The organism is Pseudomonas sp. SW-3, assembly GCF_016615645.1.
Classification (GTDB): Bacteria; Pseudomonadota; Gammaproteobacteria; order Pseudomonadales; family Pseudomonadaceae; genus Aquipseudomonas; species Aquipseudomonas mandelii.
Genome location: NZ_CP067098.1, coordinates 3,200,425 through 3,315,767 on the forward strand (window position 1 = coordinate 3,200,425; position 115,343 = coordinate 3,315,767).

Annotated in this window: 100 protein-coding genes, 1 tRNA gene and 4 pseudogenes (1 of these 105 running past the window's edge); 45 read left to right on the top strand and 60 right to left on the bottom strand. The window is 56.2% G+C overall.

Going from position 1 to position 115,343, the window contains the following annotated elements; all coding sequences use genetic code 11:
• The 3 genes and pseudogenes from JIO00_RS14320 to JIO00_RS30160 all read left to right on the top strand — a co-directional run.
• Positions 1-195, top strand: partial view of an anaerobic ribonucleoside-triphosphate reductase activating protein gene (locus tag JIO00_RS14320; protein WP_077748442.1) — the end only. 501 nt of this gene lie to the left of the window's left edge; 195 of the gene's 696 nt are visible here — the last part of the coding sequence; the start codon falls outside the window, past its left edge; the stop codon is at positions 193-195.
• A 93-nt stretch (positions 196-288) separates the two neighbouring features.
• A pseudogene (locus JIO00_RS30155) lies at positions 289-816 on the top strand (MCP four helix bundle domain-containing protein); the annotation flags it as partial.
• 387 nt (positions 817-1,203) lie between these two features.
• Positions 1,204-1,908: a methyl-accepting chemotaxis protein gene (locus JIO00_RS30160; protein WP_370655155.1), complete on the top strand. Its 705-nt coding sequence runs from the start codon at positions 1,204-1,206 to the stop codon at positions 1,906-1,908.
• Positions 1,909-1,941: 33 nt separating this feature from the next.
• Here the strand turns inward: JIO00_RS30160 and JIO00_RS14330 are convergent, their stop codons facing one another.
• The 5 genes from JIO00_RS14330 to JIO00_RS14350 form a co-directional block, all read right to left on the bottom strand.
• Positions 1,942-3,321, bottom strand: a complete 1,380-nt coding sequence (locus tag JIO00_RS14330; RefSeq protein WP_077748443.1) for a 4Fe-4S binding protein — start codon at positions 3,319-3,321, stop codon at positions 1,942-1,944.
• Complete coding sequence (locus JIO00_RS14335) at positions 3,309-4,163, bottom strand: FTR1 family iron permease (RefSeq protein ID WP_010460249.1); 855 nt, start codon at positions 4,161-4,163, stop codon at positions 3,309-3,311. The genes JIO00_RS14330 and JIO00_RS14335 overlap by 13 nt, the downstream gene beginning before the upstream one ends.
• Positions 4,164-4,185: 22 nt before the next feature.
• Positions 4,186-4,518, bottom strand: coding sequence for a cupredoxin domain-containing protein (locus tag JIO00_RS14340; RefSeq protein ID WP_077748444.1), 333 nt, complete (start codon positions 4,516-4,518; stop codon positions 4,186-4,188).
• Entirely contained in the window at positions 4,519-5,049 is a 531-nt protein-coding gene (locus JIO00_RS14345; RefSeq protein ID WP_077748445.1) for an iron transporter, read from the bottom strand.
• 87 nt (positions 5,050-5,136) lie between these two features.
• Positions 5,137-5,475: a hypothetical protein gene (locus JIO00_RS14350; RefSeq protein ID WP_077748446.1), complete on the bottom strand. Its 339-nt coding sequence runs from the start codon at positions 5,473-5,475 to the stop codon at positions 5,137-5,139.
• Positions 5,476-5,632: 157 nt separating this feature from the next.
• On the opposite strand from JIO00_RS14350, the gene JIO00_RS14355 reads away from it, so the two are divergent.
• From JIO00_RS14355 to JIO00_RS14365, 3 genes are all read left to right on the top strand, one after another.
• Entirely contained in the window at positions 5,633-5,872 is a 240-nt protein-coding gene (locus JIO00_RS14355) for a DUF3079 domain-containing protein (RefSeq protein ID WP_077748447.1), read from the top strand.
• A 383-nt stretch (positions 5,873-6,255) separates the two neighbouring features.
• Positions 6,256-6,834 carry a hypothetical protein gene (locus JIO00_RS14360; protein ID WP_234452956.1) on the top strand — a complete coding sequence of 193 codons (579 nt, stop codon included), beginning with the start codon at positions 6,256-6,258 and terminating at the stop codon, positions 6,832-6,834.
• Between the two features lie 386 nt (positions 6,835-7,220).
• Positions 7,221-8,432, top strand: coding sequence for a hypothetical protein (locus tag JIO00_RS14365; RefSeq protein WP_200668543.1), 1,212 nt, complete (start codon positions 7,221-7,223; stop codon positions 8,430-8,432).
• 406 nt (positions 8,433-8,838) lie between these two features.
• Here JIO00_RS14365 and JIO00_RS14370 read toward each other — a convergent pair whose 3' ends face one another.
• Positions 8,839-9,342 carry a hypothetical protein gene (locus JIO00_RS14370; RefSeq protein ID WP_200668544.1) on the bottom strand — a complete coding sequence of 168 codons (504 nt, stop codon included), beginning with the start codon at positions 9,340-9,342 and terminating at the stop codon, positions 8,839-8,841.
• 557 nt (positions 9,343-9,899) lie between these two features.
• On the opposite strand from JIO00_RS14370, the gene JIO00_RS14375 reads away from it, so the two are divergent.
• Positions 9,900-10,553 carry a hypothetical protein gene (locus JIO00_RS14375; protein WP_200668545.1) on the top strand — a complete coding sequence of 218 codons (654 nt, stop codon included), beginning with the start codon at positions 9,900-9,902 and terminating at the stop codon, positions 10,551-10,553.
• A gap of 66 nt (positions 10,554-10,619) precedes the next feature.
• On the opposite strand, the gene JIO00_RS14380 is transcribed toward JIO00_RS14375, so the two are convergent.
• Together JIO00_RS14380 and JIO00_RS14385 are read right to left on the bottom strand one after the other, a co-directional pair.
• Positions 10,620-11,687, bottom strand: a complete 1,068-nt coding sequence (locus JIO00_RS14380) for a UvrD-helicase domain-containing protein (protein ID WP_200668547.1) — start codon at positions 11,685-11,687, stop codon at positions 10,620-10,622.
• On the bottom strand, positions 11,680-13,284 hold the full coding sequence (locus JIO00_RS14385) for an ATP-dependent nuclease (RefSeq protein ID WP_200668549.1): 1,605 nt from the start codon (positions 13,282-13,284) through the stop codon (positions 11,680-11,682). Before JIO00_RS14385 ends, JIO00_RS14380 begins: the two co-directional genes overlap by 8 nt.
• A gap of 157 nt (positions 13,285-13,441) precedes the next feature.
• Between JIO00_RS14385 and JIO00_RS14390 the strand changes: the two genes are divergently transcribed.
• Both JIO00_RS14390 and JIO00_RS14395 read left to right on the top strand, forming a co-directional pair.
• Entirely contained in the window at positions 13,442-14,266 is an 825-nt protein-coding gene (locus JIO00_RS14390; RefSeq protein WP_200668551.1) for an HNH endonuclease, read from the top strand.
• A 43-nt stretch (positions 14,267-14,309) separates the two neighbouring features.
• Positions 14,310-15,041 carry a hypothetical protein gene (locus tag JIO00_RS14395; RefSeq protein ID WP_200668553.1) on the top strand — a complete coding sequence of 244 codons (732 nt, stop codon included), beginning with the start codon at positions 14,310-14,312 and terminating at the stop codon, positions 15,039-15,041.
• Positions 15,042-15,162: 121 nt separating this feature from the next.
• Here JIO00_RS14395 and JIO00_RS14400 read toward each other — a convergent pair whose 3' ends face one another.
• The 3 genes from JIO00_RS14400 to JIO00_RS14410 all read right to left on the bottom strand — a co-directional run bounded on the left by JIO00_RS14400 (position 15,163) and on the right by JIO00_RS14410 (position 20,140).
• Positions 15,163-17,385 carry a hypothetical protein gene (locus JIO00_RS14400; RefSeq protein ID WP_200668555.1) on the bottom strand — a complete coding sequence of 741 codons (2,223 nt, stop codon included), beginning with the start codon at positions 17,383-17,385 and terminating at the stop codon, positions 15,163-15,165.
• Between the two features lies 1 nt (position 17,386).
• A complete protein-coding gene (locus tag JIO00_RS14405; RefSeq protein ID WP_200668557.1) occupies positions 17,387-18,547 on the bottom strand; it encodes an ATP-binding protein in 1,161 nt (386 codons plus the stop codon).
• A 522-nt stretch (positions 18,548-19,069) separates the two neighbouring features.
• A complete protein-coding gene (locus tag JIO00_RS14410) occupies positions 19,070-20,140 on the bottom strand; it encodes a DNA-binding protein (protein ID WP_200668559.1) in 1,071 nt (356 codons plus the stop codon).
• Between the two features lie 195 nt (positions 20,141-20,335).
• Here JIO00_RS14410 and JIO00_RS14415 point away from each other — a divergent pair, with 195 nt between their 5' ends.
• Together JIO00_RS14415 and JIO00_RS14420 are read left to right on the top strand one after the other, a co-directional pair.
• Positions 20,336-21,286 (top strand): tyrosine-type recombinase/integrase, encoded by a 951-nt coding sequence (locus JIO00_RS14415; protein WP_200668561.1) that lies wholly within the window; start codon positions 20,336-20,338, stop codon positions 21,284-21,286.
• A 493-nt stretch (positions 21,287-21,779) separates the two neighbouring features.
• Complete coding sequence (locus tag JIO00_RS14420) at positions 21,780-22,391, top strand: hypothetical protein (RefSeq protein WP_200668563.1); 612 nt, start codon at positions 21,780-21,782, stop codon at positions 22,389-22,391.
• Between the two features lie 294 nt (positions 22,392-22,685).
• On the opposite strand, the gene JIO00_RS14425 is transcribed toward JIO00_RS14420, so the two are convergent.
• Positions 22,686-23,873: a restriction endonuclease gene (locus tag JIO00_RS14425; protein ID WP_200668565.1), complete on the bottom strand. Its 1,188-nt coding sequence runs from the start codon at positions 23,871-23,873 to the stop codon at positions 22,686-22,688.
• Between the two features lie 399 nt (positions 23,874-24,272).
• On the opposite strand from JIO00_RS14425, the gene JIO00_RS14430 reads away from it, so the two are divergent.
• Both JIO00_RS14430 and JIO00_RS14435 read left to right on the top strand, forming a co-directional pair.
• Positions 24,273-25,489, top strand: a protein-coding gene (locus JIO00_RS14430; RefSeq protein WP_442793944.1) for an IS3 family transposase whose coding sequence is annotated in 2 segments (ribosomal slippage) — positions 24,273-24,612 and positions 24,612-25,489 — 1,218 coding nt in all. Because the reading frame shifts where the segments join, the coding sequence is not laid out codon by codon here.
• 319 nt (positions 25,490-25,808) lie between these two features.
• Positions 25,809-26,971 (top strand): IS3 family transposase gene (locus JIO00_RS14435; protein WP_200666142.1). Its coding sequence is split into 2 segments (ribosomal slippage): positions 25,809-26,064 and positions 26,064-26,971, totalling 1,164 coding nucleotides; the frame shifts between segments, so codons are not numbered across the junction.
• Between the two features lie 194 nt (positions 26,972-27,165).
• On the opposite strand, the gene JIO00_RS14440 is transcribed toward JIO00_RS14435, so the two are convergent.
• The 11 genes from JIO00_RS14440 to JIO00_RS14490 form a co-directional block, all read right to left on the bottom strand.
• Complete coding sequence (locus JIO00_RS14440) at positions 27,166-28,722, bottom strand: DUF2272 domain-containing protein (protein WP_200668569.1); 1,557 nt, start codon at positions 28,720-28,722, stop codon at positions 27,166-27,168.
• 1,561 nt (positions 28,723-30,283) lie between these two features.
• Positions 30,284-31,267, bottom strand: a complete 984-nt coding sequence (locus tag JIO00_RS14445) for a hypothetical protein (RefSeq protein ID WP_200668571.1) — start codon at positions 31,265-31,267, stop codon at positions 30,284-30,286.
• Positions 31,267-32,694 carry a trypsin-like serine protease gene (locus JIO00_RS14450; protein WP_200668573.1) on the bottom strand — a complete coding sequence of 476 codons (1,428 nt, stop codon included), beginning with the start codon at positions 32,692-32,694 and terminating at the stop codon, positions 31,267-31,269. The genes JIO00_RS14445 and JIO00_RS14450 overlap by 1 nt, the downstream gene beginning before the upstream one ends.
• Before the next feature lie 421 nt (positions 32,695-33,115).
• Positions 33,116-34,195 (bottom strand): alpha/beta hydrolase, encoded by a 1,080-nt coding sequence (locus JIO00_RS14455; protein WP_200668575.1) that lies wholly within the window; start codon positions 34,193-34,195, stop codon positions 33,116-33,118.
• Between the two features lie 401 nt (positions 34,196-34,596).
• Complete coding sequence (locus JIO00_RS14460) at positions 34,597-35,028, bottom strand: LexA family protein (RefSeq protein WP_442793952.1); 432 nt, start codon at positions 35,026-35,028, stop codon at positions 34,597-34,599.
• Between the two features lie 418 nt (positions 35,029-35,446).
• Positions 35,447-35,890: a hypothetical protein gene (locus JIO00_RS30165; RefSeq protein ID WP_442793945.1), complete on the bottom strand. Its 444-nt coding sequence runs from the start codon at positions 35,888-35,890 to the stop codon at positions 35,447-35,449.
• Positions 35,891-35,984: 94 nt separating this feature from the next.
• Entirely contained in the window at positions 35,985-36,362 is a 378-nt protein-coding gene (locus tag JIO00_RS14470) for a hypothetical protein (protein WP_200668578.1), read from the bottom strand.
• A 168-nt stretch (positions 36,363-36,530) separates the two neighbouring features.
• The gene (locus tag JIO00_RS14475) at positions 36,531-36,743 is read right to left on the bottom strand and encodes a hypothetical protein (protein WP_200668579.1); all 213 of its coding nucleotides are present in this window, start codon (positions 36,741-36,743) and stop codon (positions 36,531-36,533) included.
• 26 nt (positions 36,744-36,769) lie between these two features.
• The gene (locus JIO00_RS14480; protein ID WP_200668580.1) at positions 36,770-37,261 is read right to left on the bottom strand and encodes a 3'-5' exoribonuclease; all 492 of its coding nucleotides are present in this window, start codon (positions 37,259-37,261) and stop codon (positions 36,770-36,772) included.
• 794 nt (positions 37,262-38,055) lie between these two features.
• The gene (locus tag JIO00_RS14485) at positions 38,056-38,478 is read right to left on the bottom strand and encodes a hypothetical protein (protein ID WP_200668581.1); all 423 of its coding nucleotides are present in this window, start codon (positions 38,476-38,478) and stop codon (positions 38,056-38,058) included.
• Positions 38,479-38,518: 40 nt separating this feature from the next.
• Positions 38,519-38,923 (bottom strand): DUF6957 family protein, encoded by a 405-nt coding sequence (locus JIO00_RS14490; RefSeq protein WP_234452958.1) that lies wholly within the window; start codon positions 38,921-38,923, stop codon positions 38,519-38,521.
• Positions 38,924-39,232: 309 nt separating this feature from the next.
• Here JIO00_RS14490 and JIO00_RS14495 point away from each other — a divergent pair, with 309 nt between their 5' ends.
• Positions 39,233-39,706 carry an XRE family transcriptional regulator gene (locus JIO00_RS14495; RefSeq protein WP_200668582.1) on the top strand — a complete coding sequence of 158 codons (474 nt, stop codon included), beginning with the start codon at positions 39,233-39,235 and terminating at the stop codon, positions 39,704-39,706.
• 95 nt (positions 39,707-39,801) lie between these two features.
• Here the strand turns inward: JIO00_RS14495 and JIO00_RS14500 are convergent, their stop codons facing one another.
• The 6 genes from JIO00_RS14500 to JIO00_RS14525 all read right to left on the bottom strand — a co-directional run bounded on the left by JIO00_RS14500 (position 39,802) and on the right by JIO00_RS14525 (position 45,982).
• Complete coding sequence (locus JIO00_RS14500; RefSeq protein ID WP_200668583.1) at positions 39,802-40,227, bottom strand: DNA binding protein; 426 nt, start codon at positions 40,225-40,227, stop codon at positions 39,802-39,804.
• Positions 40,228-40,275: 48 nt separating this feature from the next.
• Entirely contained in the window at positions 40,276-40,590 is a 315-nt protein-coding gene (locus JIO00_RS14505; protein WP_200668584.1) for a hypothetical protein, read from the bottom strand.
• Positions 40,591-41,273: 683 nt separating this feature from the next.
• Complete coding sequence (locus JIO00_RS14510; protein ID WP_200668585.1) at positions 41,274-42,311, bottom strand: TniQ family protein; 1,038 nt, start codon at positions 42,309-42,311, stop codon at positions 41,274-41,276.
• A 33-nt stretch (positions 42,312-42,344) separates the two neighbouring features.
• Entirely contained in the window at positions 42,345-43,070 is a 726-nt protein-coding gene (locus tag JIO00_RS14515) for a hypothetical protein (RefSeq protein ID WP_200668587.1), read from the bottom strand.
• Positions 43,070-43,939, bottom strand: coding sequence for an ATP-binding protein (locus JIO00_RS14520; RefSeq protein WP_200668588.1), 870 nt, complete (start codon positions 43,937-43,939; stop codon positions 43,070-43,072). Before JIO00_RS14520 ends, JIO00_RS14515 begins: the two co-directional genes overlap by 1 nt.
• 234 nt (positions 43,940-44,173) lie before the next feature.
• Positions 44,174-45,982, bottom strand: coding sequence for a Mu transposase C-terminal domain-containing protein (locus JIO00_RS14525; RefSeq protein WP_200668589.1), 1,809 nt, complete (start codon positions 45,980-45,982; stop codon positions 44,174-44,176).
• Positions 45,983-46,670: 688 nt separating this feature from the next.
• Here JIO00_RS14525 and JIO00_RS14530 point away from each other — a divergent pair.
• From JIO00_RS14530 to JIO00_RS14540, 3 genes and pseudogenes are all read left to right on the top strand, one after another.
• Positions 46,671-46,856, top strand: a pseudogene (locus JIO00_RS14530) (IS5/IS1182 family transposase); the annotation flags it as partial.
• A gap of 305 nt (positions 46,857-47,161) precedes the next feature.
• Entirely contained in the window at positions 47,162-48,532 is a 1,371-nt protein-coding gene (locus tag JIO00_RS14535; protein ID WP_077748449.1) for an NAD(P)-binding domain-containing protein, read from the top strand.
• Positions 48,533-48,795: 263 nt separating this feature from the next.
• Positions 48,796-49,077 (top strand): hypothetical protein, encoded by a 282-nt coding sequence (locus JIO00_RS14540; protein ID WP_010460264.1) that lies wholly within the window; start codon positions 48,796-48,798, stop codon positions 49,075-49,077.
• A gap of 36 nt (positions 49,078-49,113) precedes the next feature.
• Here the strand turns inward: JIO00_RS14540 and JIO00_RS14545 are convergent, their stop codons facing one another.
• Together JIO00_RS14545 and JIO00_RS14550 are read right to left on the bottom strand one after the other, a co-directional pair.
• Positions 49,114-50,151 carry an ABC1 kinase family protein gene (locus tag JIO00_RS14545; RefSeq protein WP_234452959.1) on the bottom strand — a complete coding sequence of 346 codons (1,038 nt, stop codon included), beginning with the start codon at positions 50,149-50,151 and terminating at the stop codon, positions 49,114-49,116.
• On the bottom strand, positions 50,148-50,612 hold the full coding sequence (locus tag JIO00_RS14550; RefSeq protein ID WP_172790991.1) for a DUF3429 domain-containing protein: 465 nt from the start codon (positions 50,610-50,612) through the stop codon (positions 50,148-50,150). The genes JIO00_RS14545 and JIO00_RS14550 overlap by 4 nt, the downstream gene beginning before the upstream one ends.
• A gap of 565 nt (positions 50,613-51,177) precedes the next feature.
• Between JIO00_RS14550 and JIO00_RS14555 the strand changes: the two genes are divergently transcribed.
• Positions 51,178-51,642 (top strand): hemerythrin domain-containing protein, encoded by a 465-nt coding sequence (locus tag JIO00_RS14555; RefSeq protein ID WP_200668590.1) that lies wholly within the window; start codon positions 51,178-51,180, stop codon positions 51,640-51,642.
• Positions 51,643-51,747: 105 nt separating this feature from the next.
• Here JIO00_RS14555 and JIO00_RS14560 read toward each other — a convergent pair whose 3' ends face one another.
• Entirely contained in the window at positions 51,748-51,984 is a 237-nt protein-coding gene (locus tag JIO00_RS14560; RefSeq protein WP_077748452.1) for a hypothetical protein, read from the bottom strand.
• A gap of 444 nt (positions 51,985-52,428) precedes the next feature.
• Between JIO00_RS14560 and JIO00_RS14565 the strand changes: the two genes are divergently transcribed.
• Both JIO00_RS14565 and JIO00_RS14570 read left to right on the top strand, forming a co-directional pair.
• A complete protein-coding gene (locus JIO00_RS14565) occupies positions 52,429-53,001 on the top strand; it encodes a TetR/AcrR family transcriptional regulator (RefSeq protein ID WP_154911710.1) in 573 nt (190 codons plus the stop codon).
• On the top strand, positions 52,998-53,975 hold the full coding sequence (locus JIO00_RS14570; protein ID WP_077748454.1) for a DMT family transporter: 978 nt from the start codon (positions 52,998-53,000) through the stop codon (positions 53,973-53,975). Before JIO00_RS14565 ends, JIO00_RS14570 begins: the two co-directional genes overlap by 4 nt.
• A gap of 564 nt (positions 53,976-54,539) precedes the next feature.
• On the opposite strand, the gene JIO00_RS14575 is transcribed toward JIO00_RS14570, so the two are convergent.
• The 3 genes from JIO00_RS14575 to JIO00_RS14585 form a co-directional block, all read right to left on the bottom strand.
• Positions 54,540-56,099, bottom strand: coding sequence for a sensor domain-containing diguanylate cyclase (locus JIO00_RS14575; protein ID WP_154911804.1), 1,560 nt, complete (start codon positions 56,097-56,099; stop codon positions 54,540-54,542).
• Between the two features lie 309 nt (positions 56,100-56,408).
• Positions 56,409-57,779, bottom strand: a complete 1,371-nt coding sequence (locus JIO00_RS14580; RefSeq protein WP_200668591.1) for a heavy metal sensor histidine kinase — start codon at positions 57,777-57,779, stop codon at positions 56,409-56,411.
• Entirely contained in the window at positions 57,776-58,447 is a 672-nt protein-coding gene (locus tag JIO00_RS14585) for a heavy metal response regulator transcription factor (protein WP_077748456.1), read from the bottom strand. The genes JIO00_RS14580 and JIO00_RS14585 overlap by 4 nt, the downstream gene beginning before the upstream one ends.
• Positions 58,448-58,601: 154 nt before the next feature.
• Between JIO00_RS14585 and JIO00_RS14590 the strand changes: the two genes are divergently transcribed.
• The 4 genes and pseudogenes from JIO00_RS14590 (at position 58,602) to JIO00_RS14605 (ending at position 60,544) form a co-directional block, all read left to right on the top strand.
• Positions 58,602-59,105 carry a GlcG/HbpS family heme-binding protein gene (locus JIO00_RS14590; RefSeq protein ID WP_077748457.1) on the top strand — a complete coding sequence of 168 codons (504 nt, stop codon included), beginning with the start codon at positions 58,602-58,604 and terminating at the stop codon, positions 59,103-59,105.
• Between the two features lie 10 nt (positions 59,106-59,115).
• Positions 59,116-59,526 carry a hydroxyisourate hydrolase gene (gene uraH, locus JIO00_RS14595; RefSeq protein WP_077748458.1) on the top strand — a complete coding sequence of 137 codons (411 nt, stop codon included), beginning with the start codon at positions 59,116-59,118 and terminating at the stop codon, positions 59,524-59,526.
• A 218-nt stretch (positions 59,527-59,744) separates the two neighbouring features.
• Positions 59,745-60,053, top strand: a pseudogene (locus JIO00_RS14600) (oxidoreductase); the annotation flags it as partial.
• 38 nt (positions 60,054-60,091) lie between these two features.
• Positions 60,092-60,544 carry a PAS domain-containing protein gene (locus tag JIO00_RS14605; RefSeq protein ID WP_010460270.1) on the top strand — a complete coding sequence of 151 codons (453 nt, stop codon included), beginning with the start codon at positions 60,092-60,094 and terminating at the stop codon, positions 60,542-60,544.
• Positions 60,545-60,992: 448 nt separating this feature from the next.
• Here JIO00_RS14605 and JIO00_RS14610 read toward each other — a convergent pair whose 3' ends face one another.
• Positions 60,993-61,772 (bottom strand): SDR family NAD(P)-dependent oxidoreductase, encoded by a 780-nt coding sequence (locus JIO00_RS14610; protein ID WP_042932070.1) that lies wholly within the window; start codon positions 61,770-61,772, stop codon positions 60,993-60,995.
• A gap of 62 nt (positions 61,773-61,834) precedes the next feature.
• Between JIO00_RS14610 and JIO00_RS14615 the strand changes: the two are divergent.
• A pseudogene (locus JIO00_RS14615) lies at positions 61,835-62,200 on the top strand (response regulator); the annotation flags it as partial.
• A gap of 23 nt (positions 62,201-62,223) precedes the next feature.
• On the opposite strand, the gene JIO00_RS14620 reads toward JIO00_RS14615, so the two are convergent.
• The 3 genes from JIO00_RS14620 to JIO00_RS14630 all read right to left on the bottom strand — a co-directional run bounded on the left by JIO00_RS14620 (position 62,224) and on the right by JIO00_RS14630 (position 64,718).
• The gene (locus tag JIO00_RS14620; protein WP_010460275.1) at positions 62,224-62,817 is read right to left on the bottom strand and encodes an iron transporter; all 594 of its coding nucleotides are present in this window, start codon (positions 62,815-62,817) and stop codon (positions 62,224-62,226) included.
• Between the two features lie 369 nt (positions 62,818-63,186).
• A complete protein-coding gene (locus JIO00_RS14625; RefSeq protein ID WP_154911708.1) occupies positions 63,187-63,795 on the bottom strand; it encodes a dTMP kinase in 609 nt (202 codons plus the stop codon).
• Between the two features lie 155 nt (positions 63,796-63,950).
• A complete protein-coding gene (locus JIO00_RS14630) occupies positions 63,951-64,718 on the bottom strand; it encodes an AraC family transcriptional regulator (RefSeq protein ID WP_154911707.1) in 768 nt (255 codons plus the stop codon).
• 278 nt (positions 64,719-64,996) lie between these two features.
• Here JIO00_RS14630 and JIO00_RS14635 point away from each other — a divergent pair, with 278 nt between their 5' ends.
• From JIO00_RS14635 to JIO00_RS14650, 4 genes are all read left to right on the top strand, one after another.
• Entirely contained in the window at positions 64,997-65,923 is a 927-nt protein-coding gene (locus tag JIO00_RS14635) for a 4-hydroxyproline epimerase (RefSeq protein ID WP_083376757.1), read from the top strand.
• A gap of 61 nt (positions 65,924-65,984) precedes the next feature.
• Positions 65,985-66,932, top strand: a complete 948-nt coding sequence (locus JIO00_RS14640) for a dihydrodipicolinate synthase family protein (protein WP_010460283.1) — start codon at positions 65,985-65,987, stop codon at positions 66,930-66,932.
• A 71-nt stretch (positions 66,933-67,003) separates the two neighbouring features.
• Positions 67,004-68,281 carry an NAD(P)/FAD-dependent oxidoreductase gene (locus JIO00_RS14645; protein ID WP_200668592.1) on the top strand — a complete coding sequence of 426 codons (1,278 nt, stop codon included), beginning with the start codon at positions 67,004-67,006 and terminating at the stop codon, positions 68,279-68,281.
• Positions 68,282-68,422: 141 nt separating this feature from the next.
• Positions 68,423-69,067 (top strand): MliC family protein, encoded by a 645-nt coding sequence (locus JIO00_RS14650; RefSeq protein WP_010460286.1) that lies wholly within the window; start codon positions 68,423-68,425, stop codon positions 69,065-69,067.
• A gap of 28 nt (positions 69,068-69,095) precedes the next feature.
• Here JIO00_RS14650 and JIO00_RS14655 read toward each other — a convergent pair whose 3' ends face one another.
• The 12 genes from JIO00_RS14655 to JIO00_RS14710 all read right to left on the bottom strand — a co-directional run bounded on the left by JIO00_RS14655 (position 69,096) and on the right by JIO00_RS14710 (position 82,747).
• Entirely contained in the window at positions 69,096-69,536 is a 441-nt protein-coding gene (locus JIO00_RS14655; RefSeq protein ID WP_010460288.1) for a CBS domain-containing protein, read from the bottom strand.
• Positions 69,537-69,576: 40 nt separating this feature from the next.
• Entirely contained in the window at positions 69,577-69,954 is a 378-nt protein-coding gene (gene nirD, locus JIO00_RS14660) for a nitrite reductase small subunit NirD (protein ID WP_200666066.1), read from the bottom strand.
• On the bottom strand, positions 69,954-72,515 hold the full coding sequence (gene nirB / locus JIO00_RS14665; protein WP_102593683.1) for a nitrite reductase large subunit NirB: 2,562 nt from the start codon (positions 72,513-72,515) through the stop codon (positions 69,954-69,956). The genes nirD and nirB overlap by 1 nt, the downstream gene beginning before the upstream one ends.
• Positions 72,516-72,863: 348 nt before the next feature.
• Entirely contained in the window at positions 72,864-74,204 is a 1,341-nt protein-coding gene (locus JIO00_RS14670) for a glutamine synthetase family protein (protein WP_371859430.1), read from the bottom strand.
• 20 nt (positions 74,205-74,224) lie between these two features.
• The gene (locus JIO00_RS14675) at positions 74,225-74,779 is read right to left on the bottom strand and encodes a helix-turn-helix domain-containing protein (RefSeq protein ID WP_010460296.1); all 555 of its coding nucleotides are present in this window, start codon (positions 74,777-74,779) and stop codon (positions 74,225-74,227) included.
• A gap of 25 nt (positions 74,780-74,804) precedes the next feature.
• Positions 74,805-76,094: an NAD(P)/FAD-dependent oxidoreductase gene (locus tag JIO00_RS14680; RefSeq protein WP_083376752.1), complete on the bottom strand. Its 1,290-nt coding sequence runs from the start codon at positions 76,092-76,094 to the stop codon at positions 74,805-74,807.
• A gap of 68 nt (positions 76,095-76,162) precedes the next feature.
• On the bottom strand, positions 76,163-77,305 hold the full coding sequence (locus JIO00_RS14685; RefSeq protein ID WP_010460300.1) for a patatin-like phospholipase family protein: 1,143 nt from the start codon (positions 77,303-77,305) through the stop codon (positions 76,163-76,165).
• 144 nt (positions 77,306-77,449) lie between these two features.
• Positions 77,450-77,914, bottom strand: coding sequence for a MaoC family dehydratase (locus tag JIO00_RS14690; protein ID WP_010460302.1), 465 nt, complete (start codon positions 77,912-77,914; stop codon positions 77,450-77,452).
• A 21-nt stretch (positions 77,915-77,935) separates the two neighbouring features.
• On the bottom strand, positions 77,936-78,667 hold the full coding sequence (locus tag JIO00_RS14695) for a hypothetical protein (protein WP_010460304.1): 732 nt from the start codon (positions 78,665-78,667) through the stop codon (positions 77,936-77,938).
• On the bottom strand, positions 78,664-79,752 hold the full coding sequence (locus tag JIO00_RS14700) for an AI-2E family transporter (protein WP_010460306.1): 1,089 nt from the start codon (positions 79,750-79,752) through the stop codon (positions 78,664-78,666). The genes JIO00_RS14695 and JIO00_RS14700 overlap by 4 nt, the downstream gene beginning before the upstream one ends.
• 78 nt (positions 79,753-79,830) lie before the next feature.
• Complete coding sequence (locus tag JIO00_RS14705; RefSeq protein ID WP_010460308.1) at positions 79,831-80,466, bottom strand: response regulator transcription factor; 636 nt, start codon at positions 80,464-80,466, stop codon at positions 79,831-79,833.
• A gap of 4 nt (positions 80,467-80,470) precedes the next feature.
• Positions 80,471-82,747, bottom strand: a complete 2,277-nt coding sequence (locus JIO00_RS14710) for a PAS domain-containing sensor histidine kinase (RefSeq protein WP_154911701.1) — start codon at positions 82,745-82,747, stop codon at positions 80,471-80,473.
• Between the two features lie 231 nt (positions 82,748-82,978).
• Here JIO00_RS14710 and JIO00_RS14715 point away from each other — a divergent pair, with 231 nt between their 5' ends.
• The 6 genes from JIO00_RS14715 to phaR all read left to right on the top strand — a co-directional run bounded on the left by JIO00_RS14715 (position 82,979) and on the right by phaR (position 90,687).
• On the top strand, positions 82,979-84,601 hold the full coding sequence (locus JIO00_RS14715; RefSeq protein WP_200666068.1) for an acyl-CoA synthetase: 1,623 nt from the start codon (positions 82,979-82,981) through the stop codon (positions 84,599-84,601).
• A gap of 121 nt (positions 84,602-84,722) precedes the next feature.
• Entirely contained in the window at positions 84,723-85,049 is a 327-nt protein-coding gene (locus JIO00_RS14720; protein ID WP_010460314.1) for a DUF485 domain-containing protein, read from the top strand.
• Complete coding sequence (locus tag JIO00_RS14725) at positions 85,049-86,719, top strand: cation acetate symporter (protein WP_010460315.1); 1,671 nt, start codon at positions 85,049-85,051, stop codon at positions 86,717-86,719. The genes JIO00_RS14720 and JIO00_RS14725 overlap by 1 nt, the downstream gene beginning before the upstream one ends.
• Before the next feature lie 63 nt (positions 86,720-86,782).
• Positions 86,783-88,555, top strand: coding sequence for an acyl-CoA dehydrogenase C-terminal domain-containing protein (locus JIO00_RS14730; protein ID WP_200666070.1), 1,773 nt, complete (start codon positions 86,783-86,785; stop codon positions 88,553-88,555).
• 129 nt (positions 88,556-88,684) lie between these two features.
• Positions 88,685-89,953, top strand: coding sequence for an OprD family porin (locus JIO00_RS14735; RefSeq protein WP_010460319.1), 1,269 nt, complete (start codon positions 88,685-88,687; stop codon positions 89,951-89,953).
• A 185-nt stretch (positions 89,954-90,138) separates the two neighbouring features.
• Positions 90,139-90,687: a polyhydroxyalkanoate synthesis repressor PhaR gene (phaR, locus tag JIO00_RS14740; RefSeq protein WP_010460321.1), complete on the top strand. Its 549-nt coding sequence runs from the start codon at positions 90,139-90,141 to the stop codon at positions 90,685-90,687.
• Positions 90,688-90,725: 38 nt separating this feature from the next.
• On the opposite strand, the gene phaP is transcribed toward phaR, so the two are convergent.
• Entirely contained in the window at positions 90,726-91,295 is a 570-nt protein-coding gene (gene phaP, locus JIO00_RS14745; RefSeq protein ID WP_200666079.1) for a TIGR01841 family phasin, read from the bottom strand.
• Between the two features lie 243 nt (positions 91,296-91,538).
• On the opposite strand from phaP, the gene JIO00_RS14750 reads away from it, so the two are divergent.
• On the top strand, positions 91,539-94,007 hold the full coding sequence (locus JIO00_RS14750) for a DUF3141 domain-containing protein (protein WP_200666081.1): 2,469 nt from the start codon (positions 91,539-91,541) through the stop codon (positions 94,005-94,007).
• A 180-nt stretch (positions 94,008-94,187) separates the two neighbouring features.
• Here the strand turns inward: JIO00_RS14750 and JIO00_RS14755 are convergent, their stop codons facing one another.
• The gene (locus JIO00_RS14755; RefSeq protein ID WP_010460330.1) at positions 94,188-95,225 is read right to left on the bottom strand and encodes an AraC family transcriptional regulator; all 1,038 of its coding nucleotides are present in this window, start codon (positions 95,223-95,225) and stop codon (positions 94,188-94,190) included.
• Positions 95,226-95,506: 281 nt separating this feature from the next.
• Between JIO00_RS14755 and phbB the strand changes: the two genes are divergently transcribed.
• The 5 genes from phbB to JIO00_RS14780 all read left to right on the top strand — a co-directional run bounded on the left by phbB (position 95,507) and on the right by JIO00_RS14780 (position 101,479).
• Positions 95,507-96,253, top strand: coding sequence for an acetoacetyl-CoA reductase (phbB, locus tag JIO00_RS14760; protein ID WP_010460332.1), 747 nt, complete (start codon positions 95,507-95,509; stop codon positions 96,251-96,253).
• A gap of 57 nt (positions 96,254-96,310) precedes the next feature.
• Positions 96,311-97,489, top strand: coding sequence for an acetyl-CoA C-acetyltransferase (locus JIO00_RS14765; protein WP_200666083.1), 1,179 nt, complete (start codon positions 96,311-96,313; stop codon positions 97,487-97,489).
• Between the two features lie 99 nt (positions 97,490-97,588).
• Complete coding sequence (gene phaC / locus JIO00_RS14770; RefSeq protein ID WP_200666085.1) at positions 97,589-99,292, top strand: class I poly(R)-hydroxyalkanoic acid synthase; 1,704 nt, start codon at positions 97,589-97,591, stop codon at positions 99,290-99,292.
• Between the two features lie 144 nt (positions 99,293-99,436).
• Entirely contained in the window at positions 99,437-100,090 is a 654-nt protein-coding gene (locus JIO00_RS14775; RefSeq protein WP_200666087.1) for a hydrolase, read from the top strand.
• A gap of 66 nt (positions 100,091-100,156) precedes the next feature.
• Complete coding sequence (locus JIO00_RS14780; protein ID WP_200666089.1) at positions 100,157-101,479, top strand: OprD family porin; 1,323 nt, start codon at positions 100,157-100,159, stop codon at positions 101,477-101,479.
• Positions 101,480-101,486: 7 nt separating this feature from the next.
• Here the strand turns inward: JIO00_RS14780 and JIO00_RS14785 are convergent.
• From JIO00_RS14785 to fdnG, 7 genes are all read right to left on the bottom strand, one after another.
• Positions 101,487-101,582: transfer RNA gene (locus tag JIO00_RS14785), tRNA-Sec, on the bottom strand.
• A 6-nt stretch (positions 101,583-101,588) separates the two neighbouring features.
• Positions 101,589-103,496, bottom strand: coding sequence for a selenocysteine-specific translation elongation factor (selB, locus tag JIO00_RS14790; RefSeq protein ID WP_200666091.1), 1,908 nt, complete (start codon positions 103,494-103,496; stop codon positions 101,589-101,591).
• Positions 103,493-104,914, bottom strand: a complete 1,422-nt coding sequence (gene selA, locus JIO00_RS14795; RefSeq protein WP_200666093.1) for an L-seryl-tRNA(Sec) selenium transferase — start codon at positions 104,912-104,914, stop codon at positions 103,493-103,495. The genes selB and selA overlap by 4 nt, the downstream gene beginning before the upstream one ends.
• A 50-nt stretch (positions 104,915-104,964) precedes the next feature.
• A complete protein-coding gene (gene fdhE, locus JIO00_RS14800) occupies positions 104,965-105,891 on the bottom strand; it encodes a formate dehydrogenase accessory protein FdhE (protein WP_077748482.1) in 927 nt (308 codons plus the stop codon).
• Between the two features lie 5 nt (positions 105,892-105,896).
• Positions 105,897-106,550 (bottom strand): formate dehydrogenase subunit gamma, encoded by a 654-nt coding sequence (locus JIO00_RS14805; protein WP_010460348.1) that lies wholly within the window; start codon positions 106,548-106,550, stop codon positions 105,897-105,899.
• Positions 106,547-107,482, bottom strand: a complete 936-nt coding sequence (fdxH, locus tag JIO00_RS14810) for a formate dehydrogenase subunit beta (protein ID WP_010460350.1) — start codon at positions 107,480-107,482, stop codon at positions 106,547-106,549. Before fdxH ends, JIO00_RS14805 begins: the two co-directional genes overlap by 4 nt.
• A complete protein-coding gene (gene fdnG / locus JIO00_RS14815; RefSeq protein ID WP_148306002.1) occupies positions 107,483-110,548 on the bottom strand; it encodes a formate dehydrogenase-N subunit alpha in 3,066 nt (1,021 codons plus the stop codon).
• A gap of 356 nt (positions 110,549-110,904) precedes the next feature.
• On the opposite strand from fdnG, the gene JIO00_RS14820 reads away from it, so the two are divergent.
• The 4 genes from JIO00_RS14820 (at position 110,905) to JIO00_RS14835 (ending at position 115,306) form a co-directional block, all read left to right on the top strand.
• Positions 110,905-112,059 (top strand): MalY/PatB family protein, encoded by a 1,155-nt coding sequence (locus tag JIO00_RS14820; protein WP_077748486.1) that lies wholly within the window; start codon positions 110,905-110,907, stop codon positions 112,057-112,059.
• 221 nt (positions 112,060-112,280) lie between these two features.
• Positions 112,281-113,138, top strand: a complete 858-nt coding sequence (locus JIO00_RS14825) for an SDR family oxidoreductase (protein WP_010460357.1) — start codon at positions 112,281-112,283, stop codon at positions 113,136-113,138.
• A 166-nt stretch (positions 113,139-113,304) separates the two neighbouring features.
• Positions 113,305-113,916 carry a Yip1 family protein gene (locus JIO00_RS14830; RefSeq protein WP_200666095.1) on the top strand — a complete coding sequence of 204 codons (612 nt, stop codon included), beginning with the start codon at positions 113,305-113,307 and terminating at the stop codon, positions 113,914-113,916.
• Between the two features lie 46 nt (positions 113,917-113,962).
• Positions 113,963-115,306 carry a cation:proton antiporter gene (locus JIO00_RS14835; RefSeq protein WP_010460361.1) on the top strand — a complete coding sequence of 448 codons (1,344 nt, stop codon included), beginning with the start codon at positions 113,963-113,965 and terminating at the stop codon, positions 115,304-115,306.
• Positions 115,307-115,343: the final 37 nt, after the last annotated feature.

Here is a 115,343-nt window from a genome sequence, read left to right on the forward strand (position 1 = left end):
CTGTTCGAGCCGGCGCGGTTACTGGTCCTCGCGCAGCGTTTGAGCGAACTCGGCGTCAAGCGTTTCGCCGTGCAACTGGTTCGCACCGAGCGGATGTTCGATCCGCTGCTGCCGAGTGTTTCGGCACAAGCCTTGCTACCTGACTTATGGGAAGCCATGCGCGAGCTGTTTCCCGCTTTCGTGTTACGGGGGTAACCGTGGCTGCGAATCAACGTTTAACGGTGACATCCATCATTAGGTTTTCAAATGCGCTGCCAATCGGCAGGTATCAAACAGGGAGCATTTGATATGGCCAAATTAACGACAGCACAACGTATCGTCATCGGCTTTGCCATCGCGCCGTTGGCGCTGATGGGCATGGCGTTTTACGCGTTGCACGATCTGGCAACGCTCAAGGAACAGGCGGTAGTAATCGTCAAGCAGGACTGGCCGAAGATCGATCCGATCATGGTCATCGCCACCGGCGTACGTGATAACGCCAGGAACACTAGGGATCTACTGATCGATAAAGATAATCAGCAGGTGCAGCAGTCAATCGACGCTACCAAGAAACGGATTACCCAGGCACTCGATACGCTTGAACCATTGTTCTATTTGCCAGAGGGCAAAACCGCTTATGCCGCGTTGAAGAAGAATCGTGAAGCCTACGTGGCGGCGTTCACTCAAGTGCAGGTGTTGATCCGGCAAGGGGCTTTCGATGACGCCATGGCACAGCTGAAACAAAAGGTCGTGCCGGCCGAACGCGAGGTTTATGGCAGCCTGGATCAATTGATGGCGCTGCAAGGCAAAATATTCGCCGACAGAGAACAATCAGCGCAGGCGTTGTACAGCGATGCCCGGCGCAATATGCTCGGGTTGTTTTTGTTCTGTGTGGCGCTGGTCATCGCCGCGGCGGTGATCGTCACGCGCAGTGTGACCCGTCCATTGGGCGGCGAGCCGGACGATGCCGCACGGTTTTTAAGTCAGATCGCTCAAGGCGACCTGACGATTCAGGTACCCGTGAACTCAAGTGCCGGCGGCAGCGTGATGATGAACATGCATCAGATGCAGCAAAGTCTGAATGCCATGGTCAGGCACATCGCGATGTCGGTGGACCAGGTGGCCAGTTCCTCCGAAGAGCTGAGTGCGGTCAGCAGCCAGACCAGCAGCAACCTGCAATTGCAAGGGCTGGAGATCGAGCAGGCGGCCACCGCCGTGAACCAGATGACCGCTGCGGTCGATGAAGTGGCGCGCAATGCGGTCAGCACCTCCGAGGCCTCGCGGCAGTCCGAGCAAACCGCGCAACGCGGGCGTGAACAGGTTCAGGAAACCGTGGTTTCAATCGGCGCACTGGCCGATGGGGTCACCGACACTTCACAGCGCATCGAGCAACTGGCGGGCCGGGTGCAGGACATCAGCAAGGTGCTGGACGTGATTCGCAGCATCGCCGAGCAGACCAATTTGCTGGCCCTGAACGCGGCCATTGAAGCGGCTCGTGCTGGTGATGCCGGACGCGGTTTTGCCGTGGTCGCCGATGAAGTGCGCGCCCTGGCGCATCGCACTCAAGAGTCCACCCAGGAAATCGAGCAGATGATCGGCAACATTCGTCTCGATACCGGGCATGCGGTGACGGCCATGCAAAGCAGCAGCAACCTGGTGCGGGCCACCCTGGAAGTGGCGCAACGGTCGGGCGATGCATTGGATGAAATCACCCGGTCGATCTCGCAGATCAACGAGCGCAACATGATGATTGCCAGCGCTACGGAGGAGCAGGCATTGGTGGCGCGTGAGGTGGACCGCAATCTGATGGGGATTCGCAACTTGTCAGAGCAGGTCTTGCTGGGTGCCCAACATACTCACACCGCAGGTCACGATTTGGCGCAGATGGCCGGGGCGCTGCACCAGACGGTGGCGCGTTTTAAAGTCTAGGTAATTCGGGTTGGTGGTTGTGGATGAGGGCGCTCAGGACCAGCCCCAGAACTGCAACCACCAGTCGAACCCTACCAAGCCGATGGCGAGTAACAGGCAAGTGCTGCCAGCGCAGCGACGAACCTGGGAAAGGCCTTCGCGGTCCAGCCGTTTCCAACCCAGCAACAGGCTCCAGCCCATCGCAGCCATTAACAGACAAGCCCTGGCCGGTTGTACCCACTCCAGTAGCAGACCTTCATAGCGCAGCAATTTCACCGTTGTGGCCGACAGCCCTAGAAACAATCCCGCACCACCCAAGGGCGTGAGTGTCAGCGCCAGGGGCCAATACAGTGCAGGATCTTGCGCCAGTCGAGCCGTCAGGCGCAGAAGGATCATCAACGCCGTGCCTAACACCATCGAACTCAAACTCAAGTAAGCGACGATGCTGAAACCGTCGAGCCAGCTGAAGCTGTCGTTGAGGTGCGGGTAATGGGTCAGCAGCCACCAGGGCGCGTTGTCCTCAAGGGCCCAGAGTTGGTCGTGCTCGACCAGCCATTGGGCGAGGGTTTGTTTGAGGGCGACGAACCATGGGCTGACCGTCCACTGAAAGGCGCCCATGGCCAGACCGATCACACCGAACAGCAATAGACGCGCGTCCCATGGTGAAAGCGTCTGCGCCGTCGCATGAAGAATCTCTTGGTTGCTGGAGCGCGCGATCAGCTGAACCGCGCCGCGTTGTCCGCTGCAACGTCCGCAGGCATGGCAGTCACTGGCGCCTTGCATACGACGGATATCGAGCAAGGGCGCGCAGTTGGGCGGCGGCAGGCGTGGCGCGGGGTTTTCCATCCAGCGTTGTTCGTCGACCTGAAAATGCACGGGCGCCAGTCGGGCGAGCAGGGCGAAGACGCCACTGACCGGGCACAGGTAACGGCACCAGACCCGTTTGCCTCGGGCGAACAGCAACCCGACGACGACCGCGGCGACGGTCGAACCGCCCAGAATCAACAGCGCCGCCTGGGCGTAGTCATAGACGCTGATCAACTGGCCGTAGAGGGTTGTCAGGCAGAACGCCAGGGTTGGCCAGCCGCCCCAGCGCAACCAGCGCGGTACACCCAAACCTTTGCCGTAATGGCTGGCCCATTCGCTGAGTGAGCCTTCCGGACAGAGAACGCCACACCAGATTCGTCCAAACAGTACGATCGACAGCAACACGAACGGCCACCAAATGCCCCAGAACAAAAACTGCGCGAACAGGGTCAGGTTATCGAGCAGCCGTGCCTGGCTGTCCGGCAGCGACAACACCGCCGGGATCACCAACAGCAACGCGTAAAACAGTACAACGACCCACTGCACGGCACGGATGACGGGCGCGTGACGACGCATGCCGTCGCCCAGGCGCTGCAGCCATTGATTGCGGCGACTCAGCTCAGGCATGGGACTTTTTCCACAGCACGCTGGCGCAGCCAACCCCCGACGGTCAGCCAATAACCGGCCAGCACCAGTAACGTCATGCCGCTGGGCGTCGCACGATAACCGGCAAAACCGGCAAGAAAACCACCCAGTCCATGGCTGTCGCTGAGCAAGGCACTGCTGTCCCAAAGCGCATCACCAACGAGGCTGTACATCACCTCCGGTAAATCCATGGCGAGTAATTGGCCGCCAATTCGCTCGGTACCGCTGACCAGCAACGCCGCGCCGAGTATCAGCAAAACAGCTTCGCTGATGGAAAAGAATCGCTGCCACGAGATGAACCGGCGACTGCTGTGCAGCAAGGCAATGGTCAGCGCCGACAGCACCAATCCCATTGCGCCGCCGACGACAAACAAACTGAGCTGCGGACCTCGCAACTGAGCACCGGAGCCATAGAGAAAGACTACCGTTTCACTGCCTTCGCGGCTGACGGCGAGCAGGGCCAGCAGTAACAGACTCGCGCCACCATGCCGAGCCAGGTAGCTATCAGCGTGTCGTTGCAAATCGTGCTTGAGCGTGCGCCCGTGGCGGTGCATCCAGCCGACCATTTGCACTATCAGCAGGCTGGCCACCAGCGCAAGTGCAGCCTGAAACCATTCACTGGCTGAACCGCTCATGGCCTCACCGGCAAACAGAATCAACACCGCCAGCAGGCCCGAAAGCATCAACCCCAGCACGACGCCTGCCCACAAGTACTTCGCCAGTCGATCACCCTGATGCTGCTGACTGACCCAGGCCTGGAGAATGCCGATCACCAGCAGCGCCTCGACGCTTTCGCGCCAGACAATGAACATTGATTGATACATGAAAACTCCGTGTTTGAACGGGTTATTTCGCGAGGATGCCGCCCTCGGGCAGTTGTGGATTGAACTCGTCGAAGAAGGGGTAGTGGCCGGGCCTGAGCGGGTGAATGACCACGAAGGTTGTCACGCCCGGCGACAGTACTTTTTCAACCCGCAATGGTGTGCTCTCAAATTCGGCTGGGCCTTGGCCGATATTTCTCAGGATGATCTTGAAGCGCTGACCGGCCGGAACCTCCAACAGGGCAGGAGTGAAGTGGCCATCGCGCAGGCTGAGTTCATAGCTGGGTAATTCGGCATAGGCCGTGAACGGCGCCACTGCTCCGGCAAGCATCAGCCAGGCAATCTGCAGGCGCTTCATTCAATAGCCGCCTTTTTTACCAATGCCGGCGTAGATGAACTCGTAGTGCAATTCGCAGCGTTCAAACCAGGGGGCTACGCCGGTTTCCTTATCGGTATGACGGCCAAGGGACCCATGACCGCCGGGTGGCAGGACGTTGAAGGTCAGCTGATATTTGCCTGGGCCGAGCAGCTTTACATTGTCGCCATAGTGCGGGCCGTCATTGGCGACCATGGCGTGGAAATCGCCTTTGAGTTCGTTCTCGCTGCCCTGTTTTTTCAGATTGAACGAGACATTGAGGTAAGGCACGAAACTGCCTTCCTGAAAGCCCTGTCGATTGTCCGCCGTGGCGCGAATGTCGGCTTCCAGATGCACATCGGAATCCGCGGTGGCCCGCATCATTCCGGCAGGTGCCATCTCGATCGGCTGCAAATACACCGCCCCGACTTCCAGCCCAGGACACAACTGTGGCTCACCGATCGGGTATTCCTTAGCGTGAGCCAGCGGTGTGAGCAAGAGCAGGGCAAGCGAAAGCGACAAGGGGGTACGCATAATTTCTTCCTGGGCATTGACGAGTAGGAGCCCGAGTCTAGGAAGCTTTGCTGCGAACAATAATGATTGGCATCAAGTTTCGAGAAATTAAACCGATGGCACATCACTCTGGCGAAATCGCTGGGCGCGCTCGACGGTGTGGGTCATCTGTTCGGCTGCGTGAATGGTCAGCGGATGCTGGGTAAAGCCGGGTCTGGGGGATATGTAGGTGGCCATCTCGCGCGCAACGGCGAGCTGGTGTTCCGAACCATCGGCCAGCAGGGCGATGACCAGGTTTTCCAAGGCAATCACTCGGACACGCAGATGAACCAGTTCAGCGTTGGTCAAGGCGGGCGGGGCGGTAAACGCTTTGTCATCAAGAGATGTTGCAGCATCTTGATCGTCCCAAGTTGATAGGCCGCTTGGGAAAGGATTTTTATTGAGCATGAGAGGCGTCTCCAAGTCTGTTAAAGCGTTAGCTTAGCCCCGGGATTGCGAAGGAGGTGAGCGCAGTCATCTGATGTCGATTCTTGATGTGTATCAAGGCTGGCTTTGCGTAAGGGCTATAGGTTGGAAGAACGCCTCCCAATGACCGGAGATCGGCATGGCTAAGAACTTCCCCATCAACCCCAAGCACCCCGAACGGATTTGTTGGGGGTGCGACCGTTATTGTCCGGCGAAGTCCCTGGCCTGCGGCAATGGTTCCGACCGTACGATGCACCCGGCCGAACTTTTCGGCGAGGATTGGAATGTGCCTGGTGACTGGGGCATCGAGAAGCTCATCACTACTGACAAGCCGACAGATGATGTTGCGGACACCTGGACTGGCAGTCGGAGCGAGTAGCGGGTGACAGAAGCAAACAACCAGACAGTTTCATGCTTTTAGTTACCATTTTTTTAGGTTATTTAGTTCGGATAGCTGGCAGGCTGCTCAAAAAACATCACATCGATCATCTATGCGATTTCGCCACATTAATATAACTAAACTAAATAAACATTTAGCTTAGTTATAATTATTCGTTATTAATGGGGAAGGGTAGTGCATTAAATGAACTAGGGGTCGTTCTTCCTTGGTCGCTATCTTTCAATCATGTACGGTATCTTTCAAAGCTTCAAGCAGACACGTGTAATCGGTAACAAGCCAAGTAAATCAGGGGCTCCAGCGTTGTGAAGCTTCTGGCTTTGGCTTCTAAGAGCTGAACGAAAACGAGTGAAAAGATTGTTGTAATGACATATTTATCGCCCTGGATGGTTGAAAGCGCTTATCGCTATTTGAAGGCTGCGAAGCACCTTAGACGTGGCCATGACATGCTGGACATTGCGCAGATCAATGCTGCAATTGGCATGGAAATCCTGCTCAAAAGCTTCGTGTCAAAGCCCAATGGCAACCTTGGCCAGGTCAATGAAACTTACGAACTGGACCCGGGCGCAATAAAAGCTGCGCATGAGCATTTGAAAGCGACAGACGGAATTCCGGCTTATCGGAAAGACAGAGCGCCAAATAAGCACGATCTGCCTACGTTGTTTCACGCGATACCTGAACCGATCAGGCAGCATATTCGGCTTGATCGTCACGAGCATTGGATCGAGAAGGATCGTGAAGTTTTCACCAATGCGCGTTATCGATATGAAGCCGGTGCTCCTGGAGGTTACGACGATATTTTGATCGGTGTCTTGGACGAACTGATTGAGGACGTTGTGCACTGGTATCGTGAGCTGGGCAGCAAAGATGTGTTCATCGTGTTTTATGGAATGCCGCCGCTGGAGCAGTTGCCGGATTCCGATCAGGAGCCGGACAACCTGTGAGCCTGCCTTCAAATCTGATCACCAGAGCCCCCCAGTCCCATATAAGAGATTACGCATAATGTATATTATGTTAAATGATGTGTCAGAGCGGAACTTCTACCGATGTTTGCCGTACCTGAAAACCAGAGATTCAGATTTAAAAACCGTTACGTGGTAAATCAATGTGTTGCGAGGTAAGGCTTTGCTGCTCCTTCAGGATGTCCCCGTTCGAAGCTTCCGTCCTTCAGACCTAAAAACCGGACTGCAGCTACCCTGACTTGGTGCGCTCGCATCAATATAGCAATGACCCCGTAACCGATGTCGCCCCGCATTGATAATCGCGCCTGTTCCGCCCAACCTAGGCCATAATTTCTCCCATACAGTCTAGTACGGTCTGGAACAGCCCAATGTCTATTTTGCATCAGCCTGTCCCAATGCTGGCCCCGATCGGCTGGGGAGCCAGCATTAACTCCGGATTACCTACCAATGCGCATCTTAGGGCGAAGCTAGAATCCCTCGATAATTCCTGCAAAGCCCTGGAATGCTACGACGCGGCCTCGATGTTTCTACTTCACAAAGTGGTTTCCTCCGACGGTGCGTCTGAAAGGCATCTTCGGAAATACTCGGTATCTTTGGAAAGGATTTTAAATTGGAGTTTCATCGTCGCCAAAAAATCGGTATTTGACTGGGATCAGGAGGATATACAACGGTACCTGGACTTCGTGGAAACCCCAGACTCTTCATGGGTGTGCTCCAGCAGTTTTAGTCGGTTTGTAATCAATAAGAATGAGCCTTATGAGAAATGGCCGATAAATGAACGTTGGAGGCCTTTCAAACGTAAATTTTCAGATGGTGCAGTGATTCCGCCATATTGGGGGGAGCTCGATAAAGAACGGACGATAATCCTGGACTTTTTTCTTTACTTATCCCAAAGAACTTCATACCCCCTCGCCTACCTCGATGCGAATATTATGGAGAAGCTTCGTCGTGAAATTCCTACCAAACGGCCTCCTCGCAGTTTACGAAGGGAGTACAGAAAACGACTCTTTAAGATGAATTCGTTGGAGTTAGACTGGATATTCGAAAAGGCCACCGAATTCAGTAAGGTCAAATGGCAATATGAGCTTGTTCTATTCGCAATGGCGATTATGCGGTACTCCAGTTTGCCAATCAAGTCGTTATGTCGCGCGTCTAACTCCACAGGACTTTTGAGCCAGTTTTACCGTCAGAATGGCGAGTGGTATTTCGTAATTGATTCAAGCGCACCCACGGAACGTATTTATAAGCTTGACGCACAAATAGATTCATATATTCAGCGTTATCTCAGATATCTCGGTCTTGCTTGGGATCAGCCTTTGCCAGACACGCATATATTTAGGCGTCCAGAAAAAGAGCAAGGGTTTGGATATGACTATCTTGCAGAAATGGTGGAAAGCTTGCGTCATGAACTATATCAATTAGTTGAAAATCACAGCAGTTATCATCTCAACATATCTCAGGAAATACCGCAAAAATTCTCTTTGTGGGTAATTCGGAAATCACGTCCTGTGCCTACTCGAGAAACGAAGAGGCGTGGCCGTCCGCATAAGAGTCAGCTTCCGAGAGCTTCGCTCGATTAATGGGATGCAGAAGGAACTGGAGGCTTTGAAGGCCGAATTTCTGGAACTGCAGGCACAGTGTCAAAATTTTTATAGATTATACGAAGTTTTTAAATGCGGACGGCTCAGAATCAATGGTCTAATTGACTATCGACAAGCTCCATCCATCACCCGCATTTTTGATTCTGGACTTTTGAATCTCGAGACTATCTCCGCGACGATGGATTACTTTACTTCTCTCGTCGTTACGCACTTCAACGCTCCTAGATAAGCCTCACCCCAGGGCTGTCTCTCATTGAACTACACTGAGTCGAGGTTCTATAGCGCTGCGAGTAGCTGATGGCAAGGCGCCAATTACCCTCTGGAGGTAAGTTAAACGTGCTCAGCCCTACTGCTTGTAGTGCTGAGCACATGAGCATCATCAATACTAACTCCGAGGGAAGCGGTGGCCGCCCTTACGCCACAGCTCACCAAACGAATAATTTTTAGGCGATGGCCTGGAATTTCCGTGAAGGGACTGTGATAGGGTCAAAAATACGTCTGCCAGAATGCGCTCGATTTTGGCCGTTCGAACTACTGTATTATCCCAGGCTAGCTTTGGTTGCAAAGCATGCTTTTTCATTGCTTTAACATAGCTGGCAGTACTGAAGTCGGGCGAACTGTCAACGCTGAAGTAGCCTGGGTTACCAGCAAAGTGGCGTGCCATTGCATTCCGAACATAGTTGATAGGCGTGGCTTTCAGTTGACGAGTATGAATCTGAAAGTTCTTCGCGATCTGTGTTTCCTGAATTGAGAAGCCGATAATACTTTGAGTTAATTTATCGACCGCGAGTGTGATAATCGGCTTGTACGGGAGCTGCTTGAGCTTGTGCGGGATTCTACTTAGGTGTATGCCACCGTTTAGTGAGGGGATTTGATTTTTCTCATTCATTTTTTGAATTTCCTCTAGTTTTCGAATTGAAATTTTTTTACTCCAAATAACTATCCTAGGATTTTTTCCGGAAGAGTCAAGGTACAGATCTTAACTTCATGAGTTTAGTGGAAGTGCGAAAAAGTTAAATTACGTTTCCATCGTGCAACAGAGGCAATTCCGCCAATCAGTAGTTTTTTGCAATCGGCGTGCTGTCAATTTATATTATTTGTTTTAAGGGTGAGTGCTAGTGGAGTAAAATCAATAGGTTAGATAGTGAGATAGCCGTTAATACTGGTTGTTAATTTTTAATCAATTGCCAATTCGGCAATATTTGCAATTTTATTTTTTGCGCTGAGACCTCAAACAATGCAGTGATATTGTCAGAGTTCCCCAATTTGTTGTGAGGATTTAATTATTACGGGTATGGTTTGTTATGGTGTTTTAATATGTGCGATTCGTCGGTTATGATGAGGGCTCAAAAGCCAGTCATCAATTCGCCGCAACTAGGGTTGCATTTTCGGATCAACAACACTAGATTTGTTTCGGAGCGCATTCACTGAGCAGAGTAGTCGATTATGATCATTCAACTCCCTCCCGAGCCTGACAAGCATCAACTCACAGCAAAGGCGCCGATCCATCACCTAGCAGATCACAAAGAATTCTTCCTGCTCTTCAATAACAGGAATTCTTGGCTGAGTGAGGAGCAGTATCAATATAACTACAACCTCTTGAGCGACCGTCTTCTAAAATTCAGTACTTCCAAAGGCTGTTCCTTAAAGAGCCTAAAGGCAGATGCCAAACACCTCAAGCGTGAGTTTAAGAGAGCAGGAGCGGATATTAAGCTGCACTCTATTCATGCCGCACTTTCTGGCGCGCTGGGCTATAGTTCATATATTCTTGCCAGGGACTGTAGATCCGTTGACGACTTCATCGATAACCTTTGGCCGACAGATGTCGTGTTAGGCAAGAAATTTATGGAGGGTCGTTTATGTTTGGAAGAATGGCCATCGACAAAATTATTCCAGTCGCTTAAATCGCGCATTTTTTTCAACAAAAAACGTGACAGAATCGCCAAGCTAAAAGCTGAAGATCTCAAAGTTATAGAGCGCAAGCGGTATGCGATGGCCTACGAGGAAAGTCGACTCGGCCGTAAGCAGGATCCTGCCGACTCCAGTGTCGATAGCCATGCAAGATGTGAACAAATTGGCATTACCTTTCTTCCTGAATGAAGCTTTCAGGTTAGGGCTTTGGGCTTTTCCAGCTATTCTGTAGATCTCATCAGGTCTGCTTCTGGATCAAGGCACCCATACCGGCAGTTTCGAGTTGCCAGGCTTATCGATAATGATCGCCAGGCTTTGCTTGGCGCGCGTAGCTGCAACATAAAAGGCCGCCGCCGGCGTTGATTCCAGGAAGGTCTGCTTCTGAATGAAAGCCTTGATCGGCGCCGTTGGCATGATCAGCACACGCTCGAACGTGGCGCCTTTTGATACCTTAAAATTCATGAAGTCCAATGAGAACTCCTTACCAGAAGCTATGGTGCTGCGCAGGCACTGAGGTCGGTATCGCTCGACGTATTGGTCGACATTTTTTGAGTGCACCAGGTAAACGCCATCATGTTCAGACACCACGTGGTTCTCAGATGTGGTTCCTGGGAAACCCCATGACTCATCAAAAATGGCGTCAGAGAACGTCGCAATCTCGGTTCGGCATCGGTAAGTCGTGGTCGCATAGTCAATGCTAAGCAGCCCTCCCTTTTCGCGTACAAGGAACCATTCAAGTGCACCTGCATACCCATACTGTTTATTTTTCTGTCCCCGTGGGTTTGTTGAGAGCACCGCTTGGCGCACGTCACCAACCATGCGGACGTCGATCCGCGACTCAAGTAATTCATGGACGATTTCCCAATCGTAGCCACTGAGATCTTGTACCTCGTCGATCAGAATTTCGTCGTAGATACACTCAAGTCTGCGTATCAACGCTGGGGTGGCCGCCATAAGCTCCCGCGCGAGGCGACCGAGCTCGCATGCGTAGATTTGGTTGCTACCATCCATAAACCTTTGCCTGTCCTTCGCAAACATGCTGGGACGGCCCTCGAAGTTGAAGCCCCCTACCCGTTCCCCCGGGAATTTGAATGGCAGGAACGGTTTTGCAAAGTGACGAAGCAAGAATGTGTACCAGCCTAGAACTTCTAGATTGTGGCGATCGCCGGCTTGGGAGCCGAGGCGATGGATCAGTTCCTGCTGATTGGTCTGGGTGAACGTGACAACGAGCACACGCCGTTCGGTAGGTAGCGCTTTGCAGTGATCGACCAGTCCTTGAGTTTTCCTACCACCAGCGACAGCCAAGGTCAGTAGGTTAGGCATTGTGGATGAACTCCGCCGCAGCCTTCATGTAGGCCGGTGGGCTAAGTACCTCATCCGACTCAGCTAGTCGAATTGCTCCTTCCGTTTTCTCTCGTGCCATCCAGGTCAATAACGTCGCTGCCGCAGTGATGCCAAGCATCGTGCGCAAGTGAGGCTCGCCATTCGCCGTAATGAGTTGTGGTTCGAGCGTGGTGCCGTCGGCGACTAAGCCAATGAACAGCTCTCTTCGCTTCGCGTCCAGCCACTTTTCAACCGGTTCACGTAGCTCGGCTGGATCAACGCCGTCGTTGTCGCGCATCACAGCTACAGGTTTGTTGATCGCTGCGCAAAGCTCCAAGCATCGCGCCAAAGCCAGTCCACGCATGCTGATGACATCTATACCGTGGGCCATCGGGCGTGCGCTGAAGCAATCCTCATAGACGCGTTCGAAGATGATTTCATCAGATGGGCCTTCGACCAAGACGACCTTTTTCGCTAGCACTAGACGGAGGGTGTCGTAGCCAGGCAGCCTTTGGAAATAGCTCACTGTATCAGGATGAAGTTCTGTGATTTTGGACGCGCTGTTCCGGTGAAGAAGCAGCAATGCGTCGAGACCGAGCCGGTTCAACACGTATGTGCTGTGAGTCGAAATGAATAGCTGCTGCTCTTCCGTGGCCAGATCTTCGATACGATTGAGTAGGGTCGTCAAGCTCGTGTGAGATAGATGGTTTTCGGGCTCCTCGATCATCACGATGTTCGCCCTTGAGGAATGACGCTTCATTGCGAGAGAGATCTTGATCGCAGCCTGTTGACCCTGGCCTGCCATCGCAAACGGTAAGCCGTCGACGTGTGGAGTGACCACGCTTTCCCAAGATGTGCGGGATGTCTGATCCATGGCCAGCGCCATGGGCTCTTCCTGGAGCGCTGCGCCTAGACCCGAAAGTCGCTTGTTCACCGGTGCCAGCGCGCCATCTGTCATGGACGCTTTGATATTGCGGTAGTCCAACGAAATCTCTGCTTTCTCGGATGACTCCAAGTGATCGCTTAGGATTTGGCGAAGATGGTAGTCGACGCCGGCGGCGGATTTGACCGTACGGGAGTCGATGGTGGCCACCGAGAGCGCTCGCGGCCGTCGTGTGAGTTCATTATCAGCGAACGACCGCCATTCGTAGGTGTAGTACTCAACGGGGAGTAGCGGAGAAGGATATTTAAGCCATTCATCCAGCTCATCCTTGTACTCCTCGTTGGGGAAGACGGAGAGAAAGACACCAGGACAAGCGTTCGTTGGAACGTCGGCATTCACTGCGCCCAGCAGTCCCTGGAGATCTTCCGTGTTTTGCAGATAGAGCTCGATGAGAATCTGTGGGAGTGCCGGCTTCATTCCAGCCCTTCTTAGTGCAAGAAACTCAGCCACCATCTCGGTGTTGAACCAGTGAGGATTCAGCTCCTCCAGGATTCCTCTGCCACCGATCCGCCCGTTGAGCGCCAGCGAGATGGCCTCCATTAAGGTGGATTTACCGGCGTCGTTGTCTCCGACCAGGATGTTCACGCCCGGGTTGGGCTTTAGCAGAAAATCTTTGTAGATGCGGTACCCACGGATGCGGATCTTGGTGATCACGTTCGACGTTCCTTGGCGAATTGCTGCTATATGGCGCTTTGATGGCCGTGTTGCCTGATGCTATAAGCGAAGCGGCACGTTGTCGACTCCGTCGTGCTCTGCTGTACGCCCCCTACTTTCACTGCTCCACCAGACAACCTAGCGCACAGGATTTCGCATGACCACCCATTACTACCCAAGCCGTAAAGCATTTATCGAATCCTTGGGAGCCACGTGTAAAAACTGGACTTGGAGTTGGTCGTTTGTGAATCACCAACAGCGCAAGGTCATATTCGGTGCTTGGGACATTCATATGAACGGCGACCGTACACTCATACTTTGCGAGGGGTGGGAGATAAAGAAGGGGCGGCGCAACAATGGCTACGCGCAGAGCGTCGAGCATCTCAGGTTAGTCGCCGAGCAGGGATACGAGCTTTATACATTCAAGATTACGCACTCGGACGAACTCCAGGACGAGGACGGCGTAGGCCCTGCAAAGATCAAAGATTTTGAACGTTTTATCACTCGCAAATGGCTGCTTCAGCAGGAAGGTCTATGGTACGCGTGTGAAGAAGAACCTATCCCTGCAATCCCTGAAGAAGTCAGTCATCCCGAGCTCTACCTAGAGGGGGCACTGCGAGAGGTAAAGGTCAACGCATACGAGCGCAATGCTCAGGCCCGGGAAGCATGCATTCGACATCACAAGGCCGTGTGTGCAGCTTGTAAATTCGACTTCGGCTCGGTCTACGGCGAGATCGCCAAAGGGCTTATCCATGTTCATCACATCGTACCCCTGAGCACGATCGGCGCGGAATACAAGCTCGATCCAATAACCGATTTGATACCGCTGTGCCCGAACTGCCACGCAGTCGTACATCGTGGCGCCGAGGTCTTGAGTATTGATAAGCTCAAAGAATGCATAGCCGCGGCAAATGGGGGGATGCCTGAGCTTGTAGAACCAAATAAAGCGCAGCGCCGCCTGACCCCTCCCCCTGCACAGTGATTTTAGCCATGTAACTCCGCCACTGTTTCCGCCCGAGGTAATAATGTCGTTGTCCGTTTTAAGGTTCGCTTGGTCTAGAATTCGCGGCCATCAGGTAAGTAAGTACGCCCTACTCCTGATTGCTCCTGTCGTTGTAAAACCGTTAGATTTCACCGCTGCCAGGAGGCCGATCCATTTGCGGCTGAAGGGGCTCTGGGGATTGCCTTTAGTTGTTGCTGGGGTGTGGGCGGCAATAGCCGGCTTCAGCCTGGAGTGGGCGTATGGAAATTCAGTGGGGCCTGGAGTGTCGGTTGCCGAAGCATTGAAAATCGGTGGTCGCCTCAAGAATATGGCGTGGGTGTTGGTGACTGCTTCGACCGCAATCCTGCTATACAGCATCAGTATTCTACGTTGGGGATTTCACTGTGCTGCGATCCGGCTACTGAGGAGATGGTTCCCCACTATCAGCATGCCGCACTGCCTGTTCTTTGTTGTCAATACGTCGGGTTGGGGAATGTGGTTTGCCATCTACGGATATGGCCTGCTTCAGGCGGTCAAATGGTGGGTAAGCGCAGGGCAACCTGCCTACGTGCCGAACGCCAGTAACCTGACTGAACCGTTCTTGCACATAGCGATTGTTTGCGCCTTGAGCGGTTTGCTGCACCTCACAACCCGTAACAACACTGAAGGGATACGAGCACTTTACGGAGGGCATCGAGGGCTGAGCTTTTTAATCAAGCTCATAGGTATCCTCATGATGTTTATCCTCGGCAGTATGTCATTAATGCTCGGCTAATCTCGCAACTGGTAATCACCCACACTCAGTAGAAGAGTAATCAGGGCTCAGCTATGGGCTGAGCCGAGTAGAGTTGCCAGTAACTGGGCACCTCGCTTACAACGGGCTCAGCGGATATTGATCACAGCGGCGACTCGTAATCAGGATCCAGCAGATAACGGATCTCGGGAACGTGCGGCGACAAGATATCGATCAAGTTGCCCCGCAGCCGGTTGTCGACATCCTTATGCAGCCGGATCTTGCCGATAGCCAACGCCATGACGAACTCCATACCGGCCTCACCGCGCTCATGCCCATACCCAGCCGCGATGCGGTGAATAATGTCAGACATCGACAGGCTGTGGGTTTCGTGAGCTCTGTAGTCGAGCTCCGCCGGCACTGCTGCGCGCAAGAATGCGGCTTGGATGACGCCATCGTCGAAGCGCGAGAACACGTCCGGCGATAGGAGTACCTGCTGAAGCTCTCCGGACTCAAGCCGTTTGGCGTTCTGTACCTTCCCGCTGTACCGAGCGTTCTGCAGAATCCACAAGATGGTGAGGTAGATGTCCGTCGACGTCGCGCCCCTCACATCCATCGTACCGTCGACGAACGCAAAACCTCGGCTGAGTGTCATCGGCTCTCCGGTATGACTGCTCGGCCAGAACGGGTTAAGGCCAAGTCCCGCAGTGGAGGCGCGGTCGAACACTTCCATGCGCTGCGTGATCACCGGCGAGAAAGTGTCCGCAAATGAATGCAAGGAGATGAGCAGCCGCTGCTCTTCGGCCCAGTGACTCGTGCAGGCGAGCTCCGCTGCTGGGATCTCCATATACGTCTTGAAGACATACCGACTGTGATCCTTGGCCGGTTGCGTCAGGTTGCTCTGTAGATCCTTCATTAGCTGATAGCTGCGCCCGAAGAGTGCCCCCGTGATGTAAAGCCTGGTGCCCGATTGCTGAGCGGTACGCAGGCGGCGGCTTACGCTTTGCAGGCGAGACCCGCGTTCGGCGGCAGCGGCAATGACGATGACAGACCCGTCAAAACTCACGTTGGCATCAAAGTGATCGAAAGACACCTTGTTATCGACCTTGACGCCACAAGACTCCAGGTAAGCGATCGCACGGTCGGCCAGGGCAGCGCTGGCAGCATCGTTATCGTGAATGATCCAGCGGGTCGACGCGACGGCCTCCTCAAGCAGTACCCTGTCGAACCACACACCAAAATCGCGGGCAGCGACCAGGTTGTCTTTATCGACATGTACAGTCCTAGCTCTAAGCCCTGGCCGGTCAAGAGTAAAACAGCTGAACAGGTTGGCCCCCATGAAGGAATAGAACAGAGGTTGTAGCAGAGGCGGCGCATGATCAGTGCCGATGTTCAGCAGCTTGGTTTCGCTGTGTTCAGCCACGAACCGCTCACCATGGATCCGGATCAAACGAATCCCGCCCGCTTCACCCTCACCCAACATTTCGAAATCTTCGGGTTGCTTCAGCGTATGCAAGACCGAGCACGAGTCCGATGAGCGCTCAAATGAAAGAATGGTGGCCACGCGAGTCGGCAGAGCGCTATTTACCTTCAACCATTGCTGTGCGAGCCCGCACTGGGTCGACGCAGAGATGAGGCACAGGGCAGAAACGGCCTTGGGTAAAGGCCCGTCCTTGATAAGGCCCTCATGCGAATGGAACGACCGGATGTTCGCAAAGCCCGGCTGCTCAAACCGCATGAGGTACAACTGCATGGAAAGCGCCAAGGGCAACAATGCGATCGTGTCCAGATACAAGATGTCGGGCGCCCCCATCCCATCTTCCATCGCTGTCTGTATTAGGGGGAGACATGCAAACGCCAGATAATGGGCGTGCAAGGTCTCAGACAGCAGGTCTTCTGCCCGGATGAAGTAGTTTGAAGCCCGAGACGACGGCTTTGAGTAGAAGAAGCCTGCAGGCGCCTTCTTCAGAACGTTGGAACGTTCCACAAGGTGGGTCAGGCCCGTTTTTGCGATCGCCAGCGAGTTGCGCTTGATGAGCTCTTCGAAACCCTCTTCTGGCCCAGAAATGTTGACGTATTCGGTGATGACCCCATTAACGTCATAGAACGCGCAAGCATAGGTGCGGGGCGAGCCGGGGCCTTGACGGCCGAGCTCCGCCATCAGGGGCGATGTGGGCGTCGCCTGGTGTGCGCGAAATTCATCCAATGCGTAAGCTGGCATCAGAAACATCACAAGGTCGGGCATGATGTAACCGGACAACTGATGCTGCAGGGCGTGAGCCGCTTGGGTGTCAGTTAGGAGATCGACGCCAGTGAAGAAGACCACCGCATGAACCGACTTTCCGGCCTGACGCAACTCGACTTCAAAATCCATGAGATCGAACATGTCAGTTCACCGGAATGCAGATGGTAAAGACAGTGCCTTCCACAGCAGCCAGTACCCGGCCACCGTATCGGATCGACGGGTCGAACTCCATAATCTCATCACTTCCATGAAAAGCCTGATGCAGCGAAAGTCGTCCCGTCCGAACACGCACGAAGGCTTTGAGCTTGTTGAGTGCCTGAACAGCGTTATGCAGCCCCATCCCGGAGGCTGGTGATTGCGGTTTGGAGGTAACGTGCTTTCTGAAGCAATCAAGGGTGGCCTCAAACTCGGCCTCCAGAGTCAGCGCCTCCAGGCTTTCTACTGGCCGCCCCTCTTTAGCAGTCAACCACCGACGTGCCATTCCTGGGCCGCTGTCGATGACCGAGATCTCCAGGAAGTCCAATGTCTGTGCTTGCAGGAAACGCTTCAGGATGAACCGAGCGAGCTCAGGCTCATTGTCTGAGTACTCAAGCGCATCCTTACGGCTCATCCGATTGAGTTTGATGGAGGTGCCGCGCAGCGCTTTCTTGTACTTGTTCCCGTCCACATCCGTGACAGCATGCTGATCGGCGTTGGAGATCAGTTCCCAGAGCACGCTGCCCAGTGCTGGGAGCCCTAACCTGAGTAGTGCCCCCTGGTCACTGCGAGCATTCATTAGCTTCGATGACGTCTCTACGAGCGTCGAGAACCAAGATCTCGGCTGGACTTTCGGCTCGGCGTGATCGAAGTAAAACGGTTTGATGAACTCACGTTTTGCGTTGTTCACGCAGAACAGGTTGATGGCCGTTGGGCGGGCGCCTCGGAGGTTGGAGGTGTTGCGCAGATCTCCCTCAAACATTGCATCGACAAGGGGTCTGATTGCCAGGAGCGCTTCCCGCCGATCGATCAGTTGATGATCCTGGGCGTGGACTTCACTGCACATGATCAACGCGAAGAATCCAGCAGCGTTTTGAGCCAATTGTGTGATTTGGGCGATGGCGTCATCACCGGCAGGTGAGTACAGGTGAAGGACGGTTTTTTCGTAAGCACGTGACCAAGTCACGATGAACTGAGCCAATGCCGCATCCACGCCCAATCCACCGCCGTGGCTCATGCTGATGGGAAGCCGGAGATTGGGATCCGTACCAAGCGACTGGTAGAGATCCTCGATCTCATAAAGGTTGAGCTTTCGGCTGATTTGCATTCACGTCCCCCACGTTCCGTCGTTGAACTGGCGATGCCGACATTCCAGAGTCGCCATCGTCGTGACCTACCTAAGGCCCCATCCTCTGTATCAGACCGGTCAGCACAGGCGGAGCACGCGGCAGACTCTACGCGATGCAACAAATTTAGGCGACGTCCTGGATAGGCAAGGCAAAATCCACCCAAAGAATCTAGCGCCAGCGTGTCGTACGCATGATCTCTACTAAGGTGATAACTACTTAAGGAGCTAGCTCCAGCGCTTTAGGTTGTCACGCGCCCAAAACGCCTTTCAAACCGATCGGAGAGTCATGCTCTCTCAGGCTCTTACGGCCTTTCTATCTGACGATGAGCCGGGCAGCCATGGATACCTGGTACCGGCGGCATCCAGCTTCATAATCGGAGTAAGGGAGCCGAATGGCTCAACCCTTTCTATGAGTATTTGGGATAGACGCTGATGAGCGAACTTCCAACCTGAGGTGCCTGCATCATGGCTACGTGGATTTCCTGTGATCTGATCCATGTTTCAACTCCTAGGTCGTTTCGAAGGCTTGGCGTGCCCGGCGATTTGCTTATCCTCTACTCCTGAGGAGGCATTGCTACCCTCCTCCAGGCTTGGCTCATCAACCCTAGCGGGCCGCAGTTGTTCATTCTCTTTCTGTGCAGTCGCCAGCAATACCGTGGTTTCTCGCTCACGCAAATCGGCTACAGCGGCGGACTGGTGAAGTGCCTTGACCTCTTCGCGCAGAGCTGAGATCTGCTCCATAAGGTGCTCAACCACCCCAGCGGACTTGGCCTCACCGTGGCGAAGTGCTTGAATTTGCGTGTTGAGAGACTGAACCAAGGCTTCTTGCGTGTGCAGGGCTTTGGTTTGCTGCCTAGCTTCACCGAGCAGGCGTTCATTGTCGCGATTCAGTCGCGTCAAATCATCCTGTTTCATAACGATGGTCTCCCGCAGCTTGCGCTGCTCAACTTGCATCTCATGCAATTGAGACTCGTGCTTGCGTTGATCCTGATCTCGCTGTTCCTTCGCCGCCTCCCGATAGTGCTCGAGCGCTCCACGCGCCTGGACGTGCTTTTCCTCCAGCGATTGGATGTGCTTGTCCTTTTCAGCAACCAGCGACTCAAGGTCGGTACAGCGCTGACTGAGGCCGGCGTTACGGGTCAGCTCAGCCTGGAGTGAGGACTGGGTGGTCGCAAGTTCAGCGTTCTGCGTCTCTATCGCGGCCTGTTGGATGGCCGAATTACGTTGTGTGGTAGCCAACTCAGATCTGAGCTCGATGATCTGGTTTTCGAGCGCGGCCCGCTGCAGGTCAAAAGCTGCGGTCGCCTGGGAGATTACTTCCTGGCCCTCCTCCATAAGCTGATCCAGCAGCGTTTGCACCATACCGTTGAGTGTGTCGCCCATACGTACACGTGCTAATACAGGCTCTCGACTGGAGGGCTCAAGCTCTTTCAGGTACCGAGAAATCGTTGTCTTGGAGCCCGTATTTCCAAGCTCTACGCGCACTGCATCAATGCTGGGGTTGGCTCCCCTGGCCAGCAGCGCCTGACGTGCTTCTTGCACAACAGCTTTATTGATTCCGCCTCGAGCCATGGGGCCTCCTACTATTTCGTACTGTGTTACATGTCATGTATCTACATAACACATTATAGAGATTTTACGCCGTTTGATCTTGATTTACTAGAAGCCCATAATAGTGCTTTATGGCTTCTTGATTCATTATGGCGCCCGGAAATCCTCCTAGATGCGTATCAGGCGCAAACGTTCCGATTTTGAAGGCAAAGTACGATGGAAAAGGCAGATCGGTACCTCAGCGCCGGCACCAGGGAGAACACCCGGAAAAGTTACCGGGCGGCGATCGAGCACTTCGAGGTGACTTGGGGCGGGTACCTACCCACGACCGGCGTTGGCGTCGTTCGCTATCTGGCGGAGTACGCCGACAAGCTCTCCATCAACACTCTGAAGCAGCGTCTGGCAGCCCTTGCGCAATGGCACATCACTCAAGGTTTCCCTGATCCGACCAAGACGCCTGACGTTCGCCAGATGATCAAAGGCATCAGGGTTGTTCACCCTGCAAAGGTTAAACAGGCCGCCCCACTGCTGCTAAAGCACCTGGAGCAGGCGGTGACATGGCTTGAAAGGGAAGCTGCAGTCGCCCTTGAACGCGGAGATTACAAATCGCTGGTGCGTCACCGTCGCTCGGTGGCGATCATCTTGATTGGATTCTGGAGGGGCTTTCGAGGTGACGAGTTGGCAAGGCTGACGGTGGAAGACACCCAAGCCATAAGTGGTGAAGGCATTACCTTTTTCCTGCCCTATACCAAGGGTGACCGCCAGCATGAAGGAACTACGTTCCAGACACCGGCGCTCGCCATGCTCTGCCCCGTAGATGCCTACATCAACTGGATAACAGTTGCCGGAATCGCGAAAGGCCCCGTGTTCCAGCGGATTGATCGCTGGGGCAATCTGTCAGGCAACGCCATGCAGCCGCATAGCCTGATCCCGGTGCTGCGCCGCATTTTCAAAGAGGCAGGATTGCCAGCGGAGTTGTATAGCAGCCACTCGATGAGACGCGGCTTTGCAACTTGGGCGTCCGCCAATGGGTGGGACATCAAGGGGCTGATGAGCTATGTGGGCTGGAAGGATATGAAGTCGGCGTTGCGATATGTGGATGCTAGCGTGTCATTTGGTGGAATTGCTTTGCGCAATACAAGCCTCAAGCACGTGCCTCTTGCCTGACAAAGAGCCGATCGTTTTTTGAAGTCGGGAGCCGCACGGATGCGTAAATCGGCCCGACATACTTGATGGGGATCCATTGAAGGATTCGGCGATCTGATTTTACTGGCCATCCAATCCTCGAAATCTTGCACCCGCTCATTCATAAGAGGGTGGTCGGCGGCTGAGGCGGCGATCAAGGAAGCAACGGCTTGACCTGTTCCCACGCAAACCAAAAGCTTACGATTTACGTGCCAGCTGTTACCGCTTGGTACGCCGGCAAGCGAAATCTGAACTCATCGTTTCCCTTGGGCCCGAAGGCCAGGATAAGCGTTGAGGCACGCTCTGAATTTAGAAGCTGTATTTTGACTAGAGCTATTCCTAATTCTGAATATCATACGGCCATGGGTTCCAGAAACGAGACGGCATGATGAGACAATGCTTTGGAAGGACGCGCAACGGAACCAGATGCAAAAGATCTGGAAATTGGTGGCTGTTTTGCGCTGAGCATCGACTGATGGGTCTATTGGCAATCCCGCTAATCATCTGGAGTGCTTTAAATTTCGCAGGCAATGCCACCTCTGTTCTGGGCTGGCTATCGATCATGCCACGTGACCTCGCGGGCTTGATCAATCCTCCTCAGGTATCGCTAACAGATGTGATCAAGTCTGCTGTGGTTGAGGGGGTCAACTACACAACGGCGCCCACCAGTGAGACCCTAGTGGCCAAGGTGATTACCCGCGCTAGCTTGGATGATCCAAACTCAGGCGCTGACATGCCTTTTCTGTTTTCGCTGGTGAGTCCGTTCAAACCTACCGGAATGAATACGATCTTCCGAGGCGACGGCTGCAGATTCCTCGGAAAAGGGAGGGGGATTTCTCAAGACAAAAACGGAGGGTACATCGACATCGTCGGTGCGTCGTGTGTGGACGACCGTGGTATCGCTTACGAGCTCCACGCGCAGGGAACGCGTCGGCTTGGCTTTGTGGCCAGCGTGGGTGATTTTGCCAGCGGTACTGTGAAGTTGATCCAGGACAAAGGGGATCACACGCTGCAGCATGCCGAGAATGTGATGCTCCGTTTCGACCAACCAGTTGCCCTACTCCTGGAGGCAGGTCGAGTCAGGTGAGAAAGAAGCGTGGCTGATTGCATGACATTGTCACACGCAGTTTTAGTAGCTCTGCCCGCAGAACGCATTTCCGGAACAGATGCGGCCATTTGCAAAGCCGCCAAAAATGTTGTCAAGAAGCTGCATTGCAACAAGCGTGACATCAAATGGGAGACCATTGAAAGCAAGAGTCCGAGAGATCTTGTGCGTCACATCGCCGAAAACATCGGCTCCGAACTGCCGCGGCTCCAACCCACCTCCTCGCCCTAGATGCGCCGGTTTGGCGAACACGCCTGGATGATGAAGGTGATTTGACTAATCAATGTGGCTGAAGAAACAGGATTGGCGATTCCAGATCGAGTAGAGGTTTCTACCATCCCAGTAGCTCACGCATCCATCACTGCTCACTGACCGTTTGGCACGAAAGACAGTTTCCATTTGCTTCATCCCTAGGATCTGGGAATCGAGGACAGGCGCCTCATGGCCCTCAAGCCCATAAGAATCTTGTGAGAGGTTCCGCCTAGGGAGACGCATGAGCAGAGCCGCATGTTTGGTTTCCTTGAGAACCAGCGCGAACGAGTTAGTGATCGTGCGGTAGCCAGTGTGAGCGTGGGTCACCAATGCATGTTCTCCGCGATCAACACGCCGTAAAACTGACAGTAGATGTGCGTCTGAAATCAGTAGCGACTTATCCTGGATAATTCCTTCCTGAGCCTGCTTACACCACTCAGCAACGTCATCGGAAGTCTTAAGCTGAAGCACTCCATTTGAACGGCGCGCAAAATCCGCCGCACCGGGGAGGTACCGCGATGTTGTGACAAAGATGCCATGGTGCGCGCCATCGTTAGCAACGGCACCACGGAGCGCCTGAACAGCGTCGAGGCGTATGGGCCTGTGGGGCGCGTAACGTTTTGCCTGCACATAGGTAAGGGTGTCCCCTAGCGGCCCTCGCTGGAGCAACCGAACATCTACACCTCCATCACCAATTCCGGGCCCGACTTCAGACTCATACCCTAAGCTCTGGAAGACCCGATAAAGCAAGATCTCGAAATCGCGGTGGTGCAGGTTATACAGTCGCTCAGGACGCGCTTGGAAATACCTATACAGCTCAGCGTACACATCTCCGAAATCCTCAACAATTAAGCTACAGACCCATTTCCAATAGAAGTACTCATCGTAGGCCGCCTGCATTTCCTCCGTTGTCGCAAAGAAGTAGTAGGAGCAGCCGTCATAGTTTTCAAACCAGAAACCGTGTGCCCCACAAATCTGATCGAGCTCAGCTCGCGATCGAGGGTCAAGATCTTCATCCAGCATGCGAGCAAGGTGCCCATCGCTGTAAAGGATGAAGACCACAGCCTCTTCACCAGGCTCACCTTGCACGCGCTCTGCGTATGATGTGAATCCGCTATCGCGCCACAAGTCGTTTCTTTGTGCCCACGACTTTATGTCTCGTTGAGCGTTCTGAATACGCTGCTCTAGGTCGCGATCAGCAAAAGCTGGCATATGCTCTCCCCGTTGAGGATCTAGAAGTAATTGATCAGAGATCCACATCATCGAAAATATCGCGACCAGTATGCTGAACCGCCGGCTGAATTAGATCACTCCGGCCCCCCTGCTGGCTGACATCTACGTTCCCGTGATACCTCGGCGATCCAATCGTCGGTACGCTGCATCTGTGTAGCAACCGCATCCCCCACGCCCCGCCATTCAGGGTAAGCCTCAACAATGCCATCCAACTGCTTCATGACATCGTAGAGGAAGGTATCCGTAAGCATCAGTGTGCCATGTGCGAATCCTATCGAGGTTGGTCAGCGTATGCTTCTGCACACTGGTGGACGAGCCCTCTGAAAGACAGGACACCGTTTCCCCCTTAACATAAGGGATAGGCAAACGACTGTGTATATGACTAATAGAAACGATAAGGGTGGGGAGCTGTTGGGTCAGGAGCGGCGTCGCCGCTGGAGCCCAGAGCAAAAACTGGCCATGGTTCGCGAGAGCCTGCAACCGGGGCAAAGCGTCTCGATGGTGGCTCGGCAGAATGGCGTTAATGCCAACCAGCTGTTTCAGTGGCGCAAGCTCTATCAGAGCGGCAGTCTCTCTGCGGTCAGTGCTGGAGAGAGTGTTGTGCCTGCTTCCGAACTGGCCGATGCGCTCAAGCAGATCCGCGAGCTACAGCGCATGCTGGGCAAGAAAACTATGCAGGTCGAGATCCTCCAGGAAGCCGTGGAGATTGCTCGGTCGCGAAAATGGATTGCGCACTCACCCTTGTTGCCGGGGGACGACCTGTGAAGCTGATCAGTGAAAGTCTCGGTGTAGCGCGCTCGCAATTAACGGTTCGACTCAAGCCAGCGGCACGACCTCAAAGGCGTCGTCCGAGACTGGACGATGTCGCTTTGGTGGAAGAAATTCAGGCTGAGGTGAGTGAGCTGCCCAGCTACGGCTACCGCCGCGTGTGGGGTTTGCTGCGTCGCCGGCGTGAACAACAAAGTCAGGCGCCGATCAACGTCAAGCGAGTCTATCGCGTCATGCGCGATCATCAGTTGCTGCTTGAGCGACGAATTAAACAACCCGGCGTGGCGCGTCGCCATGAAGGCTGCATTGCCGTCGCCACCAGCGATACCCGGTGGTGCTCGGACGGGTTTGAGTTTCGCTGTGATGATAACGCCAAGCTGAGCGTGACCTTTGCCCTGGACTGCTGCGACCGCGAAGCCATCGGCTGGGTGGCCAGCCCGACCGGGTACAGCGGCGACGATATCCGTGATCTGATGCTGGAGGCGGTGGAAAAACGCTTCGGTGAAGAGGTGCCTGCCACCCCAGTGCAATGGCTGAGCGACAACGGCTCGGCCTACATCGCTGAACAGACACGCCTGTTTGCCCGACAGATCGGCTTGCAGCCGCTGACGACACCGGTGCGCAGCCCGCAGAGCAACGGCATGGCCGAGAGCTTCGTCAAAACGATGAAGCGCGACTACGTCGCGCACATGCCCAAACCTGACCGTGAAACAGCCTTGCGCAACCTGACGATTGCCTTTGAGCATTACAACGAGGAGCATCCGCACAGCGCGTTGAAATACCGTTCACCACGGGAGTTTAGGCGCTTGGCAGCGGCATCAATTTAACGGGGTATTGGTGTCCGGTTTGGCAGGGGCCAGTCCAACTGGCAAGAAAACTCTCTCGCTCCTGCCCTTCGAAAAACTCATGCATCACTTTGTCGTAAATGTACCCCAAGTCATCGCATTCAAAGACCGTCTGGTGGATCTTGATCGAGATTGGAACAATGGTGGATGCGAGCATGTGGCCATTGCGAAACAAGCGATAGACTAGATCAGAAGCGCTCGATAAGAAGTTTGTAGAGAAGTCGTTGACTACACCTATGTAGTGGTCTAATGAAACCGGACACCCATTTAGGCGAGAATGCTCGCCAGATCGAGGTGTCAGATGACTAAACAACGCCGCTCCTTTACTCCTGAATTCAAGCGCGAGGCTGCCGACCTTGTGCTCAAACAAAACTACAGCTACATCGAAGCCAGCCGTTCACTCGGCATTGGTGAATCGGCATTGCGCCGCTGGGTTGACCAGATTCAGAAAGAACATAAAGGCGTCACCCCGCAGAGCAAGGCACTGACTCCGGAACAGCAAAAAATTCAGGAGCTGGAAGCCCGGATTGCTCGGCTTGAGCGAGAGAAATCAATACTAAAAAAGGCTACCGCGCTCTTGATGTCGGAAGATCACGAGCGTTCGCGCTGATTGACCAGTTGAGGGCACATGAGCCGGTTGATTGGCTGTGCAAGGTGTTTGACGTCACTCGCTCGTGTTACTACGCCCAGCGCCTGCGGCGCCGCACGCCGGATGTTGAACGGCTTCGATTGCGTAGTCGCGTCAGTGAGCTGTTCTCGCAAAGTCGCAGCTCTGCGGGCAGTCGCAGCATCCTGTCGCTGATGCGTGAAGACGGTGAGCAACTCGGTCGATTCAAAGTGCGTAGCTTGATGCGCGAGCTTGATTTAGTCAGCAAACAACCCGGCTCCCATGCCTACAAACGAGCAACAGTAGAAAGACTGGATATCCCGAACACATTGAACCGCGAGTTCGACGTGCCAGCGCCCAATCAAGTCTGGTGCGGCGATATCACCTACATTTGGGCGCAAGGAAAGTGGCATTACCTGGCTGTCGTCCTGGATCTTTGTACGCGTCGGATCGTGGGCTGGGCGCTGTCGGAAAAGCCAGACGCTGAGCTGGTGATCAAAGCGCTGGATATGGCTTACGAGCAGCGTGGCAGGCCTTCGGATCTGCTATTCCACTCGGACCAGGGATCGCAATATGCAAGCCGACTCTTTCGCCAGCGGTTGTGGCGATACCGCATGCGCCAGAGCATGAGTCGACGAGGAAACTGCTGGGATAACGCACCGATGGAGCGCGTATTTCGCAGCTTGAAAACAGAATGGATACCGACCGTGGGCTATCGAACTGCGCAGGAAGCACAGCGCGATATCAGCCATTTTTTGATGCATCGCTACAACTGGATTCGGCCTCACCAATTCAACGAGGGGTTGGCACCAGCGCGGGCCGAGGAAAAACTTAACGTCGTGTCCGGGATTAGTTGACCACTACAGATTCGCTCCCGAAAGTCGGTGTGCTATGGCATGGCCAGTGACTTAAATACAAACTTTCAGGCCTCTAAGCCTCTCGCAAAGGAGGGTGTGTTTGCCGGGCGCTTTAAAAAACTTTTTTCGTAAAATAGCGGGTTACGACATCGATAACCCGCCCTGCCGTGCTTTAATGGAATCCAACTACGCCATCAGGTCGTGAGGCCGGTGCGGTTCTTGAGTAGCGCGATCACCCGTTGATTTGGCTTTATGAATCCTTCGGTATCTAGATGGTACTCTTGAAGGTCACGATTTAATGTGACCGTATCACTTACATTGCCACCAATTACTCGAGCAACGTCGGGGGTCACCTCCACGACGATGTCCGAGTGGCTATTATATGAAGAGTGATTTTCGGCATAGGAGTAGCTAAACGTACCAGATCCACGATTGCGTTGGATGATGTCGCCGATCTCCGGTTGCTTTTCGGTGATGCGATACCCCCAGAATGGTTTATCCAAGCGATTCGTAAAGCGTGCCTTGATAGCGTTATTCACAAATACCGAATGGCTTGCCGCAAATTGGAAATTAGCATAAGCAGCGCCAGCCTTTCGTACGACCCATGAAATGAATGCTGCTGACCAAGGGACTTCCGAACCATTAGAATAACGACTACGGCCGTCATATGGCTCTCCGATAGCAGCCCACATCTCTCGGACATATCTGTAATATGGATCCGCCGATTCATTGGCATGCCCCTTGTCGAAACGCAACCACTCATCAAAAGCTGCACGCAGTAGAGCCTCAACCTCCGGGCGACTCGATTCGCGTAGATATTTACCGAATACGACCCCTTCCTCGGATCCCACTTTGACCTTGCGCCAACCGTCCTCAGTCGCGGTACCGAGATCGATCACCTTCTCGCCGATAGTCAAATCCCGGATAATAGTGCCATTGGGGGCACTTCGCAGTCGCAATCCTTCGGTCGCGACGAATCGATCAGTTCCAGCCAGATTTTCCGTGGCCAAAGTTGTTGAATGGCCACCGAGTGTCGCGTCGACCTCCTCCTCCAAGACCAGATACCCTCGCCCCACCTCATCGACTAGGAAGGCACCAAGCTCCTTCCGAGGAACTCTTACGACGTTTTGGTCATATCCAACACCAGAAGCTGAATGCTTCGCCTCTGGAGGCACCTGACGCATAGCCCAACGATTGGAATAGAAGAACTGCTCAGTTCCCAAAAAAAGGCGTGACATTGATATCCACGGAACTGTGATCAGCCGTTCTGCCAGGAGCTTCGAAAGTACGGCTCCACTGCCATAGGCCCCTATAGAAAAGTCACTACCAATCTGATCTTTGATCGCTTGGAAATAATCAAATATTGGGCCATCAATCTGTTCTGGGGAATAGTCTGCGTCGACGGCGAACAGGATCGTGCTACCCTTGCCTTTTGGCTGGCCCACTAACTTGGCGAAATCCATCGCGCTTTTAGCATTGGCAGACCCTTTTTGCTGGGAATAATCTGTAATGCTTCGGCTGCTATCTTGGAATACCGGAAGAATCCCAAAACCCTCTTTTGAAAGAAATTTCGCTTCTTCGGATGTAATAGTTTTTGGCCTAGCCGAGCTTGCATAATAGCGAATGATCGTATCAACGCCTTTTTCACGCAGGAGGGTAAGAAATACTCTCCCTTTAGCATTGTTGAGTCGAATACTGACATCCACTGCCGAACAACCGTCAGCACTTGTGAAATCATCCTTATAAGACATAAAAATCCCCTTCGTAATTTCCTAGTTAATTAATTTTTCTGCCCAGTCAAACGCCCAAGCATCAAAGCTATCGCATTTCCAAAGTGAGTCTGGCTCAGAGGCATGTTCTGCGCCAGGTGCTGCGCCCTACCATTAGTCGGTCTTTATATTACCTTGTTATAAATGATGATCCGCCTAACCAGTATGTTTACTGCAACTATGGCGCCCATGCTGTGGCCTATCGATTCCACGGGCTGATTCCGCGTCAGTTCACCGGTTTCGTAACCATGCAGAAACAACGCCGCAGCGGTATCGTCTGGTCTTAAACTTTTACTAAAATTAACAGGTTCGTCGGCTCTGGCTATATCGCCCTCGAATGCACTATTTTTTGTAAGAACCAGATCGGTGCGCCGCAGCATTCCGTCCCAGGCATCGGTTCCAAAACCATCTACAAGAGGCGCCATCAAACTTTAATGGGGTTCCAGACAGTGTAGTAGTCTGAGCCCACACTGGTGTGCTTACCCTGGTTATTTATGTAAAAATCCATCGCCGGTAACCGATCGACCCTTAGCTGGTAATCCGTTTCGGTAGAGCTATTGATTCGTTTGGACACGATTATAGGCTCAGCTACTTCCTTGTAAGTGGAGGAAGGAATTTTGACCACTGAGCGCCCCGAATCCACCAGCACGACAAAAGGCGAACTGAGCAGCCCTTGTACAGAGCGAGTAACACCCTTTCGTAGGCGCCAAAGATGGTCTACGTTGTTAGGTATGAACGCCGAGTCCCAGCAAATGAAAACCGGGTACCTATCATCATCTAGCATAGACTTGGTTGCCTTAACTGGGCGGCTGGTAGCACTGTCAAAATTGTTGAGGCCTCCATGAACAAAAACAACCATTTTTAAGTTTGGGTTACACTTCTTTTTTTGCCGTAAAATTTTCCAGGATTGCATCTACATAGATTTGCTCTTGACTTTGAATGACCTTAGGACTTCCACCACTCGCAACGTTTTTTTTGCTGATTGGGTCTAGAAAATTGCCGTCCCCGTCGATGTAGATAGTATGCAGCAGTATATCTAGCGATACCCCCTTATAAAATACTACCGGAGGATTACTTGTACAGCCACTCAGTCCAAGCACTATTGGCAATGCAAACAATATGCTCCGCATGCTCTTTCTTTTAAATATTTCCGACATGGCGTGGTATCCGAAATCAAACCTCAACTTGTTAAAAACCAGCTTGCCTCGATTATTTAAAAAATCTTGCTGTGTACCTGTGCGGCTGTGGTAGCCGGCACACCCTGTACCAGAAATTGAAACAGGCGAACGACCATCCTAGTTTCTGCTCCTGGATGAAGCTCGATTTCCACGTGCTCAACATACCTTCCAATCTCGATGAGCCAGCCTGGGCCTATGGAGAAGGCTTTCAAAGCCGTGATGTGCAAGCCTGGCGAAACCACAATGGGCGATATTTATGATGAGGAGCCTAGCGATTAGGGTGAGGAAAATCCGTAACGCGGATAAACTCGTATTTGTTACGAAAAAGCCCTGAATCCTTGGCGCAATGCCCGTTCGGATATCCACTATTGTTCAGTGATCCCAGCGCTTTTCTCTGCGGTCATAGCCTTAATTTTCGAATCCACGAGTTTGTTAAGTGCTTCATCTTGGGCTGCGAGCTCTCGTAAAAGTTTTGCGGTAGGGAGTTTGTCAGGCCCTTCTGTCACTACCATTCCGACCGCGCCGAAAGGGGTGCCATTTACGCTTTCAGTAATCGAATAACGTGTTTTGAGGCTTGCGGAGTCATAGATTCCGCCACTCTGAAAATCATCCAGAGAAACAGACGCTGTTGCATCTCCCAGTACAAAGTCCATGCTCACCTTGCGACGTGGCCCATTAGCAGTCATCTTATGTAGTGGCGCGGGGTAGACAAGGTAGGTGGGTGTCACGACGTAAGCTCTTTTTCCATCGGGACTCATTTTTGTTGTGATCCTAACCTCTGCCAGAAAGGAAGGATCTTTGACAAGCCCAGTAAATGGCCCCACGATCGCTGTCAGACCGGGCACAGGCAGTTCGTATTGATTCAGTATCCCCTTAAGCCCCGTCCGCCCCTCAAACGCCATATTGGGCTTGACGGCTTGTCCAAATTTCTTCAAGACCTCGTCACCAGTCGAATTAGCGGAAAACTCACCTGCCACCAAGAGCAGACACAATCCAGATTTATCATCCGTTTCCTGGGTTGGCCAAGCAGTTGTCAGTACGCTACGACCATTCAATTTAATATTACTGTCCAGGTATTGAGCTCTCCGTTCCAATTCGCTTTTGCCGTAAGCGATGAGTTCTTTAACACCATAACCAATGGCTGCCAAAACTAATGCTTCCGGTGTTTCCAGTGTGGATTGAAGCGGGCACGCCCCCTTCTCATCTGCAAATTGAAAAACTCTAACCTCATTGACAGGTGGATTTTTTTTCAGCGCTGTGTACTCAATCTCACCAGTATTGAAAGAGCTGTCCTCCCAATTACTACAGCCCGCCAATACGGCCAAGGCTATAATGAAATTATATTTCATTAATTTTCTCCACGATATTGGTCAGAGGTAACAGCATAATTTGTCTCAGAGCCCGCGCAACCAAAAAACCTGGAATTCCCGGTATGTATTCCAATCAGCTGGATTTTCCTATCTTTTTTGTCAATCCAGTAAACCGGTGCTCCAGAAAACCCGTTAAGTGTGCTGCAGGTATGATTAATGCAGCCCTTCTTTACCTTAAAGGCTTTGCAATATCCTCGGCCCACATCAGACCACATTAGCTGGGCTCGAAAACTGTTCATGGGTGCTTTCCTGTCTATACTTTCCCCCTCTTCTATTCCGGGAATGAAGATCTCCGCCCCCCAATTTACAGCTGCCAGATTTGGGTTCTGCAATTCTAAATTATTCAAATCTACAACAGGAGTTTTAGCGGAAATGAATCCCACATCACAGAATGATCCAGAGCACCGGGTGACCATATCCTTCATAACTTTTATTAATTCATTGCCAACGACAAGGTTGATACCTTCTGATAATCTCAGAGTAGTAACACAATGCTTGGCTGTGATCCAAACACCCTCTTTATAAAAGGAGGCCATACAGATATGCTTTGAATCATCCCCAACAATACTGGCAAGCAGGGGTAATGCACTGAGATAACCAAAGTCTTTGCGAGAAACTACAGCATCATAAAGTTCATCGTTCAAGAACCTAAAGCACTTATACACTTCGGCTCTTTCTGGGTCTTTTGACCCAGCAGTCGCTCTTAGATTACCCAAACACCCTTCAGACTCAGACTTCATTGAACTATAGCTTCCAGATGGCAACGAAATAGTAGTCGCTGAATAATCATTTTCGAAAGTTGAGTTCGGTGTGTATATCTCAGGCCCGTTTCCTTCGCCAGTGGTTTGTTCGTTCGAACCCTTCGGGAGTTTACTGTAATACGGAAGTTTCGATTCCAGCCTTGGGGGGCCGTAGTCGATGTACGAATCTCTATTGTTTTTCAATTTTTCTGTGGCAGGTATCGTGAAAATTCTTTCGTGCGGGTACAACCCTAAGTTTTCATTTACCAAATAAGACCTTAGATCTTGAGGATTTAAGGATTTAAAAGTGCCAGCTTGTTTATTAGCGTAGTCAATTAGATATTGTTTTCTGTGCTCGACAACAGGATCGCCTGTCAAACTTTTGATGATTGCAATATCTTTTAGTGACTTACCTTGAACCAAGCTATCAAACTTTTCGAGTTGCTCATCACTTACATGCCAGGCATTATCATTTCTGGGCACCTTCCATTTTTTTATAGCCATATCTATTGCTTTACTATCAGCCGACAACGAAGCATCACTTTCAGTAAATTTATTTTCCTTGTACCAGTTTCCATATTCCTCTGGAATTATGATTTGTTCAGCGGACACTGAAAAAGATGGAGTAAAAAGAACAAAAATCATCAACGAAATTTTCTTGTTCATGACGTGTATTCCAGATGGCTTTTTGAAACGCTCCATTACCGTTTAGCTCATGAAATACGATTGGTCAAATCCGTAACTCTTCATAAGGCGTTACAATATCGAGACAGCTGTAAGATAAATGATTATTTTACGGTTTTTAGGGATTTCTACGTCTCTAGCGATTTGGGTCAGCTTCCAACAGGATGTGTTGATTAGGTTTACCGCTCATCGCGACTCCCTGGGTGCTTACCATCTTCAAGAGTCGAGAGCAGCAGGCCTGAATTCACATAGGCCATTTCACAGAAGAAATCCCAATCCCACTTTGGCGCATCTGAGCACACCTCGATCGGCCCATCGAAGCGAACTAGAAATTTTCAAAGATAGGCCTGCGCGTCGGACGCTTACTTTGTATCTATTTCTAATTATCATAGGGTCACCTAACCTATTTAAGTCGATACGCCTTGATGCCACTATCGAACGTCAAGTCATCATGGGCACTTTGACCATTTAGTGTTTTATAAAAAAATCTATATGGCGCGGATGCCACATTAACTACTGGCTCACCTTCAAAATAAGCATGACTGCTCCCCACCCCCGGAGCCTCCGTAAAATCCACATAGATAGCTTGTTTAGCCTCCAAATTGTGTCGGTAATGCCCCAAACGAGGAAGTTGATCGTCGCCAATCTTGGCTCTCGCAAGGCGTAACGCTTGATCATTCTCATTAATAGTTACAAAAACTGACTTTCGACACGGGATTCTATCTACCCACTTTGGATGATCTAGGTTGTTTACATCAGCGGCAACGAGGACGACATTATCAAATAAGAGAAGATTAGCATATGAACTCACCGATAGTAGGGTATGCTCATACAGATAATTCCCCATACTGTGAGCCATCATGTTCACTGTAAAAGGACAAGTTTTTTCCTGCAACTCTACTAGCAGAGCATCACGCCTTTCAGAGTTCGCAGCTGTTTTGAATTTCGCATCAACCTTTACCTCCAGATCCTTGTTTCGCTCCAGAGTTAAATCGCGGAATAACTCCGCCATACGGCCCAGGCACCGATCAAGCGCTCCTACGGAGGCTCTAGCATCACGTTTATCACTTTTATAGGAGGCAACTCCAGCGGCACCACCTCCGTTGGCGGGCCAGGAAAAACTCAGGACTTCTACTCCGTACAGTTCTTCAAGGCGTTGAGCTCTGTCCAGAACAGCTTCCACGTCATTGTTATAGCCATGGACAAAGAAAAGTAGATTTTTCTTCTGTTGAAGAATGCGTTCAAAAATTATCCGAGCAACGTATTCACTCGCATAGGCCGTTTCAGAATCACTCGGCAAGCCGACTGCTTTTCGCATGGGAGCGGTAAGTATATTTGGAAGTATTTTTATCTTCCATTTGCCTTCATCCTTTTCAGCTTCAGCTAAGCGCAGCTCATTAGGCCCCTCGGAGTTCGGCTTAAGTCCGAGTTGCTTAATGCCAGAAGCAGAAGGTTTCACCTCACGGTTTGTGACAATAAACATGGAAGATACCTTTCTTGGATTATCACCACATTGTTCACGCTTGGTAGTCTCTACAGAACAAACGTTCTACAAAAATACTAGCCTGTTTAAAATAAAAAATGACCCTGTTGAGATTTTTTTTCGTATCCCTTAATAACTACTTGATTTTACTATCTTTTGTTTATCTCGCGCTCAACCTTCCGCAGTTAAACTTGCTTCACGGCCGTTACAAATATCGCGATTAGAAATTAAAATAGTCTCAACTAGATCACCAATAACTGAAAAACCGAAGACAGGCGACATATCTATTCACTTTGGATTAATCGATCTATTAGTACGCCACGGAATAGTCATTGCTGCGCTCGGTGCATCCTCTCTTACTTGGGAAGAGGCTGTTGCATGCGACCAGTAAGAAGAGAGGATCAAGCTTTTTCATGGCTGCGCACGCTGTACATCACGACGCCCCAGACCAACAGCTCTTCTCCATCCATCATGTACCGCGAAGGGTATTTAGGGTTCTCAGACTTCAGAATGATCTGCCCGCACTCCTTGACCAGCCGCTTACAGACGGGCTCGCAATCTAATGCCGCAATGACGATATGCCCTGACTCCGCTTCTTGGGATCTGTCCACAATGGCCAGTTCACCCGGAAAAATTCCGGCACCGATCATGCTGTCGCCTTCGATGCGCACCAGGTACATATGGGGTGCTCTCAGATCCAAAAGCTCATCCAGTGAAACCTTTTGCCCGAGATGGTCTGCCGCTGGCGACGGAAAGCCTGCTGGAACGCGGTAGGAATAAAACGGGAGCTTAACGCCGCTACTGGAAAGCGGGCCTAGGATGGTGATCATAATGCAAATCGCAGAAATACTGTATGTTTGTACAGAAAACCGCTGAACCGGGTTTGCGGTCAAACAAAGACTCATCACAGTCGACAGGGGGTACCACTGTGCGAGCGTGTGACCCTCCTCGCTAAACCGCTGCTTTTCAAAGCTCGATCAAAAAATTAGGATCGAAACCGGTTGTCTGACCCGGGTAGCCACGAGGATTGGAAACGATCTGGCAACCCTGTTTAGCGAAGTCCGCTGCGACGTGGGTATGTCCGTACACCCAAAGATCAGCCTTACCCAATAGCTCCGGCAAATCATTCGCATAGGCTGCGACCACCTGTTCAGGCAGGTCATCACCGACATGCTCCAAGGTTGGCGCGTGTTGCGTAACCACTACGGTTGTGCCGTCGAATGGCTTATCCAGCTCTGCAGAGAGTCAAGCTTAGGCTGCTTTGGATTTCGCAATCAGATCATCAGGGCGAAGCCGCAGGTAACTCTCATCTGTTCTGATCACAGTGAAATCGTTCATCCACTCCCAAGCGATGCGTTTCGCCGCAACGACATCTCCAGTCGACGAATAATCTGTCCATGCTGTAGTGACCAGAAACCGGGTTTGATCCAGGATCAGGACTTCATTTTCGAGCACATGAACATTCGGCGCTGCCGCTTTCTTCATTTTGCGCAGCGTATGTTCGATGTGCCCACCGTAGTACTCATGGTTGCCACACAAGTAGATTACCGGGCACTGAAACACCTCGTTTGCCCATTTCACCCCTCGCGATTTCAAGTCTATGTCACCCGCGAGGATGACCACGTCCGCACCGCTAGGGCCAGGATCAAAATTAGAAAATTCATAGTGCAGATCTGAATAGATCTGAAGCTTCATTGGATTACCCGACCGAGCAACGCTCCCCGCATTCTTAAACCGGTGTGTGAGCGGTCTGCTGTTTCATCAGGTCGATGGCTCGCATCCGATCACGTCATTTGTAGTCGTCAGAGGGTGACCAATGGACGTGCTCGATGCATCGTACGGTCAGCCAACGCCCCCCTCCTAAACTCCCGGCCTGCCAACAAACTTCGCAAGTCGAGAGCGACCGCTCTTCTGCAGCGGCAACCGCCCCACGGCACGCCGTATCACCGCCAGAAAAATAGAAGCGCAACCCACCAAATTTTTCCTTCACTTGGAGCACCTCCACCTGAGGAACATCAGGATGAGAATCCAGGTGAATTTGCAAAGTGCGGCACAGTTCATCAATCAGATTTAACCATCCCGGCAAGCATGCAATTTCCCGAAGATGGGTATCGGAGAAAAGCTCTGGATAGCGCCCTCGTAAAATGGGCAATAGGTCATCCGTCATATGATTCAATGCTCCATTTTCTGTATTTGAGCTCGCTGCTAGTGCCGGGGTAGCAGACGAGCTCGCGCGCCTCGTTGACGCACACTGATCAAGGACGACTTTTGATTCCCCAACCTGCAACCTGCAACCTGCAATCGCCTCTTCGCGCCAGCGCCTAGCCTTATGCCTTCAATGCTTAGTAGGCTCGGCAGCTCCCCAATCTGGTGGGTTTTCGACGATATCGATCGACATCCTCAATTCAATTTGCATATGTGCAAAAACTGTATCGAGGTTCGGATGGCCTCCTGAATCGCGCAAGGCATTCACCAACCGCAGTAGCTCTCGACCCTGCGTGACGGGCATTTGAACATCGCAGTACACCGTGTCGTCATCAAGAGCCATCAAAGATCCTCCGCATATTTTCTGACCTAAGGCGTGGTACGAGCTGACGCCAGGCTGCTGCAAAGCAATGCAAGGATCCGTGCGTCCAATAAAGCGTGATGTGGCAGCTCAGGGAGCTCGACATCTTGCAGGGCGTCGGTGTTTGCCTCGCTGAATAGCGTGATGAGGTTGGTCGGCCGGTTCATGACATTTGCTGGCCAGCGGTGATCCACATATGCCAGGTCACAAAAAAAATCCCAGTCCCAGTCCGGGGCGTCCGTACATATTTCGAGTATTTCATCGAAGCGCGCGAGGTAGCCGCTCAAGGATGCTCGAGCTACCACCAAGGTTTGACCGTAATCCGATGGACTGAGCTGTGGGAGTACGTGCTCGATCACAAACTCGCTGCAGTCAGTGACGTCATAGGTATCCAGAAGCTCGACGTAGAACTCCTGACCTGACTCAGCCACTAGCGCCAAAGAGATGAGCCTGGTGTCTTTGTTGAGCCGAGTAAACTCGCAGTCCAGAAAAAGCTTCAACCTTGATGCTCATTCATCAGAATCGACTTTTTGTCTCACATCGAAACCATTGAATTCGCCGAGGTGAATATTTCGGCACGGCGTTTTCTCTATGTACGCGTGTGCGATTAGGTAATCATGAAAATTCGACAGCAATGAGTATTCATCCTCAGTTTCCGAGATCTGACTTTTGTATACCTCAATCACCTCTAGAAGGTCGAAATCTCGGAGGGCTTTGAGAGGGCCGTCGCGATGGTATGACGCAAAGATGCCGTACGATAAGCTGAGTGGCTCCCCTTTTTGAATGAGCAATTCCATCTCCTACCCCCTCAAATTTCGCGAATCATCCGAAAGACGACCCTAGCAGCCAGCAGCTTTCTTGATCGTCGTTGGTAGTGAGAGCTCGTTTATTGAAAACTATATTCAGCTCGCCGTAGAAAGCTTCTAAAACTAGCCCTGCCGTTTTCTCGCTTGAAAGATGCGACGACATATCGGGAATTCTGAGTAGTTAGCACCCAAAACCGCCCTTCCTTCCGCACTTGACGGATATCGCTGGTGCGCAGAAGTCGTCCGTCTGCGTACCGCCCGTGCGGGCCCTGATTTACGTGGCCATAAACTACACCCACGGCTGATTTTGCATATATGAAAACGTCACTCAAGCATGCAGTAATGGGCGCGTCGTAGACGTATTCACTTGCACCAACGATCCGGCGTAACTGGAAATCCGTGAGACGTTTTGAGTGAAGCTCGACTTCGTGGATGTCGCTCATTAATTTTGTCCGATTCAGTAATCGCCCAGCGATGGAGTAAAAACGTCAGTAAATTTTCCTGACGTTGGTCAACGACTCCGGCTTAAAAGAGCGATCGTGAGTGTCTGTGTAGATCTTGCCGCTCTCAACCTCAAGCACACATATCACGCCGCCATTACGATCATGGCCGATGGAAACCGCCTTGATTATTTCCATTCGCCAGCTTTTACTGCCGTTCATCCAAGAGGGTGTCAACGCTTGGATTTCTGTAATGACAAAGTCTTCGTTCTGCAACTCAAGAGCCTCGAGCAGCCGTGTCTCGTCATTCAACATATCAATCATGTTTATGAAACGACCGTCGAGCCTCTTTTTGACGCATACGTGATACCAGTGGATGTTCAACGCACGCGAAATACCGTGCCAGTGCGCGAGCCCCTCCCCGAACATGCCCGGTTTACCTTCAATGTCTTCGATGTTGGTTCTAAACATTTTTGTCTCGATCTGAAATCGTGCCTGGGCAACGCGTCATCTAAAAGAAAGAAAAGATTGTCTCGAGGCTTGCTGTTTTTTCGTGACCGGGCCCCTTAAGCACATAAATCGTGTTCCAGGTTTCAAAAAGGAAGCCGTCTTGAAATGACACCGCCATTGTGGAACGTACCCAGTCGCCGACGTCAAAACGCCGCTCGCTGTCAAAGCGGACATTGTGAGCAAACAACACCAGCGGTAGCTTTCCGGCTGCGTGGACTTTCTGTAGCTCGTCTTCGGCGACGTCAACGTTGAAGATTGTCCAGTCCTCTACAAGGCAGTAAGGCTTTCGGGGGAAGAGAGCCTTAACCAGTTCGATGAGAATCTCGTCGTCGTCAGTCGATCCTTGGCGAGGACTGCCAGGCCCGCCGAGTAACCCTTCAGCACCTTCGTTCTTATCTGTACTCAATCTCAAAATCTCCGTGAATACTTTTGCTGTGCTTATCACGCGAGCCCCTGACTGGGTGCGTAATCGAAAGACTGAAACGCGCTCGAACGACCTGATTGGCCGACCACGATCCCGCTGCTAGAGAGGCATCAGCACGAAGGCTAGAGCTGGTCTGCGCACCACACCCATACAGAGGGACTTCTTCGCTCCAGTAGCCTACTCAAGCGCTCCCCGCATTTCTCCTACGAGCCTGGAAATACGGATAATACACTATATTGACGTTTATCCGTAAGGCTCAGCTATGGCTATATCCTGACTTTTGAGAAAGTCATGGAACTGAGAACCGCATTTGCTGGCGTACTTCGGGCGCTCCGCCTTATCCGGCGCGCCAAGTACGCTGACGTCTCGGATGCGACCCACCGACGTAAAGTCAGTGCTCTCGAGAACGCGCAGACCAGCATCACCGTCGAGCAATTTGACGAGCTGGCGCAATCCCTTGGCCTCGACCCGATCGCAATGCTTACCCTCTGCATTGCCCACCGCCAGGGTGAGCAACCGCTCACTGTAATTGGCCGTGCGTTGACCGACGTGGCGGCCTTCGAGGCTGAGGGTGGCATGAAGGTGCTCAGCGATCAGTTCGATGCTGACGGTAATCTCATTAAACGAGGACGCGGCAAACCGCTAAACGCAGATAACGAGAGAGCGGTGCTGGCACTCAAAGCGGAAGGTGCAACGCAGCAGCAGGCAGCGGCGCAGTTGGGGCTGGCTTTGACGTCGGTGAGGGAGTATTGGAAAAAGAATTAGCGATTAGAGTTCATCCTTGGCAGATGAAATCACGCATTCAAATGCTTGCGTAGTGCCCTAGTGGTGACTTGATCAAACACCAGGCTTGGAGCTTGCTAAATTTCCCTCCATCCTTCCACGATCTGACTCCCGTGGCTGGACTTCCACTCTCGCAGCTTCTTGTTGTTCGTTCCCTTTGTCTCAATTACTTCGCCGGTAAAAGGGTTGCGGTACCGCATCAACGCCCTACCCTTCGTGGCTGGTGTGATGAGAGCATCTTGTGGGGTGACACTTTGCAAAGCTTCAAAAAATTTTTCTACGTCAAGCTTGCCCCCAAATAAAGAGCCAGGATCCAACATGGCAAAGGCATCGTTAGACGTGAACTGATATTTTTGCCTAAGCGCCTTGAACTCAGCAACAAAAGCTACTTCACGGACGAATTCGGAGTTACCTTGGATCCGAGAAAGCTCAACCAGTTTGGCATCTATCTCACTTTTGAGCCGGAGCAACCGGTCTATCGCCAGATCATCTTCCTCGGACATAGCAGCCGCCTTGTAATTCTCCACACTTCCCATAGCAACCCCTTTAGCTCAGGTAACTAGCCCCTTAGACTTCTGCTCAACTTTCAATTGTTTTTTGCGGAGAATCTCGAAGTAGATCTGTGCCAATGCTCCATCTGGAGACATTCGGAGGCTATCCTCTAACGCCTCGTGGCGCTTAATCAGTGCTATAGCCTGCTGGGTATCATATCCATAGCGCTCAAGCAGAGCATTAATCTCACGATCAAATTCAAGATCGAGCTGATAGTTGGGGTCGACAGACTCATTTTGGGTCAGCTCAGTAAGGACTCTAGAAAGTACGAACTGTGCTTTCTTGAATTTCAGCAGGGAATGGGGCCTACTCATAATTCGTGCTCACTGCCGGGAAAGGGATGTGTCGCAGGTAAGCGTGGTAAAATTCCCAGCCTCGCTAGCCTGCCTTGTTGCATGTGAACAGCACTCTACGTCCATCATCAATCCATCCGTAATCGTTAGGACTGTTTTAGCACCCCCCCAAAGATGCATCAATGATGGCACCAAACGTCAAGATACCATCGGAAAAATCGATGCATTGATGGAGGCGGCTAGGCAGCATTAAGGCCAATCATCAATCAGATTGATGGGGAATCATCAGCATTTGCGAGGCCGAGGTGCGAGAATATCTTTCCAATTTCCAGCACCTCCTAATCCTGAACTACGCCCGCGCTGCCCCCTACCTACTGTCAATTTATAGCATATTATTGGTGAGGAGGCGCTTGGAAGGCACATATGAAAAAGCCAAGCAAGAATAAGGCTTGAAAATTCAATTGGTTAAGTAGTGACAATTCTTGGAATTTTTTAACCCGTGAATACTGGTACCTCTCCAGTGCGAACCTCAAATTTTACGATAGGGGTTAACTATTGCCGAGAAAATCATCTGCTAGAACCACGCAGGGAGATAGCCTCCATTGTAGGAAGTACGGAGTTCGGCTTAGCTGCAGGAGACATGGGAGTGAGTTGCAAGGGGGTGTATGACAGACGATTGCCGTCTATGTGTGACGCGTGCAGCACTATCCAAACAGCCAATCTAAATGTGCTATGTCGCCAGCATATAGATTTCTGCTAGCCGACAGCTTGAACTGAAAAATGTGGCCAGGCTGAAAACAACAAGCGAGAGCCCGTAGTTCACTAGCCCGCCGCGGAAAAGGGGAATTAGAGAAATAAAGTGCGTGGTTTATAAACTCCATGTCATCTTCGCTGAGTAAGTTGTAAGCGCACCCTAAAAAAAGATAGCTTAATGCAATATTTCGAGGTGTCGAATCTTTTACCCCGACGCTGAGCTCACGAACACTTGGAGGTCTAAAGGGCTGAGACGAGATTTCTGCAGTGGATCTTACTGAGCTAAAAAACCACTGACCAATGCCTCCTTTGCATCTAGCGAACGGACGGTAAAGAAAAAAACCCAGCACAAAGACCAAGCATTGCTTGGAAGGCCGGCCGTAAGTTGGGTACTCCGGTGCTGATTCTATCCAACGCATAACTTTAAGAACGATCCTGCACAGCTTTTGTTCTTTTGCAGCGGTATCAGGCAATGAAATTAGGCGCTGAATAAAGTGGTTTCCAAATATGAACTCCCCGGTGGATGCATGCTGACTGAATGCCAGCCAAGCCCGATTGAACTGCCCCCTGCCGGACACCGACAGACGCTGAAGGAGCACCAGTTCATCATGAACCGCACAAAAACAATTACCCCGCACCCGCCAGCCTTTGCGCCAGGCCGGCGCATGCATACTGGCGATATCATCGGCTAAGCACTGTGGGCAGTAGTTCAAGCTACCGCCGACCTCAATGAGGTTATCAGGTAGCTTGAAAGTGATTGCGAGCACTTCCTGATCGCGTTCTGAAAAGCAGGATAGAAACCCCTGATGCTCGCATAGCCTGTCTACATCGCCCTCTAGACTAGCCTTTGCCATAGCCTGACAACTGTCCAAGAACTCACTGTGGACATTACCGACATAGGGGTTGGTGGCGTTTCTAGAAAGCCAAGATGAAAGCGTTTCGTCATCTAGCGGCTTAGTCATGTGTCTGATGAGGTTTCTGGATCGCATCTAGCCTCTCCTACTTCCCATATTCCGGTAGTGCTAAATCAGCACCAAGCCGCTACAAATATCTCGTACCACATCTGCGGTCAGGCCAACGCGTCCCTTAGAGAACCGATGTACCGAACCAATATCTACGAACGGTCGATCCATTTCGCTGCTAAACGGATATCGACTCATGAGTCCATTCACGAACTTATGGTATTGCTCGTCGTTTGGCATGGCGGAGAGAGAGAGCCTTATTACCTCAATACCTGCGTTGGCTGCTTTGATCGCGACAGGTTCAAGTATGTCGTGAAGGCCGAATATGAACACCTGTAGCTTGGCCCGAACCTCAGTGAGTTGAAGGATTCTGTCGAAATTGCGTCTAACCACTGATTTATTACAACGAAAGTAATCGTGGCCATCGTCAATAAGAACTGCCTGATACGCCCGAAGCGCGACTACCGCTTCATAAGGCCTTGAGGAGAGTTCGTTGCTCCAGAAATCATCAGGTAGCAGAGGTACCTCAAGCGATCGAAGAAAATGGTTTCGCAGATTTACATTAGTACCCCAAGGAGCCTCCCCCAACCCTAGGGAACGCACTCCTCGGCGTACCGCTACCGCATAAAGCGCCTTCGCGATCGCGGACGCGCCCGCACGAGGGGCACCCATAACGAAGATGAGACGCCCCTGTGCTCCATAGTTGGCTCTATCACCATCTAATAGGGCTTCGCACTGCTTCAGGACTGATTGATTTCCTGAACAATCGAGCCATTGCGGCCTCATCAGATCACTCCGTTTGGGGCATAAAAGGCCAAGGCTTCCTTATAACTCTTCAGTATTACTTCTTCGGTGATGCATTCGACCGCGTGGACGATTGCATAGATGGCTGCATCCGTAAGTATTCTCTTGATATCACGGGTGAGTTGCCCACCAAGGGTGACGATTAACTGCTGCATGTCCAGAGTGTCGATTGCTGACCTCTTCCGTAAAGGAAGTAACATTAGGTAGCCATTCAGGAAGCGTGAAAAGTCTGCCGATACAGGATCCCAGCTCACCATATCAATACGTCCGAACCGCGATGGGAGCTCAGCGTTCTTCCGCAGAAATCCAAGACAGTGCGGTGTGCCCACTAGCATTAAATTCAAGCCAATATCCGGATTGGACATCGCACGAATAAACGTCCGGTTTCCCTCTGCGAAAAACGTAGCGGACACCAGGGCATTGGCTTCATCTAGAATGAGCAAGCGCAAGGCTAATTCTTCGATTCTGGCCTTGATCAGCTTGGTTCCGTTGATGTTCGCCATCTTTTGTGCGGGCTGCGTAAAGCCAAGCAGCGACACCAGGATTTCCTGGAGATCAGTTCGCCGCCCGGTGTTGGCGAGATCTACAACTGCCACTGGGGAACTATCAGGCGTGTTGCAAGCCGCGACGATCGCCTTGATCAAAGATGTTTTACCTATGCCGGTATCGCCTACCAACGCTCTGCAAACGTTCGTCCCGCCACGTTCCATCCGGATCATCGTTCGCACGTCGTCAATAACGCGCTTTGTAAAGTCGGTATGAATAAAGAAGTTTTTCCTGCAGTAATCGATACGCTCGTCGTCTGACATATCTGCGACAAGCGCTGTTTTGGGAGCAAGATGTTCGTACATTTGGTGCCTCCGGGAGGCTAAATGAACATAACAGGTGGTGGGGCCGCAGAAATGCGGCCCAGCTGGGAGATTAAGTAGGAATGGTTGGAGCCCATAGGTTGCCGCCCGCACTGTGGGAGCAGATGCTTGACGTGCAATCGCCCTTGGAATGAATCGAGACTGCGACGTTAGGAGGGGGCGCAGAAGTCTGCTCGCTGTTACGTTTGGCCGTGCCAGCGTAATAGTCCAAAACCGTCATTGCTCCTCTCCCTGATACGGATTGATGATCCTGGTGAAGTCCCTGCGCTCGGCAATGATCTCGCGGAGTGGAGCGGGACTGGAAGTACGGGGAATCGCTGGAACGTCTGAATCTAGCTCGTACGCAATCATTTCACGGGACTTTAGTAGGACACGCTCCTTGAGCGCTTTCAGGGACTCTGTGCGTTTGATACGCGCCGCTAACCCCTGCTTACCGAGCTCTCCGTGTTTCGCCCGGAACCTGTTATTGATGTGAAGTTCGGTGAGCGTTTCTGGCGGGTTTCCCCTTGCTGCTGCCTCTACCCAATCGCCATCAATCCAAATCACGACACGAGAAAGGTTGGCGTTGTCGTACTTGACGCGAACCTTCTTGCCGACCAAGTCTTTGAGCAAGGGTGTGTGGTAGAAGATGGTATTAACTGGCACACCGTAGGACTGCACCCGCCGCGTTACCTCCGGAAGAATCTCAATGATGAATTTCTTCAAGTTGTGTATCGGAGCTGGCGCTATAGGCTGCCCATTTTCGCCGGTGAAATACTCATTCCAGCGCTGACGTGGGCTCTTGTGATCATCACCGCCAACGGTGTCATGGTACTCGCAGATACCCAATGTCAGCTCGCGAATGAACTCATCAAGGGTCAGCAAAGCATGCTTAGCAGGATCGTAGTCTCGGTCTTTCCGAGGCCTGGCGCCGGTGCCGCCCGGGAGGACGCGAATAGTCCCGAGATTCAGTGTGCCGAAGAGCCGCTCGCAGATGCCGCCTTCCTGCTTCTCCCTACGATACCGAACTTTGATATTTTCAAGCACGCAGGCGCTATAGAGGTTCTTGGATCGAAACTCTCGAGCGTTATCCATGAAGAGCTCGATCATTACCCCTCTATATGGGTACTCGTGATCTTCCAGCCCGAGTTTTTTCATGAACTCCTCTTTGCTCGTAACGGCATGCTTAAGCGCAATCGCCACGGTGCCGAGCGAGGGGTACCGAAAACTGACGCAGAAACCAACAATGACCTTTGTCTTGGAACAAACGATGAGCGTGAACCAGGGCCGGCCGACCACTTTGTTACGATCATCCTTGGCGCACAAAAAACAGTCTGCAAGCGTGTGATCCATTTGAGCTTGCTCAAGCGGCCTCAGCAGTGCGCGCGTGCCTGTCCTGAGCTGGTAGTGATCTGAGGCATAGTCCTTGCCGCGCGAAGACAGGGCAAGAGCATAGTTTGAGTATTCATCGATCCGATCACACACCGTTTCATATGCAGGCACAGGCAGATGTCTTTTGTCGCATTCTGCTTGAGCCCCCTTCCAGACATTCCTTTTTGAAGGGTTTTCTCCCACGTACCAGACAACGATCTGATCCCGAATGATCTGCTCGACTTCAGGTAAAATGACCTTCGCGCCCTCTGGGCGACCACGCGCCAGCCCCAACAGCGATGGAACTCCAACAGCGGGATCGTAGGCTTGCTTGACCTTATAATATTGGCTGAGGGACAGTTTGCATTTTGCAGCAGCCTTTACCGCGTCAATCTCACCGCTCACTTCGAGGGTAATAGCATCGAAGCGTTCCCTTGCCTTCTCCTTGCGTTTATCGCTTACCTTGTCAGTATCGATAGCAAGGAGTTCAGAATGCTTCTCCACTTGCAGCTGAAGTTGCTCAGAAAACTGTTGGACGTCGACCAGTTTGACCTCTGAAGGGTCAACTGTGACTACTTTGTTTCCGCCAAGCAACTGAAGGACAAACTTCCGAGTACTGGGGTTGACCGACTGAAGAATCCAGATAGCGCCGTTGTACATGTATGCCTGATACATGATGACCTCCTATTCCCGTCCCAGGTCTAAAGCTATTGCCGCAATAAATGCGACATAGCTGACCTGGTTATATTTACGAGCGCAAGAAAAGGAGCGAGAAAAACCTCCCTCGCAAGTGAAGTTCGGCAGAGACTTAACACGAACCACTTTCGACAGTTCGAAATGAATTGCACTTTTCATATCCATCTTCCCATTAAAGTTTATTTAATGGCAGGAAGAAGAGATCTGTAGGGAAGCGATAGGATGCTTGCTGCACACAACATCATCTATAGGTCATCGGTTATCGCTTATGCAAGGGTGTCTTCTAGATGCCTGAATGATGAGGTTTAGCACCAACTCAAGCATCGTCAAATTGGATTTATCATTTTTTTCCTATCTATATGATACATATGAATATTTAAGTTTTAACTGACTTTTAGGTCGGTTATTAAAAATAATAAAACGTTCGTTTTTTCCTCATTTTTAAATCTAGGAGCCTTTGAGGCCAGGTATTATGGGGGTGTTGGGCGTACTACTATTTTTAGATACCGCTAACAACCGAAGGTTCTTTCGAGCTACCACTGCTGTACCCCGCACCGACAGAGCTCTCTGAGTGCAAGTGATAGCGAGTCGCCTGTCACTCAAGCGATTCGTGCGATGACCAACTGGGATTCATCTGACGTACTGAGCCGAGCCGGTGGCTCGAAGGATGGAGGAAGCGCTATATGAAATCGCGCCAATACGTCAGTTCGCATGCCTGACCATCAGCGCGTCTAACTCCGAAGACACCACGATCATGACCTTCCGGCACCTGCTGGAAATACATAAGTTGGCCCATGCGATCTTCACCATCATCAATGGTTCTTTGCAGGAAAAAGGCTTCTCCCTACGTCAGGTGTGTTAACGTTCTGACCGGTTTCAAGCATTTTTTCTCCTGTTTGACCGGATCGAACGCTGCCTTCCAGCGTTTTCTCGAGAACCCTCGCTTCATTGGTGGCCTGCCCACCCTCCGGCCTTCTGTTTCACCGACAGATGCTGCCTTCATCACATTGCACTATCGGTAAAGCCGATTTTAGTGCGCATCACTACAGAGCTTGATGGCCCGACCGTTGCCGGTACGAGCATCACTCTTTCCCGCGCTCAGTCGTCGTCAGGGCCAAGATCCCGCGCGCGATGAACCGCCTAAAGAAAGGAGTCTTTATGACTTTTAGAGTTGCCATTCTTGGCGCCGGCCCTAGCGGCTTGGCACAATTACGTGCTTTTGAAGCTGCCCGTTGCGACGGCGCTGAATCCCCCGAGATCGTTTGCTACGAAAAGCAGAGTGACTGGGGCGGTCTGTGGAATTACACCTGGCGCACCGGTTTGGATCTGTATGGCGAGCCCGTCCATGGCAGCATGTACCGATATCTCTGGTCAAACGGCCCCAAGGAATGCCTGGAGTTCGCCAATTACAGTTTCGAAGAACACTTCGGCCGGCCGATTCCTTCCTACCCGCCACGCGCCGTGTTGCGAGACTACATCATCGGCCGCGTAGCCAAAAGCAACGTGCGACAGCACATCCGTTTCAATACAGCGGTGCATTGGGTTGCCTATGACGAGAGCACCGGCAAGTTCGCGGTCACCGTGCGCGACCTCAAGCAAGACCAACTGATCACCGAAGAATTCGATCACGTAATCGTCGCCACCGGGCACTTCTCGACCCCCAACGCGCCCTACTTTGAAGGCTTGGAGCAGTTCCCCGGTCGCGTATTGCACGCCCATGATTTCCGCGATGCATGCGAGTTTCAAGGCAAAAATTTGCTGCTGGTTGGCAGCAGCTACTCCGCAGAAGACATCGGCACGCAGTGCCACAAGTACGGCGCCAAGTCGGTTACTTTCAGCTATCGCACCAAGCCTATGGGCTTTGATTGGCCGGAATCTTTTGCCGAAGTACCGTTGCTCACCCATGTGGTCGGCAAGACCGCACATTTTAAGGATGGCACCAGCAAAGAGGTCGACGCGATCATCCTGTGCACCGGGTATCAGCATCACTTCCCGTTCATGCCCAACGAGTTGACGCTGACCACGCGCAACCGGCTCTACCCGGAAGGCTTGTACAAAGGCATCGTGTCTTTGGCCAATCCGAAGCTGATGTTCCTCGGCATGCAGGATCAGTACTACACGTTCAACATGTTCGATGCCCAGGCCTGGTATGCCCGGGACATTATGCTTGGCCGCATCACGCTACCAGTAGAGCAAGCCATGGTCAGCGACAGCCGTGAATGGGTGGCTCGCGAAGAGCAAGTGGCCGATCCCTTTGAAGCCATCGACTATCAAGCCGCCTACATACTCGACCTGCTTGAGCCCACCGATTACCCGCCTTTCGATGTTCTCGCCGTGGCTGATATCTTCAAGGAGTGGGAGCATGACAAAGAAGCGGACATCCTCGGCTATCGCAACAAAAGCTACCGCTCCACGCTGACCGGCACCATGGCGCCCGTGCATCACACGCCGTGGATGGATGCGATGGACGATTCACTGGAAGCCTTTCTGCACGGCAAGCAATCGAAGCCTGCAAAGGTATCTACATGAATCAGCCAAGCCTGAGCCAGGCACGGTCGCACTCCCCTCTCCAGTCGACCGATAAGATCGAGTACGGAATCATCCCTGGCATGTTCCCAATTTCACACGATCGCCGTGTTGGAAGAAATTGATGATCCGCCTCCTCTCTTCGACCTGAAATCCTGTGGCTGTATCTGCAGCCCAAATTTTCGACACGATCGATTGGATGTTCCCCAACCGGCCACTGGCCTAGTCGATTACTGGGTGCCTGGTTTCCTCATAGGAGTGACAAATTGCTGACTCGACCCGACAAAGATGCGCTACGTGCAATGCTCGAATCGCAAGTTCAAGAAAAGCTACAGCACGACCCTGATGCGGTAACGACTTATGCAGCACAGCCTGAACCCGAACGGAAGCCATACACCAGTAAGCCCACGGTTCAGGACAAGGCTTTTCACAAAGAGTTAGAGCAAATGCGTGCAGATGCCGAAGCCGGAGTGATACATACGCCTAAGCGTGAGTCTCAGGAGACGGGGGCTCCTAGCCTTAGGCTGGACGATTATCCAGATCTGTAAAACACGCCGCAGTGAATCTAAAGGCATTGGACGGCTTCAGTAGCCGACGTCCAGCGCGGCATTGGTGATGGCGGCACGGTCTTCATGCAGGCCTGCAATCAACAAGCGGCGATAAGCCTCGGTAGTGTTGCGGTCATAAAGTCGCGTGGCGCCGAAGTCCAACAATACCATCCGGCCGGAGTCTTGCTGATAACGGTAATTGGCAAAGTTAGGGTCGGTCTGCACGCACTGGAACTCAAACACCTCGCGCAGAAACAGGCCGAATAGCAACATGATGATCCGGTCGCGCTCTGCCTGCGGCGCGTGCTCTAGTGACTCCACCGCTACTCCATCAACGAAGGACATCACCAAAATATTTGGCGTGCTGAACTGGGCATACGCACGAGGAACCAGAAAGTCAGGACTGTCCGCCAACAGTTGATCAAAGCGCTGTAGGTGCTCGGTTTCTTTCATGTAATCCGCTTCATCCTGTAGCTGACGCTTGGCCTCTTGGAGCAATGGGCCGATGTCCATGCCTTTAGGCAGCATCCCGGACATGCGCAGCAAGGTAGCAACGTTATCCACATCGCTGGAAATACTCTCGCGCACGCCAGGGTATTGCACCTTGATCGCCAGGCGTTGGCCGTCCTTATCTTTCGCAGCATGAACCTGGCCGATGGACGCTGCCGCCAATGGCGTGAAGGAAAACCGTTCGAAGCGCTCTTCCCACCCCTTGCCCCAGCTTCCGTTGAGGACTGCCACCAACTGGCTCATAGGCATAGGGTGAGCGTCGCAACGCAGACGAGAAAGGATTTCGCTGAACTCGCGCGGCAACAAATCACCTGTGTCCATCGATAACAACTGGCCAACCTTCATGGCGGCGCCACGCAGTTGCGACAGTTGCTCGACCACCCGATGCACATTGCCCGACGTCAACAGAAGTTCGCTGAGCGCCGGACGTTTGCCCTGAACCCACTGCCGAGCGCCTTCGGCTAGCATGCCGCCCGCGACGCCCGAGGCCAAACTGCCAAAACGCATCAACCGCGATAAGCGGCTGCCAGGCACGGGCAACGAACCGGGCTCACGAGGCTTCATGAATGAAGCGCCTCAACGATCGCGGCAAGCAGCAAGCAGACGCTCGCCACGAAGGTAAGCCGTAATCGCATCGGCAAGTACCAAGCGGGCAAGCTCGTAACCCGCAACAGCTGCCTGTCCTGCCGGAGGTGGGCAACAAAGCCGATGACCAACAGCAAGCAACCCAATGGCATTGGCAGTAACGTGGCAATCCAAGCAACAAGCGCAGGAATGACACTCCAGATGAACCGGTCTCTGCCCTGCTCGGCGCTCATGTCTTGCACGGTCATGGCGAAGCCCCAGTGTAAGGCGCCGACAAAGCTCAGGATGACTGCGCCATAGTTAACAAGCGCAATCGTAAACAACGACCGATAGTCGAGAGAGAACGGGATCAGTAGCGCCAGAAAAATAAACGGCAACAGACCGCCATAACCCAGCAGGCTGACGTGCTTTGGCGGAGAGGTTGAAGGCAACACGTTCATTTGTATTCCTTGCAGTGAGCGACACTCAAGACTGTAGGCCCAAAAGCCCCGCTTGGGCGAGATTGATGGCGATCCGAAGCTGGGGTCAGCGTAATGAATCGCTTTGTAGAATTGGATCATTGCCCATTGCTTTGCGGGCAAGGAGGCGACGGCATATGAGGAGTTTCGCATCCTTGAGATCATGCTCAGTGCCTGCATTTACCAAGTCGACCGCACCCTAGAACCCTTCCAGTCTTCAGTTCTTAGTGATCGGGTTTTTAAAGCGTTCCAATGCAATGAACAGATTCTTGAAACCAAAATTAATAGGGAAACCGCGCCAGCTGTGCTTTGCCTGGTCGTCCAAGGCTCCCTGCCCTGCGGCGAGTTTAAGATGTTTACAGACCTCCTTTCAGCGAGACAAAGCGCGAACTCTGTGCTCGCCTATACTAATAATGTTAAATCATGCTGGTGAGCTCGGCTAACAAGGCATTGATAAATATGGAGATTTAAAAAATTGTTTGCCTTGGAGGTCGCGGGTTAAGAAATATTTCGCCGTGACGGTTTGGTGTCGTTTAGAGGTTTTGATATGAACGTCTTGTTGAAAGAACTTCAGGCATATCATCATGAGGTCGCTATAAAAATCAATCAGATCAAAGAGTTGCTGAGGAAGATGAGGCATGAATCCGAATCCGATGGTGCTGATGACTGCAAGCTGTTGTTCAAGATGCTGGAAGCCATGCATGGTGATGCAGAACGACAACACCATGAAAATGAAGAACTTATTAGGCTGGCATTGCTAGCGACTGAGGCGCCGATCCACCAACGGGTCAAGGATATCGAGCGAGATCATCAAGCATTTGGGCGCATTGCTGGACAGCTGAAGATGTTGGAGGACACAACTCAGGAAACGAGAGTAATTGCTGATACTATCGATGACTTTATCAAAAAATATTTCGATCATATGGACTCGGAGGAAAATATTTTCTTTCCGTTGGCAGATAAATGGCTGGCAGACGAGCAGTGGCAGGAAATAAAGCGTCAGTGGCATTAATTGCGTCTTACCGTAGACCTTAATATTCTAGCAACTACTCAGATCCGCGATCTAACAAACTCGGTTTGCTTTACTTGATTTGGTAATCGGAATATTGCAATGCGCTCATTTAAGCCTCCTAACTTTTTCTCCAGTGAGGAAAATTATAAACTCGGAATCGCTGATTTGACTGACCGGCCCAAAATCTATCGCGCGCAAATATGATGATCCGTTAACCCACTTTGACTCATCGCCAATCATGGCGTCTCGTGACGACTGGCTCGTTGATTCAACAATCGTATATTGCCGTCCAGACTTACCTATTGCTTCGAAGCGATCGGTTTCTTGAAGACGACTAGCCATTTCATAGAACTCCATCTCGGTTGGAAGCCGTTAAAAGATAGCATCGTGGTACTGAATTGCCAGAAAACGGGCTTGTTCCAGCTTCGGTAATTTATCCGGCGTAATAGGCAAGCCCTCAAACGTCGCTGCAAGCGTAATCGGCTTCAAAGATGATGTTATTGGCGATTTGCCGACCTCTACAACTAGCCCCATAAATGCACATCCTTACCCGTGGATCGATTCCCGTCACATACCAGAGGCAAGAGCGTATGCGTTAACCACTCGGGTGCAGGGTGCGTTTAATTAGCGTAACGAACGTCCTGGCTGGCCAAATCCTGCGATTTACTGCTGCTTTTGCATACTGCGGTCTGCGTCGTAACGGCCATGATTCAGGTCGTATTTGGATGCACCCCAATCTTACCGGTCAGTATAGTTAGCTCCGTCCCTATGCCGGAGTGCCTTAAATTGGACAATACCCGTGAACGCTTGATTGACTCAGCGCTGAAGCTGTTTCTTTCACAAGGTATATACATTACTGGTGTGATGGCCATCGCCGCGATGGCAGGTGTTACCAAGATGACGCTCTACAGCCATTTCCCCTCCAAGGATGCGCTGATAGTGGCTTGCCTTGAGGAGCGCGACCGACGCTGGCGTGAAGAGGTAGAGCGCACCTTGGCAGGGCATCCTGACCCGGTCAGTGGCATGCTCGCTTTTTTCGATTTGTATCAACGCTTTCTTTTACAAGACAGCGAACGCGGGTGCCTGTTCGTCAACAGTGCGGCCGAATTCCCCCAGTTTAGCCACCCTGTGCATTTGGCAGTGAGCAGGCATAAGCAAGGGATACGCGACAATCTCACTACCTTGGCCGTGAGCGCCGGTATAAGTGACCCTGACGTAGTTGCTGAGGGGCTGTTTATCTTACTGGAGGGCAGTTTTGTCAGCGGCGCCATGGGCCAGGACGTCAGGGTATTCGACACTGCCCGACACGTAGCTCATTGCTGGATCCGGAAGCAGGCCCAACAGGAGCAGAGCGTATGACCCTAGGCCTATTGGCGGCCATTGCCGCCACTTTTTCATGGTCGCTGCTCTACATCTTTCCGGGGTTGGTCGGCGATTACAGCCTTTTTGATCTGGCTGTGGTGAGCTATGCCTTTGCTGGTTTAGGTAGCCTGCTTGTGCTGTTTGTTTACCGCAGCGAAGTTCGGCAATTGCGACTGAGCGACTGGGCCTGTGCCGCACTGCTGGGCTTCTTGGGATACATCGGCTACTTCTTCCTGATCACCACTGCGGTCTTGGCAGCTGGGCCGGTGATCCCTCCGGTGATGATGGGGTCAGTACCGATTGTGCTTGCGATCGCCGGCAACATGCGAAGCTCCAGCGTGCCCTGGCGCGCCATTGCCGGGCCGCTGCTGGTGGCGGCATTGGGCATAAGTTTGGTCAACTTGAGCGTGTTTGATTTTAGCGCCGCAAAGGTGGTGCTCCCGACCCATTCGATACTGCTGGGGCTGCTCGCATCGTTAATGGCAATTGGATTTTGGACGGGCTTTGGATTGTTAAATGAAAGTGCTTTGGCTCAGCGCCCAAGCATGTCCCCCATGTTGTGGTCAGCCATGTTGATCTTCATGTGCAGCGTCGAGATGCTGGCGTTCATACCCGTTGGTCTGCACTTGAACCTGTCCCACTTCGCTAGCCATCCGAGCGGGTTAGCAGGTACTCAGGCGCTATTAGTCTGTGGGTTGATTCAGGGGTTAGGGGCTACCCTTGCGGGTGCCTGGGCATGGTCAATTGCAACTCGACGTCTACCTCTGGCGCTCAGCGGGCAATTGATCGCCAGCGGAACCATTTATGCAACTACGATGGGCCTGCTGATCAACCAACGCTGGCCCTCTCCTATGGAAGCGCTTGGGACAGGGTTGCTATTGGTCGGGGTGGTATGGGCAATTCACGCCTTTTATCGCAGGCAAACACGCCTCGCGACGCGTGGTGGGGTAACTGACCTTGGCCAAAACTAATTCGACTGCGCCGGTACGGGCATTTTAGGTGTCCACTTTGGATTGATTTGGCATCATTACCCTGAGTGCCGGAGTCGGGAAGGTGTGTTTGGCGGACGGTTACGGCGTAGCTGTCGGAGGGGCCCGGCATTGCGAAATCAAACTTAGAGAGACGCGGGGGGGGCTCAATCACGTAAGGATTTCAAGGTATTTCAACCTGATAGGCCGCATCGGAAGTCGGAATGCCGATATGCAGAAATGATATCTGTATTCAGAGCATTTCTAACAGAACCTGACAGGCTCCCTGGGTCTTTGTTGCCGAACTTAGCGATTAAATGAGCCGGAATATCCTAGACGCAAGATCGCTACCGAAGAAAGACCGCAAAAGGCAAAGCCGCCTCTAAGTCAGTAACGCGCAAATAAAAACTGACGCCTTGTTGGGTTCCCGTTTTGTTCTAGGGGGGCGTGCTGCGAGTTTAAATATGACGAAGGCCAATGCCGCATCGAGGCCAACGGGACGCTAAAGTAAATTTACATCCGATGGATCCTTGCCTGACTAAGCGACTAGCGGTGCTAGTGAGCATCTCAAGCTTCCGGGGACTCAGTCATCGCGACTCCTTTTCGCCCCAGTTGTTTAACGCCATACATGGCCTGATCCGCCGCCTTAAGCAATGTATCGAGACTCTTGCCATGGGTAGGACACAGCGAGACGCCAATACTGCACGATATTGAAAGCTCTCCTGCACTGGTCACGACTGTCTGCGCGATGGTTTCGAGCACCCTCGCCGCCTTCAGTTCCGCACTCTCGGTGTGGGTAATGCCTGTAACCAGAATCACGAATTCATCCCCGCCGTAGCGTGCGATGGTGTCACACGAGCGAGTGGCTTGAAGCATGCGATTTGCGACCGCTCGGAGAACCTGATCGCCGACCTCATGGCCGTACTTATCGTTGATATCCTTGAAGTGATCCAGGTCGATCAACAGCACGGCAAATGGAACCCCGTTCACTTTCCAATCGGAGAAGGCCTGATCAAATCGATCGGCGAAAAGGTAGCGATTAGGCAGTTGGGTGAGCACGTCATGAGTTGCGAGATAAGCCGAGCGTTCGTGTTCAACCTCTGCTCTTTCGATCGCTTTGAAATGCCGAATCAATACCACAGGCACAAGCACGAATGCCCCCGCGAGAACCGCAAGGATGATCAATGTTTCCGCGGTCAGAATATCCCCCAATCGCAACTGACGCTCAAACAACAAGATCATCGGTTGTGAAACATTCCTGATCTCGACTCGGTCAGATAGCGCCGGTAATAGGAAGCGATCCAAGATACAGGCTTGCTCGGTCTGCGTTGAAAAAACATTGCTTTCAGATCCTGCAGCGGTTTTCAGGACAGCACTGACGCGAACCAGGGGATCTACGTTCGCATAACTCACAGCCTCCTGTAGCGAGTCCGTCTTGATCAAAAGCAAAGACACCATCGTGCTGCCAAAGAAATTGGGGCGAGTGTTCCCTCGATCCTGTTCAGGACGAATGACTGACTGCATCAGAATGTAAGCGTTCCCCCCCTCATACATTGAGAAAACAGGCGATACGACCGGCTTCTGATTATTGTGTGTTCGAGCCAACGCATAGGAGAGATAGGCGACGGTTTCTAGCTTGACGCCATAGATCGAACTCGATTCAGGGAGTAAGGGGTACATGAACAATACAGGCCAAGTCTCATTGAGATAGACCTGATGTTGCGCAGGTTGGTGAGTGAGACTCGGAAAATCCTTGAGTTGAAAGTCTGGTCGCCAAGTACGGCGCAACAGATCTTCAAAAGCCGCCTGTTCGGCGATGGGTACCGCCCGCGCCGCCTCAAGCATATAAATATGAGGGTAAGCGGCTAAAACGACGGCTGCATACCGGGCCGCAGCTTCCGTATCGCTCTGATCGACGGCTTGAAGAAATGCCGAGAAACCCGCCAGCACAGCCTCATTAGTATCAAGCTGATTGCGCACGATGCCGGAAATATTTTGTACGTATTCCGAGAAACGCTTTTCTCTACGTTCAGTCTCAGACTTCAGCAGTAACAGAGCTGAAAAAACAACCAATCCGACAGCGAGGAAAATGAAACCTGCCAGGGAGCTGCGCCGCCTAGTAAGCATCACTTTAACTTTTCCAAAGCGCAGAGCGAGAGCCGAGCCTTGGCAAGCACCGTTGAAGCTAAAAGAGATCGCGGGTGAACGACCGATAAGTGCCGATTTGAAGGTCGCTGAGCATTGAAAACAACTCCCAAGGAATCAGATCCGATACGATTTCTGCTCTGCACTGCGGCTACCCCTTTCGCATGTGCTCGAAAGAAAAATTTTCGAGCCCCATTTGCTGCTTCCTAGATGGTCACCACCGCAACGAAACTCACTATAGGGCAATTTGCCAGTATTCGCTGTGTCGTGTGCAATACCTTCGGTTCGAGCTCAGGCGTTTATAAGGGGAAACTCCAAGTGAAAGCTCGTACCTGCGTCAGTGCTATCAACGGTTATACGACCGCCATGCAGTTGCATAATCGAACGAACGATGGCCAATCCCAGCCCTCCGGAATCGTCGGGTTGATTGCGTGATGGGTCACACCGGTAAAAACGCTCAAACAATCGTGGAAGATGTTCTGCCGCAATCGGCTCGCCGTGGTTGTGCACAGTGATGTCGAGACGGTGCTCCAAAACCCTGCTGCTGATCGTCACTGCAGAGGCAGGAGTTGCGTAGCGCAGCGCATTCGCCAGCAAGTTAGCAAGTGCTCGACGGATCAAGCCTGGATCACCCAGCAATTGATCCTGGGCCTGGTTTATCAGCTGTACATCTCGTTCTTGCGCTACCCCTTCGAAATACTCACAGAGCTGCTCGATCAGATCGTGCAGGTTGATTTGCTCGAATTTTACGCAAGCGTTTGGTTGCTCGGTGCGAGCGAGAAACAGCATGCTGTCGATCATGCGGGCCAGCCTTTCATACTCTTCCTGATTGGAAACCAGCAGGTTCTGATAGTCCTCTATAGAGCGACTGCACCTCAGAGTTTGTTGGGTATGTCCCATCAGGTTGCCTAGTGGGGTTCGCATCTCATGGGCGAGGTCTTCCGAGAAACGTGAAAGCTGGGCGAATCCGTCCTCAAGACGTGCAAGCATCTGGTTGAGGGCACTACAGAGCGGTTTGAGTTCATTCAGCTCACTGAACTCATCCAGCCGCAGATGCAGATGCTGCACATCGATAGCGGCCGCGCGCTTGGCCAGCAGGCGCACAGGGTGCAGGCCTCGTTGACTAACCCACCAACCGAATCCAAAAGCCAATAGCGCTCCGACTGACATGGCCAGCCAAAGCCTGAGTCGGTAAACCCCCAGCATCTGCTCGCGCTCACCCAACAACTTGCCAGCGATCAAGGTCAAGCCGCGATCACCTTGTATGACATCCTGCCAGGCAAGCCGCACAGCCTCGGAAGAGTGATCCTCAACAAGGCGCGCCTGGGGGGCAGCCGGCAACTTTGGAAAAGTCATACCCACCGGGTTGATTTCGATCAACACCTTGCCGGTGTCATCGACAATCCATAGCAGACTGTCGCGATTGCCCAACATGTTTTCGTAGAGCTTGGGCCGACCTCGCAGTTGCTCGATGCTGTCGCTATCGCTGATCAATGCTTGCATTCGCTCCAGGCGTCCCAGCAGGGCCTGGTCGTCGCGCCACGCAATCTCTCGCTGTAACGATTGATAAAGATAAAAACCGATGGAGCCCAATAACAGTGCGCTGACCAATGCGAACATGATCGCCAGGCGCAGGCTCAGAGTGCGCGGAAACAGAGTCAAGATTGCACCTCGAGCATGTAACCGATACCACGGACTGTGTGGATCAATTTCAGCGGGTAAGGATCATCAACCTTGGCGCGCAGTCGGCGGATGGCGACATCGACCACATTAGTGTCACTGTCAAAGTTCATTTGCCAGATCTGTGAGGCAATCAACGAACGCGATAGCACCTCCCCTTCACGACTAAGCAGCAAGTGCAGTAGGGCGAACTCCTTATTGGTCAGGGTGAGGCGCTCTCCGTTGCGCGTTACCTTGCGTCGCAACAAGTCCAGACTTAGGTCGCCAGCCACAAAATGCTCCACCTCGCGAGGCGGGCCACGGCGCAGCAAAGTGCGTACGCGTGCCAACAACTCGGCATAGGAAAAGGGTTTCACCAGATAATCATCAGCCCCCAACTCCAGCCCTTTGACCCGATCATCAACCGAATCACGTGCGGTAAGAAACAGTACCGGGGTCTGCCACTTACGCCGGATGATTTGCAGCAATTGCCAGCCGTCCAACCCCGGCAACATGACATCCAGAATGATCAGATCGAACTCACTCTCCTGTGCCAAATGCTGGCCATCGAGGCCGTCAAGAGCGATCTCTACCGAATAGCCCGATTCAGTCAGGGCTTTGCGCAGGTAATCCGCCATTTTCGTTTCATCTTCAACCACCAGGATACGCATTTTTTCCTCCAGGACTGGCGCACAGGCTAGCCCGCTTCGCTGATTTCTCACATTACATATTGGTAATCAGGAGGTAATCATTCTGACGGAGCGGGCTGGTCATGATGTCTGGCAATGACCCAGACAGACTCAACCAACCAACCAAGGAAACAGCATGCGTACAAGCCTATCGACTTCATTGCTGATCACACTCGCAATGAACTCTGCGTTCGCCGTTGCAGCTCCGGATCAGGTTGCGCAGCGCCAGGACGTGTCACTTGCAATGGCCAACGATTTGCTAACGGCCGCGCTGACCGCCTGTCATGCCGATGGCCGCACAGCCGTCGCCGCAGTTGTCGACCGTGGCGGCAATCTGGTTGCCGTGCAACGCGATGACAATGTCGGCCCGCACAACACGTTAGCCGCGCAACGCAAAGCCTATACCGCCCTGTCGACCAAGACTTCGACGCGGTTGTTAGCTGAGCGCGCTCGCGCTAATCCAGATGCTGAAAACCTCAACACCCTCGATGAGTTGTTACTGCTCGGTGGAGGCGTGCCATTGAAATTCGATGGTCAGGTCATCGGCGCCATTGGGGTGGCTGGTGCGGGGGGCGCAACACACGATGAAGGTTGCGCAGAGGTCGCTATCAACAAAGTTTTACCTGCCGTTAAAAACTAAGGACATCACCATGACTGTATTGAAAAGTATCTTCGCTGGCGCTGTATTGAGTGCCCTTTCAGCCCTTGCATCAGCGGCAACAAATCCGTTGAGCGTGCATGTACTCAACTTGCAGGATGGTCTGCCCTCCCCTGGAGTCAATGTCACGTTGGAAAAACAGGATGGGAAAAACTGGGACATGCTCAACAGCGCGGCTACCAACGAGCAAGGTCGTATCACCGGGCTGTATCCGCAAGGTCGGGGTCTGGAGAAAGGTACCTACCGTGTCACCTTCAAGACTGGTGAGTGGTTCAAGTCGCACAAAACGTCCAGCTTCTTTCCGGAGGTACCCGTCATTTTTGAGGTGGACGGTACCGTTCCTCACTATCACATCCCGTTGCTTCTGAGCCCTTACGGTTTCTCCACATACCGAGGAAATTGATCGTAAAGCGATACCAAAGGATACCGCCCGAAGGTGAAGACAGCCGCCCCTACTCAAAAGGGCGGCACTGTCGCTTAACTTTTGGGCATCAAAACCTTCAGCGATGACCACGTTCACGCCTTAGGCTTGGTTCACGTTACAGGTGTGATGCCGGTAACAGTGCCTTTCTGATCCTTGAACATGAATAGCGGGCCACTCATCCCCCCGTATAACCCATGCTGAGATACCTCTCCATCGCCGAATCGGACTGGGATAATGCACCACGGATGCCGGAATCGTTCCGTCGCGCAGTCCGTAGTTCTTTCAGCGGTGCGATCATCTACGCCGGTCGTTACACTGCACAAAGCGCTACGCAGTTGCTGGATTCAGGACTGGCCGACCTTGTCGCTTTTGGCCGTACGTTCATGGCCAACCCGGATCTGCCAGCCAGAATCTCGAACGATTGGCCGCTGCCCCCTCTAAACTCAGCCACAGTGTATGGCGGTAATGCCGAGGGTTATACTGATTACTGCGTGTATGGCGGGTAACCGCTAAAAATGAGATGTCACTCACTGGGGCTCTGAAAATGATCGACGCAGAACTGCTGAAACTGGTGGTTGAAGCATCCAACGACGGCATCGTGGTAGCAGAGCAGGAAGGCGACGAAAACATCCTGATCTATGCCAACCCCGCCTTTCAGCGCCTAACGGGGTACAGCGTTGACGACATCCTGTACCAGGACTGCCGCTTCCTGCAGGGTGATGACCGTAATCAAGCTGGTTTGACAGTAATCCGCGAGGCGATAAGGAACATGCTCCCCTGCCGCCAAGTCATTCGCAACTATCGCAAGGACGGCAGCGCCTTCTGGAACGAGCTGTCGATCACCCCAGTGTTCAACGACACAGATCAACTCACCTACTTCATCGGTATCCAGAAGGACGTCAGCGTCGAAGTTGAGGCCAAGGAGCGAGTGCGTGAACTGGAAGCTGAAGTCGCACAGCTGAAGACCCAGCTGGCTCTATTACAATCTAAAACCTAGATGAATCCGCACTTGATGGGTTAACGATCCAGTATCCACCCGTAAAAACGTCCCTGTTTCTGAACCAGGGACTGGTGAACTCTCAAGCAACGTACCACCCCCACCCTCGCAATCATCCGCCATAATTTGTGCACTGCCGTAATCGTAATCAGATGGTGCACAAGATCATGGCCCATTCCAGCTATCCGGCGAGATGCCAATGGCCCGGCCTTCGGCCGAGTTTGGTGTATGCCGATGCCCTACGTCATCGAAAGACAAACGTGGTGCTTAAGGATGGCTGGGCTGCACGGATGTTCTGGTATGGAAGCACCTGAAAGTAATCGCTCAACCTGAGTCACTATTTCAACGCTGGCGGAGCTAGCATCCGGCTTAAGGCTAGCAAGTATCTGCGCGTTTGATTTCTTCGTTAAATAGTAGGCTCACTAAAAGACAGCAGTCCAAGCTAACGTCAGGGCGCCTTGTTTTCGATCAGACAATTACCGCCATCCACCACCAGCACTTCACCGGTGATATAGCTGGCTTCCGGAGACGCCAAAAACGCCACTGCAGCGGCAACCTCTTCTGGACGACCGGCGCGACCGATCGGAGTGTAGGTACCCGCGCGGCTTTCTTCTTCGGTCAATGCTCCCGTATCAATCCAGCCTGGTGCAACACTGTTGACGGTGATGCCCCGTTTACCGACTTCCAGCGCCAGGGCCATATTCATCCCCAGCATTGCTGCTTTTGCCGCACTGTAAGCCGACTCACCTGGATTGCTTCCGCGTGTACCGGACGTCGAACTAATGTGGACGATACGTCCGTAACCGCGCGTCTTCATCCCAGGTAACACCGCACGAGTCAGCAAAAAAGCGGTAGTCAGGTTGCGCGCCAGAGATAGATTCCAGGTCGCCAAATCCATGTCCGCCACTTCGACGAAGGGTTCCGGGCTGCCGACCATAGCCATGCCGGCGTTATTGACCAAAATGTCGATATGGCCGAACTGCTCATGAGCCCAATCGGTCAGCGCTTTGACTTGCAATTCGTCAGTCAGGTCGGCTGCCATCGCCCGAGCGTCTATACCTTCAGCCTGCAACTCGGCGACACGTTGCTGAATTCGCGCACTGCTGGCAGTGATCAAGACTCGCGCGCCTTCGCGGCCCAAACGTCGGGCGATTGCGAGTCCAATACCACTTTCACTGCCCGCACCGCTGACCAGCGCGACTTGACCTTGCCACATTGGAATCGCCATTTCTTATCCCTTTGTGATCACTCAATTTAATGCAACGATAGCAAAAAAGCCTATTAATGGCGGTGCTCAACGGTTGGGACGTGCTGACAAAGATCCGGGCCGCAGGCGCAAGTATGCGAGTGTTGTTCCTCTCAGCTCGCGATGGCGTAGAAGACCGAGTTAAAGTATTGGATCTGGGTGCTGATGACTACATGGTCAAGCCTTTTGCGTTCCCCGAGCTACTTGCTAGAGTCCGAGTCTTGCTGCATAGAGCAGACCCTCCATCCAGTCAGCCCCATTTAGTAATCGGTGATCTTGAGCTTGACCTACTCAAGCATCAGGCGTTTCGAGGAGGGAAACGGATCGACCTAACGGCGAAAGAGTTTTCATTATTGGAATTTATGCTCCAGCACCGTGGTGAAGTTCTTCCGAAATCCCTTATCTGCGCCCTCCTTCGGCAAAATGGGCTCCGCTAGTTTGCTGCCGAGACGGGTTCTGATACCTCGACAAGCACACCTTCCTTCAATTTGAAGTGAAAGTGGGCGTTTACCGGTTTCGACCACAGGTCTTTGTCCTGCATTTCACGAGCGAACGTTGGAACACCAACAGTGACCGTGGCGGCGTAAACACCATCACCAGCTAAGGGGCTGTTTTCAGAGTAATGCAAACCACTGCCGCCCCACATCGGCGGTAGAATCGTTTCTACGCTCTTTCCATTGGCTTTGTTCGTCGCAGCGAAGGTAACCGTGGAGTACGGGAGTCGCGTCTTGGTTGCGTTGTCCGTCACCTTGATCTCAATATGATACCGCTCGTTCTTTGCGGGAACATGTTCACTCCACTGAGCAGGTGTTCCCATCTGCATCCACATAGCTTCGGCGCCCTCAAGCTCCAACTGGATTGTCAGCCCGTCGTTGATGACTCTACCTATTAGAACTGCGCTTTCCGTTGGATCTTTCGGTGAGGTGAGCGTCTTGATCTGCGGCTCTTCCGCTTGCGCAAGGCATGTGGCGACTGGCAGTGCTATTGCGGATCCTAAAGCGAACAGCAACTTTTGGGTGTTTGTCATCTCAAGTGCTCCTGGCTGAGTGAAGCTATCGCGGATGCAATTTCCAACGCCAATTAGATCTCACTGTCGTTTCCACCAATCACGTTTGCAATAGCATCAATGGCTAAGTTCATCTGCAAGCCCTTTGAATAGCTACGTTGGTACTTCACTCTAGCCCATGGACTGCCTACTGCCGGTTAGCTGTCAGAAATGTAATATTTCAAACAGCTAATCAACGCTGCTCCCGCATAAGCTTTCGATTGCCGACCTCTGGCCCAGGCTGTGTGTGCGTGTGTGTAAAAGCGCGGGCACCTTCTTGAAGAAGTCGTTGCTACGTAAAAACTGTCAGCGCCGCAAGACCGGCGCAGCGAACTTCGTCTACGGGGCACATCAAAGGACTCCATTGATCTGCGAAACCACCTGCATCGTTGCGGCTTCGATCGTTCCTTCATTACGGCATAAAACCCAGCCGTGATCTGCAATCGCTCGTTCGAACGCCTGGGTACAAGCGACATGTTCTTCCAACCGATGGATCACAGTACTGCTCAGCCCACGCTGTCGTGCCGCTGCCCTCGCCCATGAAATATCAGGGGCGGTGACAACTCCGACATGCAGGTCTGGCACTCGCACGTTTCGATCAATGTTCAACTGCAGAATCTCTGCAAACGGGATTATCCGGCGAAACGCGGCATCAGATGGATACCAGCGATCAATCAAGATGATGCTGCCTGGTGGTTGTTTAGTCAGCACGTGCCGGGAGATCCAGGCACGGCTATCGGCGAAGCGCTCACAAACTTCCAACTCCAGATCCCGGCTGGGATTTCTGACGAGTTTGTTCACGAGGGCCATTGTTTCACCCCTGTAGGGATCGCTTTTTTTCTCGCAAAGCCGGATCACTTTTTTGTTGTCTGCCCTCAGTACTTTCGTGACGGCCTCCAACAGTGTGGTTTTGCCGGCTCCCTTGGGCCCATCTAGAGAAACAAACAGCGGACGATTCATTCTTCACATAACGATTGATACACGGTTTTCTTTGCCCTGTTCGTTCGCTGGAACCGCTTGGCGCGATTACGCGAATCGAGTGCAGGGCCCTTATGAGCAGACACTGATGGGCACTCTAACTTAGTTTCTGGCGAATGAATGTCCCCCCGATGCATTCATGACACCTGTCGATACTGGCGCGGCGTAAACCCGGTCAATGCCTTGAACTGTCGTGTGAACGCACTGTGGTCGGTGTAGCCGCACTGCAATGCCACGTCGGTAATGGGAATTTCGGTGTGCAGCAGTCGGTGCGCATGTTCCAGTCGAACCTTCTGAATCATCTGCCGTGGCGTCAGGTGGAACACTCGCTTGCAATACCGTTCCAGTTGCGCCACCGAAATACCGGCGATCCGCGTCAGTTCGCCCAAGGTGATACGGCGATTGAAATGCGCGCGAATGTATTCATCCACCGCCGCCAGGCGCTGATAGGCCGGGTGAGCATCACTGGCCGATTGCAGGTCGACCGAAATTCCCGCCAGGCCCATGATTTCACCGCTGCGGTTATACAACGGGCGTTTATGCGTCAGGCACCAACCAGGTTCTCGACTCCCGTATAAATGCAATTCCAACTGGTCTTCCAGAACAAAGCCTTGCTCCAGTACACGACGATCCTGTTCGGTGTAGCCAGGCCCCAATTGTGCTGGAAAGACTTCAGCGCTGGTTTTGCCAAGCAGCGGTTGCAACTGTTTCAACCCGCAGCGCTGAACCAGCGTGCTATTGGCCATGACATAACGCGCCTTCATGTCCTTGATAAAGATCGCGGCATTGGGGATCACGTCCAGCATCGGCAACAGCAGTGCCACGCCCGCCAGTAATTCTTCGAGGGTATCGGGGCGATTCAGGTCGTTTCCTTGGCACAGGATCGCCAATGCGTTCTGCGTCATGACGCTTGTTCTCCCACTCTGCGGACAAGCAAAAATCCTCCCTTGCGCCCTCTCCGCTCAGCAACTGCCCTTCACTTCGGAGCCGTTGTCGAGGCGCGCGCAAGCAGATTGCCCCAAGGTTTACCCCGTGTCGAGGCCACAAGGATTGTGCTGATTTCGTCATTTGCATTCATGGAAAACATCAATCGCTATCGCCCCTGACGCGTTCACTCTATCCGCAGGTTCGGTGGCCTGGTGGTGGCAACCGGTGTACCGGCACACTTCTAAAGGATGGGTTCATGAAACGAGTACATGTCATCGACTCCCACACCGGCGGCGAACCGACTCGCCTGGTGATGAATGGATTTCCCCAATTGCCCGGCCTGACCATGATCGAGAAGCGTGATGCCCTGCGCGATCAGCATGACCACTGGCGCAGGGCCTGCCTGCTGGAGCCCCGGGGCAACGATGTTCTGGTCGGTGCCCTGTATTGCGAGCCGGTCTCGCCGGATGCCACCTGCGGCGTCATCTTCTTCAACAATGCCGGCTACCTCGGCATGTGCGGTCACGGCACCATCGGCCTGGTCAACTCGTTACATTACTTGGGGCACATCGCTCCCGGTGTGCACAAGATCGACACGCCGGTCGGCCCGGTCAGCGCGACGCTGCATGAAGACGGCACGGTGACCCTGCGCAATGTGCCCGCCTACCGCTATCGCCAACAGGTGCCGGTAGACGTCCCCGGGCACGGCTGCGTCTACGGCGACATCGCTTGGGGCGGCAACTGGTTTTTCCTGGTGTCCGACCACGGGCAAGTGTTGCAACTCGATAACGTCGAAGCGCTCACCGATTACACCTGGGCGATGCTCAAGGCCCTCGAAGCCCAAGGCATCCATGGCGAAGACGGCGCCGTCATCGACCATGTCGAGTTGTTTGCCGACGACGACCAGGCCGACAGCCGCAACTTCGTCATGTGCCCGGGCAAAGCCTACGACCGCTCGCCCTGCGGCACTGGCACCAGCGCCAAACTGGCATGCCTGGCTGCCGATGGAAAACTGGCCGCGGGTGCGCCCTGGGTACAAGCCAGCATCACCGCCAGTCAATTCGTCGGCAGTTACGAATGGGAAGGCGAACACGTCCGCCCGTTCATTACCGGCCAGGCCTTCATGACCGCCGACAGCACGCTGCTGATCGACGAACAGGACCCCTTCGCGTGGGGCATTTGAGCGAACACGCTGCATTCCCCACCTCAATCAAGCTGAATAAACGCTTCTAGGAGTGCCAACAATGAGCGCAAACATCTTCACTGGCTGCATGCCTGCACTGATGACCCCTTGCACCGCCGAGCGCAAACCCGACTTCGACGCGCTGGTGGCCAAAGGTCGCGAACTGATCGATATCGGCATGAGTGCTGTCGTGTATTGCGGTTCCATGGGTGACTGGCCTCTGCTCACCGAAGCCGAGCGCCAGGAAGGTGTGGCGCGTCTGGTCGCTGCCGGCGTTCCGACCATCGTCGGCACTGGCGCCGTCAACAGTCGTGAAGCGATTTCCCACGCGGCGCATGCGGCCAAGGTCGGTGCCCAGGGCCTGATGGTCATCCCTCGCGTCCTCTCCCGGGGTGCCTCGCCGGCCGCGCAAAAAGCTCACTTCGCGGCGATTCTGGAGGCTGCTCCAAATCTGCCGTCGGTGATCTATAACAGTCCTTACTACGGCTTCGCCACCCGTGCCGAGCTGTTCTTCGAACTGCGCCGCGAACACCCGAACCTGATCGGCTTCAAGGAGTTCGGCGGTGCTGCCGACCTGCGTTACGCCGCCGAAAACATCACGTCAAAGGACGATGACGTCACCCTGATGGTCGGTGTCGATACCCAAGTGGTGCATGGCTTCGTCAATTGCAACGCCACCGGCGCTATCACCGGCATCGGCAACGCGCTGCCCCGCGAAGTGCTGCAATTGGTGGCCCTGAGCAAGCAGGCGGCCAAGGGTGACGCCACGGCTCGCCGCCTGGCCAAAGAGCTGGAATCTGCGCTGCAGGTGCTGTCGTCCTTCGATGAGGGCTGCGACCTGGTGCTCTATTACAAGCACCTGATGGTGCTCAATGGCGACAAGGAATACACCCTGCACTTCAACGAAACCGATGCGCTCAGCGATGCCCAACGGCGCTATGCCGAGACTCAGTACACGTTGTTCCGTCAGTGGTACAAAAACTGGTCGGCCGAACAGAACGTTGCCTGATCCCACCCTGACTGCGCCCGCTGTAAACCCGCCCGGTTTTGCAGCCGGGCCACTTATTCCAGGAAAGCGCCATGACTCTGCCTGCTGCACACAACCCGCACGACATCGCCGACATTGTCGTGGTCGGCGCCGGCATCATCGGCGTCGCTTGCGCTGTGCGGCTGGCACGTCAGGGTCTGCGGGTGGTGGTCCTCGACCAGCAAGACCCTGGCCGGGGCGCCTCGTTTGGCAATGCCGGGCACCTGGCGACCGAACAGGTGTTTCCTATCGCCGACCTGTCCATCCTCAAACGTCTGCCCGCCATACTCACAGACCCAATGGGGCCGTTGCGCCTGGACTGGAAATACCTGCCACGCGCCCTGCCCTGGTTCACGCGCCTGTTGCTGAACCTGCGACATGCCCCCTTCCAACGAACCATCGCCGGCCTGCGCGCACTCAACGAAAGCAGCCTGGGCGCCTGGCACCGACTGCTGGAGGACATTGCCCGCCCCCATCTGCTGCGCGAAGACGGCTCGTTGCTGGTGTTCGAACGGGCAGACTCGCATAAAGCAATCGAAGCGCTACAGGCTCGGATGCGCCATCAACACGTACCGGTCGACTACTGGCAGGCCAACGCGGTGCGCGAGGCGGCGCCACAACTCAGCGAGCGAATTCAGGGCGGTCTGTTCTTCCCGCGCACCGGTCATTTTCTCGACCCTTACCGAGTGGTCTGCGAACTGGTCCATGCCGCCAAAGCCTGCGGCGTGCACTTCCTCAAGCACCAGGTCCTGGGCGCACACCTGCATGAGCACGGCGTCTCGCTTATCACCGACCAGGGCCGTTTCACCGCCCGCCAGACCCTGATCGCCTGCGGTGCTCACTCCGCGAAGTTGACGGCAGCGCTGATCGGCAAAAAAGTACCGCTGGATACCGAGCGCGGCTATCACTTGATGTTGCCCCATGAACACGGACGGCTGCCGTTCGCCGTTACCTCGCTGGAGCGCAAGTTCATCATGACCCCGATGGCCGATGGACTGCGCTTGGCCGGCACCGTCGAGTTCGCCGGCCTCGACCGAGCGCCGGTGATGGAGCGTGCCTGGCAGTTGCACCGGTTAAGCGAAGGCCTGTTCAAACGAGACTTGAACGCTGAGGCGGCGACGCCGTGGATGGGGTTTCGCCCGTCCTTGCCGGATTCCCTGCCGATCATCGACCGGGTGTGCGACGGCAAAGTGCTGCTCGCTTTCGGTCACCAGCACCTGGGCCTGACACAGGCCGCAGTCACAGCCGAACTCATCGCGCAACTGGCTTCGCCTGCGCCTCATACCCATGAATTACCGGACATTGCGCCCTACAGGTTGGATCGATTCTGAAGGTCACCCGCCGCCGGGCGGGTGTGGCAAGTTTCAAACACTGGCATACACTGCGTACACCCATGCAAACGAATGACTGTTCAACGGATCGCCAGGTCCTCGGCAATCCGGGCATCCCAAATTGATCTGGGTGAAGCCAACATGAAAACGGTCACGGCCCTGTTCAGATGCCTGTTCGCTGCCAGCCTGTGCGCGGCGGCGAGCACCTGCGCCCACGCTGCGTCCCCTCCCGGCATCGACTGCGCCAAGACCAGGGTCTCCGTCGAAAAGCTTATCTGTCGCGATCCACAACTGACGCAGATGGACATCGAACTGACGCGTCTTTATCGCCTGGCGCTCACCGATGAACGTTCAGTTCCGCCCCCGGACAAAGTCATCATCGACCAGCAGTTCTGGATCGATGCCCGCAATGGGTGTGCCTCGGGACCGGAGCAAAAGATGTGCATCATCCGCAGTTATGCCGAGCGTGCGCACCAGCTTCGCCAAGGCTCGGCCATCGTGAGAACCAAGGATCCAGACCGACTCACCGAAGGCCCCCTGGCGTTTCGTTGTGCAGGCTTTAACACGCTGATTACCGCCACTTTCTTCAGTACGCAGCCGGGTGTCGTGTACCTGAAATGGGCCAACACCGCGATCACCCTGAGCCAGGTGCCGAGCGATTCGGGCACTCGATACACCGGCAAGGATTACCAGGGCAATTACAGCTTTTGGCAAGACGGCAACGCGGTGCTTTTCCAGAAGCCAGGCTCACGGGAAATGAGCTGTACGGTCGAACCGGTCAGTTGATGGCTTTGGCGCAAAACCACCCACCGTCTCAGTGCCCGCGAATGTAATGCTCCAATTGCCGAATCAGATCGGCCTGCTCGACGATGGCTTCCTTGACCAGATCGCCAATCGACAGCAGGCCAATCAGTTCACCGTCTTCCACCACCGGCAAATGACGCAGATGACTGTCGGTCATGACGGCCATGCAGCGCTCGATGCTTTGCTGACTCGGCGCAGTCACTACCGGCGAGCTCATGATGTCGCGCACTGGCGTCCCCACTGAAGAGCGCCCCTGCAGCACGACTTTGCGGGCATAGTCACGCTCGCTGATCACCCCGACCACCTGGCCTTTGTCGATGACGGGAAGTGCCCCGACGTTCTTTTCGGCCATCAGCTTCAGGGCCTCCAGCACCATTTCATCAGGTGCGATGCTATGCACCTGACGGTTCTGCACGACCTTGAGTTTGAGCAACTGTGCGGCTGTTTTCATACGTGGCTCCGATTCGATTGCGTGATGCAGTTAATGGCCTTCAAACCGCCCCGACCTCCACCCTCCCCCCGTTCAACCGCACCGGCCAGACCCGCAAACGCTGTTGCGGGTACTCCAGGCAACTGCCGTCCTCGAGCCGGAAATGCTGTTTGTAGATCGGCGACGCCACCACCAGGTCGCCCTTGATGCTGCCGATCAATCCGCGACCGATGACATTCGCCCCGGATTGCGGGTCATGATTGTCAATGGCGTAGAGGGTCTGCCCCTCGGCTCCGGGCAGGTAGAACAGCGCCACTTGTGCGCCGTCGAGCCAGACGACCACGCCGGAGTTACTGACCAGGTCCTGTTGGTCGCAGACGGTTTGCCAGGCGCCGGTGTTTTCCAGGGGCGCAATGCGTCGGGTAGTGGACTGGCTCATCAGGCAATCTCCTCGGTGACAGGAATAAGGTTGAGTTCGGCGGCCATGATCGGACGCCGCTGACCGCGCTCCTGGACAAAGTGAATGTCCGGGTCCGGGCGTTTGTCGTTGACGAAGGTACGGAAACGCTTGAGTTTTTCCGGGTCTTTGAGGGCGTTGGCCCACTCGCATTCATAGCGGTCGACCACCAATTGCATCTGCGATTCGAGCTCTTCACCCAGGCCGAGGCTGTCGTTAATGATCACCTCCTTGAGGAAGTCGAGGCCGCCTTCCAGGCTTTCACGCCATACCGAGGTGCGCTGCAATTTGTCGGCGGTGCGGATGTAGAACATCAGGAAACGGTCGATGTAGCGGATCAGGGTTTCATCGTCGAGGTCGGTGGCAAACAGTTCGGCGTGACGCGGTCGCATGCCGCCGTTGCCGGCGATGTACAGGTTCCAGCCTTTCTCGGTGGCGATCACGCCCACGTCTTTGCTCTGGGCTTCGGCGCACTCACGGGTGCAACCGGACACCGCGAACTTAAGCTTGTGCGGCGAACGCAGGCCCTTGTAGCGGTCCTCGATGAGCAGGGCCATTTTCACGCTGTCCTGTACGCCATACCGGCACCAGGTGCTGCCGACGCAGGACTTCACCGTGCGGGTCGATTTGCCGTAGGCGTGCCCCGTTTCGAAACCGGCTTCGATCAGCTCGGCCCAAATGTCCGGCAACTCGTGCAACTGCGCGCCGAACAAATCAATACGCTGGCCGCCGGTGATTTTGGTGTAGAGGTCGTATTTCTTCGCCACCACGCCGATGGCGATCAGTTTGTCGGCGGTGATCTCGCCACCTGGGATGCGCGGCACCACCGAATAGGTGCCGTTTTTCTGCATGTTGGCCATGAACGTGTCGTTGGTGTCCTGCAGCGGCACCAGTGAGGCGTCCATGATCGGCTGGTTCCAGCACGATGCGAGGATCGAGCCCACCGCCGGTTTGCACACGTCGCAACCGGTGTGGCCACGGCCATGTTTGGCCAGCAGTTCTTCGAAGGTGATCACCCCTTCTACCCGTACCAATGCGTAAAGCTCCTGACGGGTATAGGCAAAGTGTTCGCACAGGCTTTTGTCGACGCTGACGCCGCGGGCAATCAGCTCATGTTCGAAAACCTGCTTGAGCAACCCGGCACAACCGCCGCAGCCGGTGCAGGCCTTGGTTTGCGACTTGAGCAGGCCGAGGTCGGTGCAGCCACCGTCGATGGCCGAGCAAATGGAGCCCTTGGTGACGTTGTGGCACGAGCACACCGTGGCCGATTCGGGCAACGCGCCCGGGCCCAGGGTCGGCGCGCCTTCGGACGAGGGCAGAATCAGGCTGGCGGGTTCCGCGGGCAAGGCAATCGCGTTCTGCATGTATTGCAGCAGCGTGTCGTAATAGCTGTTGTCGCCGACCAGCACCGCACCGAGTACGTGCTTGCCTGTCGCATCCACCACCAATCGGCGGTAGCTGGCGGTGGTTTCGTCGATGAATTGATAACTGCGCGAGCCCGGCGTGCTGCCATGCGCATCGCCGATGGAGCCGACGTCAACGCCCAACAACTTGAGCTTGGTCGACATGTCCGCGCCCATGAACGGCTCGGCGACTTCGTTGCACAGCCGTGCAGCCACGCCGCGCGCCATCTGGTAGCCCGGGGCGACCAAGCCAAAAATGCTGCCATTCCACGCGGCACACTCGCCGATGGCATAAATGTTCGGATCGCTGCTCAGGCATTGGTCGTCAACCACCACGCCGCCGCGCGGGCCGACTTCCAGCGAGCACTGGCGGGCCAAGGTATCTTGGGCGCGGATCCCGGCGGAAAACACAATCAGGTCGGCCTCCAGAAATTCGTCATTGGCGAAATTCATCCGATAGCGATATTCCTCGCCTGGGCTGATCGATTGAGTGCCTCGCGACAGGTGCACGCCGACGCCGAGGCGTTCGATCTGGGCCTTGAGTGCACGACCGCCCTGCTCGTCCAGCTGCACCGGCATCAGGCGCGGCGCGAATTCCACCACATGAGCCTCCAGGCCCAGGCTTTTCAGGGCATTGGCGGCTTCCAGTCCGAGCAAGCCACCGCCGACCACCACGCCACGGCGGGCATTGGACGCAGCGGCGCGGATCGCATCAAGGTCTTCAAGGGTGCGGTACACCAGGCGCGAATCGCCCTCGGCGCCTTCGATCGGCGGCACAAACGGGTAGGACCCGGTGGCCAGTACCAATTTGTCGTAGGCGACGCAGCCTTGCGCGGTGATCACCTGGCAGCGGGCGCGGTCGATTTCCAGGACCGGCACACCCAAGTGCAAGGTGACGCCCGGGGTCTGGTACAACGAGGCTTCACCCAAGGCGAGCGACTCGGCATCACGTCCGGTGAAGTATTCGGAAAGGTGCACGCGGTCGTAGGCGCGCATTGGCTCCTCGCTGAAAACGTGCAGCCGATAGTGATCAAGGGCACCGCGCTCGATCAGCTGTTCGACACAATGATGTCCGACCATGCCGTTACCGATCACGATCAGCGTTTGCAGCTTGTTCAACGCGGCGACATTGGAATTCATAAGAAGTACCCGACTAAGCCCATCACGGTTCAAAAAGCAAAAAAAAACGCCTGAAACCTTGCGGTTCCAGGCGTCTTTGCCTGTTCTTTTGCGGTGTTGAAACCAGACGTCTATGCCTGACCCACCGATGTTGCCCACGAATCGATCGTCGTTGACCGAGAGGGCTGCCCACTCGACTGCGTTCACGGTGGGCCTGATCGATGTAATGCAGCGATTGTGCCAAGCGCTGAATGTCAGTGTTTTACGGTACCTTCCGGGGCTTTAAGGAGATCAACGTGGCGGTTTCTGCCTTGGCTTAGTGCATGCCACCGCACGAAAGCTTTATTAAAGTGCATTCGCACGCTTGGCTTATAGATACCAGCGATACTCCCGCGCACTGATCTCCTGCATGAACGCCAGATGATCCTGGCGCTTGTTCTCGCAATACACGTCTACGAACTCCGCTCCCAGCCCTTCGCGCAGCTGCGGTTGATGCTGCATGGCGCGCACCGCTTCGAGCATCTCCAGCGGGAAGTCGACCCCACTGTTGCGGTCTTCATTGAGCGGCGGGATCGGTTCGTTGCCTGCTTCCAGGCCCTGCTCGAGTCCCACCAGAATCGCCGCCAGTACCAGGTACGGGTTGGCATCGGCACCGGCCAGGCGATATTCGATGCGCAGGTTTTTCGCATCCGATTCCGGAATGCGCAGGCACGCATCACGATCCTCAAAGCCCCAGCTCGCCCGGGTGGCGATGTTGGTGGTGCCGCCCAAACGGCGAAAGGCGTTCTGGTTCGGCGCGAAGATCGGCATGCAATGCGGCAGTAGTTCCAGGCAACCGGCCACGGCATGACGCAACGATTGCTGCTGATTCGCGGCGAGGAGGTTATTGCCGGCGGCGTCATACAGGCTGACGTGCACATGCATGCCGCTGCCCGGGTGCTGCAAGTAAGGTTTGGCCATGAAGCTGGCGCGATAACCGTGTTTCAGGGCCACGCCACGGGTGCTGCGACAGAACAGGGCCGCCCAGTCCGCCGCTCGCAAGCCATCATCAAGATGCCCGAAATTGATCTCGAACTGGCCCGGGCCAAGCTCGGCGGTGATCACTGTGGTATCGATGCCTTGGGCCCGCGAGGCTTCGACCATCTCATCCAGCACCGGCGCAAAACGTGACAGGCGCTCGATGTGCATGTTCGGCTGATCGTCGGCATCGTCGGTCAGATCATCCCGGGGGAATTGCGGCAGTCCGTCGCGCAGCTTTTTATCGAACAGATAGAACTCCAGCTCGAACGCCACCACCGGATGGATGCCTTTGCCGGCGAGCCTGTCCAACACCTGCGCCAGGACCTGGCGCGGCTCGAACACAATCGGCTTCTCGGTGCCGTCCGAGGTGATCAGCATTTGCCCCAGCGGTTGTGCTTCCCAGCTGACCGGCTTGAGTGTGCCGGGCACCAGGCGGCGCAGCGCATCCGGGTCACCGTCGTTAAAGCAGTAGTCGCCAATCTTGAACAAACCGCCTTGCACACCGAGCAGCACACAGTTTTGCGGCAGTTTCAGCGCGCTGCCGGACGCGACCTTTTCCAGCATCTCCACGGGATAGCGCTTGCCGTAGAAGTGCCCCGGAATGTCCAGGGAAATCAGGTCGACATAACGTACATCAGGGTAGCGTTGGCGAAAGGCGTGCACCTCGGCCAGCAGATCAGCGTCCATCATGGTTGGTCCTATTGTGGTGATCAGGTGTAGACCCAGAGCACTCGCGTGAGGTGCTCGGTGAGGTTGCCGTAGCGGCAACGGGTATGGCTGTCGAACTGAAAGCTGTCGCCGGCCTGCAAGGTGACGGCGTCGTCATCACCCAACCACAGCGTCAACTCGCCTTCGAGCACGTAGCCGCCCTGCTCCGAGCTGTCGCTCAAGTGCCGTTCGCCACTGCTGGCGCCGGCTTCGAGGTGACTTTCGAGCATGGAAAACGAAGCCCGCATCTTCGGCGACACCAGAATGTCGGTGATGCCGTTGGCGTAGTACAACGTGCGGCGTTCATCCGGCCGGGTGACCCACGGCAGTTCCTTGGGTTTGGGCAGGCTATAGAAATAGGTGGTCGGCACGCCCAGGGTTTCGCTGATCGCCGTCAGGTCGGCCACGGTGGGTCGTGACAGGCCGCGTTCGACCTGCGAGAGAAAGCCGACGGAACGACCGATCTGATCAGCCAGATCCTTCAAGGTGTACTTCTTATGCTTGCGCAGATCGTGAATCAGGATCGCCAGCGCGGCGATTTCTTCTTGTTTGTTCATGCCTGGAATTCCGCCAAGTGATTCATCAAATACTGTCGCGCAGTCGATACCATGCCTTGCCGATGGCTTCCAGCGGCGCCGCCAGGTATTTACCGCCGGGGAAGCTGGGGTTACTCAAGCCCTGATACAACGCCAGTTCATCACTCTGGCCGAGAATCGCGTCGGACACGGCGCGGGCAGCGGCCAGCGTGGGCAGCACGCCATGCCCGGAATACCCCTGAAGCCAGTAGCGATCACCCTTGCGACCGATGTCTGGGGTGCGTTTGAGCGTCAGGTCAATGTGCCCGCCCCAGGCGAACTCCAGCTTCACGCCTTTGAGCTGCGGGAAAACCCGTTCCAGAAACGGCCGGGTTGCGCCGGCAATGTCCCTGGGCATCCCACCCAGATACGTGCATCCACCGCCGAACAGCAAGCGGTTGTCCGGCGTGCGACGGAAATAGTCGAGGACGAACTGGTTGTCGGTGACGCAGACATTGCTCGGCAACAGCGCCGTGGCCTGCTCGGCCGTCAGGGGCGCGGTGGCGACTTGATAAGTGCCCACCGGCAACACGCAACTGGCCAGCTGCGGGTCGAGCTCGTCGAGATAGGCATTGCAGGCCAGCACCAGCACATCCGCGCGAATCGATCCGCGTTCGGTGTTTAGCAGGAATTGACCGCCCTCCTCTCGATAACTCAGCGCCTTGCTTTGTTCATGGATACGGCCGCCCGCACGCTCGATGGCGGCGGCCAGGCCGAGGGCCAGTTTCAGTGGATTCAGGTGCGCGCCTTCAGGGTCATAAAGCCCGGCCTGATAGCGCTCGCTGGCCACCCATTCCGGCAACTGTTCACGGCGGATGAACTGCAAGCCATCGTGGCCCCATTTGTGGCTGGCTTCGTGCTGCCACTCGGTCAGCAGACCAACCCGACGGGGCATCACCGATGTCCACAAATGGCCAGCACGGTAATCACAGTCGAAACCATGGCGAGCCGGCAACTCACGCAGCTCTTGCGCAGCCCAGCGCATGCCGTCCCACAACCGCCGCGCACACTCGTAGCCCAACGCTGCTTCCAGCGGCGGCATGTCACACGACCAGCCGAGAATGGCCTGCCCGCCATTGCGCCCCGACGCGGCCCATGCCACGCAGCTGGCTTCCAGCAGCGTCACCCGCTTACCAGCCAAAGCCAGGCGCAACGCAGTATGCAGGCCGCTGAAACCGGCACCGATGATGACGATTTCGGTGGTTTGCTCACCGGCAAGCGCCGGTCGGGTGGTCAGGCGATCAGCGCAACTGTGGGCGTAATAGCTGGCGACATGCTGCGTGGACTGCTGAAACATACAAGCCTCATGAAATTATATTTTTATAATTTCATGAAAAACTACAGCATAAATTTCATGCGGGCAACTCAGGTGTGCGGCGATTTATGCCACGGGTAGCCTTGCGCGCTGAGTTGAAAGGCGTAATCGAACAGACGCTTCATGTACTCGCCATCGAATTTCTGATTGCGCGGGCAGATAAAATCCGCGCCGATGTACGCCAGATTGAAATCTGCGCCGTCCTGCTGGGCGATCCGGTAAATGTGATTGAGGTCGCTGATCCCCTGGGTCTGGATCAAGGTGCTGATGGCTCGCCCGCCGATGCTCAAGGTCCGGCGCTTGGTACCGGACCACTGCGGTTCCAGTTTGCCATTGCGAATGACATAGAAATGCCGGGCACGGCGGATACGCGCGCCGGCCACGCTGTTCAACGCCATCACGGTGCCCGGCGGGTAAAGGAACACCTGAGTGAGGACGCCTCCGTCCACGTGCATTTCCTGAAACTGTTGGCCGTCGACCTCCACATCGATCATGACCGGTGAAACGGCACCGGGAATGCTCATCGACGCGATCATGATGTTGCGAAACAGGTGCAGCGCGCCCGGTGCTCCGCTGGAAGCAATCGCGCCCATGTTCCAGGTGACGGGCCGCCCGGCATCGAGGTCGGTGGTGCCGATCATCAGCAGTCGTCCCTTGGCGTATTGCGCAGCGATGGCCGCTAACACGTCGGCGGTGATGTACTTGGCAATGAGGCGCGCCAGGGGCTTGCTGTCCGCAATGCCGTCGCTGGCCAGGCGGGTCAGCACACTTCGCGCATGGAACACATCTTTCGGACCGATTGCGCTGCAGATCCCCAGGATGACCGGGTCATACTCAGGCCCCAGGTATGCGAACGGTGCGACCAGGGCGCCTGCGCTGATGCCGGTGACGACTTTGAAAGGCGGTCGGCTCCCATGCAAGCTCCAGCCGGCGATGATGCCCGCCGCGAAGGTGCCGGCGTCGCCGCCCCCCGAAATGGCCAGGTAGTAAGCCAGTGGCAGCGCATCGGTCGGCAACTCTGTGTCGGCGAGCGCCTCGACCTCGCGATCGTTGGCCAGGCTCGCATCCACAATGAACGCCGTCAGGTCCCGGTCCAGCCAGTAGCGCGCATTCGGGATGCCCGGAATGACTGCTTGTTCCGTCAGGTCTTGCGGCACTGCATCACGGCGTTGCAGGCACCCTTCACGCAACATATTCATTGTTGAGGCGCTGGGCCTGGGCAGAAATGGTTTCACGACGCCTCCTCCGGTCCCTGCCATCGACAGAGCGCACTCGACTGACTCGGTGAAAACTGGCCTCCGCCATCATGCGCGCACCCTAAAACCCATGACTACTTTTCAGTCAGGCGGCGGTCTCCTGAAGACCAACAATTTGCCGGTGGCTCGCTGCACCACCTTGTCATTTTGATTGAGGGTCTCCATGAACATCGTCACTACGCCCCGGTCGGGTTTGGAGCTGGACGGGTCGATGGCCTGCACGGTGCATTGCAGGCGCAACAGGTCATCGGGGTAAGTCGGTGTCGGCCAGCTCAGCTCGATGCCCAACCCGATGATGCCGTCCGCCAACGGCACGCTGTCCACCAGCAGCTTCATGGTCAGGGCGGCGGTGTTCCAGCCGCTGGCGGCCAGGCCGCGGAACAGGCTCAACTCGGCAGCTTCAGGGTCGAGATGAAACGGTTGCGGGTCGTACTCCTGGGCGAAGGCCAGCATCGACGCTCGATGGACCCGCACGCTGTCGCTTTCGAACTGCTGACCCAGGCTCAGGTCATCGAGGTAGAGTTTTTCCCAGGCATGTACGGTCATGATTGTTCCCTGCGCAGCGCATCAGGAATAGCCGATTTCGCTGAGATCGATGGCTACCAGCAAGGCATCCATGTCAGCCAGGCCGTCCTTCCCGCGTCGGTAGGCACGACGCTTGCCGGGCATGCGCAGCCCGTCAGCCTCGATGTAGTCAGACACATATTGGGTGGCAGGCATACCACCACTGACATCCACGTTGTAGTCGTGTCGCCGCAGCAGGAAGTCTTCACCGAAGTAGAAATCCTGTACGGCGCAGTGCGTGGCGATGCTTTCGGGAAAGTGCACCCGCAAGCGGCGCCAGCGCTCGGTTGCTTCTTGCCAGGGTTCGATTTCCTCGGTCACCACCCCCGGCCACTTGAACAGAAAAGGCATCGTCAGGTAGGACCAGAGCGCATACCCGTTGAAGTACGCGCGATGCAGCGGGTCCCACGGGGTGTTTTCGGTGTGGTCGCCAAAGGATTGCCGGGGCGCCTGGCGCTCGGCGATCACCTGCCCGTCGGTGGTTTCGATGGCGATTCGATCGGGTGAATAGGCTGTCCGTTTATCCGGGCCACCGAAGGGGGTTACCGAGGCTTTCTGTTCATGCAGCCAAACGGTCATCTGGCGAGGGGCGCTGTCTTGGGTCAGCCCTTTCGCGGCCCAGAGCGAGCCGCCGGTCACGAGGGTGGCGCGCACAGTGTTGAAGCTGTTCCAGCGGTCCAGACCGCCATGGGCGATCAGCACCTGATCCAGCAGTGGATGATCCTGCGCATTCACAGTGGCGGCCCTCCTGTTTCCGATGGTCGATCCTGCACCCACTGCCAGAATAATTGATAGCCGACGGCAAGGACCACCGGCCCGATGAACAGCCCGATGATGCCACTGGTGACCATGCCGCCCAACGCACCAATCAACACCACCGGCATTGGCACGTCGACACCGCGCCCCAGCAGCAAGGGTTTGAGGACGTTGTCCACCAGGCCGGCAATGAACACATAGATGGCGAAAATAATGGTCGCGGTGCTGGCGCCTTCGGTGGCAAAAACGAAGGCAATCACCGGTAGCGTAATCAGCGTCACCGGCAATTGCATGATGCCGAGCAGCAGCACCGCCAAGGCCAGCAGACCGGCACCGGGGATGCCCTTGAAGACAAAGCCGAGGCCCACCAGCAGCATCTGGATGAACGCGATGCCGACCACGCCCAACGCCACCGCACGGATGGTGGCGGTGCACAGTTCAGCGATTTTCGGGCCCCGTGCCGGACCGCTGAATCTGGAGGCAATCTGGACCGCGGCGCGACTGCCGCCTTCGCCATGGGCCATGAAAATCCCGGCAATGATCAAGGCGAAGATGAACGTCAGGAAACCCATGCCGACACCCGCGAGTTTACCCAACAGGCCCAGGCTGACGTGTTTGATTTGCGGTACGTATTTGGCGGTCAGCTCGGGAAGATTGGTGGAGGCTTGAAGCCACAGATCAGAGAGTGGCCGGCCCACCAACGGCCAACTGGCAACTGACTCGGCCGGCGGTGGAATGTGAAAACCGCCGCCCTTGACGACGTCCATCGCCCGTTCGACCGAATCGGCAATCGAGGTGCCCAGCAGGTAGATCGGCACCATCAGGATGACGATGGCGATCAGAATGATCAGCGTCGCGACGTGCCCGGGTTTGTGGCTCCCCCTGAGTCGCTCTTGCAGCGGATAGAGGGTGATCGCCAGGATCAGCGACCACAACATCAAGTCGCGGAACGGGCTGAATATCTGGAAACAGAAAAGTACCAGCACCGCGATCAACCCGGCACGAATCATTACATCGAGCAGGGTGCGGCTCAGCGTTTTCTCGGTAAAGGGTGTGGGCTCCACGGGTGGCTCCTTGCAGATCACTGCAACGGTAGCGGATCGGTTAGCCCAGCATAGACGCTCAATACACGGCGTGAGGCCTCAACGCAATTTCAGTGGATCGACCAGTCCGGCGGCAATGGCCATGCCCACCAGGTCCGGCAGGTTGCTGGCCTGCATGCGCTTCATCACGCGTGAGCGATACAGGTCGACGGTTTTTGCGCTGACGCCCAGTTGCTCGGCGATTTCCCGAGTGGTGTAACCCTGCACCAGCGGCAGCAAGACATCGCGCTCGCGGGGGGTCAGTGTCAGCAAACGGGCTTGCAAGGCGTCATGGCCCTGATTACCCGAACGGTTGGCCGCGCAGTTGCTCAGCGCCTGTTGCACGCTGTCCAGCAACAACTGCTCGTTGTAGGGTTTTTCGATGAAGTCATGGGCGCCTGCCTTGAACGCGCGCACCACGATGGGCACATCGGCGTGGCCGCTGACGAAGATGATCGGCAGGTTCAACTCCCGAGCGCGCATTTCTTCCTGGACGTTCAACCCGCCCATGCCGGGCATGCGCACATCCAGCAGCACGCAGGCGTCGAGCGTGGCATCACAGGCGCTGAGAAACTCCACGCCACTGGTAAAGGGCAAGGCCTTGAGCCCGACCGATTCCAGCAGCCAGACCGTTGAATCGAGCATGCCCTGGTCATCGTCGACCACATACACCACGTGCTCAGTCACACCTGCCATTGCGTTATTCCTGTTGTTGTTTTGTTGGGCCGGCAAGCGGCAAGCGGCAACCCATCAGCAGCCCGACCGGTTGGCGCCGGGCCTGCAATTCACCGCCGAAACCTTCGATGATGCTGCGGCTCATGGACAAGCCAAGGCCCAGGCCATCGGCCTTGCTGGTATAGAACGGGGTAAATATCTGCTCCAGTTCGGGCTCACTGACGCCCGGCCCCTGGTCTTGCACACGGATTTCCACGGTGGCACCACCGCCCTGCTCCGCCGTCATCACGATCAGCGAGGGCTGCCCCGGATGTTGTTCGCGGTTGGCGTCGATGGCATTGCGCAGCAGATTGAGCAGCACTTGCTCCAGCAACACCCGGTCGGCATAAACGGGCGGCAGATTATCCGGCAGTCGATCCTCGATTGTCACTTGGCAATTGCTCGCTTCCCAGGCACACAAACGCACGGCCTCACGGGCGACGTCGGTAAAATTCAGGGCCTGCATGCGCCGCTGCCCCTTGCGCAGAAACGCCCGTAAGCGCTTGATCACTTCCGAGGCATGGGTGGCGTGATGGGTGATGCGTTGCAGTCCTTTCGCCACGCGTTCGGCGGCCTCGGGGTTGGTGTCGAGCGTCTGTAAATAGCGTTGGCTGGCATTGGCGTAATTGACCACGGCGGCCAGTGGCTGGTTGATTTCGTGGGCAATGCCCGAGGCCAGCTCGCCCAGGGTCACCAACCGTGCGGTGTGGGCCAATTCGTCTTGATGGCGGCGCTGTTGCACCTCGCGCAATTCACGCTCGGTCATGTCCCGCGCCACCAAAGAGTAGTAGCGCTCGCCGCCGGCCGAACGGTGCGCCAGCAGCACCAGCGACACCGGCACCGACGTGCCGCCACCGGGCGGTTGCAACCGTGCATCGGTGCTCCACACGCCGTCGCGTTCGGCGCTGCTCCAGCCGTCACGTTGCAGGCGCGTCAGGTCAGCGCTGGCAAACAGCTGCGCCAGGGCCGGCATCGGTTGTTGCTCGTCGATATCGAGGATGCGCCGTGCGGCCGGGTTGAGGTAAGTGACTTGCCCGTCAGGGTCGATGAACAACACCGGATCGGTGTTGGCCTCGACCACTTCCGCCAGGCGCCGCTTGTTTTCTTCGGCCTGTACCCGGGCGGTGATATCCCGGGACACGCTGACCACCTCGACCACCGCGCCGGTGTAGGTTTCACGGATCGCCCGGCTGGCGGTTTCGAACCACAGGTAATGCCCGGCGCGGTGGCGAATGCGGTACGTCATGGTGTGATAACCGTCCTGCTCCAGCGCGTCCCGCGCACGCTGCACCAGGTTGGCGAGGTCCTGGCCGTGAAACAGGCCCTGGGCCATTTGCCCGCGCAACTCTTCGGGCCAGTAGCCAAGCAATGTCCAGGATGCCGGCGAGGCATCGAGAAAACGCCCGTCCGGGGTGTGCCGGGAAATCAGGTCGGTGGTGTTCTCGATGATCAGCCGGTACAGCCGCCGTGCCGTGGCGGCTTCGCGTTCGGCCAATACTTGTACCGTGGCGTCGCGGCAACGGGCGAGCACGCGGTTGTCCTGGGGATCGGGGATAAACGTCCAGATCAGAATCTGCGCCTCGAACTGGGCTTCGACCCCTTCGATGGCACGTTGCTGGTCGAGGCAGGCACGCACCAACACCCGATGATTGACCGGCAAAAAGCCCAGTACCTCGGTCAGCGGCTTTTCCGCGAGCAGGGCCAGCAGCGCGGCATTGAACTCCAGCGGTCGGCCCTGCGCATCGAGCAACAGACTCGGTTGTGGGTCGTGCCCCAACAGCGGCGACCCCCGCAGCATGCCGTTGACGCTGCTGAGCAAGGTGGTCAACAAATCCTGCACCCAACCCAGCCAGTCCAGACTCACGCCGTCGCAGACTTCCACCAGCAACAGGCCTGACTGCCCCGCCTGCAAGGCCAGATCAAACACTTGGCCATGGCTGATGGCTGCGCGGCGTAATCGGCCGGACAGCCAGCAATCGAGTTGCCGCACCTGGGCCAGGTCCAGGCGCCCGGTCTCGCCCAGCCGATCAAACAGCAGCTGATCGCTGGCCAGCGACGGATCGCCAAGGCCCGGCGGGAAATGCTGGGCGGCGCCTTCGTGGCTGTAAATTCGCGCGGTGGGTTGCCAACTCAGGTAAACCGCCCGCCGCACCTCGGGACATTCCTGCAGCGCACGGCACAACGCATCCGCCCGAGCGGCCAGGGACACGCCCTCGCGCTGCAGGCGCAACCAGCTGTGCAATCGAACGGGAGTCAGGGTCATCACAGGTCCGCATTGTCGGGGGAGCCAAGAATATACCGGCGCTAGAGGTATCGCCGCATTCATTTGGAAGCAGAAGAATCAAATATAGTACATCTACTATGCTGCGTAGGTTGTACTTCCATATCCATGGCAGATTGTTATATAAAGCACACCGGACATAAAGGATGACCTCAGCGGCTACGCTGAACAGGCCCATCCATAGAGCTAACAATCAGCCACCGAGTACCCGTCATGTCGATCTATGAACAAGGGCTAGGCCCTTCGGCTGTCAATCACATTGCTTTGTCGCCGCTCAGCTTCATCGAACGCACTGCCAGCGTTTACCCCCACTACCCCGCCGTGATCCACGGTTCGATCCGTCGTACCTGGGCGCAGACCTACACCCGTTGCCGGCGCCTGGCCTCGGCGCTGGCCGGTCGTGGCATCGGCAAGAACGATACGGTGGCGGTGATGCTGCCCAACATTCCCGAGATGCTTGAAGTGCATTTTGGCGTGCCGATGATCGGCGCCGTGCTCAACCCGCTCAACGTGCGCCTGGATGCCGAAGCCATTGCCTTCATGCTGCAGCATGGTGAAGCCAAGATACTGATCACCGACCGTGAATTCCATGACGTGATTCACGCGGCCATCGGCATGCTCGATCACCCGCCGCTGGTCATCGACGTCAATGACCCGGAATACGGCGAAGGCAAGGCCGTCAGCGACCTGGATTATGAAGCGCTGCTGGCCGAAGGCGATCCGGATTACGCCTGGCAATGGCCGGACAACGAGTGGCAAGCCATCTCGCTCAACTACACCTCCGGCACCACCGGCAACCCGAAAGGTGTGGTTTACCACCATCGCGGCGCGTACCTGAACTCGCTGGGCAACCAGATGACCTGGGCCATGGGCAACCATCCGGTCTACCTCTGGACCCTGCCGATGTTTCACTGCAACGGTTGGTGCTACCCGTGGATCATCACCGCCATGGCCGGTGTGCATGTGTTCCTGCGCCGGGTCGATCCGCAGAAAATCCTCACGCTGATTCGCGAGCATCAAATCACGCACCTGTGTGCTGCGCCTATCGTGCTCAATGCATTGGTCAACATGCCGGAATCGGCGAAAGCGGCCATCGACCACCCGGTCAACGCCATGGTTGCCGGTGCTGCACCACCCGCCAAAGTGATCGGCGCCGTGGAAGAAATGGGCATCAAGGTCACGCACGTCTATGGCCTGACCGAAACCTACGGTCCGGTGACGCTCTGCGCCTGGCATGCCGAATGGGATGAGTTACCGCTGGACGAACGGGCACAGATCAAATCCCGTCAGGGCGTGCGCTACCCGACGCTTGAAGGTGTGATGGTCGGCGACTCAAAGACGCTGGAACCTACCCCACGGGACGGTCAGACCATCGGTGAGATCTTCATGCGCGGCAACACCGTGATGAAGGGCTATCTGAAAAACCCGACCGCCACCGCCGAAGCATTCGAAGGCGGCTGGTTCCACACCGGTGACCTGGCGGTGTGTCATCCCAATGGTTATGTCGAGATCAGGGACCGACTCAAGGACATCATCATTTCCGGCGGCGAGAACATTTCCACCATCGAACTGGAAGGCGTGCTGTATCGCCATCCGGGTGTGATGGAAGCGGCCGTGGTTGCCCGTCCCGATGAAAAATGGGGAGAAACGCCGTGTGCGTTCATCACCTTGAAGGCCGACCACCAGGACGTTCGCGAGGCCGACATCATCAGTTTCTGCCGCGAGCATCTGGCGGGCTTCAAAGTCCCGCGCACGGTGATCTTCACCCTGTTGCCGAAAACGTCCACCGGCAAAATCCAGAAGTACGTCCTGCGCGACAGGGCTAAAGCGCTCTAACCCGAACCGACGTTTTACCCACCCGGCGGCAGGTGTTTCATCTGCCGCTTCGGGCTCGTGCAGGCCGAATTCGGCCCTGCCCTGCCCCCAGACACATAACAAAAACAATGTGGAGCCACCCATGATCGACATCCATTCAACCGATACCCAACGTTGTGAACGCATTCGGACCAATCCGAAATTCCTTCAATTGGTGAGCAGCCGTTCGCGCCTGGCCTGGTCGCTGAGTGCCGCCGTGCTGGGCACTTACTACGGATTCATGCTGGTGGTGGCGTTTGCCCCGCAATGGCTGCATGCGCCAGTCGCCGAGCATCGGATGTTGACCCTGGGCATGCCGGTGGGTGCGGCGATCATCATTTTTTCCTGGCTGCTGACCGGTTGGTACGTCTATCGCGCCAACACGCGTTTCGATGCACTGGGCGCCGCCATTCTCGAGGAGAGCAAGTGATGAACCTGCTGCGTAAGCTCATCCTCGCCGCTGCCGGCCTGTTGCCGGCCTCCATCGTCCTCGCCGCCCCGACAATGGGCGCAGTGGAAAAACAACCGCTGAACCTGCATGCGATCGGCATGTTCTTCGTCTTCGTGCTGGGCACCCTGGCGATTACCTGGTGGGCCGCACGGCAAACCAAATCCACGTCGGACTTCTACACCGCTGGCGGTGGCATTACCGGGTTCCAGAACGGCCTGGCAATTGCCGGTGACTACATGTCCGCCGCCACGCTGCTGGGGCTGTCCAGCCTGGTGTTTGCCAAGGGCTACGATGGCTTCATCTACACCATCGGCTTCTTTGTCGGCTGGCCGATCATCACCTTCCTGATGGCCGAGCGCCTGCGCAACCTGGGCCGCTACACCTTCGCGGACATCGTTTCCTATCGACTCGACCAGAACAAGGTGCGGATCTTCGCCGCGTTCGGTTCGCTGACAGTGGTGTGCTGCTACCTGATCGTGCAGATGGTCGGGGCCGGTCAGTTGATCAAGTTGCTGTTCGGTCTCGACTACCCGGTTGCGGTGGTGATCGTCGGTGCATTGATGCTGGTCTACGTGATCTTCGGCGGCATGATTGCCACCACCTGGGTGCAAATCATCAAGGCTGTGCTGCTGCTCGCCGGCGGAACCACCCTGGCGGTCATGGCCATGTCGCAGTTTGGTTTCAGCTACGAAACCCTGGCCGACAAAGCCGTCCAGGCCCATGCCAGCGGCTGGAACATCATGGGGCCAGGCTCGATGCTCGCCGACCCGATCAACACCGCGTCGATGTCGTTGGGCCTGGTGTTCGGGATTGCCGGTCTGCCGCACATCCTGATGCGTTTCTTCACCGTGCCGAACGCCAAGGAAGCGCGCAAGTCGGTGTTCTACGCCACAGGCTTTATCGGTTTCTTCTTCCTGGTGGTCTGCACCCTGGGCTTTGCCGCGATGGTCATCATCGGCACCGACCCGCAGTACTACGTCAACGGTGAAGTCGGCGGCGCCCTGATCGGCGGCGGCAACATGGTTGCCATGCACCTGGCCAAAGCAGTGGGCGGCAACCTGTTCTTCGGTTTCCTCTCGGCCGTGGCCTTCGCCACCATTCTGGCGGTCGTCTCCGGACTCGCCCTGGCCGGTGCCTCGGCGATTTCCCATGACCTCTACGCCACGGTGTTCAAGAAAGGCAAGGCCAGCCAGAAACAGGAAATGCGCGTAACGCGCATGGCGACGGTAGGCCTGGGCATCATCGCGATTCTGCTGGGCATTCTGTTCGAGAAGATGAACGTTGCGTTTCTGGTAGGCCTGACCTTCGGCATTGCCGCGTCGACCAACTTCCCGGTGCTGATCATGGCCATGTACTGGAAAGGCCTGACCACCAAAGGCGCGATCCTCGGCGGTTTTGCCGGCCTGATCTGCGCACTGGTGCTGGTAATCCTGTCGCCAGCGGTCTGGGTCACCGTGCTCGGTCACGCTCACGCGATCTTCCCCTACGACCACCCGGCGCTGTTCTCCATGCCGCTGGCGTTCTTCGTGATCGTCGTGGTGTCGAAACTCGACCGCAGCGTGCGCGCCGACAAGGAGCGTGACGCCTACGCCGACCAGTTCGTTCGCGCCCAGACCGGCCTCGGTGCCGCCAGCGCTTCCGCTCATTGATTGAAAGGGCACGGTCTGCCGTAACGGCGCCGTGCCCACCGCATACCTTTTGAGGTTCACGTTATGCCCGAATTCAACGCCCCGCTGCGCGATATGCGCTTTGTGCTGCACGAAGTGTTCGATGCCCCGGCCCTGTGGGCGCGCTTGCCGGCCCTGGCCGACACGGTCGACGCCGCCACCGCTGACGCCATTCTTGAGGAAGCGGCGAAAGTCACTTCGCACCTGATTGCGCCGTTGAATCGCAGCGGCGACGAAGAAGGCGCCCAGTGGCTCGATGGCCAGGTCAGCACGCCGATCGGCTTCAAACAGGCTTATGCCACCTTCATCGAAGGCGGCTGGGTGGGCCTGTCCGGTAACGCCGATTTCGGCGGCATGGGCATGCCGAAGATGCTTGCCGTGCAGTTTGAAGAAATGCTCTACGGCGCCAACTCAAGCTTCGCCCTGTATTCGGCCTTGAGTTCCGGGGCCTGCCTGGCGCTGGATGCCCACGCCAGCGAGACCCTGAAAAATCTGTATTTGCCGCCGATGTACGAAGGCCGCTGGGCCGGTTCCATGTGCTTGACCGAAGCGCATGCCGGCACTGATCTGGGGATCATCCGCACCCGCGCCGAACCCCGGACCGACGGCAGTTTCAGCATCACCGGCAGCAAGATCTTCATCACCGGTGGCGATCAGGACCTGACGGAAAACATCATCCATCTGGTGCTGGCCAAACTGCCGGACGCGCCAGCCGGACCAAAAGGGATCTCGCTGTTCGTCGTGCCCAAGGTGCTGGTCAATGCCGACGGTTCTCTCGGCGACGCCAATGCCGTGAGCTGCGGTTCGATCGAACACAAGATGGGCATCAAGGCTTCGGCCACCTGCGTGATGAACTTCGACGGCGCCAGCGGTTGGCTGGTCGGCGAAGCCAACAAAGGCCTGGCGGCGATGTTCACCATGATGAACTACGAGCGCCTGTCCATCGGCATTCAGGGCATCGGCTGTGCGCAAGCGTCCTATCAGAGCGCCGTGGCTTACGCCCGTGAACGTGTACAGAGCCGCGCACCGACCGGCGCGATGGCCCCGGACAAAGTGGCTGATCCGATCATCGTCCACCCCGATGTGCGCCGCATGTTGCTGAGCATGAAAGCCATGACCGAAGGTGGCCGCGCGTTTGCCAGTTACGTCGGTCAACAACTGGACCTGGCGAAGTTCTCCGATGACGCCCAGGAGCGCGACAGCGCACAAACCCTGGTCGCGCTGCTGACACCAGTGGCCAAGGCGTTCTTCACCGACACGGGTCTGGAAAGCTGCATCAACGGCCAGCAAGTGTTCGGCGGCCATGGTTACATTCGCGAATGGGGCCAGGAGCAGTTGGTCCGTGACGTGCGCATCGCGCAGATCTACGAAGGCACCAACGGCATTCAGGCGCTGGACCTGCTCGGCCGCAAAGTGTTGGCCGACAGCGGCTTCGCGCTGCGTCAATTCACCGGGGAGATACGTCGTTTCGCCCATCAGCCAGACGCGCCCTACTCCGTGCAACTGTTCGATGCCGTGCAGCGTCTGGAAAACCTGAGCGACTGGCTGCAAGACCAGGCCGCCACCAACCGCAACGAAATCGGCGCGGCTTCGGTCGAGTATTTACACCTGTTCGGTTACGTCGCCTACGCCTGGCTCTGGGCGCGCATGGCCCAGGTCGCGAAGAAAAAACTCAGCGACGACCCCAAATTCTATGGTGCGAAGATCGCCACCGCCGATTTCTACATCCGTCGCCTGCTTCCGCGCACATTGAGCCTGGAGCATTCCATTCTCGCCGGCAGCGCCTCGTTGTACGGCCTGAGCGCCGAACAGTTCTAACGATTGAACCGACGCGGCGCCACGCTCCTCTCGATTCGGCGTCCGCGTTTTTTTTATTGATAAGCCCTCGTCCACCCGGAGAGGGCCGCGGGACCTGTCTTTCCATAATAAAAACAAAGGGGCTTCACCATGGACCGCAACACCCGCATCCTCGCTACCCGACTATTGCTGGCCGGCGGCGTCATCAGCCTCTCGGCCCCCGCCGCGGCTGACTTTGTCAAAGACAGCAAGGCCAGCCTTGAGCTGCGCAACTTCTATTTCAATCGGGATTATCGCCAGGACAACGCCGCCCAATCCAAACAAGAGGAATGGGCCCAGGGTTTCCTGCTGCGCTACGAGTCGGGCTTCACCGACGGTTTGGTCGGTGTCGGTTTCGATGCCATCGGCCTGGTCGGCGTCAAGCTTGATTCGAGTCCTGACCGCGCCGGTTCCGGCCTGCTCAAACGCCATCGCGACACGAGCAAAGGCGCTCAGGACGAGTACGGCGAACTGGGATTGACCGCCAAACTGCGCGCCTCCAAAAGCACCCTGAAACTCGGCACGCTGCTGCCGAAGTTGCCGACGGTACTGGCCAACGATTCACGGCTGTTGCCACAAACCTTCAAGGGCGGTCAATTGAACTCGCTGGAGATTGAAGGCTTGACCGTGGATGCCGGGCGGCTAACCCAGGTCAATCAGCGTGACTCCTCGGACTACGAGGACATGGGCATCACCCGGACCGGCGCCAAAGGCATCACCACGCGGCACCTCGACAGCGACAGCTTTGATTTTGCCAGCCTGAACTACAAATGGACCAGCAACCTCGCCACCGGCTACAGCTACGGCCACCTCGACAATTTCTACAGCCAGCACCTGGTGAACCTGACCTACGTGATGCCGGTAACGACGGGGCAATCGTTCAAGACTGACCTGCGCTTTGCCCGCTCCACGGATGATGGCGGCAGCAATGTCGACAACAATGCGATTGGCGCCATGTTCACCTACAGCCTCGGCGGTCACGCGTTTGGCTTGGGTTATCAAGGCATGAGCGGCGACACCGGTTTTGCCTACATCAATGGCACCGATGCGTTTCTGGTGAACTTCGTGCAGATCGGTGACTTCGCCAGCAAGGATGAAAAATCCTGGCAGGCGCGTTACGACTACAACTTTGCAGCCATGGGTGTGCCGGGCCTGACCTTCATGACCCGCTATATCACTGGCGACAATATCGACCTGGGCGGCAACCGCCCCGAAGGCAAGGAATGGGAGCGTGATACCGACATTGGTTATGTCGTGCAGAGCGGTCCGCTGAAGAATGTCGGGGTGAAATGGCGTAATGCGACGGTGCGTTCGACCAACTTCGGCAGCGATCTGGATGAGAATCGCTTGATTGTCAGCTACACCCTGCCGATCTGGTAACGATTCAGGCTTCACAAGGGGGGACTCGCTTGGCGGCGCAGTTCCCCTTTTTGTTGTGGATTTTCGCTGAGATGGCGAGCCTCTTCGCGAGCAGGCTCGCTTCCACAGGGGAACGCGGTCAACGGTAGGAGCGAGCCTGCTCGCGAAGGCGGCCTCAAAGGCGCCAAACATGAGAGTAGGTTAAGATGCCTGCAAACCAGGCCCGCCGCGAGACGCCCCGCATGACTGATACCACCCCCCGCCTGATCAAGAAATACCCCAATCGCCGACTCTACGACACCCACACCAGCAGTCATTTGACCCTGGCGGATGTGCGCCAACTGGTCGTCGATAAAGTTGCGTTTAAGGTGGTCGATGCCAAGAGCGGCGAAGACCTGACGCGCAGTATCCTGCTGCAAGTGATTCTGGAAGCCGAAAGCGGCGGTGAGCCGATCTTCACCAGCGAGATGCTGATGGGGATTATCCAGTTCTACGGTCCGTACCAGGGTGTACTCGGCAGCTACCTGGATAAAAGCATCCAGACCGTCATCGACATCCAGTCCCAGACCGGCGCGCAGTCATCCGAAGCCTGGAGCGACTTCATGCATCAACAGGCCCCGGTCATGCAGGACCTGATGCGCCAGTATGTCGACCAGTCCAAGGCCTTGTACCTCAATACGCAGAACCTGTTCGGCATGTTTGGCGCCAAGCCCGGCACCGATAAAGGGCCGAAAAAAAATGGCGATGGGGAATAAACCCATCGCCATCGTTTGTGCCGCTGGCCTGAAATGACTTACTTGTTACCGCTGGTGGCCTTGGCGCTCGCTTCTGGTGCTGCTTTGGTGGCAGCGGCAGTGGCGGCGTCAAAATTGCTCTGAGCCACATCGGAAGCCTGTTTCACGGCTTTCTGTGCGCTTTCAAACACGGTACTGGCATTGGCAAGGCCCGACTTGAATGCAGCCACGACAGGCTCGGAGCCGGCCGGTGCATTCTTGCTGATCGATTCAACAAACTCATTGACCTGCTGGGTGCCCGCCTCGACCTGACTCGACGTCAGTTTGGCGATGTCCGACTGCGTGCCCACGATCAGCGCTTGAACCTGACGATTGAACTCGGCCAGACGTTCGGCCTGCGCGCTCGGCTGCGTAAACGATGCCTGCAAATCGGCAAAACCTTGTGGGTCACGCACGGCCAGCAGCTTGCGCACGCCTTCGAAGTGCTCTTCGGTGGAGTCGCGCAGTGTCTTGAACTGCAACTGGCTCAGCTGTTCAACGCTGGCGAAGACTTTGCCGCTGATCTGCTGCAAAAGATCGAGGTTGGCTTTCTGAGCGGTTTGCAGTTTTTCCGAATTGAAAAAAGACATGCTTGAATCTCCTGGTTCTGGAAGGCCCGGATGGGCCTGAGGACGCGATAGCGATCCTGCCAGACATCGCGTTAGCCTTGATATTGCAGTGCACAAAACTATTTGGCAACGGCTATTTTGTGCGGCGCACAATAAAGTTCGCTTCCTTGACCGTTATTCCCTATACACTCGTGAAAATCGAACGACCGGCTTGATTGCTATTAGTCAGGGCAACGTTCCCACGCATGGCGTCAGGAGTTCACGATGGGTCAGGAAGAAAATATTGCGCTGCAAGATAAAGGGCTTTCGACTGCGTCCGGTGTGTTCGAGCACCTGAACCATCTGCAGCGCCTCAATACCCGCAACGTTATTGACGCCGTGCAACAGCGCCAGGCCAAAACCTACGCCCCTTCAAGTCTTGAACAACTCAAGCAGCCGACCGCCGCTGACTGGCAGGAATACTTCACCGACCTTGGCCAACGCAGCGTGCTGTTCTGGGACACCTTGCGTCAGCGCGGCGACAACACCCTGGCCCACGAACGCGCCGGGTATCCGCTGCTGCTCAAGTTCAACCATGAAACCCTGATTGCCGGTGAAGACCTGCCGCGCCCGGTCAACTACTCGCTGCTGCAGATCATCGCGGGCCCCGGGCAACAGCTCGACAGCAAAAAGCAGCCGGTGATCATTATCGACCCACGCGGCGGCCACGGTTCAGGGATTGGCGGTTTCAAACAGGATTCGGTCATCGGCGAAAGCCTGCGCGCCGGCCACCCGACCTATTTCATCTCGTTCAGCCATTCGCCACGCCCGGGGCAAACCCTGGCGGACATTGTTTTAGCCCAGGCGCGGTTTATCGAAGAGGTCAGCGCGCGACACCCCTCCAGCACCAAACCCGTGGTGATCGGCAACTGCCAGGCCGGCTGGGCCTTGATGGGCCTGGCGGCGACCCGTCCGGAACTGCCGGGACTGATCATCGTCAATGGCGCGCCGTTGTCGTACTGGGCGGGCGTTAATGGCCGCAATCCGATGCGCTACACCGGCGGTTTGCTGGGTGGTGGCTGGATGGCACGCCTGGGCAGCGACCTGGGCAATGACCGTTTCGACGGCACTTGGCTGGTGAGCAATTTCGAAAGCCTCGACCCGGCCAACACCTGGTGGGGCAAGTACTACCACCTGTTCAGCGAGGTCGACAGCGAGGCCCCGCGCTTCCTCGATTTCGAACGCTGGTGGGGCAGCCCGACCCTGCTCAATGGCGAAGAGATCGAGATGATTGTCGATGACCTGTTCATCGGCAACCAACTGTCCGGCGGCCTCGGGCGCAAGAGCAGCGGGCTCGACCTCAAACGCATCGAAGTGCCGGTGGTGGTGTTCTGTTCCTATGGCGATAACATCACCTCGCCCCAGCAAGCACTGGACTGGATCACCGACGTCTACCCCAGCGACCTCGCCCTGCAAAATGCCGGTCGCACCATCGTTTACCTGCGGCACGCGAGCATTGGCCATCTGGGCATCTTTGTTTCCGGCGAAGTCGCGCGGCGTGAGCACCGGGAGTTGTTGGGCGCCGTCGACGCGATCAACGAACTGCCGGGCGGGCTCTATGAAATGCTCATCGAGGACCTGCCGGAACATTCGCCAACGCCCTACGCCGTGCGTTTCGAGCGACGACGTATCGCCGACATCCACGGTGACGCGCAGGCGCCCCGTGACGATGATCGCGAATTTGCGCTGGTCGAGCGTGCCTCTGATTTCAACAACACCCTTTACGACGGGTTTGTAAGGCCGTGGTTGCGCCAGTTGATCAACGAGCCGACCGCCGAGCTGATGCGCAAGGCCCACCCGTTTCACCAGCAACAGGTGATGTGGAACAGTTTGAACCCGGCGCTCTGGTGGTTGGCAGGCAGTGCCTCCCAGGTGAGCAAGAACCGTCAGCCGGCAAACCCGTCCAATCCGTTGCTGGCCTGGCAGGCATTGTTTTCCAACCAGATACAGGATGCCTTGAACGGCTATCGGGACCTGCGTGATGCCGCTCAGGAAATGAGCTTTTACGGCGTGTATGGCCTGCTCAACAGCCTTACCGGCAACGTACTGGCTCGCAATCTCCAGGCGCATGCCGAGCAGCACGATAAAGTCCTGATCGACCGCCTTCAGGACGCCCTTCCCCTCGGCGGCTTGATGGAAGCCTTGATCCGGATCCTGTTCCTGCTGGGCCGCGACAGCGACGAACCGGGCAAGCAAAGCGTCGAGAAACTCATCCTGCAATTGCAGGTGCTGCTGCAGGACTACAGCGCCGAGCCGCTGGACTTGCGCGAAACCCTGCGCCTGCAAAAACTGCTGGTCGCCACCCATCCGCAGGAAAGCCTGCAAAGTCTGCCCCTGATGCTGGCCGAGGTCGAAGAACGCCAGCAAGTGCTGGCCGCCGTCGCCAACATGCTGCCGGAACTGCTGACCAGCGGCGCGGACAATCCGTTTTGGTGTGAGCTGCACACGCTGCTCGACGTGCCACTGCCGGGGTTCAACCTGACTCAACCTCCGGGCGCAGCCGATGTTGTCGAGGAGGACACCCCGACGACAACCCCGGAGCCGATCAAGCCGAAAACCGCGGTCGTCGCACCAGAGCCCGCCAAACAAAGCGCCCCCGTGGTCGTCGCTGAGCCGATTGCCCCGGGAGCGCTGACAAAAACGCGCAAACCCGCGAAGGGCAAAAAAGCCGCGAAGAAACCTCCTGCTCCCTGATGAGCAACTTGTGTGAGCGAGCCTATGTGTGTGGCGAGGGAGCTTGCTCCCGCTCGGCTGCGAAGCAGTCGCAGGGCTTTTGGGGCCGCTTCGCGACCCAGCGGGAGCAAGCTCCCTCGCCACAAAAGCGCGCTCCCACAGGGGTTCGTTGTCGACAAAATGTTAGAGCAGTTCACCGCGTCACACTGGCGCGGCTTCCTGGATCTCGAACGATTCATCGGACCGATACTGCCCCGGCGTCATGCCAAACCAGCGGCTACAGGCTTTGTTGAAGCTGCTGTGGTCATGAAAGCCAAGGAGATAGGCGACATGCTTCATGTTGAAGTGAGAATGGCGAAGGTAGAAATCAGCGAGTTGCCGGCGCACCGCGCTCAGCACGTCCTTGAACTGTGTCCCTTCCTTTTCCAGCGCTCGTTGCAGCGTTCGCTTGCTGATGTTCAAGGCCGCCGCAATCGATTCCATGTCGCATTGCCCCTGGCCCTGACTCAGGCGCTCGGTAATCAGCGCGCGAATTCGCCCGACAATGCAAAAACCAAACAGCAGGTCCAGTTGCGCCTCGGCAAAACTGTCATGCAGCACCGCCAGCGTTTCGTTGGCCATGCTCAACGGTCGCATCAATTCCTGCCCGTCAAACAAAATGCTGTCGTAAGGCGCGTTGAACTGCAGATTGCAGCCAAACAGCCGTCGATGCTCGGTGGTGTCTTCGGGTTCTGGATAGGTGAATTCGACGCTCAAGGGTTGCGGTGCGTTGCCGCCCGCCAGCTTGCGGCAGAACCCCAACAACGACGCCAGCCCGGCATCGGTGTATTGGCGCGGTTTGACCGAACCCTGCTGCTGATGATCGAGCCCGGACAACCGGTAATGTTGCTGTTCGGCGGTAAAGAAAAGGCTGAACCCGGTGCCAATCAGCGGACTGAAACGGACCAGGCGTTCGAGGGCGTTTTTCAGATTCAGGCTGGACATCATGGTGTAGCCGATGATCTGAAAGCTGCCGGGGTGGAAACTGCCATAGGCCCTCAAGCCAATGTCCTGATCGCCCGAGGCTTCGGCGGCCAGCTCCCAGAGTCGATAGATGGCCTTTCGCTCGCAAAACGCACCTGGTTGGTCCGCGAGGTCAATGTCTAGTCCAGCCTCCCGACACAGACTGGCAACATCCAGTCCTTGGGCCGAGAGCGTATTGACCAGCACGCTGGCATAGCCTGAACTCATTTTATACATGGCGTCCTCAATGACCTGTGGAACCGGACATCCTGTCCGGAGCCGTGACTGATCTGAAATAAATCAAATATTAACGAGTGGTTCCGTTGCCAATATTGATCCCAGTATAGGTAATCCTCATTTTTCGCCACTGTTCCCGGCCATTCGTCGCCCGGATGCAACTAAACCAGCCATGGCGCCTTTGGACACCAGCCCGTCACCTCCAAACACTTCCGCATCCCCCGCCAATACCGAACAATCGCCCATCTTGCAGCGCAAAACAAAAAAGAGGAACGGAGCTTATGAAGTCGCTTGGTCGTATTGCGTTGGTCACAGGTGGTATGGGTGGGATTGGTACGGCGATCAGCCAGCGCCTGTACAAGGAAGGGTTCAAAGTCATCGTCGGTTGCAGCTCGGATTCCGCCCGCAAAAACGACTGGATTGCCGGCCAATTGGCAGCCGGTTATCAGTTCGAATGCATCTACGGCGACATCACCGATTGGGAGTCGACGCGCAAGGCCTTCGAGATGGCGCGGGAACAATTCGGCCCGATCGATGTGTTGGTCAATAACGCCGGCATCACCCGGGATGCCTCCTTCCGCAAGTTGACGCCCGAGGACTGGAATGCCGTGATCGGCACCAACTTGAGCGGCATGTTCAACACCACCAAGCAGGTGATTGAAGGAATGTTGGCCAAGGGCTGGGGACGGGTCATCAATATCTCCTCGATCAACGGCCAACGAGGCCAGTTCGGCCAGACCAACTACAGCGCGGCCAAGGCCGGCATCCACGGTTTCACCATGGCTCTGGCGCGGGAAGTGTCCGGCAAGGGCGTGACCGTCAACACCGTCTCCCCGGGTTACATCCAGACCAGCATGACCGCGGCCATCCGCCCGGACATCCTCGACACCATGATCGCCGCCACCCCCGTCGGGCGCCTCGGCCAACCCGAAGAAATCGCCTCGATCGTCGCCTGGCTGGCCTCCGATGAATCGGGCTACAGCACCGGCGCTGATTTCTCGGTGAACGGCGGCATGAACATGCAGTAGACCGATCAGGGCAAGGACGCCCTGCTCCCGCTCGACAACATCTTAATGAGGTCACGCATGAACGAAGTCGTAATCGTTGCCGCTACACGTACCGCCATCGGCAGTTTTCAAGGGGCCTTGTCCGCGATTCCAGCCACTGAACTGGGCGCAGCGGTGATCCGCCGTCTGCTGGAAGAAACCGGCCTGGACGGCGCGCTGATTGATGAAGTGATTCTTGGCCAGGTGCTCACCGCAGGCGCGGGGCAAAATCCGGCACGCCAGACGGCAATCAAGGCCGGCCTGCCCTTCACCACCCCTGCCCTGACGCTGAACAAGGTCTGCGGCTCGGGCCTCAAGGCTGTGCAACTGGCGGTCCAGGCGATCCGCTGCGGCGACGCCGAGCTGGTGATTGCCGGCGGTCAGGAAAACATGAGCCTGGCGCCTTATGTGCTGCCCAAGGTACGCACCGGTTTGCGTCTGGGTCATGCGCAGTTGCAAGACAGCGTGATTCAGGACGGTTTGTGGGATGCCTTCAACGACTACCACATGGGCATCACCGCTGAGAATCTGGCCACGCAGTACAGCGTCAGCCGCGAAGATCAGGACGCCTTCGCCGCCGCCTCGCAACAGAAAGCAGCCGCCGCCATCGAAGCGGGCTACTTCAAGGGGCAAATCACCCCGATCCTGATCCCTCAGCGCAAGGGCGATCCGCTGGTGTTCGATACGGATGAACAACCGCGACCGGGCGGCACGCTGCAAGCGTTGAGCAACCTTAAACCGGCGTTCCAGAAAGACGGCAGCGTGACCGCCGGCAATTCGTCGACTCTCAACGATGGTGCCGCCGTGTTGCTGCTGGCCAGCGCCGCCAAGGCCCAGGCCCTCGGCTTGCCGGTGCTGGCGCGCATCAAGGCTTACGCCAGTGCGGGTGTCGACCCGTCGATCATGGGCATCGGCCCGGTCCCGGCCACCCGTCTGGTGCTGGAAAAAGCCGGCTGGAGCCTGGACGACCTCGACCTGATCGAAGCCAACGAAGCGTTCGCCGCGCAATCGCTGGCGGTTGGCAAGGAACTGGGTTGGGACACCGCCAAGGTCAACGTCAACGGTGGAGCGATTGCGTTGGGTCATCCGATCGGCGCGTCGGGCGCGCGGATTCTGGTGTCGCTGGTGCACGAGCTCATTCGCCGTGACGGCAAAAAAGGCCTGGCCACGTTGTGCATTGGTGGCGGCCAAGGTGTCAGCCTGGTCATCGAACGATAACAAGAATCACAGGACTGCTTGCTTGACTGCTGACGCGGTGCCGAATGGCGGCACCGCGGTTTTTTTCTGCCCGGTTTACCGATGTGGGCAAGGAGTTCCATGGACAATAACGCGCACACCTTCAACACCTTCTGGTCAGGCCAGGTCCCGTTCATTGCCTCCTTTGCAGTGCAACAATTACGCTTGTGGGTGAGCACCAATCCTTGGTTCACCGGCCAGGAATACGAGAAGTGGTTTGACCTGCCACGCACCACACTGGAAAGCCTGCAAGCCGAGTATCAAACCCAATGGGGTGATCTGGGCCAGCGGCTGCTGACCGGCCAGCCGTTTTCCTTTGAAGATCGACGTTTTTCCAGTGGCAACTGGAGCACGCCGCTGTTCGGCTCCCTCGCAGCGTTCTACCTGCTCAATGCCGGTTTTCTGCTGAAGCTGCTCGATAAACTGCCGATCAAAGACAAGAAACCCCGCCAGCGTCTGCTGTATCTGGTGGAGCAAGCGATTGCCGCCGGGGCGCCCAGCAACTTTCTGGCGAGCAACCCCGATGCCTTGCAACGCGTCGTCGACACTCAGGGCGGCAGCCTGTTCACCGGCCTGTTGCACCTGGCCAGCGACCTGCAAGAAGGCAAGATGCGTCAGTGCGACAGCGGCGCTTTCAAGGTCGGCGTGGATCTGGCCAACACCCCCGGCGAAGTGGTGTTCGAGAACGAACTGTTCCAGTTGATTCAGTACTACCCGCAAAGCGAAACCCAGTACCGGCGCCCGGTGTTCATCGTCCCGCCGTCGATCAACAAGTACTACATCCTTGACCTGCGCCCGGACAACTCGATGGTTCGCCATCTGCTGCAACAAGGCCACCCGGTGTTCCTGATGTCGTGGCGCAACTTCGATCAGGCGCACGCCGGCACCACCTGGGATGACCTGATCGACACCGGCATCATCAAAGGCCTGCAAGTGACCCGCGAGATCAGCGGCGAACAACGCCCCAATTGCGTGGGTTTCTGCATCGGCGGCACGCTGTTGAGTTCGGCGCTGGCGGTACTGGCGGCGCGCGGCGACAAGGACATTGGCAGCGTGAGCCTGTTGACCACCTTCCTCGATTACCTCGACACCGGCCCCATCGACATCTTTGTCGACGAACAACTGGTGGCCTACCGCGAGCGCACCATCGGTGGTCAGGAGGGCCCCATCGGCCTGTTCAAGGGCGAGGACATGGGCAACACCTTCTCGCTGCTGCGCCCGAATGATTTGTGGTGGAACTACAACGTCGACAAATACCTCAAGGGCCAGAAACCCATCCCCCTCGACTTGCTGTTCTGGAACAACGACAGCACCAACCTTCCAGGGCCGATGTACTGCTGGTATCTGCGTCACACCTACCTGCAGAACGACCTGAAATCCGGTCAGCTGGACTGCTGCGGGGTCAAGCTCAACCTGCGCGCCATCGATGCACCGGCGTACATCCTCGCCACCCACGACGATCACATCGTGCCGTGGCGCAGCGCTTATGCCAGCACCCAATTGCTCTCCGGGACCAAGCGCTTTGTGCTGGGTGCCTCAGGGCACATCGCCGGGGTGATCAACCCGCCGGCCAGGGAAAAACGCCATTACTGGACCAACAATCGAGTGTCGAAGGATCCCGACACCTGGTTCATGAATGCCCAGGAACAGGCCGGCAGCTGGTGGAATGACTGGTTTGTCTGGCTGGCAGACCAGGCCGGCGAGCGTCAGCCTTCGGTGTCGCACATCGGCAACGCGCACTACCCGGCGCTGGAATCGGCACCCGGGCGTTATGTGATGCAATGACCGACAGCCCCGCGCACTGACCGATATTGCGCGGGGCCGTTCTTCAGGCGTCCTCGCAAATAACCAAACACAGCACATCGCTTCAATATTCCCGCCTGAATCTGCGCAACCATGGCCTCCTCACTCACCTGTAAGGACCTCGCCATGGCCATCGCCAAAGCTGCTCCCGGCAAAACCCTGCTGACCCCGACCGACCACACCCTGATCATGATTGATCACCAATCGCAGATGTCCTTCGCGACCAAGTCGATCGACGCCGTCACCCTGCGCAACAACGCAGCCCTCGTGGCCAAGGCCGCGCGCGGCTTCAAAGTCTCGACCATCCTGACCACTGTCGCCGAGAAGAGCTTTTCCGGGCCGATCTTCGACGAAATCAAGTCGGTGTTTCCGGAACACAACGTCATCGACCGAACCAGCATGAACACCTGGGAAGACGAGCGCATCACCGTCGAAGTCAACAAATTCGGCAAACAGAAAATCGTCCTCGCCGGCCTGTGGACCTCGGTGTGCATCGTCGGCCCGGCGCTGTCGGCCATCGACCAGGGTTTTGAGGTCTACGTGATTGCCGACGCCTGTGGCGACGTCAGCACCGAAGCCCATGAAATGGCCATGCAGCGCATGATCCAGATCGGCGCCCGTCCAATGACCTCGCTGCAATACCTGCTCGAACTGCAACGCGACTGGGCACGTACCGAAACCTATGAAGAAACCGTGAAAACCTCGATTGCCAACGGTGGCTCCTACGGTCTTGGCCTGATCTACGCCAAAACAATGTTCGGTGCCTCGGAAGGCCATTAAGCGGTCCTCCTCTGAAAAGCGAGCGACTGCGGACCCTCCGCAGTCGCTGCTGCGTGGTGATTGATGATGAAGTTTGGCAAGCAAGACCTGCGTACCCGGTTGCCCTTTTGGTTGTCGGTGCTGTTCGCCGGAACAGCCTGGGCGGATGAACCCGCACAAGGGTTTCTGGATGGCGCGGCGCTTGACGTGCTCAGCCGCAACTTCTACCTCAACAGCGACTACCGGTCCCCTTCGCCGACAGGTAAAAGCTATAAAGCCGAGTGGGCTCAAGGCTTTATCAGCACTTTTGAATCTGCATTCACACCCGGCACGCTCGGCTTAGGCCTCGACGCCCACGCCTTTCTGGGATTGAAGCTGGATGGCGGCAAAGGACATTCCGGGACCGGATTGCTGCCCGTGAATGATGACGGCCGTAGCGAAGACAACTATTCCAGTGGCGGCGGCGCACTGAAAATCAGAGCCTCGCGAACCACCTTGGCGTTCGGTGAAATGATGGTGGAAACCCCGGTGTTCGACACCGCGGACAAACGCTTGCAACCGGAATACGCCACGGGCTTTCTATTGAACAGCCGCGAAATCGATGACGTGAATCTGCTGGCCGGGCATTTCACCGCGTTCAAAAACCAGGACAGTTCTTCGAGCAAAGGCAATTTCTACGGCTACGGCGCCAACACCGAAGCCGGCGGCATTACGTTTCTGGGCGCTGACTTATTCACCCAACGCCCCGTCGGCGGCGCGCTCTATGCCTCAGAGCTCAGCGACACCTGGCATCAGTACTACGCCAACCTGCACCTGAAGCAGCCCGGGGTGTTCCTCGACGCCAATCTCTACCACACGCAAGACACCGGCAAAGCGCTGGCCGGCGCCATCGACAACACCGCGTTCAGCCTGTCGGGCAAGTACACCGTCGATGCCCACGCCTTCACCCTGGCCTATCAAAAAATCAATGGCGATACGCCGTTCGATTTTGTCGGCGGCGACTCGATCTACCTCGCCAACTCGATCAAGTACGCCGATTTCAACGGCGCCCACGAACGCTCATGGCAGGCACGCTACGACCTCGATTTGAGCACCTTCGGCATACCTGGCCTGAATTTCATGACCCGTTACGTCATGGGCAGCCGGATCGACGGCACCCGTGCGCCCAAGGGCGGCGCCTACAACCCTTTCGATGAGTCCATCGGCGAATACGTGCCACAACAAGGCGATGGCGGCCGGCATTGGGAGCGCGACATCGACCTGCGCTACATCGTGCAGTCCGGCGCGGCCAAGGGGTTATCGCTGCAACTGTCCCATGTCTCGCATCGGGCCAATGCGGCGCAGGCCGGCGATGATATTGACCGGGTGTACGTGGTCGTTCAGTACCCGCTGAATTTCGGGCATCTATGAAGGGAAATGGCGGAAGGCAGCCGGAGTCGAACCTGCCCGGGAACGGATGCCGTCCCCAACCGGGTTTGAAGCCCGGCCGCGCCACCGGGCGCGATTGCCTTCCTTGAAGTCAGTTTCCTGATGGCTGGGCCAGGGCATTGTCGAGCCGCAGATGGCGCTTGTCGCCAAAGCGTCGGGTCAGGCCCAGCCGGTCGAAGTATTCGAGGATCTGGATGCTGCGCTTGCGCCCCAGGCCCACGGCATCGCGAAATGCCGTGACCTGAATCACCGGGTTCTGCGCGGCCAGTTGCACAAGCATAGCCGCCAATCGGCGAATGACTGCTTCGGTGTAGAACAGGTCGCGGACGACCTGATGCACCAGCCCCAGCCTCGCCATTTTTCGCAGCAGCAGGCGCACCGTCACTTCGTCATGGCCAAGGTCGCGCACCCATGGGGCATTGAATCCGGCCTGTTCGAACAACGGTTGCAGCTGCTGCCACAACGCTTCGTCCTCTTCGCTCAAGCGCACCTGATGCTCGGGCAAATGCAGCCACGGCCCGCTGGCCAGCATGGCGCTACTGGTGAGTAATTCGTCGACCAGGCTGATGAAAGTCGGCCGATGCAAAGATGTCCCGGCGAAGCGGCGCAAGCGATCCCGGTCGGGGCCCATCTGGTCCGGTTCGAGCTGGTGGAAACGAGCCAGATGCCCCAGCAATGGCGCTTTCAGCGCTTCCCAACGGTCAGCGCTGAACAGCAAGGGGCTTTGGCGGGTATCGATCAAACGGATATTGGCGGGCAGGACCCAGGTGTCACGCGGCCGGTTGAACTGACGCTCCAGGCGTCGCGGGTCGAGCCCGGTTTCGCTGTTCAGCAATAACGCAGGCAGCACGTCTTCCAGCTCATGGCGGGTGGCGAGTGCCTGCAGCTGCGCCAATCGCTCGGGGCTGCGACGGTGTCGGGTCGGGGCGAACGGGTCGAGTACCTGGCCACCGCCGAGGGTTCGTTGGGCGCTCTGGTCACGCAGAATCAACGGATCGCCCTTCACCGCCTGCACCGGCACATTCAGCAGGACTTGCGCGAACATCCGTTCACCCGGCGCAACGCTGGCACCTTCCAACAGCGCCACTCGCCCCGTGACATCCTGCGTCCCCAAGTGAACATGCACCGTTTGAAAGTGCTCGAACGCCTTGGCTTCGCTGGCCAGTAACCGCATGTCGATGTCCAGGCGCTGGGTCGGTGCGTAGAGCCACTCGGACACCAGCCAGAGGCCACGGTGAATCTGCTCCAGTGCCAAGCGCTCGGCACTCAGGTTCAGCGCCACTCGCTGACCCGCAACCCCAATCTCTGCGGCCTGGTTTTGCGCATGCAAGCCACGCACGCGCACGGGTTTGCCCAACGGACCGAGCATCAGCGTATCGCCCACGGCAACCTGCCCGGACAGCGCCGTGCCGGTCACCACGATACCGGCCCCGGCCACGCTGAACGCACGATCAATCGCCAGACGAAAACTGCCACGGGTGCTGCGTTGCAGCACATCACGCTGCGCATCCAGCAAGGCCAGACGCAACGTCTCGACGCCCTCCCCGGTCACGCTCGACAGGGCAATCTGCGGCGCGCCGGCATACGGCCCGGGCGCCAGCAAACTTTCGATTTGTTCGCGCACGGCCTGCACGCGGGCCGGATCGACCCGGTCGCATTTGCTGATCGCCACCAGCGCCCGAGGGATGCCCAGCAGTTCGACGATTGCCAGATGTTCGCGGGTCTGGGGCATGACGCCGTCATCCGCTGCCACTACCAGCAATACCAGATCGATGCCCTGGGCTCCGGCCAGCATGTTGTGAGTGAAGCGCTCATGACCCGGTACGTCGATAAAACCGGTCAATGCAGCGCCCGGTTCCAATGCGGCGTAGAGATAACCGAGGTCGATGGTCATGCCGCGCTCGCGTTCTTCCCGGCGACGGTCGCCGGCCTGGCCAGTCAATGCCTGGAGTAACGCCGTCTTGCCGTGGTCGATGTGCCCGGCGGTGCCGACAATCACCCTGGCACCTGCAATTGATCGAGTTGCGCCCGCCACGCGGCTTCGTCGTCCAGCTGGCGCAGGTCCAACCACAGCGCGTCGTCGTCAATCCGGCCTAGCACCGGAATGGCCAGCTGACGGAACGCGGCCTCCAGCCCCAGTAAATGCCGGCCGCGCAGGCGTTTACTGACCAACGGGCGCAGGCACAACGCCGCGCTCGGCAGGCGAGCCACCGGTTGGCTGCCGCTGCCGATCATGCCCAGCGCCGCCACTGCGCTGACGCTCCAGCCATCGCCCAGAGCCTGCGCCAATGACGGTTGCAGGCGTTCGGCTTGCGCAAGAATGTCGGCCTGCGGTCGGGTCAGCAGGCGCAGGCTCGGCAGTCGTTCGGCCAGTTGATCGGGATTACGGTACAGGCTCAACACCGCTTCGAGGGCTGCCAGGGTCAGTTTGTCGACCCGCAACGCACGTTTGAGCGGGTTCTTCTTGATCTTCGCGATCAAGTCTTTGCGGCCGACGATCAACCCGGCCTGTGGACCGCCGAGTAACTTGTCGCCGCTGAAGGTGACGATGTCCGCGCCATCGATCAGCGCCTGGCGCACCGTGGGTTCGGCGGGCAAGCCCCAGCGGGTCAGGTCCAGCAGACTGCCGCTACCAAGGTCTTCGAGCAGTGGCAGCCCGTGCTTGTGCGCCAATTCAGCCAACTCGGCCGTCGGCACCCGGGCGGTGAAGCCTTCAATGGCGTAATTGCTCGCATGCACCCGCATCAGAAGCCCACTGCGCGGGCCAATCGCCGCCTCGTAATCCCGGGCGTGGGTGCGATTGGTGGTGCCGACTTCGTGCAGTTTGACGCCGGCCCTGGCCATGATGTCGGGAATGCGGAAGGCGCCGCCGATTTCGATCAGCTCGCCCCGGGAAATGATCCCTTCCTTGCGCGCGCCCAGGCTGTTGAGCGTCAGCAGCACGGCAGCGGCGTTATTGTTGACCACGGTCACGGCTTCGGCACCGGTCAGTTCACGGATCAGGCCTTCGATCAGGTCGTCACGGTCGCCGCGCTTGCCGCTTTGCAGGTCGAATTCGAGATTGAGCGGATAGCGAGCGGCCCTTTGCACCGCATCGATGGCTTCGTCTGGCAATAACGCGCGACCGAGGTTGGTGTGCAGCACTGTGCCGGTCAGGTTGAACACCCGGCGTACCTGGCTGCGATGCTGGAGATCCAGGCGCTCGCCCGCTCTGCCAGCCAAGACTTCGGGGGTGATTTCAACGGCGTCGAGTTGGCTTGACAGTACCGGTTCGCGCAGGTCATCCAGCAACTGCCGCAGGCTGGCCAGCAGCGCGTCACGCCCATAGCGCTCGGTCAATGGCACGCACGCCGGATGGCGCAGCAAACTGTCGATGGAAGGCAGCCGCAAGGCTGGGCTGGCGGATCTGGCAGGCATCAGGCGCTCCCGCAAACGTTAACTGTCGCGCCTGAGTGTAGCCGTTGTGCTTAATCGCCTCCCGGTGCGAGCAGAAGATTCGGTGCCGGGCGCACGTAACCCTCCTGTTCCAGACGCATGTCCAGCATCAGGCTGGTCAGGTCGGTCGAGAGCGCTTCGGCCTCGGCGTCGTTTTCCAGGTACAGCAGTTTCAGGTAGCTGTGGCAGCCGGGGCAGGTTTCGGCGCGCAGCGGCGCCTGATTGGCGGCATGGCGGTCGTCATCGAGGCTGACGTATTCCAGGCCTTTGCTTTGTTCGCAATACACGCATTTGACCCGCACCACGTGCCATTCGCAGGCACACAACGAGCACACCAGATAACGCAAACCGTTGTGTTTGCCGCGATGGCGAATGACCCCGGCCATGGCCGGCGAACCACAGGCCGGGCATTGGTTGAGGCTGTCGCCGGGTTTGAGCGCAAGCTTCGGCGTGTGCAGCAGCCAATGACTGAACGCGGCCTGCAACGCTGCGCCAAGAAAGGGCACCAGCGCCGCCGGCAGCAGCGAATACTGGCCGCTGACCAGTGCGATCGCCCAGGCTTTGCGTTGCCCGCTGTTGGCATTGCGCAAGGACGCGATGGCTTTCTCGACGGCGGAGTCTGGTGGTGGCGAGTACCGCTGCAACAAGGCGTCGAGATACGCCAGCCAGGTGTCTTCGCGCACCAGGCTGTCGGCAGCGAACGGTGGCAGACCGTGTTGCTGGCACATTCGCAGACGCTCGGGATCGAGTGGCGCCGAGTCAGGTGGATTGTCCAACAGGTCCTGCTGAACGCGGCACAGGTCCGCCACCAGCCGCAGGTAATCGGCCAGTGGGTGCCCGTCTGCCAGTTTTTCCAGGCGCAGCGCCCGCAACGCGAACAGGTTGTTCGGTGGCAGGTGCAGGAACGGCGGAGAACCCGCCGCCGCTTCGATCTCTCCAGGCTCAAGAATGGTTGCCAAAGGGCTTATCCTTTTTTGCTGATCGGCCGCTCAGGGTGCTCGTCCCGGGTCACTTCCCGATACCAGAGCTCATGGTGCTTCTTCGCCCAGGCGCGGCTGACCCCGCCATGCACCATGGCGCTGACCGAGCCTTTGATCCAGAGGCCGGCATAGATGTGGACAATGATGCTCAACACCAGCACAAAACCCGCCAAGGCATGTAGCAGCATCGCCCAGCGAATCGAGGTGATGCCGAAGTATTCGCTGAAATACGCACGCCAGATCACCAGCCCGCTGAACAGCAACACCAGCATGCACAGCAACAAGATCCAGAACAGCAGCTTCTGCCCCGGGTTGTACTTGCCGATCGGCGGCACACCCTCCTCTTCATTGCGGATCACCCGCCCGACGCGCCGGAGCCACAACCGGTCATTGCTGATAAAGAAATTCGCCCGAAAGAACTGGATCACCAGGCCGAGGAACAGCACAAACATCGCCACCCCCAGGAACGGGTGCAGGATGCGTGTCCACGGCCCGCCGCCGAACAGGTGGCTGAGCCAGAACAACGCCGGGTGAAAGAGCGCCAGGCCTGACAGCGCGGCCGTGAAAAACAGGATCGCCACCAGCCAGTGATTGGTGCGCTGGTTTGGGGTGTAGCGCAGGATCTGTCTGCGGATCATGGTCTGTCCTCCCCACGCGGATCAAAGGTATGCACCGACGGATCGACTTCATGCACGGCCGGGTCGTTGAGTGGCGGCAATTCATCTTCTTCAACCACTTGCGGCCCGACGCGCACGTAATGGAAGAACCCGGCCAGCACCGCCAGGCCCATGGCCAGCAAGCCCAAGGGTTTGCTCACGCCTTTCCACAATTCCACCAGCGGGCTGATCGTCGGGCTGCCCGGCAAACCGGCGTACAGCGTCGGCGTGTCGGCGTGATGCAGCACGTACATGACGTGCGTACCGCCCACGCCTTCGGGGTCGTACAGGCCAGCGTGATCGAAGCCGCGGCTTTTCAGGTCGACGATGCGTTCGGCGGCGTGTTCTTTCATGTCTTCCTTGCTGCCGAACACGATGGCGCCGGTCGGGCAGGTTTTCACGCAGGCCGGTTCCAGCCCCACTTCCACCCGGTCTGAACACAAGGTGCATTTATAGGCCTTGTGATCCTTTTGCGAGATCCGCGGAATGTTGAACGGGCAGCCGGTGATGCAATAACCGCAACCGATGCAATGGTCCTGATCGAAATCGACGATGCCGTTGGCGTGCTTGATGATCGCCCCCGGGCTCGGGCACGCCGCCAGGCAACCCGGCTCGGCGCAGTGCATGCAGCCATCCTTGCGGATCAGCCACTCCAGGTTGCCGGCATCGGTTTCATGCTCGGTGAAGCGCATCAGGGTCCAGGTTTCTGCGCTGAGGTCGTGCGGGTTGTCGTAGGTGCCGAGGTTGTGGCCGACCTCGTCGCGCAACTCGTTCCATTCCGAGCAGGCGACCTGGCAGGCCTTGCAACCGATGCACTTGGTGGTGTCGATCAGCTTGGCCACTTCCTCCTGGTTGCGCACCGAGGACGGCACGGTGGTGGTGGCCGAACGGGCAATGATGTCTTGGCTGGCCATTTAGACTTTCTCCACGTTGACCAGGAATGACTTGGATTCCGGGGTCTGTGTGTTGCCATCGCCGAGGAACGGCACCAGGGTGTTGGTCAGATAACCGTGGCGCGTGAGGCCGGTAAAGCCCCAGTGCAGCGGGATGCCGATCTGGTGCACCACCTGATTGTTGACCTGCAGCGGACGAATCCGCTTGGTCACCACCGCCACCGCTTCGATGTGCCCGCGCTTGGAACTGACCCGGACCCGGTCGCCGGCGACAATGCCTTTCTCCTTGGCCAGCACTTCACCGATCTCGACGAATTGCTCGGGTTGGGAAATCGCGTTGAGCTTGCAATGCTTGCTCCAGAAGTGGAAATGCTCGGTCAGCCGGTAGCTGGTCGCCGCATACGGATAGTCTTTGGCCACGCCGAGGGAATCCCACACCGAATCGAAGATCCGCGCCGCCGGGTTGCTGGTGGCTTTCTTGTTTTGCGGGTGCAGCGGGTTGATGCCGATCGGCGTCTCGAACGGCTCGTAGTGCTCGGGAAATGGGCCTTCGTTCATCTTGTCGACGGCGAAGAACCGCGCAATGCCTTCGGGGTTCATGATGAACGGATTCATCCCGGCTTCCGGCGGCGAGTCGGCCTTGAAGTCCGGCACATCGGTGCCGCCCCAGGCTTTACCGTTCCACCACACCAGGCGCTTTTTCTCGTCCCATGGCTTGCCTTGCGGGTCGGCGGAAGCGCGGTTGTAGAGAATCCGTCGGTTGGCCGGCCAGGACCAGGCCCAGCCCTGATGTTGGTGCATGCCGTAGGGGTCGCTGTTGTCGCGCCGGGCCATCTGATTGCCCGCCTCGGTCCAGCTGCCGCAGAAAATCCAGCAGCCGCACGCCGTGCTGCCGTCGTCCTTGAGCTGGCCAAACCCGGCCAGTTGCGCATTCGCCTTGATCGTCGCGCCCGTGGCGTCGGTGTAGTCGGTGACGGCCGTGCCGTTGATTTCTCGCGCCAGTTCTTCCGGCGAGGGTTCATCGGCGATCTTGTACGGCCACGACAGTTTGAGGATCGGGTCGGGATAAGCCCCGCCCTTGGCTTGATAGCGCTGGCGCAGCCGCAGGAACAGTTCGCTCATGATCTGCACGTCGGTGCGCGACTCGCCCGGGCCATCGGCGCCTTTCCAGTGCCATTGCAGCCAGCGGCTGCTGTTGACCAGCGAGCCGTCCTCCTCGGCGAAACAGGTGGTGGGCAGGCGAATCACTTCGGTCTGGATGCCGGCGGTTTCCACATCGTTGTACGGCCCGACATTGCGCCAGAACTCGGAGGTTTCGGTGGACAGCGGGTCCATGACCACCAGCCATTTTAGCTTGGCCAGGGCCGCCATGACGCGATTCTTGTCAGGCAGCGCCGCGATGGGGTTGAACCCCTGGCACATATAGCCGTTGACCTTGCCCTGGCCCATCAGGTCGAACACTTTGAGGATGTCGTAGTTGGGAATGTCCAGTTTCGGCAAATAGTCGTAAGCCCAGTTGTTCTCCAGCGTGGCGTTGTCGCGGTACCAGGCCTTCATCAGGCTGACGTGGAATTTGCTGTAGTTCTGCCAGTAGGACAGCTGCCCCGGACGCAACGGCATTTGCGTGCGCTTGGTGATGTAGGCGGTGTAATCCTGCTCGGCGTCGTTCGGCAGGGTCAGGTAGCCCGGCAGTGCGTTGGACAGTAAGCCGAGGTCGGTCAAGCCCTGGATGTTGGAGTGCCCGCGCAAGGCATTGACGCCCCCGCCCGGCATGCCGACGTTGCCTAACAGCAGTTGCACCATCGCCGCGCTGCGGATGATTTGCGAGCCGATCGAGTGCTGGGTCCAGCCCAGCGCGTAGAGAATCGTCATGGTCTTGCCCGGTTGCGAGCAGGTGGCGATTTCTTCCCAGATCTTCTGCATGGCATCAACCGGCATACCGCAAATCTGGCTCGCCAGTTCGATGTTGTAGCGGCTGTAATGCTGCTTCATCAGCTGATACACGCAGTGCGGGTCTTGCAGGCTCGGATCGGTTTTGACGAAACCGTCCTGGCCCAATTCGTACCCCCAGCCGGATTTGTCGGTATACACACGTTTGGCCGCGTCGTAACCGCTGAAGATGCCGTCCTCGAAGCCGTACCCCGCTTTGACGATAAACGACACGTCGGTGTAGTTGCGCACGTATTCGTGCTGGATTTTGTCCTCGTTCAGCAGGTAATTGATCAACCCGCCCATGAAGGCGATGTCGGTGCCGGTGCGAATCGGCGCGTAATAGTCGGCCACCGAGGCGGTCCGGGTAAAACGCGGATCGACCACGATCAAGCGCGCCTTGTTGTGCGCCTTGGCTTCGGTCACCCATTTGAAACCGCACGGGTGCGCTTCTGCTGCGTTGCCGCCCATCACCAGGATCAGATTCGCGTTGGCGATATCGGTCCAGTGATTGGTCATGGCACCACGGCCGTACGTCGGGGCAAGACTTGCCACCGTCGGGCCGTGTCAGACACGCGCCTGGTTATCAAACCCCAGCATGCCGAGACTGCGAATGACCTTGTGGGTGATATAACCCGCTTCGTTGGACGCCGCCGAGGCTGCGAGAAAACCGGTAGTCAGCCAGCGGTTCACCGTTTGGCCTTTGTCGTTCTTCTCGATGAAGTTGGCGTCGCGGTCGGCCTTCATCAGGTCGGCAACGCGATCCAGTGCCTCATCCCAGGAGATGCGCGTCCACTCGGTGCTGCCGGGTTTGCGCACCTGCGGATATTGCAGGCGCCCGGGGCTGTGAATGAAGTCCAGCAGGCCGGCGCCTTTAGGGCACAGGGTGCCGCGGTTGACCGGGTGGTCTGCGTCGCCTTCGATGTGGATGATGCTTTGCGCAACGTTTTTGGCGTTATCGCCCTGGCTGTACATGATCAACCCGCAGCCGACCGAGCAATACGGGCAGGTGTTGCGGGTTTCATGGGTGTGGGCGAGTTTGAAATGGCGTACCTGCTCGGCGAAGGCAGGCGTGGGCAGCATGCCCAGCGCGCCGAGGCTCGAGCCCGCAAGGCCGATACCGGCGACCTTGAAGAACTGACGACGGTTGAGGTCCATCGTGCACTCCTGATCAGGTGGAGACCCGGTACTTTTGCCGGGTTTTTCTGGACGATCACGGTGCCGGCAGCGTGGCTACCGACACTTTGAACTCTAGACAATGGGAGAACTGACTGCCTGAAAACCGACCATCGGGCAGTGCCCAAATGCCAGCCATCACGCATAACCCTGTGGGAGCGAGCCTGCTCGCGATAGCGGTGGGTCAGTTTGCATAGATGTTGAATGAGCTGACGCCATCGCGAGCAGGCTCGCTCCCACAGGGGTTTGTGTTGTTTGGGCGATTACCGTCTCGCTCCCACAGGGGCTTGGCGTTTATCATGGCGCCACGTTCAACCCCGCTTTTTATGAGACTGAGCATGACCTTCGATTTTGATCAGGTGTTCGACCGCCACAACACCGGCAGTACCAAGTGGAGCCGCTACCCGGCCGACGTGTTGCCGATGTGGGTCGCCGACATGGATTTCGCCGCGCCGCCGGTCATCCTTGAGGCCCTGCGTAAACGCCTGGAACACCCGATGGTCGGCTACAGCGTGCCTCAGGACGATTTGCGCGCTGCCATCGTCGCCGACCTCTGGAACAAATACGCCTGGCGCGTCTTGCCGGAGGAACTGATCTTCCTGCCGGGTGTGGAGTCGGGTTTCAACATGGCCCTGAAGGCGCTGATCGAGCCGCAACAAAACGTCGTGGTCCAGGTGCCGAACTACCCGCCGCTGCGTCATGCGCCAGGTCATTGGGGCTTGAACAAGGTTGAACTGGAATTCGACGCGTTGGCTGACGGCACGTATGACACGCCGCTTGCGGCCTTGAGCCAGGCACTGACCGGCGGCGGCGCGCTGCTGCTGAGCAACCCGCACAATCCGCTGGGCAAGGTTTTCCCGCGGGAAGAACTGCAAGCGCTGGCGGACATTTGCCTGGAACACAACGCGTGGATCATCTCCGACGAAATCCACGCCGAGTTGTGCTTCGACGGGCGCGTGCACATTCCCACGGCATCGCTCAGCCCGCAGATCGCCCAGCGCACCATCACCTTGATGTCGGCGAGCAAGGCTTACAACATTGCCGGTCTTAAAACCTCCTTCATGATTATTCAAGACTCGGCGGTGCGTGCGCGGGTCAATCATGCCCGTTGCGGCATGGTCGACAGCGTCAACCCGCTGGGAATGGAAGCCACTCGCGTTGCCTACAGCGAAGGCGGCCCGTGGCTGGCCGGGTTGACGGCGTACCTGCAAGGCAATCGGGATTACCTGGTGGAAGCGGTTCGCACGCGCTTGCCGGGCGTGACGATGAATATCCCGCAGGGGACGTATCTGGCATGGCTCGATTGCTCCGCCCTGGGGCTGGACAATCCGCAGCAGTTCTTCCTCGACCAGGCCAAGGTCGGCCTCAGCCCCGGCCTGGATTTCGGCGACAACAACCGCCAGTTCGTGCGCCTGAACTTCGGCTGCCCACGGGCATTGCTCGAAGAAGGCTTGGCACGCATGGCGCGTAGTTTGCTCAACCTCAAGGCCTGACAACACGACAAATCCCCCTGTAGGAGCGAAGCTTGCTCGCGAAGGCGGTGTGTCAGTCATACATGTGTCAACTGGCACACCGCCTTCGCGAGCAAGCTTCGCTCCTACAAGGGATTTGCCAGGATTCGGGGTTTTGCGCACCCACCTGAATCCAACCGAACTCAAGGCAAAACATCAGGGTCAACCCTTTGAATCCTGTGCCCCGAGATCGGAGATTTGCCATGACTGACTACCCAAGACCACCCTTCCCCAAACAAGGCCAGCCTGTCCCAGGCTCCCAAAAGAAAATGGACCCGTATCCAGACTGCGGCGAAAAAAGCTACAAAGGCTCGGGCCGGCTGGATGGCAAGATCGCCCTGATCACCGGGGCCGACAGCGGCATCGGCCGTGCGGTCGCCATCGCCTTCGCCCGTGAAGGCGCCGATGTCGCGATTGCCTACCTCAATGAACATGAAGACGCGCAGGAAACCGCACGTTGGGTCGAACAGGCCGGACGTCAATGCGTGCTGCTGCCCGGCGACATCGCGCAGAAAGCGCAATGCCAGGCCCTGGTGGACAAGACAGTCGAACGCTTCGGGCGGATTGATATTCTGGTCAACAACGCCGCGTTCCAGATGACGCACGAACACTTCGAAGACATCCCGGACGAAGAATGGGTGATGACCTTCGACGTCAACATCACCGCCATGTTCAGGATCTGCCAGGCCGCGCTCAAGCACATGAAGGCCGGCAGTTCGATCATCAACACCAGTTCGGTCAACTCGGACATGCCCAAACCAACCCTCCTGGCCTACGCCACGACCAAGGGGGCGATCGCCAACTTCACCGGTGGCCTGGCGCAGATGCTCGGGCCGAAAAACATTCGGGTGAACAGCGTGGCGCCGGGGCCGATCTGGACACCGCTGATCGTCTCGACCATGCCCGATGAAGAGGTGCAGAACTTCGGCGCGCACACCCCGCTGGGCCGGCCGGGCCAACCGGTGGAAGTGGCGCCGATTTACGTGCTGCTGGCGTCGGACGAGGCCAGCTACATCACCGGCCAACGCTACGGCGTGACCGGCGGTAAACCGATGTTGTGACCGCCCGCTGTAATAGCAGCTGCCTTGTGGCGAGGGGCTTGCCCCCCTCGCCACAAGCTGCGCCAACGGCTACACGTCATTCGAAGTCGCGAAAAAATGAACCCCTGACAAATCTCTCCCCTCAATACGTTTAGGCCCCCATCACGGGCCGTTCGAGGAGGTCGTCATGTCCGCACCTATCGTCAAACTGTTCATCCAGCCCAATTTCGCCTGGACGGATATTCGCCGGGAGGAGGAAGCACATCCGCGCCATTACCTCGCGCATTTGCTGCTGCTCGCCTTGATCCCCGCCGTCTGCCTGTTCATCGGCACCACCTATGTCGGCTGGAGCCTGGCCGAGAACGAAACCGTCAAACTCAGTACCCAAAGTGCGTTGCAACTCTGCGTGCTGCTGTACGTCACCATCATCGCCGGCGTGGCGTTGATGGGGGGATTCATCCGCTGGATGTCGCGCACCTTCGACGCGCGTCCGACCATCAATCAATGCATCGGTTTTGCGGCGTATACCGCGACGCCGTTTTTCCTGGCAGGGATTGCCGGGCTGTACCCGAGTCGCTGGCTGGCAATCATTGTGTTGATGGCTGCTTCGGCTTATTCGACGTTTTTGCTGTTCGTCGGCTTGCCGACGTTCATGCACGAGCGCAAGGAACAAGGCCTGCTGAATGCGGCGTGCGTCTGGGGCGTCGGGCTCCTGGTATTGGTGACTATTCTGGTAGAGATGATTCTGCTGTGGTTCAACGTGCTGACGCCTGAATACCTGCGCGCCACGGTCGGTTGATCCGCAGAGACCAACAAACGCGGTCCACCCCCAGCGAGAACCGAGTATGAGTTTCATTTTATGGGTGGCCGTGTTGGGTGCTGTACTCCTGACGCTGGCGCTGACCTCGTCCTACCTGCGATGGATGCCAGTGACCACGTCGGCGGTGTGCCTGGTGCTGGGCGCCGCCATCGGCCCGGCCGGGTTCGGGCTGTTGAAACTGGACACCGCTGACGCTTCGATCTGGATGGAGCACCTGACGGAAGTCGCGGTGCTCTTTTCGCTGTTTGTCTGCGGCCTGAAATTGCGCTCGCCGCTCAAGCATAAAAACTGGCGGATTGCGGTCGGCCTGGCCGGCCCGGTGATGCTGCTGACCATTGTCGGCGTCTGCTTGTTGCTGCATTACGCATTGCAATTGTCATGGGGCGCGTCAGTGCTGATCGGCTCGATCCTGGCCCCCACCGATCCGGTGCTCGCCGCGCTGGTCCAGGTCAACGACGCGCGGGATGACGACAGCGTGCGCTTCGGCCTCTCCGGTGAGGCCGGGCTCAATGACGGGATCGCGTTTCCGTTCGTGATCCTTGGCCTGCTCCTGCTGCAACACGAGGGTAACCCCGGCTGGTTGGGCGACTGGGTGCTGCGCAGTCTGATCTGGGCGGTTCCGGCCGGTTTTCTGACGGGGTACTGGATGGGACGCGGCATCGGGCGCCTGACCTTGGCGCTGCGGATCAAGAACGATGACAGCACGCTGTCTCCGAACGATTACCTGGCCCTTGCTTTGATTGCCCTGGCGTATGTCGGGGCCGAGTCTATCCACGCCTATGGGTTTCTGTCGGTGTTCGCCGCCGGCCTCGGATTGCGCCAGGAAGAAGTCAGCTCCACGGGCAACGACGAAACCCCTGCCGAGCATCTGGTCCAGCCGGTGGTCGGTCACCAGAACGTCGAACCACAACACGCGGTGCATGGCGATACCGACAACCTTGAAGACACCCAGGTCGCCGCGGGCATCATGATGGGTGACATGCTCGCTTTTGGCAGTCTCGTGGAGCGGGCCATGGAAGTGTTTCTGGTGACACTGCTCGGCGTCGTGCTGATCGCTCACTGGGACTGGCGCGCCCTGCTGGTCGGCGGGGTGTTGTTTTTTCTGGTTCGCCCTTTGAGTGTCGCCGTGATGCCGTGGGGCCGATTGCTCGATTGGCGCCAGCGAATGTTGATCGGCTGGTTTGGCATCCGTGGCATCGGCAGCCTGTATTACTTGTTCTACGCCTTGAATCACGGGCTGGGTCAGTCGGTGTCGACGCTGTGCATGGACCTGACGTTGTCCGTGGTCGCGTTGAGCATTTTGATCCACGGCATCAGCACGCAACCCACCCTCGCCCGCTATGAACGGCGCAAGAAACAAATTATTTGATTTTTACCTGCGTGTTTACAGGTTGAATCAAACGAAT

What these genes read in the sequence shown, in the direction of transcription:
- JIO00_RS14415 (WP_200668561.1), top strand. Translation starts at nt 20,336, where the DNA reads ATGGAAAAGGCAGATCGGTACCTCAGCGCCGGCACCAGGGAGAACACC.
- JIO00_RS14715 (WP_200666068.1), top strand. Translation starts at nt 82,979, where the DNA reads ATGTCGATCTATGAACAAGGGCTAGGCCCTTCGGCTGTCAATCACATT.
- JIO00_RS14365 (WP_200668543.1), top strand. Translation starts at nt 7,221, where the DNA reads ATGTCTATTTTGCATCAGCCTGTCCCAATGCTGGCCCCGATCGGCTGG.
- JIO00_RS14645 (WP_200668592.1), top strand. Translation starts at nt 67,004, where the DNA reads ATGACTCTGCCTGCTGCACACAACCCGCACGACATCGCCGACATTGTC.
- uraH (WP_077748458.1), top strand. Translation starts at nt 59,116, where the DNA reads ATGACTGTATTGAAAAGTATCTTCGCTGGCGCTGTATTGAGTGCCCTT.
- JIO00_RS30165 (WP_442793945.1), bottom strand. Translation starts at nt 35,890, where the DNA reads ATGAAGCTTCAGATCTATTCAGATCTGCACTATGAATTTTCTAATTTT.
- JIO00_RS14685 (WP_010460300.1), bottom strand. Translation starts at nt 77,305, where the DNA reads ATGTTGCGTGAAGGGTGCCTGCAACGCCGTGATGCAGTGCCGCAAGAC.
- JIO00_RS14390 (WP_200668551.1), top strand. Translation starts at nt 13,442, where the DNA reads ATGACCACCCATTACTACCCAAGCCGTAAAGCATTTATCGAATCCTTG.
- JIO00_RS14670 (WP_371859430.1), bottom strand. Translation starts at nt 74,204, where the DNA reads ATGATGGACGCTGATCTGCTGGCCGAGGTGCACGCCTTTCGCCAACGC.
- JIO00_RS14585 (WP_077748456.1), bottom strand. Translation starts at nt 58,447, where the DNA reads ATGCGTATCCTGGTGGTTGAAGATGAAACGAAAATGGCGGATTACCTG.
- JIO00_RS14835 (WP_010460361.1), top strand. Translation starts at nt 113,963, where the DNA reads ATGAGTTTCATTTTATGGGTGGCCGTGTTGGGTGCTGTACTCCTGACG.
- JIO00_RS14650 (WP_010460286.1), top strand. Translation starts at nt 68,423, where the DNA reads ATGAAAACGGTCACGGCCCTGTTCAGATGCCTGTTCGCTGCCAGCCTG.
- JIO00_RS14750 (WP_200666081.1), top strand. Translation starts at nt 91,539, where the DNA reads ATGGGTCAGGAAGAAAATATTGCGCTGCAAGATAAAGGGCTTTCGACT.
- JIO00_RS14375 (WP_200668545.1), top strand. Translation starts at nt 9,900, where the DNA reads ATGATCATTCAACTCCCTCCCGAGCCTGACAAGCATCAACTCACAGCA.
- JIO00_RS14450 (WP_200668573.1), bottom strand. Translation starts at nt 32,694, where the DNA reads ATGAACAAGAAAATTTCGTTGATGATTTTTGTTCTTTTTACTCCATCT.
- JIO00_RS14500 (WP_200668583.1), bottom strand. Translation starts at nt 40,227, where the DNA reads ATGTCCGAGGAAGATGATCTGGCGATAGACCGGTTGCTCCGGCTCAAA.
- JIO00_RS14680 (WP_083376752.1), bottom strand. Translation starts at nt 76,094, where the DNA reads ATGTTTCAGCAGTCCACGCAGCATGTCGCCAGCTATTACGCCCACAGT.
- JIO00_RS14475 (WP_200668579.1), bottom strand. Translation starts at nt 36,743, where the DNA reads ATGGCTCTTGATGACGACACGGTGTACTGCGATGTTCAAATGCCCGTC.
- JIO00_RS14825 (WP_010460357.1), top strand. Translation starts at nt 112,281, where the DNA reads ATGACTGACTACCCAAGACCACCCTTCCCCAAACAAGGCCAGCCTGTC.
- JIO00_RS14420 (WP_200668563.1), top strand. Translation starts at nt 21,780, where the DNA reads ATGGGTCTATTGGCAATCCCGCTAATCATCTGGAGTGCTTTAAATTTC.
- JIO00_RS14330 (WP_077748443.1), bottom strand. Translation starts at nt 3,321, where the DNA reads ATGCCTGAGCTGAGTCGCCGCAATCAATGGCTGCAGCGCCTGGGCGAC.
- JIO00_RS14655 (WP_010460288.1), bottom strand. Translation starts at nt 69,536, where the DNA reads ATGAAAACAGCCGCACAGTTGCTCAAACTCAAGGTCGTGCAGAACCGT.
- JIO00_RS14525 (WP_200668589.1), bottom strand. Translation starts at nt 45,982, where the DNA reads ATGTATCAGGCATACATGTACAACGGCGCTATCTGGATTCTTCAGTCG.
- JIO00_RS14640 (WP_010460283.1), top strand. Translation starts at nt 65,985, where the DNA reads ATGAGCGCAAACATCTTCACTGGCTGCATGCCTGCACTGATGACCCCT.
- JIO00_RS14675 (WP_010460296.1), bottom strand. Translation starts at nt 74,779, where the DNA reads ATGAACAAACAAGAAGAAATCGCCGCGCTGGCGATCCTGATTCACGAT.
- selA (WP_200666093.1), bottom strand. Translation starts at nt 104,914, where the DNA reads ATGCCTGCCAGATCCGCCAGCCCAGCCTTGCGGCTGCCTTCCATCGAC.
- JIO00_RS14425 (WP_200668565.1), bottom strand. Translation starts at nt 23,873, where the DNA reads ATGCCAGCTTTTGCTGATCGCGACCTAGAGCAGCGTATTCAGAACGCT.
- JIO00_RS14370 (WP_200668544.1), bottom strand. Translation starts at nt 9,342, where the DNA reads ATGAATGAGAAAAATCAAATCCCCTCACTAAACGGTGGCATACACCTA.
- JIO00_RS14455 (WP_200668575.1), bottom strand. Translation starts at nt 34,195, where the DNA reads ATGTTTATTGTCACAAACCGTGAGGTGAAACCTTCTGCTTCTGGCATT.
- JIO00_RS14470 (WP_200668578.1), bottom strand. Translation starts at nt 36,362, where the DNA reads ATGACGGATGACCTATTGCCCATTTTACGAGGGCGCTATCCAGAGCTT.
- JIO00_RS14780 (WP_200666089.1), top strand. Translation starts at nt 100,157, where the DNA reads ATGAAGTTTGGCAAGCAAGACCTGCGTACCCGGTTGCCCTTTTGGTTG.
- JIO00_RS14405 (WP_200668557.1), bottom strand. Translation starts at nt 18,547, where the DNA reads ATGCAAATCAGCCGAAAGCTCAACCTTTATGAGATCGAGGATCTCTAC.
- JIO00_RS14335 (WP_010460249.1), bottom strand. Translation starts at nt 4,163, where the DNA reads ATGTATCAATCAATGTTCATTGTCTGGCGCGAAAGCGTCGAGGCGCTG.
- JIO00_RS14710 (WP_154911701.1), bottom strand. Translation starts at nt 82,747, where the DNA reads ATGACCCTGACTCCCGTTCGATTGCACAGCTGGTTGCGCCTGCAGCGC.
- nirD (WP_200666066.1), bottom strand. Translation starts at nt 69,954, where the DNA reads ATGAGCCAGTCCACTACCCGACGCATTGCGCCCCTGGAAAACACCGGC.
- JIO00_RS14775 (WP_200666087.1), top strand. Translation starts at nt 99,437, where the DNA reads ATGGCCATCGCCAAAGCTGCTCCCGGCAAAACCCTGCTGACCCCGACC.
- JIO00_RS14575 (WP_154911804.1), bottom strand. Translation starts at nt 56,099, where the DNA reads ATGCTTACTAGGCGGCGCAGCTCCCTGGCAGGTTTCATTTTCCTCGCT.
- JIO00_RS14560 (WP_077748452.1), bottom strand. Translation starts at nt 51,984, where the DNA reads ATGGCTAGTCGTCTTCAAGAAACCGATCGCTTCGAAGCAATAGGTAAG.
- JIO00_RS14625 (WP_154911708.1), bottom strand. Translation starts at nt 63,795, where the DNA reads ATGAATCGTCCGCTGTTTGTTTCTCTAGATGGGCCCAAGGGAGCCGGC.
- JIO00_RS14485 (WP_200668581.1), bottom strand. Translation starts at nt 38,478, where the DNA reads ATGTTTAGAACCAACATCGAAGACATTGAAGGTAAACCGGGCATGTTC.
- phaC (WP_200666085.1), top strand. Translation starts at nt 97,589, where the DNA reads ATGGACAATAACGCGCACACCTTCAACACCTTCTGGTCAGGCCAGGTC.
- JIO00_RS14395 (WP_200668553.1), top strand. Translation starts at nt 14,310, where the DNA reads ATGTCGTTGTCCGTTTTAAGGTTCGCTTGGTCTAGAATTCGCGGCCAT.
- JIO00_RS14350 (WP_077748446.1), bottom strand. Translation starts at nt 5,475, where the DNA reads ATGCTCAATAAAAATCCTTTCCCAAGCGGCCTATCAACTTGGGACGAT.
- JIO00_RS14360 (WP_234452956.1), top strand. Translation starts at nt 6,256, where the DNA reads ATGACATATTTATCGCCCTGGATGGTTGAAAGCGCTTATCGCTATTTG.
- JIO00_RS14590 (WP_077748457.1), top strand. Translation starts at nt 58,602, where the DNA reads ATGCGTACAAGCCTATCGACTTCATTGCTGATCACACTCGCAATGAAC.
- JIO00_RS14400 (WP_200668555.1), bottom strand. Translation starts at nt 17,385, where the DNA reads ATGTTCGATCTCATGGATTTTGAAGTCGAGTTGCGTCAGGCCGGAAAG.
- phaP (WP_200666079.1), bottom strand. Translation starts at nt 91,295, where the DNA reads ATGTCTTTTTTCAATTCGGAAAAACTGCAAACCGCTCAGAAAGCCAAC.
- JIO00_RS14690 (WP_010460302.1), bottom strand. Translation starts at nt 77,914, where the DNA reads ATGACCGTACATGCCTGGGAAAAACTCTACCTCGATGACCTGAGCCTG.
- JIO00_RS14555 (WP_200668590.1), top strand. Translation starts at nt 51,178, where the DNA reads ATGAACGTCTTGTTGAAAGAACTTCAGGCATATCATCATGAGGTCGCT.
- JIO00_RS14635 (WP_083376757.1), top strand. Translation starts at nt 64,997, where the DNA reads ATGAAACGAGTACATGTCATCGACTCCCACACCGGCGGCGAACCGACT.
- JIO00_RS14765 (WP_200666083.1), top strand. Translation starts at nt 96,311, where the DNA reads ATGAACGAAGTCGTAATCGTTGCCGCTACACGTACCGCCATCGGCAGT.
- JIO00_RS14820 (WP_077748486.1), top strand. Translation starts at nt 110,905, where the DNA reads ATGACCTTCGATTTTGATCAGGTGTTCGACCGCCACAACACCGGCAGT.
- JIO00_RS30160 (WP_370655155.1), top strand. Translation starts at nt 1,204, where the DNA reads ATGACCGCTGCGGTCGATGAAGTGGCGCGCAATGCGGTCAGCACCTCC.
- JIO00_RS14725 (WP_010460315.1), top strand. Translation starts at nt 85,049, where the DNA reads ATGAACCTGCTGCGTAAGCTCATCCTCGCCGCTGCCGGCCTGTTGCCG.
- JIO00_RS14730 (WP_200666070.1), top strand. Translation starts at nt 86,783, where the DNA reads ATGCCCGAATTCAACGCCCCGCTGCGCGATATGCGCTTTGTGCTGCAC.
- JIO00_RS14545 (WP_234452959.1), bottom strand. Translation starts at nt 50,151, where the DNA reads ATGAAGCCTCGTGAGCCCGGTTCGTTGCCCGTGCCTGGCAGCCGCTTA.
- nirB (WP_102593683.1), bottom strand. Translation starts at nt 72,515, where the DNA reads ATGAATTCCAATGTCGCCGCGTTGAACAAGCTGCAAACGCTGATCGTG.
- JIO00_RS14520 (WP_200668588.1), bottom strand. Translation starts at nt 43,939, where the DNA reads ATGTACGAACATCTTGCTCCCAAAACAGCGCTTGTCGCAGATATGTCA.
- JIO00_RS14410 (WP_200668559.1), bottom strand. Translation starts at nt 20,140, where the DNA reads ATGGCTCGAGGCGGAATCAATAAAGCTGTTGTGCAAGAAGCACGTCAG.
- JIO00_RS14380 (WP_200668547.1), bottom strand. Translation starts at nt 11,687, where the DNA reads ATGCCTAACCTACTGACCTTGGCTGTCGCTGGTGGTAGGAAAACTCAA.
- fdxH (WP_010460350.1), bottom strand. Translation starts at nt 107,482, where the DNA reads ATGGCCAGCCAAGACATCATTGCCCGTTCGGCCACCACCACCGTGCCG.
- phbB (WP_010460332.1), top strand. Translation starts at nt 95,507, where the DNA reads ATGAAGTCGCTTGGTCGTATTGCGTTGGTCACAGGTGGTATGGGTGGG.
- JIO00_RS14620 (WP_010460275.1), bottom strand. Translation starts at nt 62,817, where the DNA reads ATGACAAACACCCAAAAGTTGCTGTTCGCTTTAGGATCCGCAATAGCA.
- JIO00_RS14345 (WP_077748445.1), bottom strand. Translation starts at nt 5,049, where the DNA reads ATGCGTACCCCCTTGTCGCTTTCGCTTGCCCTGCTCTTGCTCACACCG.
- JIO00_RS14515 (WP_200668587.1), bottom strand. Translation starts at nt 43,070, where the DNA reads ATGAGGCCGCAATGGCTCGATTGTTCAGGAAATCAATCAGTCCTGAAG.
- JIO00_RS14735 (WP_010460319.1), top strand. Translation starts at nt 88,685, where the DNA reads ATGGACCGCAACACCCGCATCCTCGCTACCCGACTATTGCTGGCCGGC.
- JIO00_RS14355 (WP_077748447.1), top strand. Translation starts at nt 5,633, where the DNA reads ATGGCTAAGAACTTCCCCATCAACCCCAAGCACCCCGAACGGATTTGT.
- JIO00_RS14755 (WP_010460330.1), bottom strand. Translation starts at nt 95,225, where the DNA reads ATGTATAAAATGAGTTCAGGCTATGCCAGCGTGCTGGTCAATACGCTC.
- JIO00_RS14535 (WP_077748449.1), top strand. Translation starts at nt 47,162, where the DNA reads ATGACTTTTAGAGTTGCCATTCTTGGCGCCGGCCCTAGCGGCTTGGCA.
- JIO00_RS14340 (WP_077748444.1), bottom strand. Translation starts at nt 4,518, where the DNA reads ATGAAGCGCCTGCAGATTGCCTGGCTGATGCTTGCCGGAGCAGTGGCG.
- phaR (WP_010460321.1), top strand. Translation starts at nt 90,139, where the DNA reads ATGCCTGCAAACCAGGCCCGCCGCGAGACGCCCCGCATGACTGATACC.
- JIO00_RS14440 (WP_200668569.1), bottom strand. Translation starts at nt 28,722, where the DNA reads ATGTCTTATAAGGATGATTTCACAAGTGCTGACGGTTGTTCGGCAGTG.
- JIO00_RS14805 (WP_010460348.1), bottom strand. Translation starts at nt 106,550, where the DNA reads ATGATCCGCAGACAGATCCTGCGCTACACCCCAAACCAGCGCACCAAT.
- JIO00_RS14610 (WP_042932070.1), bottom strand. Translation starts at nt 61,772, where the DNA reads ATGGCGATTCCAATGTGGCAAGGTCAAGTCGCGCTGGTCAGCGGTGCG.
- JIO00_RS14510 (WP_200668585.1), bottom strand. Translation starts at nt 42,311, where the DNA reads ATGCGATCCAGAAACCTCATCAGACACATGACTAAGCCGCTAGATGAC.
- JIO00_RS14605 (WP_010460270.1), top strand. Translation starts at nt 60,092, where the DNA reads ATGATCGACGCAGAACTGCTGAAACTGGTGGTTGAAGCATCCAACGAC.
- JIO00_RS14550 (WP_172790991.1), bottom strand. Translation starts at nt 50,612, where the DNA reads ATGAACGTGTTGCCTTCAACCTCTCCGCCAAAGCACGTCAGCCTGCTG.
- JIO00_RS14705 (WP_010460308.1), bottom strand. Translation starts at nt 80,466, where the DNA reads ATGGCAGGTGTGACTGAGCACGTGGTGTATGTGGTCGACGATGACCAG.
- JIO00_RS14445 (WP_200668571.1), bottom strand. Translation starts at nt 31,267, where the DNA reads ATGAAATATAATTTCATTATAGCCTTGGCCGTATTGGCGGGCTGTAGT.
- JIO00_RS14830 (WP_200666095.1), top strand. Translation starts at nt 113,305, where the DNA reads ATGTCCGCACCTATCGTCAAACTGTTCATCCAGCCCAATTTCGCCTGG.
- JIO00_RS14570 (WP_077748454.1), top strand. Translation starts at nt 52,998, where the DNA reads ATGACCCTAGGCCTATTGGCGGCCATTGCCGCCACTTTTTCATGGTCG.
- JIO00_RS14630 (WP_154911707.1), bottom strand. Translation starts at nt 64,718, where the DNA reads ATGACGCAGAACGCATTGGCGATCCTGTGCCAAGGAAACGACCTGAAT.
- JIO00_RS14505 (WP_200668584.1), bottom strand. Translation starts at nt 40,590, where the DNA reads ATGAGTAGGCCCCATTCCCTGCTGAAATTCAAGAAAGCACAGTTCGTA.
- JIO00_RS14495 (WP_200668582.1), top strand. Translation starts at nt 39,233, where the DNA reads ATGGAACTGAGAACCGCATTTGCTGGCGTACTTCGGGCGCTCCGCCTT.
- JIO00_RS14720 (WP_010460314.1), top strand. Translation starts at nt 84,723, where the DNA reads ATGATCGACATCCATTCAACCGATACCCAACGTTGTGAACGCATTCGG.